Raw genomic sequence first — 115343 nt, 5'->3', positions numbered from 1 at the left:
ACGCAGCAGATAGGTTCGGTCAAACAGATTGGTCACATCCAGACGAAGCTGCGTCCGCTTGAGGAACGGAACCTGAAACAGATCCTTGAAGGACTGAACCAGAGACAGGTTGAATGTGGCGTATTGCGGAACCGAAGCACCGTTGGGTGTCGCACCATCAGCCCGCAGACCGCTGCCATAGACCATCGTAGCCGACAGACGCAGCGGATGACCGGTCCTGTGGAAGAAGGAGTAGCTTCCACCTGCCGAAGCGGTCCAGCGCTGATCATGATCCAGATGGATCCAGCGCTTGCTGGTATAGGCCAGATCGTCCGGATCGAAGTTCCACTGAGCGGTCGTGATGTCCTTGCCGATCGCGCGGGACCAGGAGAAATTGCCGTAAACGCTGAACGCACCACGGGTATAGTCCGTCGCGAATTCATACCCATGAACCTGACCACGACGATAGTTGAACGCCGACAGGATGACGGGAGAACCGAACTGGCCTTCATCGATCATGTTCTTGGCGAGCTTCACATACGCATCAAAAGAGGCGTGCCAGCCCGGCAGAATGGTCTGCGCGAAACCCGCATCGAAATAATGGTCACGCTCAGCCTTGACGTTGCTGTTCAGGAACGTTCCCGGAGCCGCAGACGTATTGGCGAATTTGTTGAGCGACGTACCACCCACCAGTTCGAACGGCGGCGGCGTGAAGTAACGGGAATATCCCGCATGGAACGTGCCGCCATGCCAGGGCTTGTAAACAATGTTCAGACGCGGGCTGACCTGCTTGGCATGCGTGTATTCATCCACGCCATCAAAACGCAGACCGTAATTGACTGTCAGGTTCTTGAGCGGACGCCATTCGTCCTGCGCATAGAGCCCGTACATCCAACCCGTACGGCCCGTGCCGTCATGAATGGTGAGGGGATTGTCGGAATAAATCGCTCCTCCGTCGGCGTCTTCGCCCGTCTGCGGATAGACGGTTGAATCAGATTTAGAAACGTTTCGCTCCACATAAATCTGGTAGCCGAAGCGGACAGTATGATCCTTCGCGGCCTGCCATGTCGCGTCGGACTGCGTTCCCGTCGAGAAGACCGAACGGGCCGCACGCTGTGCAATGCCGTTATAAACCAGATCGCCGAGCGGATCGGGCGAATAGCGCAGGGAACTGTAGCGCATCACGGCGGAGGTCTGGAAGCTCAGCTTACCCATGTCCTTCTGCAGGGACAGGATGCCGAAATCCGTGATTTCCTTCTGATGCTCGTTCAGGCTTGAGCTGTCGCCATTCCCGTAAAGCTGCTGCGACAGGTCACTGTTGGCAAAGGACGGATTGGCGAACTGGCGCTGCTGCCCGGGGTTGTTGGGAAGCTGATATTCGGCATTGGACACACCGGCCGTGAAGCTGATCCGGGTGTTTTCATCAACCGTGTAACGGCCATGCCCGAGGAAATGGTACTGGTTGGTCAGATCGTGCAGAGCATTGAAGCTCGGCGTCGTGTTTTCGATACCAACGCGGTTATGCACGAAATCACCCGTCGCAAACCAGTCCCACTTACCGTGATGACCACCGAACTGCACGGACGGAAAGAAGTAATCGCGCGCGCCACCATAAATCGAAACGTCACCGCCAGCATCCGAATAGCCGTTCTTGGTGGTGATATCGATCACACCAGCCTGAAGAAATCCGTATTCGCTGGGAAGCGCGCCAGTCGTCAGCGACATGGAATGGGCAAAACGCGTCATGAGCGTCTGTCCGAACACGCTCATGCCCTCGGGAAGCGCCACGCCATCCAGACGGAACTGCACTTCATTATGGTCACCGCGAATATGGATCTGCCCGTAACTATCCTGCGCCACGCCCGGAGCCTGAAGCAACAGCGCGTTCAGCGGTGCATTATCACCCCCCGGATTGGTCTCGATCGCCTGACGCGAGAAATTATAGACCGTAGCCCCTGTTGACGGCTGAAGCGCAGCGCGGGCGCGTTCGAGATGGGCGTTGACCGTCACCGCATCCTCACCTGCCCGGCTTGTCTCCGTCGTTGTCGTTCCATGCTGGTCGTCAGCATGGCCGAAGCTGGAACGGGCGGCGGAAGCCTCATCGTCCGTCTGGGCATCGGCGGGAGCCGCAGTTGTCTGGGAAGAGGTTGCGGACGGCGTGACCGACTGGGCAAACGCGGAATCGGCAAGGGCGGTAGTGCAACCCAACAGCAGCAGAAAGGAACGGGCAGACACGAAAGACGGCATGAAACCTCCGGACGGGGATGCAGGCAAAGACGAAGGATTGTCAGAGCGGCCCTCTTATTATGTTATATCATAACGATTCAAGCGAAATCTGCCCCGCCAACCCGCCACAAGGCGTTGCGCGTTGGCGCTGTTGCACAAGTACAATATAAGCACCGTGAATTGCCGGGTTTGCCTGCGCTCTCAGGCAGACTGCCCCCACGACTGACGCCGTCCTTTTCAGGAGCTCCGACCTTTCCATGACGCTTCGCAAGGCCCTTCTCCTGAGCGCCAGCCTCCTCGGCCCGTCCCTCGCTCTCGCCGCCCCGACGGAGAAAGCGAAGCCGCTGCACGGAAAAACCGGAGCCCCCCATCACGCGAATGCCCATCCGTCAGGGGCAAAGCCAGCCCCGCGCAAAACCACTCCACAATCCGTTCAGGCCCGTAATACCGAAACGATCGCCGTCACCGCGCGCCGCACGGATTTCGCCTTCGTTGCAGCACAGCATCTCCCCGATGCCGACACCCGCCTGAGCGCAGAACGCCTGATCCAGCGCGGCGTCGTCACCCTGCGCGGTCTGGAGCGCGTGGCCCCCAACCTGACAATCCAGTCGGTCAACGGCACGGCCTCCAACAATTTCTATCTGCGTGGGGTCGGCTTCAACGACTTCACCCAGAACAATATTCCTACCGTCATGACCTATTTCGATGACGTGCCGTTCGCGTTCTCGACGCTGTCGAGCGGGCTGATGTTCGATCTGGCGGACGTCACGGTTGCTCCGGGCCCGGTCGGGACCACGCATGGCCAGTCCGATACCGGCGGTGAAATCCGCTTCCGTACCGCCGATCCAACCAGCACATGGCACTACGGCGCCAGTCAGGACATCGCGTCTTACGCCCGAAGCCGGAGCGAGGCCTATATTTCAGGCCCGATCGCCAAGGGGCTCGATTTCCGTCTGGCCGGACAGATCCGGCAGGGTGGTGGCTGGCAGACCGATCCGCAGAACGGCGCGCATCTGGGCGACGCAGACTCCTACGCCCTGCGTGGAAAGCTGCGCTGGCATTCAGACGACAACCGCACCACGATCCTGCTATCCGGGCATTTCGTGCAGGACAACAGTCAGGTCGTCACCAGTCAGGCCGTCCATCGCCTGATCGGCTCGGCCGCGCTGCCGCATCTTGGCCAGCAACAGGCCGAATGGTCGATGCGGCCGCAATTCGCAAACCTGATCGGACGCCCGGAAGGTCTCAAACCCAGCGAACACAACCAGTTCTGGGGCTGGGACCTGCATATGGACCATGATTTCGGAGTTGCGAAACTCACATCCGTCACAGCCTTCGAAACCGGACGACAGGGCGAATACACCGATCAGGACGGCACATCACGGGCCGAAGCCGACACCTACCGCACCATCAGTGCCAACGCCTTCACGCAGGAACTGCGTCTGGGCTCCAGCAACCCCGACAGCCGCCTGCAATGGGTCGTGGGCGCGTTCTATCAGCGCAGCCGAATGAAACAGCGCTTTTTCTTCGATTATACCGACTATGCGGCCCGCGGTTACATGATGGCGACGTCCTTTTCCATGAATCAGGAAAGCACGTCCGAATTTGGCCATGTCAGCTATCGCCTGCCTCATAATGTCACGCTGTTTGCGGGCCTGCTGCACGAAATCGACGACCGCAGCCTGCCAGGCCTGACGTCTGAAATTTTCGGCGGAAAGACGACGGCTTTCCATGGCGAGAGCACGGCTGCGGCCCAGTTCGCCGGACAGGTCGGCGTCTCATGGCAGGCGACAAAAACCACGCTCGTCTATTACAAGATGAGCAAGGGCTTCAAACCCGGCGGTTTCAGCGCCAACAACACCCAGATCCAGGCCCAGCTTGATCCGTTCGGCCCCGAGACGGTTCTGACCTACGAATTCGGGTTCAAAAGCGATCCGATCCCCAATGTCCTGCGTCTGAATGGTGCGGCGTTCTATAACGACTTCCACGGCCAGCAGGTTGTCGGCACGGTCCTGATCCCGAATTACGGCCCACTCAGCGAAATCACGAATGTCCCGAAATCCGAAAGCTGGGGTTTCGAAGGCACGGTCGAATTTCACCCCATACGCCATGTCTTCGTGACGCAGAACATTGGCTGGCAGCGTGGCAATTATCAGGACTTCCTGAACGTCAACCGCGCCGCCACGAATGCGGCCTACGCCAAAACGGGCGTTTGGCGGGCCGTGAACAGCAACTTTGCAGGCGTGGATAACGGCCAGCCCAAGCTGACCCTGAACGGTCAGGCGGAATGGCGGCAGCCTCTGACATCGGCGCTCGGGCTCGATGTCGGGCCGGACTGGTCCTATCGCGGCAGTCAGGCCATCGCGGTCGGCGGCACCGGCTTCTATCGCCTGCCACCGTATTTTCTGCTCGGCGCCCATGCGACCCTGCGCCCCTCTTCCGGGAAGTGGGAGGCCACGATTTACGCCTCCAACCTGCTCAACCGCAGCTTTTTCGAAAGCGGCGGCATGGCGACGACGACCTATTTCTACATCCCCGGCCCGCCGCGCTTTATCGGCGGCCGGATCTCATACGGCTTCTGATAAGGCGCCTGCCCTCTCAGCAGGAAATCAGACACCGCGCGAGCGACTGGATTTCCCGCAGATTGCTCTGCGCGTCCATGGGCTCCCGCCCCAGCATGTTCATAGCGCGGAAATGGATCGTGCTGAGGAGCATGTCCAGCACCGTATCGGCATGCTGGCAGAAAACCTTTTCGCCCCGCTTGCTTGCGCGCTCAAGAAACAATGCCATCTGCGCACGCGCCGGCACGACGCTGACTTCCCACAGAACCTGACCGAACTCCGGATCATGCACAGCCTCGCCCAGCAGGGTTCCGTAAGTCCGGCCCAGCGGGGTAGCGAGGAAGCGGATGCGCGCGGCAATCAGCTCGTCCACGTCCCCGGCAAAGCTCCCCGTATCGATCTGCGGCGTCAGATCATCGCGCCACAGACGAATTGCATCGAAGAACATCGCCTGTTTCGTGGGCCAGCGACGATAGACCGTAGCGGTTGAAACCCCGGCGGCCTTGGCCACGCGACTGATGGTGAGGCCCTGATAGCCTTCCTCCGCCAGAACCTGCGCGATCGCCGCGAGGATATTGTCTTTCAGCCCGAGATTGATCGGCCGTCCCGGCGCACGGATCAACGCACGGTCCCGGACGGGAACATGAACAGGCTTTAGCGGTAAAGTATGCGTCACTGCGGTCTGCGACATGAGTATTTCCCTTCCTGACCATCTGATCGGTCGACATCATCTTTTGAGTTAACGCAGCTAGTCAGAGATAGACGCTTCGTTACAACACGCAATTGCGTTTATTTGATATCAAAAGATGTCCATTTTCCATCAGGGAATAACGTGACTCGCCTGAAGCGCCGTTCTTTTGGCCTGAACTGCCGCTGCATCCATCGGGACCGATCGGACGGATGCGACCTCCTGAGCGGAAATCCCGGACGACGATCCGCCTCCCAGCGTCGCTGCATAGCTCAGAACAGCGGCAATATCGTCATCGGAGAGCGCCTTAAACGACGGCATAAATCCCTTGTAGGACTGCCCTTCCACAAGAATCGGCCCATGCAGCCCGTTCACCAGAACCGCCGCAAGATATGCCTTCCCCTCGGGTGAAGAAGCGATGGCACCAACCCGCCCCGCAAGGGCCGGAAAAGTGCCGAGCCGCCCTGCGCCCACAGGGCCGTGACACATCGCGCATTTTCCCGCGTAGAGCGCCGCACCATCCGCCGCCATCGCCGCAGACGCCACCAACGGTCCCATGCCAAGAAGCCCCGCCAGCATGATCCTGAACCCGTGTCTCATCATCATGGCCCGAAGCCCTCCGGCATATGCGTTGTCGTAGCAGTTTGAAACACACTACCCCCCGCTTCGTCTGAAAGCTACCGCTCCCGGCGCGGCAGCGTGTCTTTCTCGAAAGCGCAAATCCGCCTATCCTGCGCGCATCTTTCCTGCCGGAACTCCGGCACAGTCGACAGAGGTTCCGCATGACCCAGAGCGAGACGTCCCCTTCCCCGGGCGGCACGAAACGGCGCGACCTGCTGACGACCGCAACCGTCACACTGGGCTGCGCAGGGGCCTGCGCCCTTGCCGTCCCTTTTCTCAACAGCCTGAAAAACCCCTCCGCCACGACGCTGTCCGACAAGACGCTGGAGGTCGATCTGTCTTCCCTTGCGCCCGGACAGGACATGACCGTGCAATGGCAGGACTGGCCCATTTTCATCCAGCGCCGCACACCACAGATGCTGGCCGCCCTCCAGACCCCCGCACACATCGCCACCCTGCGCGACGCGAACTCGAAAATGCCCCAGCAGCCGAAAGACGCCACGAACTGGCACCGCTCGGTCCGCCCCGATTACGGGGTACTGGTCGGAATCTGCACCCATCTGGGCTGTGTCCCGTCTTTCGAGAAACCCGGCTCTGCGCCAGAGGCAGAAGGCGGGTATTCCTGCCCCTGTCACGGCTCGCATTTCGATGCCGCAGGCCGCGTCGCACAGCGCGCGCCCGCGCCGTACAATCTGCCGGTCCCGCCGGTGACGTTCCTCTCCGACACGAAAATCCGCATCGGCCACAGCGCGGGCGATCCGGGCTTCAGCATGTCCGACATCCAGCAGATCTGAGGACCGGCCCCCATGCCCGCACCCGAGAAAACTTCCGGATGGCTTGAACGCCGCCTGCCCGTCATGAGCGTCCTGCGCCGCGAATACATTGCCTTTCCGATGCCCCGGAACCTCAATGCCCTGTGGAGCTTCGGCGCCTTCCTGATGGTCACGATGGCCATCATGATCGCCAGTGGCCTGTTCCTCGCCATCAACTACACCCCTGACATCACACAGGCTTTTGCCAGCGTCGAAGCCATAGACCGGCAGATCCCCTCAGGCTGGTTTCTGCGCAGCCTGCATATGGGCGGCGTGACGATGCTGTTCGCCTGCCTCTACATCCATATTGCGCGCAGCCTTTGGTACGGCTCCTACAAGGCTCCGCGCGAACTGCTGTGGCTAACAGGGCTGGGCCTGATGCTGATGGTGATGGTCACGGCCTTCGCCGGTTATGTCCTGCCCTGGGGACAGATGTCCTACTGGGGCGCCACGGTGGTCCTGAATGCCGCCCACACCATTCCCCTGATCGGCAAGCCGGTTTCCGAACTGCTTCTGGGTGGCGAAACGCTGGGGAATACGGCCCTGCACCGCCTGTTCGTGCTGCATTTCACAATGGCCTTTGCGATCGTCGCCGTCATTGCCCTGCATGTTACGGCCCTGCATGTGGTCAAGCCGAACAATCCTTCCGGCATCGACCCCGTCAGCCCGAAACAGACCCTCCCGTTCCATCCGTATTACACCAGCCGGGACGGCTTCGCGCTCTGTCTGTTCCTGATGGTCTATGCCGGGCTGGTCTTTTTCCTGCCCGACCTGCTGACGCTCGCGGACAATTATGTTCAGGCCAATCCACTCGTGACGCCGCGTGATATCCGACCGGAATGGTATTTCGCACCATTCTACGCGATTCTCCGCGCCGTGCCGTCCCGCCTTGGCGGACTGCTCCTTGCGGTCGGCAGCCTCGCCGTTCTGTTCGCCCTGCCTGCACTGGACCGTTCCCCCACCCGTTCGGCCACACGCCGCCCACTGGTACGACTGTCCCTGCCACTGGCTTTTCTGTCGTTTATTCTGCTGGGCGTCGCGGGGATGCACCCTCCGACCGAAACATGGCTGATTGTCAGCCGTCTGGCGATGGCATGGTGGTTCATCCATTTTCTGGTGGTCATGCCGCTCGTTTCGGAACGGGAGATCACATCATGAGCCGCCTGATCCGAAATCTCATACTTGTCGCCAGCCTCCCCCCCCTGTTCGCAACCCTTCCCGCCTGCGCCAGCACGCCTGCCCAGCGTGGTCTGATAGTCTTCCAGCAGGTCTGCGCCGCCTGCCACGGCATGGACCATGTCGATTACGGCGATATGGCCGCCTTCGGACTGTCCCCAGACGCCATCCGAAGCTGGGCCGCCGATCAGCAGATTCCGAACGGAACGGACGACAATGGCGATCCGAAAACCCGTTCCGCCACACCCGCTGATCCCATTCTCTCGCCCTATCCCAACGAGGCCGTAGGACGCCTTGCCAATCACGGACTGCTTCCGCCAGATCTCTCCCGTCTGGCCATGACATTACCGGGGGGCGCAGAACAGATCCGGCGCATCCTCCTGTCCTATGCCCCCACACCTGCAGGCGTGAAACTCGATGACGGCCGCTATTACAACACTGCGCTGAAATGGAAGCATATCGGCATGCCGCCGCCCCTTCAGGACGGAATGCTGACCTACCCGGACGGTACAAAAGCCACCACCCAACAGATGGCAACCGACGTTTCGGCCTTTCTCAACGACGTCGCGCATCCGCACGCAGCAGAACGCAGACGGATTGGCCTCTACGCTCTGGCGTACCTCGCCCTGATGGCGCTCCTGACCTTCGTGCTGCAACGCCGGATCTGGAAATCGCGCCCCCAATAACTGGAACAACACTTACAGATGCGAGGCATGATCCCTGCGATGCGCCTCGCGATAGGTCAGCGGCATGACTGCCAGCCCCTGAACCGTCTCGATCACGTCCAGTTCCGCATTACCCAGCAGCCGCACCAGCGCATCCCGCGGTGTATACAGCCCCCGGATGGGCACGCTGCTTTTGTCCTGCAAAAGCGCATCATCCATCAGCACCGGGCATCGCGTCTTGCGCTCCAACTCTGCGACAGCCGCCGCAAGTGCCTTCGTGTCGATCTGCAAAACGCTTTTGCGAACCGGGCAGATGTCAGGTGTCCGCGTGACGGTTTCTCCCCATACCGTCCCCTCCAGAACGCACACGCACATCAACACGCGTAGCCCCGTCCGCACAGATCCGGATATGAAACGCCGCCAGTTGAAACGTTCAGGATACGGACGGTCTCGCATGCCCGTGGCTCTCCCCTGAGCACACCCATCTCACATGTCTGACAGGCCCACCAGACGATAGAACGCAGCAACCGGGAGACGGCCACACCCCTCCCGTTCTTTTGAAGAACAGAGCAAAAAAACTCAGAATGTCGGTGGCGTACAGGCGCTGATGATCTCACAGCCTTCGGAACTCAGACATCGAAACCGGTGTGGCTGGCGACTGTCAAAATGATAAGCATCCCCCGGCCCAAGGATCTCCTGCCGTTCTCCGACCGTAATTTCCACACGCCCGTGAAGGATGAAACCGCCCTCCTCACCCTCATGGGCATAAACCGCAGCCCCCGTATCAGCGCCGGACGAATAGTTTTCCCGCAAAATCTGAAGCGTCCTGCCAAATGAGGACGCACCCACCTGCCGGAACACGACGCCTCCCTGCTCGAAGGTCAGGAGTTCGTCCGCGCGGTAAAAGATCTTGTCTCCCCCTTCCGGGACGATGCTGAAAAATTCACCAAGTGTTACGGGAATCCCGTCCAGCACCCGCTTGAGCGTCCCGACGGAGGGGTTCATATCCCCGGATTCGATCAGGGAAATCGTGGAATTGGTGACTCCGGTCCGCTTGGCCAGTTCACGCTGGGACAGATTTCTGGCTGTCCGGACAAACCGCAGGCGCGCTCCCAGATCCATCCTGTCCCATGCCCCCTCTCCTGTTTCGTTTCATGATTATGTCATATCGAAACAGAAAGGAAACCTTGAAAATCATTATACCTGTAGGTGGTATTTGTTTGTGATATGCCCGCACAGGCAAAGACTTGATCGTCCGGAACATATGGCCCGCAAAACCGTTCTGGAGTAAACAAGCCACCAGAACGGCATGTGCGGACTTCCGACTGCTCCAGTCACGGCTCCGCGATTTTGCGCAGAGACAGGATGGACGACTGATGCTGTATGCTTCGACGGGGTGCTTCACTCTCACGGTGATCATGGGCGTCTGGCTCGCTATTTTCGCGGCCCGCTACAAGCGCCCTTTCAGCTTCCTCACGCCCGTCCATGTCGGATCGGCCATTGTGGGCGCCGTCTTTCTCGTCATTGCGATCAGCAATGGAGACAGCCGCCTTATGCTGAACGTGGCGCTCGCTGTCGCCATCGCGGCCTTCGGTGTTTTGATGGCGTTTTTCCGCAGGCGCGGCGCCATGATCGCACCACTTTATATGTGTCACATCCTGCTGGCGGTCATGTTCTATTTCTCGATGGTGTGCTTCACAATTTTTCCGAATTTCGGCCTCGACTGACACGCCTTACAATGCAGCGAGGCTCTTCCAGATCATGTACGCCGCAACCGTGAAAATGACGCAGGCAAAGAACGTCGTCAGCGCGGGACCGGAGCCTGAAAGGCGCTTCGCCGCACGGGTCCCGAGAAAGCTGCCGATGACGCCCCCCGCCACGAACAGCAGACCCATCACCCAGTCCACATAGCCCGAGAGCATGTAACTCAGCGCCGTACTCGCGCCCAGCGCCGCCACCGCGACCAGCGATGTGCCGACCGCATTGAGAATGGGCATCCGTGTGCAGGCAATCAGCGCCGGGACGATCAAAAACCCGCCGCCAATCCCGAAAAATCCGGACAACACGCCCGTCCCGGCCCCGGCCATCATGACGCGCGGCATGTTCTGACGGTTACACGCCGCCCCGGCCTCACCCTTGTTGCGGCGCCCCCGCAGCATGAGCACACCGACCACGACCATCAGCAGCGCAAAACACAGCAACAGCTTTTCGCCATTCACCGCCTTGCCAAACGCCGCCCCGATCAACGCCCCCGCTACGCCGCAGGGCGCGAAAATGCCCGCGCATTTCCATTTGACCGTCCCCGCGCGGGCATGGCTGACCAACCCGGCCAGAGCGTTGACCGCTACCGCCATGGCGCTCGTTCCGATAGCGACATGGGCGTTTTTCACTCCCACGACATAAACCATCAAGGGAACGGCCAGAATGGACCCGCCGCCCCCGATCAGTCCCAGCGTAAACCCGATCAGAACACCGCAGGCCAGCTCAAGGGCAATATGCACGATCCGCTCAACCGCCCTTTTTCGCATTCAGGGGCTTGGGCGCGACCATCAGCTCACGCCCTTTCAGCATCCCGTCCCAATACATCAGCGGCATGACATATTTCTTAAGCCACCAGGCCAGACGCGTCGGCTTCTGTCCGTTAAGCAGCCATTTCGGCAGCGTCGGAGCCAGTTTGCCACCGTAACTGAACTCGGCCAACACGATCCGTCCGTTTTCCACCGTCAACGGACAGGCTCCATAGCCCTCATATTCCGAAACCGGCCCCTGATGCTTCAGAAACGCCAGCACATTGGTCGCCACCACAGGCGCCTGCACCCGAACCGCCGCTGCGGTCTTGGCGCAAGACGTCCCGATCACGTCTCCGAGGGCGAACACATCCGGAAAACGCACATGCTGCAACGTCGCCGGATTGACTTCAACAAACCCGTCCGATCCCGAAAGCGCACTGTCGCGGATCACCTGCGGCGCGCTCTGCGGCGGCACGACATGCAGCATGTCGAACGTCCGCTCAACCCGCTCCACATTCTCCCCGACCTTGCGTTCGAAAACAGCCTTACGGTTCGGCCCGTCCACTTCCACGAGCTTCGATCCGGTGTGCAATCCGACGTGATAGCGCTTGATATATTCCATCAGCGGCGGCACGAAATCCTTCACACCGAACAGCCCCGGTGTTGCGGTATCGAACTCGACCGAAATGTTGTCCAGAACGCCCCGGCGCTTCCACGCATCGCAGGACAGATACACGGCTTTCTGCGGCGCACCCGCACATTTGATCGGCATGGGCGGCTGGGTAAAGATCGCCGTGCCGCCCTTGAGCTGCTGCACAAGCTGCCATGTGTAAGGGGCCAGATCGAAACGGTAGTTCGACGTCACGCCGTTCTTGCCCAGCGTCTCCGCCAGACCGGGAATAGCGTCCCAGTTCAGCGTAATCCCCGTCGCCACAACCAGCGCGTCATAGGACACGACCGTGCCGTCCGTCAGAACCACTTCGCGCACATCCGGCCGGAACAGTTTTGCCGCCTGCTTCACCCAGACAACGTCTTTCGGCATGACATCCGCTTCCTTGCGGCGCGTTTGTGCGGCCTGAAAAACACCGCCGCCCACAAGCGTCCAGCCCGGCTGGTAGAAATGCTCGTTGGACGGCTCCACCACGCCAATCGACAGATTCCGGTTCCGCTTGAGCAGACTGCCCGCAGTCGACAGACCACCCGCGCCACCACCGATGATCAGAACCTGAAAATGCGCCGCATCCTTGCGCGGAGCCGCCGCCGGCGCGGCCACACGCTCGATCCGTGCCCGCAAACGGCTGATATCCACCCCGGCCCGTTCCGTTGCCGCGAAAATCTCAGCGGCAGGACGCTTGCCCGCCTCGGCCAGAGCCCAGATCTGCCCGGCCCGCGTGCCCGAGCGGCAATAGCCGACAACCGGCGCGGGAAGTGTCGCCAGAACCTGCCGTGTTTCGGCGATCTGCGTTTCGCTCGGCACGGTTCCGGACTTTACCGGAATTGCAGCAAATGCCAGTCCAGCCTCTTTCGCGGCGGCTTCGATCACTTTCATTTCCGGCTGATCCGGCGCCTCCCCGTCAGGGCGGAAACAAAGGATCGTATGAAATCCCTCCGCCTTCAGATCGGCAATATCCTGCACGGCAATCTGGGGGGAAATGGCATAGCTGTCGGTCAGATGACGGGTTGGCATGGGAACTCCAGAAACGCAAAATAAGGCACAACCGTGCCGGACGGATGGATTTCAGACGCGATTGACGGGGATCTTGATGTAGCTCACGCCGTCGGCTTCGGGTTCAGGCAGGTGCCCACCGCGCATGTTGACCTGCACGGACGGCATCAGGAGGCGCGGCATCGCAAGCGTCGCGTCGCGGGCGGTGCGCATCTGCACGAACTCCTCTTCGCTCACGCCGTCATGAACATGAATGTTGTAACCACGCTCGTGCCCGACCGTCGTCAGCCAGACATAGTCGTCCCGTCCCGGCGCCTTGTAGTCATGGCACAGGAACAGCCGCGTCTCGACCGGAAGTGACAGCAGACGGCGGATGGAGCGGAACAGCTGGCGCGGATCACCGCCCGGAAAATCCGCCCGCGCCGTACCAAAATCCGGCATAAAAATCGTATCGCCCACAAATGCCGCATCACCGATCACGAATGCCATATCCGCAGGTGTGTGACCCGGAACATGCAGCACCGTCACGGGAAGTTCCCCAATCTGGAACGTCTCGCCATCACGGAACAGACGGTCAAACTGCGACCCGTCCCGCGCAAACCGCGTTCCCGCGTTGAAGATCTTTCCGAACACAGCCTGAACCAGCGTGATATCCGCGCCGATCCCCAGCTTGCCGCCAATTTTTTCCTGCAACCAGGGCGCGGCGGAGAGATGGTCCGCATGGGCATGCGTCTCAAGCTGCCAGTCCACAGTCAGGCCTTCGCGCCCGACATAATCAACAATTGCCTGCGCCGAACCATGCGACGTGCGTCCGGCCGCAGCGTCATAATCGAGGACACTGTCAATAACGGCAGCGCGCTTCGTGACGGGGCAATGGACCACATGCGTCGCGGTGTTCGTGGCTTCATCGAAAAACGTACAGACGACGGGAACGGGCGTCGCACCTTGCTCGGTTCGCCGGATCTGGCCGGTCGCGGCCTGAATTGCTGCATCGTGCATGGCGTTCACCTTCTGGCTGCGGAATGTCTTTACGACACTTTCATTAACTGTTAAGTTAATATTGTAAGTATTGCATGTCAAGCGCCCTGATGCTTTTGGAACCGGACCATGACCGTACCCCCTCCCGCTGAATCGTCTTTTCCGTCCCTTCGCATCGGCGACCGCGCTCCGGATTTCAGTGCCCGGACCACGCATGGCGAGTTCATCATGAGCGCCCTGCGCGGCCATTGGGTGCTGTTGTTCGCCCATCCGGCCGATTTCACACCCGTCTGCACCAGCGAATTCATCGCCTTGGCCCGCAGCGCGGAAGAGTTCCAGCAGCGGGACTGCGCACTTCTCGGCATCTCGGCCGACAGTCTTCCCGCCCATCTGGCCTGGGTGAATGCCATCCGGACGCAGTTCGACGTTCACGTCCCCTTCCCCATCATCGAAGACCCATCTCTCGCCGTCGCCAAGGCTTACGGTATGCTCGACAGCACGGCACAGGACAGCGCGACGGTCCGCTCCGTTTTCATGATTGACCCCACGGGCACCGTTCGGGCGATCCTCAACTACCCCGCCACGGTCGGGCGCTCCGTTCCCGAACTCCTGCGCCTGCTCTGCGCCCTACAGGAAGTCGACCGCGCAGGAGCCCTCACACCCGAAAGCTGGCAGCCCGGACAGCGCACCATAGCCCCCCCGCTCCAGACGCAGGCCGCCGTGGAAAAAGCCGGGGCCAAATGGTTCTTCCAGCCCATGCCGCGGGAGCGTTCATGACCGTCCTGCTTCCCCTTGAGAAAAGCCGTGAACTGGCGGAATGGCTGCGCATTCTCGCCCAGCCCCAGCGACTCATGATCCTCTCGGCCCTGCTCGACAGCACCCATGCCGTCAGCGAAATCGAAACCATGACCGGCATCGGACAGCCCACATTGAGCCAGCATCTGGGCGCCCTCAGACGCGCGGGGCTGATCGAATCCCAACGTGAATCCCGCGCCATCCATTACTGCTGGGCCGACACTCCAGATGCCAGACGCGCCCGGGTACTCCTGATGAGTCTGCAACCCGGCGCCCTCCCGCCCGAGCTTCCGGCCCCCATCGCCGAAACGGCGCCCGGTCCGGCCGCATCTGCGCGGTTTGCCCGCATTCTTCATTCCTGAAAGTCGTTAATCCGGATTCAGGAAGTCCTTATTGAAGAATATTTCAGGACACAGAGTTGCGATAAAGTTTTTTCGGATTGAAACTGTAAAAAGCGCCACACGCTTACCTGAAGGTAAGGAGAAAACACATGATCCGTTATTGTATTGCCCTGGCCGGCCTGACATTTGCACTGACACAGGGTGCCTCCGCCGCCACCCGTGAAGAACAGACGCAGGCCTGCAAGGGCGATGCGCTTCGCCTGTGCGCGCTGGCCATCCCCAATGAAGCCAAGATCACCGCCTGCATGCAAAAGAAAATCGACAAACTCTCCCCCAAATGCCGCGCGATGTTTACTCCCCTCCCCCAGGCAAAAAAAGCTCCCGCTCCCAAGCCGAAACAAAGCTGATCTCTTGGTCGGAGAAGGGTTTGACAGATCCGTGATTGCGAAATCGTACATTTTCGCAATCCCTCCCGCGTCCGTGACTGGTTTCCGTCCGGCAGACTGGATATGGTGCCATCAGTGATTTTTAAGAGAAAACTGACATCATACCGCAGCCGTCAGGATCGGCCCCGACAGGTCTGGTGTCTTTTGCTGGACAGACCGGAACCATGACCCGACAGTACGATCGCCGCAAAGTAACCCTCAAGGACGTGGCAGCACAGGTCGGGGTTTCCCACACAACGGTCTCCAACGCCTATATCCGCCCCGGCCAACTATCGGCCGCCCTGCGCGAAAAGATCCTCGCCGCCGCGCAGGAGCTTGGATATACCGGCCCGGATCCGGCCGCCAAGCAACTCGCCACCGGCCGCGCGGGCGCTCTGGGCTTCCTGTTCAGCGAAGACCTGCCCTACGCCTTCACCGACCCCGCGATCCTGAGCGTTCTCAACGGTGTCGCCCGGTCCTGTGACGATCTGGAAACCGATCTCGCCCTGATTTCCGCGGGTAGTAATCTGCGCAACCGCACCGCACCCGTCTCGCTCGGCAACGCCGCAGTGGACGGTTATATCCTCTATTCCGTCGCTCCCGACAGCCGCTGTGTCCTCATGGCCCAGCAGCGCAATGTTCCGCTCGTCGTGGTGGACCAGCCCCGCCTCGATGGCGTGCCGTATGTCGGGATCGACGATCGCGGCTCCGCGTATCGCGCCGCCAAAACCCTTCTTGAACTCGGACACCGGCATTTCGGCATTCTGTCGCTCAAAACAGCCCATGACGGCTATTTCGGTCCTCTGACGGCAAAACGACGCGCCAATATCGCTCACAGCACCATCGCCATGCGCCTTGAAGGCTATCTTCTGGCGCTGCAAGAAGCGAAAATCGCTCCCGAAGACGTCCCGGCATGGGAAATCCCCATCAATTCCGAAGATATGGGAGCGGAAGGCGTCCGCCATCTGCTGAACCGCGCCCAGCGCCCGACCGCTATCCTCGCCATGAGCGACCGCGTCGCCATCGGTGCCATGCAGACCATCCGTGCGCTGGGCCTGAACATCCCGCAGGACGTCTCGATCTTCGGCTTCGATGACATCCCGGCCGCCGAAGGCGCCGATCTGAGCACGATCCGCCAGCCTCACGAACGCAAGGGGACGGAAGCCGTACGCCTGCTAAGTGCGGCCAGCGGCAGCGAGAATGTCATCCTCGACACCGAACTGGTCCTGCGCGGCAGCATCGGCCCCGCCGCGCCCTGACCAGACGGCGACGTTTCAGTTCCGAAGTGCGGCGGGCAGGTCGCTGAAAGACCCGATCCGCAGATCCGGGTCCAATGCCGCGCACTGAGTGGCCGATCCGTGGCCGTAACTGGCCCAGCATGAGGCGATCCCGGCATTGCGGGCGAACTGGAGGTCGGCCACGGTATCGCCCACCATCAAAAAGTCCGAGCGCTGCTGCTTCGGAAACAGCGGCACAATGCGCTCATCCATCACGCGCGGGTCAGGCTTGTGCGGAAAATGCGGTTCGGACGCCACAACACCTGAGAAGAACGGCGTCAGGCCAAAGCGCGCGATGCTCGCACAGACAGTCGGCGCGTGTTTGTTGCTAAGAATGGCGAGGATGGTGCCCTGCTCTTTCAGTGCGGCCAACGTGTCCACCACCCCGTCGAACAGGACCGTCTCTTCCTCGTCCGCCGTCGGGTAGAACGCCCGGTAATGACGCACGAATGCCGCCGCATCCTGCTCGTCGCTTTTGGGAACGATCGCCTGAAACAGCGTCTGGAGCGTTCCGCCCCGCGTCAGTTCCTGTTTGAGCGCGTCCGATGTGGGCGCGGAGACGCCCACGGCATCGAATGCCTCTTTCAGGCTGCGAAGAATGGCCGGCTGCGTTTCCGCCAGCGTGCCGTCATAATCGAGGAGGAGGATCGGAAAACGTGTCATGCTCTCCTTTTCCCCCGCCGCGCGCCGGAAATCCACCCCCAGAGGCGCAGATCCGAAACGCTTATCGCCCGCCTGCCGCAAGAAGTGCTTTGATCCCCGGCAGGATCGCAATCAGCAATCCTCCCGGCGGTTGCGGGGCATGGGCGGAGGCCAGCATACTGGCCGAATTCTCAAACGCCGCGTCCTGATCCTGAAGCAGACGGGCCGCATCCATCCGCCATGCCGAGCCACTCCGCCCGTTCAGAACATTCAGCCCGGCGTGGGACAACTGCCCTACAGCGTGCGAGACGGGCACCACGGCTTCAAGCGCCGGAATTCCTTTCGCACTTGTCACGAACGCCGCGTCATTATCGGCCCAGCGCTGAAGCATCTGCCGCAGCGGGCCTGCCAGCGCCGTCTCGCCCTGCGCATAACGCTCCGCCATCGCATTGAACTGGGTCGCCACAAACGAATCAGGCTCCGCGACTGCCACAGGCGCCGACAGCATGGCCTCTCCGGTGGGGGCTGCAAGATGGTTGAGCGCATAATTGCGGACAGGAACCGTCACATCCGTCAGCACTGCCAGAGGCTCTGAACGTCCCGGCACCATGGCTTCACGCATGGCATGACGATGCTGCGTGGCCTGCAGTCCCGTCGCTTCAAGCTCAGTCATCACGACCGGCAAACGGCGCTCCAGATCAGGAACATCCCGCACGTCCTGCGCGGACCAGAACCGCTCGGCCAGTGCCGCCATCCGGGGCCAAAGCCGTGAATCGAGCATCGGTTCGGACACCATTTCCGCCCAGAGCGTCCCTTCCGCTCCCAGCACCAGCTCTTTCTGTGCGTCATCCAGCGGCGGGGCGCTCACGTCCAGTTCAAACGGCACGGAGAACTCGGGGTGCTTCGGCGGGAACTTCGCCAGTTGCTCGGGCGTGATGCCATCCGCCCGCGTATCGAACGGATCGACCGCATAATGCGTGGCGGCAGGACGCAGAAGATCGAGATAATATCCCGCCGACACCACGACCGGATGCCCGGCGCGCGTGGCCGATCCCGTCCATTTCGACGCGCGCCACGGCTCGACAACCACATTTTTCGGGATCGGGGCCTCACTGACCTCGTCCCATCCCATCATCACATGTCCCTGCGAGGCAATCGTCGCCGCGACCTGCCCCGTGAACGCAGCCTGAAGCGCTGCGGCGGTTTCGTAGCCATGCGCCTTCATATAGGCCGCAATCGCCGGATTTTTCGTCCACTGGGAGGACACGACTTCATCGCCACCCGCATGGATATAGCGGTCCGGGAAAAGGCGACCCATCTCGCCATACAGAACCCGCACGAAGCGCAGCGTCTGCGGATTGGTCGGGTCGAGGGCCGCGTTATTGAGGTTCAGCCCCTTGGTGCTCATATCCGGCAAAGGCTGTGCCGCCAGTTCCGGATAAGCGCGCACGATGGCCAGCGCATGCCCCGGAACGTCGAATTCCGGCACAACACGAATACCGCGATCAGCCGCATAGGACACGACCTCCCGGATCTGCGCCTGCGTATAATACTGGTCCGGGGCGGTCATGGCCTGAAGTTGCGGATATGCCCGGCTCTCGACCCGAAAAGCCGTTCCGTCACTCAGATGCCAGTGCAGGACGTTGAGCTTGACCAGTTCCATCGCATCGAGCTGACGCTCCACGGTTTCGACCGTATCGAAATGCCGCGACACGTCCAGCAGCAGACCGCGCCACGCAAACCGGGGCGCATCCTCGATATGGATCCGCTCGACAACCGCATCATCCGGCGTAGTACGGACAAGCTGAAGCAGCGTCGCCAGACCGTGAATCACACCCGCCGGACCATCCGCCTCCAGCCGCGCGCCCTTGGCCGCCGTCGTGAGCGCGTAACGCTCCTTTTCATCCACACTCAGATAAGCCCGGTCGGGCCCGGCGGACACATGCAGCACATACGGCTCACCCTGCCCCGTAGGCCCGGCGATGGCAGCAAGACGCGTCGTAAACCGTGCCGCCGCCCGTTGCAGCAGGGGAGAGGGGCGTGTGTCCCACACGATCTGCACCCCGCCACCGATCGGCGCCACACCATTAGGCACCGAAACGCTCTGCGGAACGGGCAGCAGACTCTCTTCCGCCCGCGCCGCGCCGGCAGAAATCCCCGCCAGAACGCTTCCCGCAAGCAGCAGCCCCACTGCGCCACGAACCCTGCGGCGAACGATCCGGCCGCGTTGTGAAGCTGTCTGCGTCATCTGAAGCTGTCCCTGAGTATGAATTTCAGTGCGTATCGGGCGCGGGAGGACGCGCATCGAGCATCAGCTCCGCATCCCCGGCAGACAGCGCAATACCATAGAACGTGTGATAGAAAGAACGGATAGACCGGATCATCGCAGGCCGGTCCACCTGTCCGGTCTGAACGATCTGCCGCGACCACAGAACCTGAAGCAGAAGCTCCGGCCCATAACGGTCCCACGGAAACAACCCGGTCGGATTGCGATAGACGCGCCCGGACTGTACGGCCTTGATCTTCGACCAGACCGGGTCCTGCGTCAGCGTCGCCGGATCGCCCGCATTCGCGCCAATAATGACGATATCCGGGTTCCAGGACAGGACCTGTTCGATCGAAACAGGCTGTTTGTTCCCATGAATGCCCTGTGCGGCATTCCGTCCGCCCGCACTGCGGATCCACTGATCAATGATGCTGGCGTCACCATCCACCCTGAGCGGCTTGAGGGATTCCACATGCAGCACAAGCGGCCCCTGCGGATTGGTCGGAGCCTGCGAGACGGCCTGAAGAAACGCCAGACGATAGGCCTGCGCCCGCTTTGTCGCCAAAGGCGTCTGAAGCAGGGTCGCGGTTCCGTCCACGCAGTCGAGCATCGAATCAAACCGGTCGAACCCTTCAGGCACCACGCTCAGCCCCGCCCGCCTCAGGGCATCAGCGGAATGGCCCGAAGCCGTCACGAACACCAGATCGGGATGCAGCGCCAGAAGCTCTTCCGCATTCAGATTGCCGGGGTCCAGCGTCTCGGCTCTGGACAGCGACGGCACCAGCTTGAACATCCAGGGCAGCATCGCCGGGCGCGCCACGGTTCCCACGATCTGGTTCTGCGCCCCCAGCATAATGAGCATCGCATTATGCGCGTACCAGCCTTCCACGATCCGGGAGGGAGGTGCCGCGTAGGCGGCCGGCCCCGGCAGCGCAACCGCACCCAACAAAGCCGTCCCCAGAAATGTCAGGGCCGAAAACCGCTTCAGGGTCCGTGACAATGTCAGTCCCAATGTCATTTCTCGTTCCTTTCCTGATGGAAAAAGCGGTTTCCGGCATGATCCATCTGCATCAGAGGCACCCCATAAAGCGCTGACATCCGTTGTGCCGTCACGACATCCTGTGGCGGCCCGTCCGCTTCGATCCGACCATGATCCAGAACCAGAACCCGGCTGGCACGCGCATAAAGCTCTTCCGGTCGGTGCGACGTGAGCATAACAAGCCGCCCCTCCCGCGCAAGTTCCGCCAGCAGCGCCATCAGACGCAGCTGATACCCGTAATCCAGACCCGCCATAGGCTCATCCAGCAACAGGCCCCGTGCATCCTGCGCAATGGCCCGTGCCAGAACGACCCGCTGACGCTCGCCACCGGACAGTTCCGTGACGGGACGATCGGCAAAACGCTCCAGCCCCATCCGTTCCAACGCCGCCGCCACGGCCCTCCCGTCCTGCGAAGACAAACGCCCCATCAGGCCGGAATGCGGCACCCGCCCAAGCTCCACCATCCGCCGCACTGTATAAGGAAACGTCGCCACATGGCTTTGCGGCACATAGGCCAGATGCCGCGCAATGGCAGAGGCAGGCCACGCCCCCAGAGACCGCCCCTGAAGAAAGACTTCTCCCGTCGAAGGTGCGAGAAAGCCCATCAGAAGCCGCAGCAGCGTACTCTTACCCGCACCGTTCAGCCCCAGAAGCCCGACCAGTTCGCCTTCCCGCAACGAAAGATCGATATCCTCCAGCACAAACCCGGCCTGCCGTGGCTGGCGGAAACCAAGATTGCGACACGACAGTAACGTCATGCCATCCCACCCCGCAGGCGCCGCAGAACCAGCACGAAAGCCAGAGCGCCGAACAGTTGCGTGACGATCCCAAGCGGAACCTCGCCCGTTGTGAGGCTACGCGCACAGGTATCGGCCAGCACCAGCCCACCGGCCCCCAGCAGCGCCGTCACCGGCATCATGTTCCGGTGCTCCGCCCCGACGAGCAGGCGCGCCACATGCGGCACCAGAAGTCCAATCCAGCCGATGATCCCGGCCATTGAAATCGTCATGGCGCAGGCCAGTGTTGCCAGAACGATCAGCGCCGGACGCATCACCCGCACGGAAACACCCAGACTGCGCGCCTCGTCATCCCCCAAAGACAGCACGTCCAGAACAGGCGCGCACAGAACAAGCGCCATCGTCAGAACAATAAGCGGGCCAGACACCCACGCCAGTTCGTGCCACCCACTCGGCGCCAGACTGCCCAGAAGCCAGTCCACAATGGCCGGAAGCTGATCCATCGGATCGGCCAGGTATTTTACCAAAGACAGCAAAGCCGTGAAAATCGCATTCCCGATCAGGCCACCCAGAAGCAGGGCCAAAACCCCACCCCCCGGCAAGGTTCTGCTAATCAGCAACCCACACCCAACCGCCAGCAACCCGCCCCCGAACGCGCCCATCTGCACCACAAACGCCGATCCGCCACTGACGATCGCAAGCGCCGCGCCAAACGCCGCACCACTCAGCACACCCAGCAGATCCGGCGAAACCAGCGGGTTCCGGAACACCGCCTGATAGGTCGCGCCGCCACAGGACAATGCGCTTCCGACCAAGAGCGCCGCCAGAATACGCGGCAACCGCGCCTGCATCACCACCACCTGCGCAAGCGGGTCAACTCCGGCAGACAGATGCAGCAAATGCCCGAACACGCCCAACACCCGCAGCGGTGACAGCGGATAACGCCCCAGACAAAGCGCGCACAACACGCTCAGAACCACGCCTGCCAGAGCAAGGGAACGGATCAGGGCAGGACGGACGAAAATGGCAAACCCTCTCGGCAGAACAGCAGACGAGACCTGCCGCAGGAAAACCATAAGCCAAGCCTTCCCGCGCCACCAGAACCCCTTGCGCGACGACGTCAGGCCCTGATCCACGCCCATAACCTGCACTTAAAGTGCATCATAAGCATAGGATTTTTTGGCACTCAGTGCCATAATAATTGTCATAAAATAGACTTGCTTCCAAAGGACATGTAACAGGATTTCAAACACTCTCCCCAGTATCGCCTGTTATCATCAGTGAGATCCCGGACAGGGAATACTGCAATCCGGACTGAAACAGTCCCGCTTTTACGCTGAAATGACCGAAAACCTGTGTTATTTTCATGACTCTGATTGCATTTATTTTAGGAAACGCACGGTTTTGAGATAGCGCAATCTTCCCTTTCATGGTCCGGTGCCTTAGGTTGCACGCAACAGCCGCCTTTTGTGGCAAATGATTTCAATCCTTCCGGGACAGTCCAACCATGCTCAAACGGATAGCTGCCGCTGTCATTGGCCTTGGTGCCGTGGGAGGCATCGGCTTTCTTGCCTATGCCTGGTACCCCGCCATCGCTCCGATCCCCCGGCCCGCCGCATCGTCGTTCTCCGCTGACGCCATCAGCCGTGGCGCCATCGTCGCGAATGGCGGCTATTGTGCGGAATGTCATACCCGCGTGGATGGCACCCCCGGCCCCGAACTGGCCGGCGACTTCAAAATGGCCACGCCGTTCGGCGATATCTTCTCGTCCAACATCACTCCGGACGAGCAGTGGGGAATCGGCAACTGGTCGCTGGCCGCGTTCAAGCGCGCCATGAACAAGGGCATCGCCCGCGACGGCTCCCAGCTCTATCCGGCGTTCCCGTTCGATCACTTTACGAAGGTCAACGATCAGGACGTCTCGGATCTCTACGCCTATCTGATGACGCGCCCGGCCATTCATCTCAAGCCGCGCGACAACACCGTTCCCTTCCCGATCAACATCCGCCTGATCGGTCAGGGCTTCTGGAAACTGCTGTTCTTCACGCCGGGCCGCTACCAGAACGACCCCAAGCATGATGCCCAGTGGAACCGCGGCGCCTATCTCGCCGAAGGTAACGAACACTGTGGTGCCTGCCATACACCGCGTAATCTTCTCGGCGCCGAGAAAATGAGCAAGGTCTATGACGGCGCAGTCATCGACGGCTGGATCGCACCGCCGCTGAACGACCACAACCCGACGCCGGTCGTCTGGACCGAAGACGAATTGTTCCAGTATCTGCGCTTTGGCGTGGCTCCGCTGCACGGTTCGGCCGCAGGCCCGATGTCCCCCGTGCCGCATCGCTTCCTGTCGAAAATCCCCGAGGAAGATGTGCGCGCCATCGCTCATTATTATGCAGATGTGGACAAGGCCGCACAGCGCAGCGGCGGCGATCAGGCCGCGATTGCCCGCGCCATGCACATGTCCGGCATCAACCTGACCGGCCCGCTGACGCAGGATCCCGATGCCCGTCTGTATCAGGCCGCCTGTGGCGCCTGCCATTACAACTCCGGCCCGAACCCCGTGCTCGGCCGCCCGGAACTGGCCCTGAACAACGCACTGTGGCTGGATGAGCCGAACAACCTCTATCAGGTCATGCTGCATGGCATCACCGCAGAGGAAGGTCAGGATCACATCTCGATGCCGAGCTTCTATTCCGGCCTGTCCGATCATGACATGGCCCGCATCGCCGCGTATCTGCGTCGCACACGCACCACGCTTCCCCCCTGGACGGATCTGGAAAAGAAGGCCGCCAGCGCGCGCGCCACGCTTGAAGCTCCGCCCATCACCGCTTCGCACTGATCCGGGCAGGACTGGGAATACAGGACATGACCACGAAATTTGAACTCAACGGACAGCCCGTTACGGTCGACGCCCCGGCAGACACCCCCCTGCTCTGGGTCATCCGTGACGACCTGAACATGACCGGCACCAAGTTCGGCTGCGGTATCGGCGAATGCGGTGCCTGCACCGTCCATGTCGGCGGCCGCGCCACCCGCTCCTGCATCACGCCGCTTTCCGCCGTGGAAGGCGCTTCGATCACCACGATTGAAGGGCTGGACCCGGAAGGCAATCACGTCGTGCAGGTCGCCTGGCGGGATCAGCAGGTGCCGCAGTGCGGCTACTGCCAGTCCGGTCAGATCATGCAGGCCGCAAGCCTCCTGAAGGACTATCCGAACCCGACGGACGATCAGATCGACGGCGTGATGGGCGGCAGCCTCTGTCGCTGCATGACCTATATCCGCATTCGCAAGGCCATCAAGGAAGCTGCTTCCAAGCAGCAGGAAGGCGCCAACAATGGCTAAAATCGAACAGATTGCGAAAAAGAGCGACGCCGCGCGCCTCTCCCGCCGCAACTTCCTGATGACGGCCACTGGTGGCGGGCTGATGTTCGGTTTCGCCCGCAAGGCCGGTGCCGCCGTAACGCTGCCCTCCCCGATGCCGCCGGAAGCTGCGTTCGAGCCGAACATCTGGTGCGCCATCGCCCCTGACGGCGCGATCAACGTCAACATCGTGCGCGCCGAAATGGGCCAGCATGTCGGCACCGCGCTCGCCCGCATCATCGCGGACGAAATGGACGCGAGCTGGGACAAGATCAAGATTACCGAGGTCGACACCGCGCCCAAATGGGCCGGAAAGTATGTCACCGGTGGGTCCTGGTCCGTCTGGGACACATGGGACACCTTCCGTCAGGCCGGTGCCGCAGCCCGCAGTGTAATGCTTGAAGAAGGCGCCAAACTGCTCGGCACGACGCCGGAACGCTGCACCGTCAGCGAAGGCGTTGTTTCTGCTGGTGGCAAGAGCGTGTCCTTCGGCGACATCGTGGCCCGCGCCAAGCCGACCCGGACCTTCACACCCGAAGACATGGCGAAGCTGCCGCTCAAGCCGGTCGCGGACCGCCGCCTCATCAGCAAGCCGGTTCCGGCGCTCGACATCCCGGACAAAACGACCGGCAAGGCCATTTACGGCATCGACGTCAAACTGGACGGCATGGTGTATGGCCGCCCGAAAATGCCGCCGACGCGCTATGCCTCGAAGGTCGTCTCCGTGGACGACAGCGCCGCGAAGAAAATTCCCGGCTATGAGCGCTATGTGGTTCTGGACGACCCGTCCGGAATCGTTCCGGGCTGGGTCGTGGCGCTGGCCAAGACCTATCCCGCTGCGATCCGCGCCGCCGACGCCCTGAAAGTGCAGTGGAATCCCGGCCCGACGATCCATGTCTCCGAAGCGGACATTATCGAACATGGCCGCAAGCTGACGCTCAATCCGAAGAACGGCGCCTGCGTCTTCAACGACAAGGGTGTGGACGAAGCGCTTGCGATCCATCCCAATCAGGTCTTCGAACGCAGCTATACCTGCGCATCCGTCGCACATTACCAGCTTGAGCCGGTCAATGCCGTGGCGCGTCATATCGACGGCATGTGGGAAGTTCATACCGGCAACCAGTGGCAGTCCCTCATTCTGCCGCAGCTCGCCAAGTCGCTTCAGGTTCCCGAAGAGCAGGTCGTCATGCGCACCTATATGCTCGGCGGTGGCTTCGGGCGCCGTCTGAACGGCGATTACTGCATCCCGGCCGCTCTGGCTTCCAAAGCCATCGGAGGCGCGCCGGTCAAGCTGATCCTGACGCGCTCCGACGACATGGAGCTGGACTCCATCCGCTCCCCGTCCTTTCAGAACATCAAGGTCGCGCTCGACAACGATCGCAAAAAGATCACGACCATGGACTATGTCGCGGTCGCGGGCTGGCCAACCCAGGTCATGGCTCCGGCCTTCCTCGCCACGGCTGAAGACGGGAAGAAATACGATCCGTTCGCCATCGCAGGCGCGGATCACTGGTATGACACAGGCCCGACGCGCGTCCGCGCCGTCAGCAACGATCTTGCCAACGCTACATTCCGTCCCGGCTGGCTGCGTTCGGTCAGCGCTGGCTGGACGCCCTGGGCGCTGGAATGCTTCCTCGACGAGGTCGCTCATTCCACGAAGCAGGACCCGCTGGAATTCCGTCTGTCCATGTTCACGGCGCAGGGCCGTAACGCCGGTCAGGCTCCGAACTCCGTAGGCGGCGCCAAGCGTCAGGCCGCCGTGCTCCAGCGTCTGGCTGACAAGATCGGTTACGGCAAGGAACAGCTTCCCGACGATACGGCCATCGGCATCGCCACCAGCTTCGGTCAGGAACGCGGCATGCCGACCTGGACGGCCGGTGCGGCGCAGGTTCATGTCGATCGCAAGACGGGCGTCGTTACCTGCCAGAAACTCTGGCTGGTGCTGGATGCCGGAATTATCGTTGATCCGGGCGGCGCACTCGCCCAGACCGAAGGCGCGGCGCTGTGGGGCCTCAGCATGGCCATGTTCGAGGGCACCGAAATCGTCGATGGCACGATCAAGGATCGCAACCTCAACACCTACACCCCGCTGCGTCTCCCCGACGTACCGGAGATGGACATCGAGTTCGTCCAGAACACCGAAAAGCCCACGGGCCTTGGTGAGCCGGGTGTTACGGTTGTCGCGCCTGCCATTGGCAATGCGATCTTCAACGCCGTCGGCATCCGCCTGCGGCATCTGCCGATGCGCCCAGCCGATGTGCGCCGCGAACTGCAACAGCACCCACGCTAAGCCGTCAGCCAATCAGGAAAAGGCCGTAGCCCCAGCCGGGACTGCGGCCTTTTTCATACAGGACCACAGGCCCGAACCCGTCATCCGGGCAGGAGGGTCTTGCCAAGCCCCCCGAAAGTCGTGACAGACTGCAGTGTTCTGGACCCAATAGGCCCCGAACGATGCGCCGCCGGGAAAAGGACAAACTGTGAGCTGGTTTTACGAAGACCATGGCACCCGGAAGGGACCGGTGTCCGCAGACGGCATGAAAGCCCTCGTGACCGAAGGCATCATCGGGCACTCCACCCTGTGCTGGACCGAGGATTTCGGCGGTGAATGGCACCCGGCCGGAAGCTGCGTCTTCTGGCCTCCGCAACCCGAAGGCGTCCCTCCGGCCCTCCCGGCCAGCCTGATCTCGAACCGCTGGCTCTGGCTCAGTCTGATCGGACCGTTTTTCGGCAGCATGGCGGTCAGTGTCCTTCAGGGTTTCGGACTCGTCCCTGATTTCGCCAGCAATTTTGCATCCATGATCGTGAGCATCGGCATTTTCTACATGGCTCTCGTCATGGACCGTCGCAGCCTGCTCGCTGCCGGTTTTCGCCCCGGCACGATCCTGTGGATTCTGCTACCACCGCTTTATTTCTGGCGCCGCATCCAGAGTGTCGGACACGGCATGCTGCTCTTTTTCCTGTCGGTTCTGGTGTTTCTCTGCGAGTTCGTTCCCGCGCTCACCACGGGGTGGCACATCTTCCCGGATGTCGGCCTGTCGGATTACGTCTCCCGCCGCTACTACGAACTGTAAGGTTCAGCAGTACCGGCGGTAAAAAGCCTCGACACTACTGGCTGCCGTGGCGATCCGGTAACGGGACATATCCCACTGACGCGGCGCCGCAGCTTCAAGACGCCGCAACCCGGCCATCAGCGCCTCCAGACAACCGGACGGCAGCAAACATTCCGGTGCATCTGCCAGAATATCCTTCACCCCACCCGCCGCCGTCGCACAGACCGGCAACCCGGCCTCCATGGCTTCCAGCAGCACCAGCCCGAACGGTTCGTGACGTGAGGGCACGACGAACGCATCGAACGCGGCCAGAAGATCAGGCATGTCCGTGCGATAGCCGGTGAAAAGAATGTCTGCCCGGCCCTGCGCCGCTTTTTGCAGCGCACACCGCTCCGGGCCATCCCCGACCAGAACCAGCCGGGTCTCGGGTCTGAGACCGGCCTGTTTCCACGCCTTTATCAGAAGCTGGAAATTCTTTTCCTCAACCATCCGACCGGCTGCCCCGATCACGACCCCGCCCTCAGGAATCCGCCACTCAAGCCGTATCCGCTCCCGCAATGCCGCCCGACATGCCGCCGTGGAGTGGGGAGGAACCGTCCAGTTGGGGATCAGCGCACAGGCTTCGCGCTGTCGTTCCGGCAGAACATCGCGCTGCCAGGACGCGATACAGACCAGCCCGTCATGCGTGCCATAGCTGCGACCGCGATAGGAGGTATGCAACGTCGCAACGACAGGCACCGAGCCCGCAAGCCCCGCCCGGCGCAGCCAGCTCGCCCGGGCAGAGGCCCGCCCGAGATGGGTATGAACAATATCGTGCCGCCCGCTGCGAAGCTCCGCGGCCAGTGCGGGTAGATAACCTGCACGCCCAGCCCGCACGATTTTTACATCAGGACACAGAAACCCCTGAATGTCCCCGCCCGTGCGCGCATCGGTCGTCCTGCGTTCCAGAAGCAGCGTGACGTCATGGCTCCGCGCCTGAATGGCGGAGAGTTCCGCAAGATGTCGCTCCGTTCCCGCAAATTCCCGGGTCGAGAGACAATGCAGAATTCGCAGTCGGGATGTCACGCGCGTGTTCCTTGATGGGCGTGGCGAAGAAACCGGATGTCAGGAGTTCACCGCCCCCCGGCCGTGCCCCAGACGCCTTCAATGACCGGGCCACTACGGCTGGACATGCGCTGGAACGGCGGACGCGGCTGGCAGGCCACCAGATAAAGACCAATCGTAAAGAGAAGCTGGGAAATCGTCGTCAGCTGCGTCACCAGCCAGATGAAATCGGGCGCGCCCAGCCCCCGGAACAGCTGGTACCCCAGAAAGGCCAGAGACAGCAGCCGCATGGCCCGAAGCAGCGGACGCAGCGGATTGAGCATCCCGGGCCGCACCATCGGCGCGGAACGCCGCATCCCCAAAAAGAACGCCAGACTGACGCACCAGATCAGCGTACTGTCGATCATGTTGCCCAGACTGGCCCCGAACAGCAGCATCGGCAGCAAAAGAGAAAGCCCTTCCAGCATCAACGCCCCGAGCTGACAGCTCAGGCCGAGATGGAGCGGCGTCAGACGCGCTGGAAGACGATCCGCCAGAGGCTGGAACAGCCGGTCGAGCAGCCAGTCATCCACTTGGGCAATGCGTTCAGGTAAAGTCATCACACATACTTTATCCGCCTCTCCGCTCTGCTGCACATAATTTTTTCTTCATCCGGCCGTCAGATACAGCGCTTCAGACACGGGTTACACATGGTGGACAGAAACCGACGCAACAGCTTTACTCTTTTGTGAAGATACGTTTCTCCTCAGGAAAGTTCTGAACCAATGTCCGCACTCTCCCGTCTCTCCCGCCTGTCGCTGCTGGCAGCCACCATGCTTGCCCCTCCGGTTCTGGCGGGCGCGCATGCCGCCCCTGAAGCGGCACCAGTGGCGAGTGCCGCTCCGGCGACGGTCACGAGGGCAACACTGTCCAATGGATTGCGGGTCATCGTGGTGCGCGACACACTCGCGCCGGTCGTGCAGACCATGCTGAATTACGAGACGGGCTCCGTGAATGCGCCAAAAGGCTTTCCCGGTACAGCCCATGCGCTCGAACACATGATGTTCAACGGCTCAAAAACTCTCTCGCGCGACCAGCTTTCCACCATCAGCGCGCAGCTCGGCAACAACGACAACGCCGACACGACCTCTGACGTCACGCAATATTACTTCAAGGCCCCCGCCAGCGATCTGGACGTTCTGCTGAAAATCGAGGCCGGACGGATGCGCGGCCTGAACATTACCGAAGCCGAATGGGCGCATGAGAAAGGCGCGATCGAACAGGAAGTCTCGCGCGATCTCTCCAGCCCGATCTATCGCTATCTCTCGCAGATCCGCGCCGCCCTGTACGCGGGCACACCCTATGAACACGACGCTCTCGGCACGCGCCCGTCCTTTGACGCGACCACTGCTCCGCTGCTGAAAAAATTCTATGACACATGGTACACGCCCAACAACGCCGTTCTGGTCATCACCGGAGACGTGGACCCACAGGAAACGCTGAAAAAGGTCGAGGCCGCTTTCGGCAGCATTCCGGCCAACACCCTTCCCGAACGCGGCACCGTCTCCCCGACCCCGGCCAAGGCCCAGAGCATTTCCCTCGACACCGACCTGCCGATTGGTCTTGTGACGATGGCATGGCGGATGCCGGGACAACGCGACCCCGATTATGCGGCGACAACCCTGCTCGCAGACGCCATCAGCAGCCAGCGCGCCGCCCTGTTCGCCCTCGTGCCTGAAGGCAAGGCGCTGGATACGGGCTTCATGTATGATCCCGACGCACAGGCCGGGCTGGGCGTCGTGTATGCCGGCTTCCCCAAGGGGGCCAATCCCGACGGACTGCGGACGGCCGTTGCGGCCATCATGGAAAATTTCCGCACGCATGGCATCCCGGCCGAACTGATCGAAGCCGCCCGCCGCAAGGAAATCGCAGCGCTTGAGTTCAACGCCAACAGCATTTCCGGCCTCGCCGAAAGCTGGTCTCAGGCCGTTGCCATCCAGCATCTGAACGATCCGCAGGACATGCTCGCCGCTTTCCGCAGCGTCACGAAGGAACAGGTCGACGCGCTGGCGAAAAAACTGCTCGATCCGGCCCATGCCATCAGCGCGACCCTGACGCCAAGCGCTTCGGGCAAACCTGTGGGCCAGAAGGGCTTCGGCGGTGCGGAATCCTTCAATACCCCCCCTGCGGGCAAAGTCACCCTGCCGGACTGGGCGCAGCAGGCTCTTGCCCGTCTGACGATCCCTGCCGCAGCACCTCTGCCCACGACATACACGCTCCCCAACGGACTGCATCTTCTCGTCCAGCCCGAACATGTCAGCCATACGATCGAACTGATCGGCAGCATCCGCCAGAACGCGGACCTCGAACAGCCTGCCGGGCAGGAAGGCGTGGCAGACGTCACGCAGCAGATGTTCCTCTACGGCAGCAAAACGCATGACCGTCTGGCCCTCGCCCGCGCGCTCGATGACCTTTCGGCAGACGAAGAAGCCGGTCCGTCCTTCTCACTGAGCACGCTGACGCCGAACTTCGAAAAGGGCCTCGCCCTGCTGGCCGATCACGAGCTGAACCCGGCTTTCCCGGAAAAGGCCTTCCGCGTCACCCAGATGCAGGCCGCGCAGGCGCAGGCCGGTGAACTTCAGTCGCCCGGCTACCGTTTCGGCCGCGCCGCCCGCAAGGCGCTCGTTCCCCCGCAGGACCCGACCTTGCGTGAAGCCACGCCTGCCACGATCAGCAAGCTCACACTGGCGGACGTTCAGGCCTACTATGCCCACACCTATCGCCCGGACCTGACCACCATCGTCATCGTCGGCGACATCACCCCCGAGGCCGCAAAAGCAGACGTCGAAAAGGCGTTCGGCGGCTGGAAGGCCACAGGGCCCAAGCCTGACGTCGATCTGCCTGCAATCCCCCTCAGCCGCGCCTCTCAGGCCGTGGTCGCGGATCCGGGCCGTTCACAGGACGAAGTCAAACTCGTCGAGACCATCGGCATGAAAGTAACCGACCCGGATCGTCACGCCCTTGCCGTCGGTAACACGATCCTCGGAGACGGGTTCTCCTCGCGCCTGATGCAGGATCTGCGCGTCAAGACGGGCTATGTTTACGGCGCCGGAAGCGGTTTCAATTATTCCCGCACCCGCAGCGGCTTCGGCATTACGTTCGGCGCTGATCCGGACAAGGTCAGCAAGGCCCGCGCACTTGCCGTCAAGGACGTCGAAAACATGCGGACCACCCCCGTCTCGCAGGAAAGCCTCGACCTCGCCAAGGCGACCCTTCTGCGCAGCCAGCCCATGTCCCGCGCCAGCTTCAGCGCCCTGGCCGGAAGCTATCTGTCCCTGATCGCGCTGGACCTGCCGCTCGACAGTCAGGCCAAGGCCGCGCAGGCCATCTATGACATGACCCCACAACAGGTGCAGGCTGCTTTCCGCAAATGGGTCCGCCCGACCGATCTCGCCCAGATCGTCATGGGCCCACAGCCGAACTGAACCGGCTTTCAAACGAAAAAAGGCCGCGGAAGCAGTTCCGCGGCCTTTTTTATGAGGGTCGTCCTGAACGAGCGTCAGTCGATCAGGCCCTCGTCTTTCAGAACACGCAGCGCATACTGAATGCGGTGCCGGTACAGATGCTCGGCCTGCGTCCGCGCCTGCGCCTTGCGCGCCATCTTCACACGCAGTTCGTTGTTGTTGAGATAGGTCGCAACCAGTCGTTCGAAATCAACACGGTTCGAGAAAACCGGGATTTCATCAGCCGAATAATAACGACGGATTTCATGGGTGTCCTCATGGAACACCTGAAACGCCCCGGCCAGCGCAGCCTCGAAGGTCCGCGGCCCCGGCGTGGAAGGCGCAATGATGAAACGCTTGTTCTCGAAGCTCAGCGAGCGCCCCAGATTCAGCACCAGCTTGGACCGGCGATACAGCTCGACAAGCTGGGACTTCTCGATCCGGGCATCGGAGAACCCGATCCCCAGTTCCCCCCAGCCCGGCCCGACGATCTTGATGTTCAGATCCCGCAATGCTGGCAGAAGATTGCGGACGATATCCTTGCGATTGGTGAACGCAACACCACAGAACAGAACGTCGATCGTCTTTTCCGCATGATCTTCGATTTCGCCGTAATGCAGCTTCGGGCTCGCCGCCAGCGGCAGATGAAACACCCTCTCGCGCTGGTAGAAATTATGGCCCCAGCGATCACAGGAGAAAATCACATCGAAATCGTCGGCAATGCGATAGTTCGCATCCTGCTCATAGGGGTCTTCGGTCGCCCAGAAGACCGTGACGGCGCCGATCTTCTTCGCCTCTCGGCAAACCTCCCCGAAATAGGTGCTTTCAGGAAGATAGGAACCGATGGCAAAAACGATCGTCGGCTTGAGGAACCGGATGGAGCTGGCTGCGGCCGAGATATGAACGGCCGTGACATTTTCCTCACCAAAACAGTCCGCCCAGCCATCCATGATGGACTCGCGGATCTGCGTGTTGGCCTGACTTTCATACCGCCCACCGCTACAGACGAGCACCCGGCCGGTCATGCCGGCTGGTGCGCTATCCGTCACGCTGACGTTTTCGACGTCCACGACCGTATCATTCACTGCGTCCATAACCTTCCTGCTCTCCCCAAACTTCTAAAACCGGTCGTATCCGGTCCGTCATGCCATGCAGCTCTGAACAATCTCAGAGAGTGTCTGTCGGAAATCGGCCGGAGAACAGTCCCGCTCGACAGCCGCAAGGGCCCCGCTGCGCAGAGTCTCCCACAGTTCTCCGTCCCGATAAAGCCGTTCCACAGCCGCCGCGAAAGCCTGCGGATCATCCGCCGGAGCTGCCAGAATCTCGGCACCCTCAGCCCAGCCAAGCTGCTGTTGAAGCAACGTCGTCACGACCTGCGGCAGACCATAAGACGCTGCTTCATGGACCTTGAAGGGAATACCCCCCGCAAACCGCGTCGGCGCGACAAAAACCCTGTGCCGATCGAACAGCTCCCGCGGATCCCCGACAGGCCCCACGATCTCGACCCGGCTGTTTGTCGAAAAGACCGTCATATCCACATCCGGCCCGACAAAACCCGCAATCGTAAAATGGACATCCGGCGGCAAAACCCTGTCCAAAAGAGGCAGAACGCTCTCCACGAACCAGACAAGACTGTCATGGTTGGGGGCACCCTCGTCATGAATCGCGCCAAAGAACAGGATGTTGTGACGGTTCTCGAACGGGGCGGGGGTCGGCTGGGGGCTCAGCTCATGTCCAAGTACCGAGACATTCACACAACCCGCGCGGCGCGCCAGTTCGGCATCATGGGCCGTCACCGTCAGGACCTTCTGACAGAAACGGGCACAGTCCAGTTCCTGCTGAAGCATCTCGTCGAAACTGATCTCCGGAGCCGGAAGGCCCAGAATCCGTATCCGCTCCAGCGTCCGCGGCGTGGCAATCACCTCCGTATCCAGAACTGGTCCGGCGACCGGAAGATAGCGGCTTGATTCATTGAGCAGCGGCAGAAGGCGTTCCAGATTATGCGTGCGGCCGATCCAGACCAGATCGTAATATCCCACACGTTCCTGAATAAAATCGGCAAAGCTGGAAAAATTACGGTCGACGATCAGTTCCACCGTTTCGGGAAAATCCCCGAACAGGTCGATAGATGTCTGATCCCGCAGCAGAACGGGAAAAACCGTCACCTGATACCCAAGAGCCGTCATCTCGCGGATGATGTCGTTGGAGCGAACATACCCCGACCCCAGACGACGCAGCGGCAGACGATCCTCGATGAAAAGAATTCTCCTGCGCTGGCTGACGCGATGTTCACGGCCAAGCACGGCATTGCGGATATGGGCGGGCTGCTGATGCCGCAGGAAATCCTGTTGCAGACGCGCAAAGGTTTTCAGGTTACCGCGGATCAGGGCATGAGATCCGGCCGCACCTGAACTTCCGAATTCCAGATGCTCGATGACCACGCTCGGATCATAGACAATCCGCTTCCCAGCCTTGAGAATCCGCACACACAGATCCGCATCCTCAAAATAAGCGGGCATGTAACGCGGATCATATCCGCCAAGACGACGCAGTAGTGCAGTCCGCACCATCAGAAAAGCGGCTGAACAATAATCCACGTCCCGGACAAAATTGGCGCTCGTCAGGTTCGGGTCGTCCTCACGCAGATAGCCGTAGGTCGCTCCGTCCCGCCAGATGATCGATCCGGCTTCCTGAAGACGCATGTTTGTCCGGATCAGTTTGCCGCCGACAGCCCCGATATCAGGTTGCCCATGAAAGCGCTTCAGGGCATGCAGAATGGCATCGGGATAAAGGCGGATATCGTTGTTCAGATACAATGTAAGCGGCGCTTCCGCTTTTTCCAGCGCAAGATTACAGCCCTGAAGATATCCGATGTTATGCCTGAAGCGCAGGACCGTGGCACCACGCACCATCCGGCCGATATGGCGCGTCTGGTCATGAGAACCGGAGTCCACCAGGATGAGTTGAATATTTCCGCCATAGTTGGCACGCAGGGATGCCAGCGCCTGTGCCGTCAGGGCGATCCGGTCATAAACCACCATCAGCACACTGACTTCGGGCACGCCATGAACGGTGAAATCCAGCGGATGACGGACCAGAGACGGGAGGATGGCTTTGGCCTCACGTTCGAACAGCGTCCGGGACTGTTCCTCTGGAATGGCGGAAACAGCCGCAAGAGCCGCCATCCGACCCTCGCCCAGACCCGTGCGCCCCGCCACAAGATGGGCAAACGCGCTGTCATACAGACGATTGCGCACATCGTTGCGGACCTGCGTCTGCGACATATGGGCCGCAAGATCCACGCCTGCCTGCGGAATACGGCCTTCCTGCGCACCGTAACGGACGAAATGATCATAACCGTTACGAAAAAAACCATGCTCCAGCGACGGAAGGATGTCGGGATGGGCCGAAGCGTAGAACTGTTCGGAAAAGAACTCCTGAGGATCAAAAAGCCGGGGCGTTTCATTCGTCAGGTAATGATGAAGCGCGCTTGAATAATGCCCGGCGGCGATCTCCTGACGGACTTCGGGATAACGCGTCAGATACCACACCGGATCGAAATACCAGGACACGCGTCCAGCATCGGCAACATGCGCCGGCAGACCAAGCCAGGAGCCGAACAGGCCAATCCGGCTGTCAAAATGATCCGGAAATGTCAGCGCCAGTTCCCGGCAGAGTTCATCATCGAAGAAATAATGCCCCCGGTAGTAATGACTTTCGCCGATCTCAAGAAAATGATCGTAACCGTTGCGAAACCCGTTTTCGGCCAGAAAACGCTGTGTCAGCTCCGGATAGCGGCGGCGATAACCCGGTTCATCAAACAGCCAGTGTGGCGCGTGGGTTTTGTAACCCGTCGCGATATAGTGCTCAAACCCTGACGCCCACTCTTCACGGATGAGACCCTGACGCACATCCTTGTGGGTCTCGCGATACCACACCTCGTCAAAATACCGATTGGGAGAATGTCCGTAACGCTGGCCCGTCTGCTGATAGAACTCATACGGCCCCTCCTGCCCCTCTTCCCGCATCCAGTCCCGAACCTCGGGATAGCGCAACAGATACCACTGCGCATCAAAGCGGGACCATCTGGGGATACGCTTCTCTGACAGTGGCGCTGCAACACTTTCAGACATCAGGGGCAAGCCTCCCGCTCGCAGGTCAGGAAATGATCTTTGTCGCGAGAAGACGCTCGGCACGCTCGACGTCATGGGGTTGCACGTCCGTCCGTTCGACCGTCAGGACAGCCCCCTCGGCAAATGTCACGACGATATCCGTCATTCTCGATCCGTACACATCTCCCACGACGTTCACGAGAATGAAGCGATAGACACCGTCGAGCGGAAGCGCATAGCCTTCGCGCGGCAGGAACTCCCCTCTGAACCCGACGCAGAGAGGCGCGTCCCGGTGAACCTTGCCGACATCGGTTCGGGCTACCCGGTCCATCGCAAAGAAGATGATTTCCTCCCGACTTTCCGAAACCAGACCGCCATAAACCTGCCCGGCTCGGGACAGATTACGGAAGAATATCCATCCGCAGACCACCAGAGGAGATTCAGGATCGGAGGGAAGAGAGAGATCACCGATCAGCCCACTGAACTCGTCGATGAAATACTCCAGAGCACCCGCCGTGTACGGATGCATCGGGTGTTTGCCGACACCGGACAGTTTGACATTCCGCATCAGACCATCGCTGTGAGAAACACGATGGAAGTCAGACAGGACAAGATCGTTCGACGGAACACTGCGGGCAATGTCCCGGATCTGGCCGCCTTCAACCTCGATCTGAATCGGAGTCAACTGGAACGCACCCTGACCGTTGATCACATTGATCAGACCGACGCGGAAACACCCTTCACACCATTTGCCACGCAACGCGACCTTCCCCGAGAAACCGGCACGCCGGGGTGCATCGACGAAAAGCTCCGCGATATCGCCCCTGATTTCGCGTTGGCATTCCAGAAAAATCATCGGACTATCCGGATCTTCGCCGATCAGAACCGTGAACATCTGTCCGGCAGAACTCACACCGGGAAGGATCATCCAGCCCCGGATATGGAACTCGGACGCCCCCTGGAAAACGTCTTCCTCCAGACCGGAGAAAACATGATGGCAGATATCGTCGATGTAGCACTCCGCACCCTGCACGGAGAACCAGTCCGAAATCGCGACCGGCAGCTCCACAGACAGGTCACGGGCGGTCGGGGGGTCGAAAATATGACGCGGCGGAGCCTGATGACGCCATGATGCATGCGGCAGCAGGTGAACCTGCCCGGCATCCAGACGTAGCTCGGACACGCCCATTTCACGCCGCGGGGCCGTATCGTGATAAAGGGCGAGAAGCTCGTCCGCATAGTCACGCGCATGGGTCCAGAGCGCGGGCGTAATGTTCTGCATGATCTGACGGCGCAGCGGCTCGGAAGAACGCAGAAGCTCCAGACGCTCAAGCACCATGCTGGGACGGCTGATGGGAACCTTGAAACCGTTGACACCGTCTTCGACGCGGTCTCCCAGAGCCCCGACATCCGTAACGATGGGAATAAGCCCGTTCTGCCATGCTTCGGAGAGGGAAATGCAATATGTTTCGGGCCAGATCGACAGGTTCAGTGCGACATCCGCGACTTTCAGCGCATCAATGTCCCCCATGTCGTAACGGCCATAAATCTTGACATTCGCACGCGGGACAGCCGTCAGCACCGCCTCATATTCCGGGCTCAGATATCCGAAAATATGAAAAACGAAATGATCCGGATGCGCAATCTCGATCAGACTGAGGATCGTATCTGCACCCTTGGTCCGCAGGAAATTTCCGACAATCGCGACGCCAAGAGGGCGTTCCCCGAGAGGTTGATACGCTTTTCTCAGAACCGGAACCGTATTGTCCGGGCTCGGAATACCCATCACGAGGCTGCGCTTGCTATCGAGAACCGGATAGATCTCATGCGTCAGATTACGCGAATGAACCGTCCCGAACAGGATGGCATCAACCGAGTGCAGCATCTTCGCCACGAAGGCGCGGCGAGTCTGCTCCCCACCATGTTCCACATTTTCTGACGCCTTGAGGGTAATGTCAGCCGCGAGAACGGAACGAATCTCGTCTTCGACATAACGCAACTCATGGTTGAGCAGGTTATACCGTGCGGAGAGCAGCCAGAAATCATGGGCGGAGAAAATCACGCCCGTGCCATTTGCCTTGGCAATGATCGGCAGCGACAGGGCATGGTGGCCCAGATGCTGGAAATGGACGAGATCAATGTTGTACTGACTGAGAACGCTTGAAAACGCCATTTCTTCGGGCGCATCACACATCGCGTCCTGCCAGCCCACTTCCGGGACGTCAAAACGCTCCAGTTCGTGACCATTGGCTGTTGTCAGGCGGCAGAAGTTTCCGCGACGCAACCAGTAGAAATACTCTACGTCACGCGCCAGCAGCGTGCAAAGACCCTGCTGATAGACCTCCACACCGCCCCATGCTTGCTCATGAATTGTGGAATGTGTGCACATCAGCACCCGCAGCCGCCTGCGCCGGTGCAGCGGCGCAATCGCATGGGTGCGACGGCCAAAATCGGCTCCGGTAATACTGCGGATTTTCTCAAGTCGATGTTCGTAAAGATGCTGCGACAGAACCGACTTCTGCGCGGCCAGCGCAGCATTGCGACGCGCGCCTTTCTGCTTGAGCAGCTTTGCGATGGCAGCCACAACCTGATTGGCATCCCGGGCCAGTTCAATGCCATTCACTGTCTCGAAATGGGCGGCGTCCATACTTTCCGGAGCTTCCACGACCTGCGCCGCGCCCGCCAGAGCGAGTTCGAAGAAACGCGGGCCGGGCGCCGTCGCCTGACTGACCTCGCCATGGCTCGCGTAATCGCGGAACATGGTCAGAGTAACGGCGCTGACATTCGCGAAATCTATGAAAGCCTCATGGCTGATAGGACGCTGAATGGCGAGAGCCGCCAGATCGGCTGGCAGAGGCGGCAGGAACTCGTTGGTCGGACAGACCAGCTTGAGCCGGGCATCGGGGAACGCCGCAATGACCTTGCGCAGGGTATGGACGCGATTGGGCCACATCGTCCCCGCAAAGAAAATATCGTATTCCAGAGCGTCAGCGGGAAGCACGCTCCGTTCATGGATCGACGGGCTGGCAGCCAGGGGAAGGTAATGTCCCTTGCCATGATAGTATTCGGCGCAGGACGGGTCATTCGTGAAGACAAAGTCAAAAAGCTCGGCATTCTCGACATTGAAATCCCGCATGAAAGGATCTTCAAACGTCCAGAGGATCATGGTTTTGAAAGCAGGACGGACCCGACGGATCAGCGGAAGATTGATGCGCTGGGCGTCCAGACAGATCAGGACATCATGTCCACCTGAAGCGGCGATCCCCGCAAGGCTCATGTTGTCTGCAACCGCGACATTGTCTTTGCCGAAAAGCGCCTGAGCCGCCCGCTGTACGGCCAATGTCAGATAGGAATTGGGATTGTGGGTATAGTTCGTGTTGTAAATGACCGCCATCAATCTCCTGGGCGCTGACGCCCACTCCCATATTCAATATTGGCCAGCCGTCCGGATTTCAGCAGAGCATGCCTTCCGTTTACGGTATTTTTTTCTCAACGCATCTTCTTGTGTAGCGGATGACACGTTTAAGAAAAAGCCCACCGCAAAAGAATGAATTTTTAATAAAAAAAGGGCCGCCGAAGCGACCCTTTATTCTCCGACCGAAAGAGGAAAACCTCTTTCGGTGGCCTGTGCAGATGCTCAGGCGTCCGTGTTGCGACGGCGGATGGCGGCACCCAGGATATCACCCAGGGACGCGCCGGAGTCAGAAGACCCGTACTCGTTGATGGCAGCCTTGTCTTCCTCGACCTCACGGCCGCGGATCGTCAGAGCCAGCTTGCGCGACGCGCGGTCAACGGAGACGACCTTGGCGTCAACCTTTTCACCGACTGCGAAACGCTCCGGACGCTGCTCGGCCTTGTCACGGGCCAGTTCAGCGCGACGGATGAAGCCCTGCAGGACGTCATCAACCTTCACTTCGATCCCGTTGCTCTGAACAGCGGTCACGACGCAGGTCACGACAGCACCCTTCTGAACGCGGGACAGGGTGTCAGCTGCCGGATCTTCCTGAAGCTGCTTGATGCCCAAGGAGATACGCTCTTTCTCGGGATCCACATCGAGAACCTTGGCCTTGACGATCTGGCCCTTCTCGTAGTGCGCCATGGCTGCTTCGCCGGCTTCGTCCCAAGAGAGATCGGACATGTGAACCATGCCGTCGATGTCTGCGGAAAGACCAACGAACAGACCGAACTCGGTGATGTTGCGGATCTCGCCTTCGATGATCGAACCGACCTTGTGCTCTTCCTCGAACTGTTCCCAAGGGTTGCGCTGAACCTGCTTGAGACCGAGGGAGATGCGACGCTTGGAGCTGTCCACGTCCAGAACCATGACGTCGACTTCCTGCGAAGTGGCGACGATCTTGCCCGGATGGACGTTCTTCTTCGTCCAGGACATTTCGGAAACGTGCACCAGACCTTCGACGCCCGGCTCCAGCTCCACGAATGCACCGTAATCGGTGATGTTCGTGACGCGGCCCGTGAAGCGTGCTCCAGCCGGATACTTGATGGCGACGTTTTCCCAGGGATCAGCTTCAAGCTGCTTCATGCCTAGGGAGATACGCTGCGTATCGGAGTTGAAGCGGATGACCTGCACGCGAACCGGCTGACCGATCTGCAGCGCTTCGGACGGGTGGTTGATACGCTTCCAGGCGATGTCCGTGACATGCAGGAGGCCGTCAACGCCGCCGAGGTCAACGAACGCACCGTAGTCGGTGATGTTCTTGACGACGCCGTCGAGGATCATGCCTTCCTTCAGGCCCTGGATCAGCTCGGAGCGCTGTTCCGCACGGGTCTCTTCAAGAACGGCACGACGCGAGACAACGATGTTGCCACGAGCGCGGTCCATCTTGAGGATCTGGAACGGCTGCGGATGACCCATCAGGGGCCCGACGTCACGAACCGGACGGATATCGACCTGGCTGCCCGGAAGGAACGCCATGGCGCCACCGAGATCAACCGTGAAGCCACCCTTGACGCGACCGTAGATCGTGCCGTTGACGCGCTGGTTGTTGCCGAATGCACGCTCTAGAGCGGTCCATGCCTCTTCACGACGAGCCTTCTCGCGCGACAGGACGATGGAGCCGTCACGGTCTTCGTAACGCTCGACATAAAGCTCGACAACATCGCCCGGCTTCACGTCCGGAGCAACGCCGGCCGGACCGAATTCCTTAAGGGAAACGCGGCCTTCGCTCTTGAGGCCGACATCGACGATGGCGAATTCATCGGTCAGGCGGACAACACGGCCCGTGACAACCGAGCCTTCAAAGCCGGTATCGCGACCCAGGGTCTCGTCGAGAAGGGCTGCAAAATCCTCGAAACCGCGATCGGTCGAGGTGTTCTGAGTGGCTGAAGCCATGTAGATACGATATTCCCGGACGCCCGTTCCATGACCGGAGCGGATGTCCACGTCTGCGCCAGACCCAGTAATGGACCGGACGTCTCCCCGCCGCCGCTAAACGGTCAGATCGGGTTGTTGGCTGTTAGACCTGCCCGCCAGACGCGGGAACAGACCATCGCCCTCCCCTTCGAGGCGGGCGATACGCTGCACCAACACCCTACGGGGGCGTGGTGTCAATAAAAAAAGCCGTTTTTCTGCTGCTGTCGCGTCGGTTCAGCGCCGCGTGTGACGCAGGGCCACGATTTCGCAGGCTTTATCAAGAACCTCTGCGGCAGAAAGCCCGTCCGTTTCAATCAGAGCGGCATCCGCAGCCTGTATCAGTGGGGCCGTTTCCCGCGAGGAATCACGTGCGTCCCGCGCCACGAGTTCGGACACGGCCGCCTCAAGGGCAGAGCCTTCCAACGGAGTCTCGCCCGCCACCTGACGATGTCGACGTAAGGCACGGGTACGCGGAGAGGCCGTGATGAAGAATTTCACGTCCGCGTCGGGGAAAACAACGGTCCCGATATCGCGCCCGTCCACGACCGCACCGGTTTCGGACGCAAAAACGCGCTGACGGTCCAAGAGGGCAGCGCGAACAGCAGGCTGTGCCGCCACCAGAGACGCCCCACGATCGATCTCGGGAACACGCAGGTCCGTCCGCGCCAGATCGGTCTGTTGCAGAGCCTGCGCCTCAGCGGAAGCATCACCAGCCGGGTCCAGTCCGGCATTCACCATCCGGCGGGCAACGGCACGATACAACAGCCCGGTATCGAGATAGGGCAAGCCCAGTTTCGCGGCCAGAGCTTTGGCGAGCGTCCCCTTACCGGCCGCCGCAGGCCCGTCGACAGCGATGACAAGCGGACGAGCCGTCACGCCGTCAGCCCTGCGCCGAGAGCGTTCATCAACTCCACGAAGCCGGGGAAGCTGGTTTCGATAAAGGCCGTATCGTCCACGTTTACTGGCTTTGCAGACGCAAGACCAAGCACGACGGCACTCATGGCAAGGCGATGATCCATGTGGGTCTGGACTGTGCCGCCACCGAGAGGCGCATCAGCCCCCTTCACGATAAGGTCGTCTCCGATCACTTCTGTCTCGGCGCCGTTCACATTGAGCAGGGCGACAGTAGAGGCCAGACGATCGCTTTCCTTCACGCGCAGCTCTTCCAGCCCACGCAGGCGGGACGGACCCTCTGCAAAGGCGCAGGCCACGGCAAGGACCGGGTATTCATCGATCATGGACGGCGCACGCTCGGGCGGAACGTCCACGCCTTTGAGCTGGCTGTGACGGACATGCAGATCGCCAACCGGCTCCCCACCTTCCACACGCTCGTTTTCGATGGAGAGGGACGCCCCCATTTCGATCAGCGTTGTGAACAGCCCTGTCCGCAGCGGGTTGAGACCCACACCCTCGATCCAGATATCAGACCCCGGCACCAGCAGGGCGGCGACGATCGGGAAAGCCGCCGAAGACGGATCTCCCGGAACCGTCACATCCCGCGCAGTCATGACGACCGGCCCCGTCAGGGCGATTCGGCGTCCACCCGCATCAAGACGCGAAACATCCACCTCAACCCCGAAATGCCGAAGCATGTTTTCCGTATGATCGCGCGTGGCGACGGGCTCTTCCACAACTGTGGTGCCATGCGCGTTCAGACCCGCCAGCAGAATGGCGGACTTGACCTGGGCAGATGCAACCGGAAGGCGGTATTCGATCGGTTTCGCCTCTCCCGTCCCGCGAACGGCCATCGGCAGACGACCGCCTTCACGCGTCAGGAACTCGGCACCATTGGCCGCCAGAGGCGCAGTCACGCGGCGCATGGGCCGAGACCGCAGCGAGGCATCGCCCGTCATGACGCTGTTGAACGCATGGGACGACAAAATCCCCGCCAGCAAGCGGGCCGCAGTGCCGGAATTGCCCATATCCAGAACGTCCGCAGGCTCGGTCAGAGCGCCTACGCCACGGCCTTCAATGGTCCATTCCGTGCCCTCTCGCGTGATGGTCGCGCCAAGTGCGCGCATGGCATCGGCGGTCCGCAGTACGTCCTCACCTTCGAGCAGGCCGGTGACACGGGTGCGACCGGAGGCGAGGGCAGCGAGCATCAGCGAACGGTGGCTGATGGATTTGTCACCCGGAACACGGGTGCGGCCGGAAAGTCCCTTAAGGGACGCGGAGACGGTCAGGGGGCGCGAGACTTGCATAGAAGATGTTTTGCTGGGGTGCCCCATACCTGTCAATCGTATCTTGAAGGTGCAGTCATGCGCCGAAAAACTGGCAGGAATCATGCGATGGGATTTGACAGGACGCGCACAAGCTGGCATGGCCGCGTTCCTTATTCGAGGCATCAGCAGGTTCCCGCACAATGGCAAAACCCGAACTCGGTCTGAAACGGACATGCGTTGAATGCAACGCCCGCTTCTATGACCTGAACCGCGTCCCGGCGGTGTGCCCGAAATGCGGCACGACCCAGCCGGACGATTCCCGTCTCAAGCGCAGCGAAGTTCCGCTGCCGGAAGAAAAAGATCCGAAGCCTCAGGCCAACGAGCATGAGGACGACGTGGATCTGGAAGTCGCCGATGACGAGGACGATGACGATGTGATCGCCCCGGACGACGATCTGGACGATGACGACGATCTCAGCAACGACATCGAAGTTCCGAACGACAAGGACGACCGCGACGACAACTAAAGTTGTTGCAAAGCTCCTCTGTGCTGCTCTTCTGGCGGCACTGATGAACGGCTGCTCTGATCCGGAAGGCATTTTCGCCCCGGACAGCGCACCCGTTCGCGCATTCAGGGCCCGGCTCGACAGCCATCCCAGCGCAACGGCGGTTCTCCAGTCCCGCTGCCCGTCTCCAATCCGTGTCCTGCGCCTGAGCGTGGACCGGCCCGTGACGGAAGACATCCTGACATTGCTACAGGTTACGGAAACCCATCAGGTCAACACGCGGCATGTCCGGCTGCTGTGTGGAGAGACCGTGCTGTCGGATGCCTGGAACTGGTATGTGCCGGAGCGGCTTTCCCCGGCCATGAACACACTGCTTGAACAGACCGACACACCGTTTGGACGCGTCGTGCAGCAGACCGCTTTCAGGCGGGAAAGACTGGAAACACGTTTTCCGGGGGAAGTCTCCGGAATCGTTCTGGAGAACAGGGCGCTTCTGCGCCGGGGCACGGATGGCGCGCCAATTTCCCTCGTAGTGGAAGACTATCTCCCCGCAGCCCTCCGTCCCTGAACGTCAGGAGGCCGGAGACCAGTTCAGATGCTGTCCACCATCCAGCGCCAGCATCTGCCCCGTCACCGAAGGAAGCGCAAACAGCGCCAGTGCGGCCTGAGCGATCTCTTCGGGGGAAGAGCCATGCTGCAGCGGTGTGCGGGCGCACATGCTGTCAAAATGCTCCTGCGTCTGCCGCACCGCAGGAAGGACCGGACCGGGACCGATGGCGTTCACCCGGACCCGGGGGGCAAGTGCCAGCGCCATGGTCTGCGTCAGAGTCCAAAGCCCTGTGCGGGACAGGGTATAGCTGACGAAATGCGGCGTCAGGTTCCACACACGCTGATCCAGCATATTCAGAATCAGGCCCTCGGCCCCATCAGGAAGCGCCTTTGCCATAGCCTGCGAGAGGACAAAGGGCGCGCGAAGATTGGTTTCGAGATGCAGATCCCAGCTTTCGCGGGTAACGCTGCCCATCTCGTCACGAATGAAAGCGGACGCGTTGTTAATGAGGATGCCAACCGGGCCCAGAGCGGCCTGCACACGCGGCAGCAAGGCCTCAACCTCATCTTCGCAGTGCAGATCGGCCTTTAAAACGCAGCCTTTGCCGCCAATCCGCTTCAGAAGCTCTTCAGCTTGATGGGTACTGTCGCGACAATGGATAGCGACCGCAAATCCCTGCCCGGCCAGCATTTCCACCAGTGAAGCCCCGATACGCCGGGCGCCGCCCGTCACAAGAGCCACACGGGGGACACGCGGAGAAATCTGAAACGACGCCATTCTCAGAGAGACCGCCGGGCCGTCAGCGCGGCGGCGAGCGTCCCGTCATCCAGCACGTCCAGCGCGCCCCCCATAGGCACACCATGGCCCACACGCGTGACGCTCACGCCCGTTGGGAGCAGACGCTCCTGAAGCCAGTGCGCGGTGGTCGCCCCCTCAACGGTGGCGCTCAGGGCGAGAATGACTTCCCTCACCCCGCCTTCCTCGATCCGCTCGAACAGCGGGCGAACGTTCAGATCGTCCGGCCCCAGCCCCGCTAGCGCAGACAGGGTTCCGCCCAGAACCTGATAGACCCCGCGATGCACGCCCGCACGTTCCAGCGCCCAGAGATCGCCCACCGTTTCAACCACGCAGATCAGCCCCTGATCCCGCGCCGTGTCCGTGCAGATATGGCACGGGTCGACTGTATCCAGATTACCGCATTGCGTGCAGGTCTTCACGCTCGTGGCCGCGCGCTCCATCAGATGGGCGAGCGGTAGCATCCGGCTTTCCGGCTGGCGCAGAAGCGCCAGCGCGGCCCGACGGGCCGAGCGTGGCCCCAGCCCCGGCAGACGCGCGAGCATCGTAATCAGTTGGTCTATATCGCCGTGGCCCAACATGGGCGTAAAATCCCCGCCAGCCGGATCAGAACGGCAGTTTCAGGCCTGCCGGAAGATCAAGACCACCCGTCACGTCGCGCATGGCTTCGGAGCTTGCAGCCTCGGCCTTGGCTTTCGCGTCCGTATAGGCCGCCACGATCAGGTCCTGAAGCGTTTCAATATCCGTCGGATCGGCCAGTTGCGGATCAATTTTCAGGTCGCGCATTTCGCCCTTCCCTGTCAGCTTGACCGTCACCAGCCCGGCGCCGGCAGACCCATCGACCACGAGAGACGCCAGATTGCTCTGCGCGGCTTCCATCTTGGCCTGCATCTGGCTGGCCTGCTTCATCAGTCCGGCAAGGTTTTTCATGGGTATGTCCTTCAGTTCAGGTTCAGATCGTCTTCATCAAGGAAATCGGCATCCAACGGCGCGAATTCCAGATCGGGTGGAGCATCATCGGTCAGCGGCACCGTGATTTCCGGCGGCAGGCCGTATTCATCAAGGGAGTGGTCTTGAACTTCCCCGATTTTCGCACCGGGAAAAGCTTTCAGGATGGCCTGCACCAGCGGATGTTCCTCCACCGAGGCCTGATTGATGGCCACAACCTCTGCGCCCTGCTCGTCGAGTGTCGGCTCACCCGAAGCGGTCGAGGCACTGACACGCCATTGACCGGGGTAGACACGGTCGAGCAGTTTCTGAAGCTGACGCTCGATACGGGCCTGCGGCTCTTCGGCGCGAATCTGGACGTCGGGGGGCGAGAAACGCACAAGATGGACAGCGTTGCGGAGCAGTCCGTGAAGAACGGGCTCGCGCTCCCGCGCCACCATCGCCACCATCTCGCGCCATGTCCGGGGCGGCGGCGGAAGTTCAGGTTCGGGTTCAGGCTCCGGAGCAGCTTCGGCATAACCAACACCGGGCTCGAGAATCGTTCCACCATTCGCAACCAGCCGCACATGCGCCCGAGGCGCAGGACCGCCTGAGCTTTCGCTAACATTGGTCGAGGCGATACCGCTGACTGCAGCTGACGGCGTGGCTGAAGACGTCCCACCTGTCGGCGTGAGAGGCATAGCTGGCAGAGACAGGTCCTGCCCGCCTTCGGTCAACTGGCGGATCAGCCGGTCCGGCGTGGGCAGCAGACTGGCATAACACAGACGGATCAGGACCATCTCCGCCGCCTGACGGCGATCCGGAGCCGTCTCGACTTCCTGCACGCCTTTCAGCAGGATCTGCCATGCGCGGCCCAGCACGGCATTGGACAGACGGTCAGCCAGCGCCCCGCCGCGTGTGCGCTCGGCTTCCGGCAGATCCCGACCCTCCCGCAGGGACGGAATGGCCTTGAGACGCGAAATCAGATGCAGCAGATCCAGCAGATCCGCCAGCAGCACCCCCAGATCTGCACCGCGGGCATAAGCCTGATCGGTCAGGTCCAGCGCATCGGCAGGCTTGCCCGCCATGAGCGCGTCCAACAGATCGAACACCAGACCACGATCCGCCAAGCCCAGCATGTCGGCCACGGCATCCGCATCACTGGCCCCCTGCGCGATGGCCTGATCGAGCAGCGAGAGCCCGTCACGCACGGAGCCATCCGCCGCACGGGCGATCAGGGCCAGCGCGTCTTCCGAAAGGGTCGCCCCTTCCTTCAGCGCGATATTGTGGAAATGTCCGGCCAGCAGAGATTGCGGAACACGGCGCAGATCGAAACGCTGGCAGCGGGACAGAACGGTGACCGGAACCTTGCGCAGTTCGGTCGTGGCGAAAATGAACGTGACTTGCGGCGGCGGCTCTTCAAGCGTCTTGAGCAACGCATTGAAGGCATTGCGAGACAGCATGTGGACTTCATCGATGATGAAGACCTTCATCCGCGCCTGCATCGGGCGAAACCGCGTTGCTTCAATGATTTCACGCACATCGTCCACGCCCGTGCGGGAGGCGGCATCCATTTCCAGCACGTCGGGGTGACGATCCGCCAGAATGGCGGTGCAGTTGGCACAGACACCGCAGGGATCGGCGGTCGGGCCACCGTTGCCGTCCGGGCCAATGCAGTTCAGAGCGCGGGCAATGATGCGGGCAGTCGTCGTCTTGCCCACACCGCGCACACCCGTCAGCATGAAGGCATGGGCCACACGCTTGAGCTCGAACGCCCGGCGCAGGATGCGGACGAGCGAGTCCTGCCCGATCAGATCATCAAAAGTCTGCGGCCGGTATTTGCGGGCCAGAACGCGATAAGGCGCAGCCTCGGCGACCGGGGGCGCAGGAATGTCCTGTGCTGGTGCGTCTCCGAAAAAACCGCCACCAGTGTCGGGCGGCAGGGGGAGATCGTCGTTTTCGTCAGTCATGGAAATGTCGAACCCTCAGCACGGAGGATGGGACCGTTAGAAAACGGTCGGGACGCTGCATGAAAAAGAGCGTCCGGTAACTGTGTGAGGTAGGAGGCCGGACATTCAACCCGGATAAAACTCACTGCGGCTGCTTCCTTCCGGACCTGACCGGGTTGGCAAGGTATCCGTCCAAAGCCGACCTCCCGGCGCTCTCCTAACACGGAGACGGGGGTGTCTGACAACCCCCAATCATCAGAGTGCGCCCTCATTCCCGTGTCTTATTCGCCGACAGCCGCACCGCCCATGTGCCGCGGGTCGGCCGCACCATAGATCAGACCGGTCTTCGGGGCCTTCAGGCTCGGGCGATCAGCAAGAATGCCTTCAGCCACACCCCACGGACGATGCGGCGACAGGGCATAGCCCTCGGCCTTGAGAGTCTGCATGGCGTCGTCAGACAACGCGCCCTGCTCAAGCTCAACAGCCGAAGGCTCCCACTGTTCATGGATTCGCGGCAGGTCGATGGCCTGACGGATATCCAGCCCGTAATCGATCACCCCGAGAATGGCGGAGAGCGTAATCGTCGGAATGCGCGAACCGCCGGGGCTACCGATCACCATAACGACCTTGCCATCACGCGAGACGATGGACGGCGACATCGAAGACAGCGGCGTCTTGCCCGGCGCAATCGCATTGGCTTCCGAACCGACAATGCCGAACATGTTGGGCGCACCCGGCTTGGACGAGAAATCATCCATCTCGTCGTTCATCCAGATGCCAGTATGACCACCCATCACGCCCGCGCCGAACCAGCCATTGAGCGTATAGGTTGCCGAAACAGCCGTTCCCTCATGATCGAGCACTGAAAACTGTGTCGTCTCGTGCTTCTCCTGGGTGTCGGGAGCCGCCTGCGTCACAGGAGCAGGCAGCGGCTCTCCTGCCCTTAGCGTGCTGGACGACAGCGCGCGATCGGTCGGAATGCCCTGGCGGATCTGATAGGCGTAAGCGGGGTCGATCAGGTGTTCGACAGGATTATGGACGAAATCCGGATCGCCCAGATCGCGCCGGTCGGAATAGGCATGACGCATGGCCTCGACCTCGCGCTGTACGGCTGGCGCCGTATGCAGGCCGAGCGCATGCATGTCATAGCCGGAGAGAATGTTCAGGATTTCGCAGAGCGCAACGCCACCACCGCTCGGCGGGGGAGCCGTGTCGATCGTATAGCCCCGATACGTGCAGCGGATCGGGTCAAGGTGGCGGATATGATAGTTCTGGAAATCGGAAAGCTGAAGAATCCCGCCGCCTTCGGTGCTGGCGCGCACGATCTCTTTCGCGATCGGACCGTCATAGAACGCCTTCGGGCCCTCTTTCGCGATCAATTCCAGCGAGTCCGCCAGATCCTTCTGGACCAGACGGTCGCCCACCTGAAGCGACGTACCATCAGGGCGCAGATAGAACGCGCGGGCATAAGGATCGTGCTGGAAATAGCGCGTCGAGGTGTGCAGAAGGTCCGCATCGCCCTGGTTCAGCACGAAGCCGTCCCGGGCCAATGCAATCGCCGGTGCCATGACCTTGGCGCGCGGCAGATGTCCCCATTTCTGCAGAATAGAATCCAGTCCAGCGACCGTGCCTGGAACCGCAACAGCTTTCCAACCTTCGGTGGACAGACCCGGAATGACCTTGCCCGCAGCGTCCTGATACATCGTGGCCGTCGCAGCGGCGGGAGCATGTTCGCGGAAATCAATAAAGACCGTCTGGCCCGTTTTCAGACGCAGGGTCATGAACCCGCCGCCGCCAATATTGCCGGCTGCGGGATAGACCACAGCCAGAGCATATCCGACGGCCACGGCCGCATCGACCGCATTGCCACCCTGCGCAAGGATTTTCGCACCGGCATCGGAGGCGAGATGCTGCGCCGACACCACCATGCCATGACGACCGGAAGTCAGCACACCGGCACTGACATTGTCCGGACCGAAAGCCAGAGGATCATGCGCTGAACTCAGCGCCGGGGCGGCTGCGGTAGCGAGCGTCGTGCTGCTGATCAGGGCCGTGGCGAGAAGAAGCGAAAACGCTCTCATGCGGTCTCTCCATAAGGAGGCTTGGTGTAGCCTTTGGGGGACAGGGTGAAAATTTCGCAACCATCGGCCGTCACGCCGACCTGATGCTCGAACTGGGCAGACAGGGTGCGGTCACGGGTTACGGCTGTCCAGCCGTCATCAAGAATTTTCACGTCCGGGCGGCCGATATTCAGCATGGGCTCGATCGTGAACACCATGCCCTCCACAAGCCTTACCCCCTCACCCGGACGGCCATAGTGCAAGACATTCGGTTCGGCATGGAAATCCCGGCCAATGCCATGGCCACAGAAATCCCGCACGATGGAGAAACGGTTGGCTTCCGCATATTCCTGAATGGCATGTCCGATATCGCCAAGCGTCTTGCCGGGGCGCACCTGCGCAATCCCGCGCATCAGGGCCTCATACGTCACATCGACCAGTTTTTCGGCCTTCTTCGGCGCCTTGCCCACGACATACATGCGCGAGCTATCACCGTACCAGCCATCCAGAATGGAAGTGACGTCAATATTCACGATGTCACCGTTGGACAACTTCTTCGGGCCGGGAATCCCGTGACACACGACATGGTTGATCGAAATACAGCAGGATTTTGGATAGCCACGATAGTTCAACGGAGCGGGGGTCGCGCCATGGGCAAGCGTAAAATCGTGGATCAGCTGGTTCAGCTCTTCCGTGGTCACGCCGGGCTGCACATGGGGCGTGATCATGTCCAGCGCCTCTGCCGTCAGACGGCCAACACGATGCAGATGTTTGAAATCGTCCTGATCGTAGAGAACGATACCCCGTGCATGATCCATACCTGCTGCCCGATCCTTCAATCTTCAAAAAGTCCGGACAAAATGCGTCTGTCCGGGCTGGATCGCAAGGCGGCAGGTCAGATTTTCAGGATCAGCTGTGCCGGGAACGCTTTTTATGAGCGACGGCATGGCGCACGCTAACCATGCGTACAGCTGCCCCATGGTGCGAAATCCGGCCATAACGACGTGGCGCCGTCGGCGCATCGGCAACTTCCATAGGACGCGAAGACGCCAGCAGGAAACCGTGATGGAAACGACCACGACGACGGGCAGATGCCATCAGGATACCGGATGGTGCAGCCGGATGAAGCAGCGGCTGAGGCGCGACACCTTCATCAGCAAACCCCTTGTCGAGCAGCGCCACCATTTCCATGGAACGACGCGCATTACTGGAAGACCCCATGACCACACCGATCAGGCGAACATTGCCGCGCTGGGCAGAGGTAATGAGATTGTGGCCGGCCAGATCGGTGTAGCCCGTCTTGAGACCGTCAGCGCCCGCATAGATTTTCAGCATCGGATCATGATTCGGAACCATGCGGCGATGGAAATAAAAGGAGGGAACGTTGAAATAGTGATAATATTGCGGGAAATCCGCAATCAGATGCTGCGACAGCAGGGCCAGATCATGTGCTGTCGTCACCTGGTCCGGATCAGGCAGACCGGAAGCATTGCGGAAGGTCGTATTGACCATCCCCAGAGCCCGGGCCTGCTGCGTCATGAGCTGGGCGAAACGCACTTCGTCTCCACCGCCAAGGAACTCACCGAGAGCACAGGCCGCATCATTGGCGGATTTCGTGACCAGCCCCAGAATGCCCTGCTCCACCGTCAGCTTCGTTCCCGGCACAAGACCCAGCTTTGACGGAGCCTGAATGGAGGCGTGGATGGACACCGGAACCTGCTCGTCCAGCGTAATCTGATGCGCCTCAAGAGCGCGGAACGTCAGATAGAGCGTCATGAGCTTCGTCAGAGACGCAGGATAGCGTTGCAGTTCAGCGTCCGTCGCCGAGAGGACAGCGCCTGTCTTGGCATCCATCACATAGCTTGAAACATGTCCGGCATATTGCGCCTTCGCCGATCCCAGCCCCATGGCCGTCATGGCGCACAACAGAAAAGCTTTCTGGAACGGGAAACGCATTTACTGACAGCCTCTGAACGGAACGTCGTCTCGGGAAAGATCTGGGCTTTTGAGCCACCTTCATCACAGGCAGTCTAGGCGCATTGAAAACTTCCCGTCCACCAGCTTTGAAGGACTTTCCTTAATTTTTCGTAAGCAGGCCGGAAAGGAGGCAGCATCGTGGCACCCGACGCATAAAAACCTTATTTCAGGGGCTTGCAGCCCTTCTCAAGACCGAAATTCGCACCATATCATACCCGTCATGTCTTCTTACGATCTTCCCCCCTGTCCAAACGGCCTTTCCGGTGTCGCGTCTTTACGGAGTCCAGCCCGTATGGGGCCGGAGTCTCCCGACTCCATTCCGCCTCATGGGCCGGACAGGAGAGACGAGGATCAGGACCTTGACGTCAGCGTGGTGGTGCGCCCCAGAACCCGGACGCGCAAACCTTCCATGTACAAGGTTCTGATGCTCAACGATGACTACACGCCCATGGAATTCGTGGTGCATGTGCTGGAGCGCTTTTTTGCCAAGACCCGGGACGAGGCAACGTCCGTCATGCTTCAGGTTCACCAGCGCGGCGTCGGAGTCTGCGGGGTGTTCACGTATGAAGTGGCTGAAAGCAAGGTGACACAGGTGATGGATCTGGCACGCCAGAACCAGCATCCCCTTCAGTGCACGATCGAAAAAGACTGATCCGTCTGACAGGCAGAAAAGCTCGGACGCAGGATAATTTCTTGTTTCCATCTGCGTTTCTGACTGGCGTTACACGTTACTCCGCGACAAGATACCTTTCCCACGAGAGGTCGAGAGGAGCGCCATCACATGCTGTCCCGTACGCTCGAACAGACACTCCACCGCGCCCTGACATTCGCAGGTGACCGGCGTCACGAATATGCAACCCTCGAACATCTTCTGCTCGCGCTGACAGAAGACGACGATGCTCTGACGGTCTTCCGGGCCTGCGGCATCGATCTCGACAAGCTGCGCTCCGATCTGACGGATTTCCTGGACAAGGATCTGGCCGGACTAGCGGCGGAACGTCCGACGGAACCCAAACCGACCGCGGCTTTCCAGCGCGTGATCCAGCGCGCGGCCATCCATGTGCAGAGCACGGGGCGCGACGAGGTTACGGGCGCAAACGTGCTTGTGGCTCTGTTTGCCGAACGTGAAAGTCACGCCGTCTATTTCCTGCAGCTGCAGGACATGACACGACTCGATGCAGTCAATTTCATCTCGCACGGTATCGCCAAGGCTCCGGATCGGGGTGCAGGACGGCGCGCGGCTGCGGCCTCCAAGGACACATCCGAGCGCGAGGAGCGCAAGGAAACGCCCAAGGAAGGCGCGCTCGCAACCTATTGCGTCGATCTGAACGAACGTGCGCGTGAAGGGCGGATCGATCCGCTGATCGGTCGCGATCAGGAGATCGAACGCACCATCCAGATCCTGTGCCGCCGCACGAAGAATAACCCGCTTTATGTAGGCGATCCCGGCGTCGGCAAGACGGCGATTGCCGAAGGTCTGGCAAAGCGGATCGTGGAAGGCGAAGTGCCGGACGTTCTGCTGAACAGCACGATCTACTCGCTGGATATGGGCTCGCTTCTGGCTGGCACGCGCTATCGTGGCGATTTCGAAGAGCGGTTGAAGGCCGTCGTGACGGAAATGGACCAGACCCCTGGTGCCATCCTGTTCATCGACGAAATCCACACCGTCATTGGCGCGGGAGCGACCTCGGGCGGTGCAATGGATGCGTCCAACCTGCTCAAACCTGCCCTGGCCGCCGGGACGCTGCGCTGCATCGGGTCCACGACCTACAAGGAGTTCCGCCAGCATTTCGAGAAAGATCGGGCGCTTGTCCGCCGGTTCCAGAAGATCGACGTGCCGGAGCCTTCGATCGAGGACGCGATCAAGATTCTTCGCGGCCTGAAGGGTAGCTACGAGAAGCATCACAAAGTCCGTTACACCGAAGAAGCCTTGCGGGGTGCGGTCGAACTGGCGGCCAAGTATGTCCATGACCGCAAACTGCCGGACAAGGCGATCGATGTGATCGACGAAGTTGGCGCGGCCCGGATGCTTATCCCCGAGAACAAGCGCCGCAAGACCGTGACGCTGAAGGACGTGGAAGAGGCCATCGCCAAGATCGCCCGCATCCCGCCCAAAAGCGTTTCGGCCGATGACCGCGAGACCCTGCGCCATCTGGAACGGGACCTGCGGAACATGGTCTTCGGGCAGGACAAGGCGATCGACGCGCTGGCTGCGGCGATCAAGCTGTCTCGCGCCGGGCTGCGCGATGCGGAAAAGCCGATCGGCAACTATCTGTTCTCCGGCCCCACGGGCGTCGGCAAGACGGAAGTCGCCAAGCAGCTTTCCAACTCGCTCGGGATTGAGCTGATCCGCTTCGACATGTCCGAATACATGGAGCGTCATTCGATCTCGCGTCTGATCGGTGCGCCTCCGGGCTATGTCGGGTTCGATCAGGGAGGCCTGCTGACGGATGCGATCGACCAGCATCCGCATGCGGTCCTGCTGCTGGACGAAATCGAGAAGGCCCATCCGGACCTGTTCAATGTCCTGCTTCAGGTCATGGATCATGGTCGCCTGACGGATCACAACGGCAAGGTCGTTGATTTCCGCAACGTGATCCTGATCATGACCACCAATGCGGGCGCAGCGGACCTGTCCAAGGAAGCGATCGGGTTTGGACGAACGGCGCGGAGTGGCGAGGACGAAGAGGCGGTCAAACGCCTGTTCACACCGGAATTCCGTAACCGTCTGGATGCGATCATTCCCTTCGCCAACCTGACGCCGGAGACCGTGGGCCGCGTGGTCGAGAAGTTCGTGCTTCAGCTCGAAGCCCAGCTTGCCGACCGCCATGTGACGATCGAGATTTCCTCGAGCGCCAAGGAATGGCTCGCCGAACGCGGTTATGACCGCCTGTATGGTGCGCGCCCGCTGGGACGTGTCATTCAGGAATACATCAAGAAGCCTCTGGCCGAAGAACTGCTCTTCGGGCGACTGGCTCAGGGCGGTGCCGTTCGGATTGGTATGAAGAACGGCGCACTCGACTTCGATATTCTCGAAGGCAAGGATGACACCAAGGGCGAGGATGGCGCTTCGAAGAAAGACGAAGCGACAAGCTGAAACCTTGCACTCCAGAAAAGGCCCGTGAGACACTGCCTCACGGGCCTTTTTTGTTACTGGTAGCGGGTACCGTTCACCACGACATAGCCGGGCCAGGGCCATTTGCGACCTGTGCCATGATGGGTCCAGTCCACGCCCTGGCGGCGCAGGCTGTCGTAATAGTAGCGGCCTTGGACCTCAACCTGATCGCCCTTGCTGACCCAGGGCCATTGCGGTGCATTCATCTGGTCCAGATCGGACACGATCCGGATAGAGACCCCCTGCCCGACCGACAGATAGAAATAGCCGTGCCAGCCGCTGCGGGTCCGCTTTGCTCTGGGAGAGACCGCCAGCACCTGCCCGCACAGATGCTCGGGCAGGTCGATGCCAGTCGGGCCGCTCTGTTCCAGTCCCTGCTGATCAGCGAGGAAACGCGCATTGTCACACTGTGCTGGCATGCCATGCGTGCTGTGGGATGCAGTATTCTGACCGAAAAAGCCCTGAGCAGATGCGGCTAATGGCGCGCATAGCAGTGCCACAGCAAACGTGGAGAGCAGGCGGAATGTCATGAAGGGGGTTTTCTCCTGTCGGGGCGGCCCTGTCTGTTGCTCTGCCGCCGGAAGGTCCGGACCGGACACAAAAAAACCCGCCCCAAAAAGGGAACGGGCCTTTCTGCTGGTCCGCGATAACGGATCAGGGAGCTTCGCTGGCGCCCTCACCGGCGGCAGGCTCAGCCTTGGCGGCTTCGCTCACAACCGGACGTGCCGGTGCGCCATCCGTGATCATTTCGAGCTGGCCCGTGATCTGACCACCATCTTCAACCTGAAGGCGGCGGCACTTCACCTTGCCAATAAGGCGACCGGTCGCGCGGATCGTGAGGCTTCCATTAACCGTCAGGGTGCCGTCGATCGTGCCAGCCAGTTCCGCGTCTTCAACCTCAACGCCACCCCGGAATACGCCGCCATGCGTGACCTGAAGCTCGGCAGCATGGATCATGCTGGACTCGACCGTGCCTTCGACAACGAGGCGCTCGGCGTCCTGCACGGAGCCCTGAACGCTGATGCCACGGCCGACAACGAGCGTACGACGCTCCGGACCGGTCTGGCGCGGTGCGCCCGGAACGGCGGCCACACCGGGGCGCGGTGCCCCTGCCGGCGTTACGCCCGTCGGAGAATTGGAAGACGGCGGTGCCGGAAAAGGGGTACGACCCATGGGCGCGGGGTCCTTCTGCTGGTTGGGCTGCTGGGCGAGTTGGGGACTGGAGGGCGATCCGGATCCTGACGCGGGAGCCGTCTGGCTGGGAGCGTCCGGCCGGTTGGGGAAAATGGGCTGACCTGCAAGTTTGCCGTTCTCGACAGGCTTGGAGTCATCTTCCGGTTTGCGTCTTCTGAACAAGGAAACCCCGCTGCGGATCTGGAAAAGAACACTCTAATTCTGTCTCGGACGTCTCCCGGAAAATCCATTGCGAGAACTGGACGCTCGCAGACAGAGCATTCGGGAGCCGGTCTTTCGACAAGGCTACACGCTCACGACCCGGCGGGACAAGACGCGCATTTCCATAAATGTGACGAAATCTCACGGATGAAAACGGCGTCGGGTTAACCGGGAGTTGGCGTGAACCCAGAGGGCACCTATGATCGTGTTGATTTAATGGCGCAGCCTGCCCGTTAAATGTTTTTTTCTGAAGTTTTCAGCGACCTGACCGGAGTTCCAATGTCTGCACCCCAGCATGACCTTCTGTGTATCGGCAATGCCATCGTCGACGTTCTCGCCCCTGTGGGCCAGGACCTGATCGACGGGCTTGGCGCTGCTGCCGGGAGCATGACCCTGATCGACGCTGCCACGGCGCATGCCATCGAAAGCCGCGTGGATATCGAAAACGTGACAGGCGGCGGTTCTGGCGCCAACACGGCCGTCGTGGCGGCCCGTATGGGGGCAAAAGTGGCCTACCTCGGCAAGGTCACGGCTGATGAAGCCGGCGACCATTTCACGCGCGACATCCGCGAACAGGGCATCACCTTCCCGTCCGAGCCGCTTCCGGCTGCCGATGGCACGCCGACCGCACGCTGTATCGTTCTGGTAACGCCCGAAGGCCAGCGTACCATGTTCACCTATCTTGGCGCCTGCACGGAATTCACGCCCGAGGACGTACATGAGTCCGTCGTGGCGGATGCGGCCATCACCTACCTGGAAGGCTATCTGTACGACAAGCCGCAGGCTCAGGAAGCATTCGAACACGCAGCCCGTCTGGCCCGCAAGGCTGGCCGCCAGGTCGCCCTGACGCTATCCGACACGTTCTGTGTGGAACGCCACCGCGCGGCCTTCCACGAGCTTGTGGCGGGCCATGTGGACATCCTGTTCGCCAACGAGGCCGAGCTGCTGGCCCTGTACGAAGTCACGGATTTTGAAGAAGCCGTCACGCAGGTTGCCGCTGAAACCAAGCTGGCCGTCATCACGCGCAGCGAAAAGGGTGCGGTCGTGATTGGCGAAGGCGAGCGCCATGACGTTCCGACAACGGAAGTGAAGGTCGTGGACACCACGGGCGCTGGCGATGCGTTCGCAGCAGGCTTCCTCGCCGGGTTGAGCAAAAAGCACGACCTCATCACCTGCGCGAAGCTGGGCAATCAGGCGGCCGGTGAGATCATCACTCGTTACGGTGCCCGCCCGACCGAAACGTTCACGCTGACGGCCTGAGACGTACCACTGGGCCGGTCTTAAAGATCGGCCCAGCCAATGCGAGCGACCCTATACCGGTCAAAGGACTCCCGCACAGCCGGGTCCAGAAGCGCGGCCAGTTCGCCTTCCTGCTCATAACCCGGCATGAAACGCTGCATCATGGCGTCCTGAGCCGTGGCGGGGTGAAAATAGATTTCGCTTGTGCCCACCGGCAGACGCGGAATGAGTCCGCGAATATGGTCAGGCGTCATATGGCCGGACCAGCGCAGACCGAAGCACCAGTCATTGGTTTTCAGCCCCGCCTTGCGGATCTGGTAACGCAGCACGCCGATCCAGTGCCGCAGGGCGCGGTCTCCCAGCGTATCGTTGGCCTCAACAGACTCCGGCGGCTCAAACGGCGAGCGCACCGCCCGCAATCCATGCTCCAGACCGGACTCGATCAGAAAGCGCCCCACGGTCGGATGCAGATGCATGTGCTTGTGGGCATTCGCATGATCAAGCGTCAGGCCGCTTGCCGCAAAGGCCCGGAACTGAGCTTCGATTTCGCGACGCAGAGCGCTTCGGGCCTGCGGGCTGAAAAAATACTCCACACCCAGACGAAGCTGGTTCCGCCCGAACCATCCCTGTTCGTCCGTAATGGCAGGCAGATCGAGCACGGACCTGCCCTCAATCGCCACGACATGCAGCCCGACTTTCAGATCCGGCATCGTCTTCGCTCGCCGGATGGCATCCTCGGCGGCATCTCCGGCAACCATCAGACTGGCCGTGGACAGGATGCCGTTGCGATGAGCCTGTTCGATAGCCTCGTTGACTTCGAGGCTCATGCCGAAATCATCGGCAGAGACGATGGCGCGGCGCAGGGAACTGGATGTCATGGCGGATCTCACAAAAAAGGGGTCATGACATGCGCCATGACCCCTGAAAAATAATACGTCAGGCGCGCCGCTCAGGCGGCGTGACGGTCCTTGAGGAACTGGAAGAACTCCACACCTTCGCGCAGACGACGCTTCATCATCTGCGGGCTGCGGATCATCTCGTTGACGATGGAGGCGATCTTGGAGCCGCGGAAGTAGAACTTGCGGTAGAACTCCTCGACGCTCTCGAAGATTTCCGTATGCGACAGATGCGGATAATGCAGCGGTGCAATCTGCACGCCACTCTCATCAATCAGTTCGGCTTCCGCCTCGTTCAGCCAGCCATTTTCCGTCGCCTGCTTGTGCAGGAACGTGCCGGGATATGGCGCGGCCAGGGACACCTGCAGCGTATGCGGGTTAATCTCTTTAGCGAACTGGATCGTCTCCTGAATGGTCTCCTTCGTCTCGCCCGGCAGGCCGACGATGAAGGTTCCGTGGATCTTGATGCCCAGCTTGTGGCAGTTGCGCGTGAATTCCTTGGCCGTTTCGACCAGCATGCCCTTCTTGATGTTGTGAAGGATCTGCTGGTTGCCGCTCTCATACCCGACGAGCAGCAGACGCAGGCCGTTTTCCTTGAGAATCTTCAGGGTGTCGTAAGGAACATTCGCCTTGGCGTTGCAGGACCATGTGACACCGAGCTTACCCATTTCGCGGGCAATGGCTTCGGCGCGCGGCAGATCGTCCGTGAAGGTGTCATCATCGAACATGAATTCCTGCACTTCGGGGAAGTACTGCTTGGCCAGCCGCACTTCGGCAGCCACATGCTCGGGGCTGCGGGTCCGGTAACGATGGCCGCCCACCGTCTGCGGCCACAGGCAGAACGTGCAGCGCGACTTGCAGCCACGGCCCGTATAGATCGAGATGTAGGGGTGCTTCAGATAGCCGATGAAGTAGTCGTTGATGTTGAGGTCACGCTTGTAAACCTCGGTCACGAACGGCAGGCTGTCCATGTCTTCGATCATCGCGCGATCCTTGTTCGCGACGATCTCACCCTTCTCGTTGCGCCAGGTGATGCCATCCACTTCCGCAAGTGGCTTGCCTTCGGCGATTTCTTTGATGGTGAAGTCGAATTCGTTGCGCGCCACAAAGTCGATCGGGCTGCCCTTCTCCATGCTCTCGGTCGGCTGGACGGCCACCTTCGCACCGACCATGCCGATCATGATCTTCGGATTGGCATCCTTGATCATCTGCGCCACGCGGACGTCAGAAGCGAAGGACGGCGTGGACGTATGGATGACGACAAGGTCGCGGTTCTTTACGTCTTCGAGGATGGGGTCCATGCCCATCTTGGCGGGCGGCGCGTCAATCAGGCGTGATCCGGGAACGAGAGCGGCCGGCTGGGCCAGCCATGTCGGAAACCAGAAGGACTTGATTTCGCGCTTTGCCTGGTAGCGGGAGCCCGCGCCACCGTCGAAGCCGTCAAAGGAGGGAGGCTGGAGAAAAAGGGTTCTCATCATGATCGGACACTCTTTCGGGTGGCGCCGGCCTGGAGCGAGGGGGCGCAGGACACGGAATTACGTTTTCTTCGGGCGATATGGACCGTTCTGCCCCGCCATGCAACGCGCGATCCGCGCGCACTGCCCACCATAATGGCAGCAGACAGCCAGTCACGGACGACAAGAAGCGGGATGACACTCGGGAGCGGACAGTCCGTGGCACGGTCCATAATGCGGCTTCCAATAGCGCGGAGCAGCCATGTCAGAAGTAGCAGGAGCCATGTCCACCAGGCATTCGGACGGAACAGCACGGCCGTTACCGCCCAGAACAGGGGAAGCTGAATGGATGACAGACCATAGCCAACCGGAGCGACATTCTTGACGGTCCGCCCCCAGCGCAGCTCATGCGCCAGCAGCTCGCCGAGCGAATGTTCGCCCACAGTCGTGTGGGTCAGGGTCGGGGCGATGGCGATATTGTCGCCCCGACCCCGGATGAGTTGACCCAACTCGGCATCATCCGCCACATGATCAACCAGCGCCTCAAGACCCCCGATCTCTTCAAGGGTCTGACGCCGCAGGGCCATGGTCGCGCCCAGACAGTCCTGACGCCCGAGAAAACGGGACATCATGACGCCGGGCAGGAAATTATGATTGATCTGACAGGCACCAAGCTGCTGTACGAGCGTCCCGGCAGCAGGGCGGCCAGAATACAGGGTCGTCACCAGACCGGTCCCCTGCTCTTCCAGACTCGTCACGACATGACGCAGATAATTGGGGCTGGCGTGAATGTCCGAGTCGGAAATCACGATAATGTCATGACGGGACTCCCCGTACATGTTCATCAGATTCCCGACCTTGCGGTTCGGACCATATTCGCGCGGATCAATCACTACACTGACCGGAACCTGCGGATAGCGTAATCGAAGGCGTTCAACAACGGCCAGAGCCGTGTCCTGCGCGTCCTGTACACCAAAGACGATCTGAAAGTCGGAATAGTCCTGTGTGAAGACGCTTTCCAGCGCATCCTCGAGCAGCGGCTCGTTACCGTGCAGAGGCTTCATCACCGTGACGGCGGGCCATGTCCGCTCGAACAGGCGCAGCGCGTCATCCGCGCGGCGCTCCGTGCGGCGGAACCGGGCGAGCAGGAGGGCGCCCGTCAGCGCCTGTAGGTTTCCAGCGGCAGAAACAAGGGCACAGACGCTGGCTGCAATGGTAAGAGGTAAGGGCACGACGGTGTTCTAGCCTTCCCAAACGCTTTTGGGAAAGACTGCCATCGCGGGACCGGGCTCAGTCATGCAGGAAATGGGCTGTCTTGTCGTCCAGATGATCGGCCAGACCATTGGCACCGCCCTGGCTCAGGGCACCCCCGAAATCGGAACGCTGCGCTGCGACCTGACTGATATGCGCGTTCAGAAGAACGTCCGTAATCCGCCAGCCCGACGCTCCATTCGTCATGATGTAGTCGATGGGCACGGCTTCTGCGCCATCTGTCCCGCCGATCGTCGTATCAACAATCACACCTCCGGTCGGATTGGGGCGCGTCTGTGGAGAGACGGTAAATGCGGCCTGCGCCTGAGGCTTAAACGATGCGGCATAGTGCGCGATCGTGAACTGACGGAACGATCCCAGAAGGCGCGTGCGATCCGAAGGGCTCAGACTGTTATAACGTACACCGACTGAGCGACGAAGAATCGCTTCAAGATCAAACGCATGATCCACGGCAGGAGCAATCATCGTTGCGCGCTGCTGGGCGGTTTTTCCGGTTTTCTGGGCAACCTTCAGCGCGTCATAGAGAGCTGTGATAGGCGCCACGGCAGCAGCGGAATCCGCCGGCATAACCACCTCTGCCGCATCGGCCAGCGCTGCCGGAGAGAGCGACGTCAACGCAACAGGCCCTGTCAGAAGGCAGGCAGACAGAAGAGACAGAGTCACTTTCGGGGAAAAACGGCAAATCATGGTCGTACTTTCGTCCTGGTAGACAATTCCGGGCATAGAGATCAGGTTCATGACACAATGTATCAAGTTCCCTGTATCAGGTTCTGGCATCCATAAAGCCATCTGTGCTCGATTAGCCACAGGGGCGGTACGAAATATGCCGTCTGACATTGAGGCGAACACGACAATGGGTCTATAGGCAGTCAATCTAACGCCCGATGGTCCTTCACGTTTTCCGGTTTTCAAAACCGGGGCAGAAAAGGAGGCCACGGGCCATCCACGATGTGCAAGGCCCCGGGCGCCCTGATGGACGCACCTTCCGGAGGCTAGAACCAGAGGATTATAATGGCCGTTCCTTTGATGCAGGCTGTCCGAGTCGGACGGTACGTTGTCAAGCAGCACCTCACGGGCCGCAAGCGATATCCGCTGGTCCTGATGCTCGAACCGCTGTTCCGTTGCAATCTGGCATGCGCCGGTTGCGGCAAGATCGACTATCCGGCGCAGATCCTGAACCAGCGTCTCAGCCTTCAGGAATGTCTGGATGCCGACACGGAAGCCGGTGCTCCTGTCATTGCAATCGCCGGTGGTGAACCCCTCCTGCACAAGGAAATGCCCCAGATCGTCAAAGGTTTGATCGGGCGCAAAAAATACGTCTACCTGTGCACGAACGGGCTGCTGCTTGAAAAGAAGCTCGACGATTACGAGCCCTCCCCGTTCTTCTCCTGGGACGTGCATCTTGACGGCGATCAGGTGATGCATGACGCCTCGGTGTGTCAGGACGGCGTGTATGACCGTGCCGTAGCGGCCATCCGCCTTGCAAAATCCCGTGGCTTCCGCGTCTCGATCAACTGCACCGTCTTCGATGGAGTCGTCCCCGAACGTCTCGCAGCCTTCTTCGATGAAGTCATGGCCCTGGGCGTTGACGGCATCATGACGGCTCCGGGCTATGCCTACGAGCGCGCACCGGATCAGGAGCACTTCCTGAACCGCCAGAAGACAAAGCAGCTTTTCCGCGACGTATTCCGCCTTGGAAAAGGCAAGAAATGGCGCTTCACGCAGTCCCCGCTGTTCCTGAACTTCCTGGCAGGCAATGAAAACTATCACTGCACGCCTTGGGGCAAGCCGCTGCGTACGGTCTTTGGCTGGCAGCGTCCGTGCTATCTGCTCGGCGAAGGTTATGCCAAGACCTTCAAGGAACTGATGGAAGACACAGCCTGGGAGCAGTACGGCACAGGCGCATATGAGAAATGCGCCGACTGCATGGTGCATTCCGGTTACGAATCCACAGCCGTCATGGACGCTGTCGCGCGCCCTTGGCACATCGCGAAGGTCGCCCTTTTCGGCCCCGAGACCGAAAAGCCGATGGTTCCGGAAATCTCGCTCGCCAACCAGCGCCCCGCCGAATACGGCTATGAAGCGCAGGTCCAGCAGCAGATGGAACGCATTTCCACAGGCGCAAAGCCCGCCCGTGGCCCGCGCGTCCGCGTCAACGGTCGCCCGGCGGCCAATACAGTTTCAGAAGCTGCCGACGCAGCAGACTGAAAACGGATCTGCTTAATCCGCACGAAAAAACCGGCTCCCTGTGAGCCGGTTTTTTTTATGGACAAGCCTCGCGTCTACACTCACCAAATGAAGGGCATGGCATCCGTCAGTCGTCCTGTTATGATTGGCTATTCATTATTCTGGCCGGACCATGCTGACCCCTATTCTTGTTATCTGCCTGCTCATTTTCCTCAATGCCGTGTTTGCCATGGGAGAAATGGCTCTCATTTCGGCGAAACGGCCACGGCTTGAGGTTCTGGCCAAGCAAGGAGTCCGGGGAGCAACAACTGCAATCCGTCTGGCGGAAGATCCGCACAGCTTCCTGCCGACCGTTCAGGTCGGCATGACGTTGGTTTCCATTCTTGAAGGTACGTTTGGCGGCAGCCAGATGGAAGGCACCGTCACGCCCTGGATTGCGGACGTTCCCTCACTGCGCCCGATTGCCAGCGAAATCTCGATGGTTCTAGTTGTCGCAATCATCACCTTCGCCATGCTGGTTTTCGGTGAACTGATTCCCAAACAGATTGCCCTGCAACAACCGGAAGCCATTGCTTCACGTCTGGCCTGGCTTCTGGTCGGCGTCGCGCGGATAGCACAGCCGATTGTCTGGCTGCTGAGCGGCACATCCTCGCTGGTTCTCCGGGCACTCCGGATCGGACCTCTGACGCGCGCTGCCGTGACGGAAGAGGAACTGAAGGCCGTTCTGGCCGAAGGTGCACGTGCGGGCGTACTCGAAACCGACGAACAAGCCATGATCGAGCGCCTTCTGCGTCTGGCAGACCGACCGGTGAGAGCCATCATGACGCCGCGCAATGAACTGTTCTGGATCGACAGACATGCGGATCAAGAAACACTGGTCCGCAAACTGCGCCAGACTTCATATGCCCGGATCGTGGTCTGTGAAGGCGATGTCGATCATCCGGTCGGCGTCATTCTTGCCAAGGACATCATGGACCGACTGCTGCTGAAACTTCCGGTTTCCGTTGATGCGGTCCTGCGTGAGCCTCCCGTTATTCCGGATAGCCTTAGCGCCCAGGACATGATCGAACGTATGCGCGGGGTCAATCTCGGAATTACGTTCGTTCTGGACGAATACGGTTCGTTCGAAGGCATCGTGACACCGTCGGACGTTCTGGAGGCAATCGTTGGCGAAGAAAAAACGGAGTCCTCTTCGTCTGAACTGCAGGCCGCCGAAGGCGAAGACGATTATATTTTTGAAGGTTTTATGCCTGCGGATGAACTACGCTCGCGGCTTAACCTGCCGGAACTTCCCGGCGCCGGAGGGTACCATACCCTTGGCGGTGTCATGCTGGCGCTTCTCAGGCGTGTTCCTGCACGTGGAGACAAGGTCGCGTTTGGCGGATGGCTATTCGAGGTTCTGGAAATGGACCGCCGGCGCGTCGGAAAGGTCAAGGTCAGCCGACAGATTCTTGCTGAGGACTGACCAGACGGTTTCAGGCCCTGCTTGTGAAAAAGGCCTGCCTTTCACTGACCGGCGCATAAGCTCCCTGATTGCCGTAGTTCTGGGGCAAAGTTGTCGCCGGAGTTGAGGTCAAAAGTTCAATCACACGCTTCTGTGCCGTAATTGCCCTTTGCAGAAGTTCACCATTGCGATTGCCCAGTTCTGTCATCTGTTCCAGTAAATCTCGATAAGGCAACGCCGACGACTCCAGTCGCTCTTCACTGTCTTCATCATCCGGACAGCAGGGACAAAGATCCTTTTTTCGATCATTGGCTACCGCGACTTCTTGCTCGAGCGTTCTGGCGGCATTCTGCTTGTCGGGCAGGAGCGCCAACGCATCCGGGATGCGCGCTTCTTCCAAGGCAGAATTTTCTGCTTCCAGAATGGCGATCAGCCGCTGCATGGCGGGAATAATGGACGCGCTCATTTCTGCTCCTGCATGGCCAGCATCTGGCGATCAATCGCATCCGTCATGCCGATACCACCATTGTTTTCCATCTGTTTGGCAATCTGCTCTACCAGCATGGGCCGGAACTGCTTTTCTCCGGCTCCGCCGCTGAACATGTTGTCACTGTCGTCTTCCGTAGCAAACATGGGCTGAAGCATCTGGTTGATAGCCATGGATTCGAAATCCTGGGCAGACTTCAGGGTTTTAGCCGGATCTGCCTTCTGCCCGTGTAACGGAAATCCCGATGATATTGTGCTGCTGGTCGAGGATATGGTCATCAACGCATCTCCAGTTCTGCCTGCAGGGCACCATCTGCCTTGATGGCCTGCAATATGCTGATCATGTCTCTTGGTCCCACACCCAGAGCATTCAGGCCCGCCACAAGCTCTCTGAGCGTTGTCCCGCCCGGCACAACCGCCAGATGCTGGTTTTTGCCCGTATCCACCTTGACGTTCGTGCGCGGCACAATGGCTGTCTGGCCATTGGAAAAGGGGCCGGGTTGAGAGACCTGAGGAGTTTCGGTCACTTGTACGGTCAGATTTCCCTGTGCCACGGCAACCGTGCTGATCCGGACATCCGCACCCATGATGATAGTTCCGCTGGCCTCATCGACCACCACCTTGGCAGGCGTATCAGGCGTCACCAGAAGATCGCCGATTCGCGAAAGTGTAGGCACAGGATCATGGCTGCTCAGATCCAGCAGGACCGTCCGCGGATCCTGAACATTCGCAATCGGCCCGAAGGTCCGGTTGATGATCGCCGCGATCCGACTCGCCGTCGTGAAATCAGGATTCCGCAGGCTCAGATGCAGGTTGGCACGATGGCTGAGGTCGAAAGGAACCTCCCGTTCGACAATACCACCATTCGCAATATGTCCACTCGTTGGCACATTACGGGTGATGGATGCAGCCGCACCGCGCGCTGAAAAAGCGTTTGTCGCTAACGATCCCTGAGCCACGGCATAAACTTCACCATCAGCCGCCATCAGGGGCGTAACCAGCAGCGTGCCTCCTGTAAGAGACGATGCATCGCCCGCAGCAGACACCGTTACGTCAATTCGGTTTCCACCATGCGCAAAAGCCGGAAGATCTGCTGTCACCATGACTGCGGCAACGTCATGTGTCTGAAGCTGGGTTTCCTGGTCGCGGATGTTGACGCCCAGACGATTCAGCATGGAAATCAGCGTTTCGCGCGTAAAAATTGTATTGGTGAGTCGGTCGCCGGTACCATTCAGTCCCACGACAAGACCGTAACCGATCAACTGGTTGCTTCGCACACCTTCCATATCCGTGATGTCCTTGATGCGGACACTGGCTGCCAGCGCAAAACCCGGCAGAAGCAGCAGCCCGACGCAGAAGAACGCGGTAAGCCGCTGCCTCAGAATGCGGGAAAATAACGAAGGTCGCAGAATAAAGCGCATGGGTGACAGGGGGTATCCTGATGCCTGCAAGACAGGTCTGGGGGTCTCAGATGGCGAGGATGGCCTTACAGGGTAAAGAAACCCCTAACGGAGACGCAGATTTCCGCGCTTTCCAAGAAACAGGCAAAGCATCTTCGGGGTTGGCGGATGCGCCTTGGGTAGTTATAAGCCGCGCGTTATCGCCTGCGGCTGTTGGAAGCGGACGTCGGCGGATCAGCCAGGGATTGGATGCGCATGATTACGCTGCCACCGGATTATAGGCCTTCCGACAACGAAGAGTTCATGAACCCGCTTCAGGTCGAGTACTTCAGGCAGAAACTTCTGCGCTGGCGTGTCGACCTTCTGAAAGAAGCGGATGGAACACTTGCGAGTCTCTCGGAAGGTGGAATCCATGAATCCGACATTACCGACCGCGCCAGCGTCGAGACGGATCGGGCGTTCGAGCTTCGAACCCGTGATCGTGCGCGCAAACTGATCACCAAGATCAATATGGCGCTCGAGCGGATCGAGGATGGAAGCTACGGCTTTTGCGAAGAGACGGGAGAACCGATCGGCCTGAAACGGCTCGAAGCCCGTCCGATCGCCACAATGTCCATCGACGCACAGGAGCGTCATGAGCGGATGGAAAAAGTCCACCGCGACGATTAAGGCTTGCGCTTGGCGCGCTGACCCGTTACGAAGCGCGCCAAGGCAACGGTATGCTGCTGTAGCTCAGTGGTAGAGCACTCCCTTGGTAAGGGAGAGGTCGACAGTTCAATCCTGTCCAGCAGCACCATTTTTCCTTATTTTCCAAAAAATCCATAATACGACGCAAATCGTATTAAGCGTGATGTAAAATATCGTTTTTTCAGATATTAGAAGTCATGAAGTCTGACCTTGCATGGTCCTGCATTGAACTCTCCTAAAATCAAAAATCAATCCGGCGAAAATCCCCGATATTTTTCGTTGTCCCGATTGACAGAATTTTCTTCTAGGTGCGCGCAATTCTCTCTCCCTATGAACAGACTTCCCCAAGACGGGGACAAGAATGAACACATATTGCAAAGCCGCCTTCCGAGGCGGTTTTTTTATGCCTGGAGATCTTATGCACCAGACTTCCCGCTGGACCATTGCCGATGCCCTGAAGGTTCATGCCGATGATCCTACGACGACCATGCCTGTTATCGCGGCTGACTTTCCCACAATGTCGGAAAGCGTCATGATCTGGGATACGGGTGCACTTCGTGACATCAACATGAATTCTGTCACCGTAAATGGATGGCATGTCATCTGGTCTCTGGCAGCAGACAAAATCGATCTGACCAACGCAAATATTGCAGCCGAATGGGCCAATCGAAACAATACTGCCTATATCGGTTTCTGGTATTCGAAGACCGGAAATGGGTCTGACTGGATCTGGGGCGGCCGACTTCTTCAGAAATCTGCAGATCTTCGCCCTTGGGAGTGGTCCGGCAATCTCGTCATGCGTGAAGGCAGCGAGAACACGGTCGACATGTTCTATACATCATGCGGCCCAGTGAATAACGACTTTGAAAGTGTTATTGCCGTCAGTACCGGCCAGATCCACACTGATGACCAGAAAGTCTGGTTCACCGGTTTTGATACGACGGTCGATATGTTCGATGCAGACGGAGTTCATGAGGCCAACGAAGCGGAAGACCCGTATTTTGATTTCCGCGACCCCTGCCCTTTCCTCAATCCGGACGACGGGCGAATCTATTGCGTTTATGAGACAAATGTTGCCGGCATGCGCGGGCAGTTTGTGATCGGCGCCAATGAAACCGGCCCCATTCCGCCCAACTATACCGTGGATCCGGGCGCAGGTTACGGCGCAGCATCCATTGGGCTGGCCATCCTGGACGACGGCGCCTACGAAGCAGGCGACTTCTCACGCGCCCGCTGGACGCAACTGGGACCAATCGTGTCGGCACTGGGCGTGAATGACCAGACAGAGCGTCCGCATGTCGTGTTTCAGAACGGCAAGCTGTATCTGTTCACGATCAGCCATCACTCCACCTATTCCGGCAATCTTCAGGGGCCGGATGGTGTTTATGGCTTCGTGTCCGATAATGGACTTGCGGGTCCGTTCAGGCCGATGAATGCGTCCGGGCTTGTGCTGGGCAACCCTTCGAGCCAGCCATATTCGACGTATTCACATTTTGTGGATGCTCAGGGGTATGTGCAGTCCTTCATCGACCACGTTCCTACCCCGACGGCTACCGATCCGAACGCCGTCCGGATTGGCGCCACACTGGCCCCGACCGTTAAGCTCGTTCTGGACGACGACCGCTCCTACCTCACCGAAATTCATAATTACGGGGAAATTTTTGCACAACGTGCTTGGCCAGCTACTGCGGCGGGTTGAGCCATTCGAACAGGACGGGGAGCATCGTCGGCGGCTCCCCGCCTTTTTTTATTGGTCGGGAATACGTCGAGTCGCCCTTATGAAAAAAGCCGCCCTCCTGAAGAAGATACGGCTTTTTTTTCACCATTATCGGGACTGTACTCAGTCGCGGCGATCGCGGATTTTAACGTAGGCGATCGCGGCATGCTCGGCGCAATATGGTTTTCCGGGAAGCGGTGTCGCCCCGCAGAAATGAAAGCCCGGTGTACCGGGATCGCCAATCGGCCAGCAGCACGAAGGACCGCGTCGCGTAGGACGGTCGATGCCAGCTGTCGAAAAGCGCGGCGGCACGGCTGGACGGGGCGCGGGAGCGACACGGGGCTCTGGTTTGGGGGGCGTGATGGGAGCCTCCCTGTGAGGCGCAGCAGCAACAGCCTCTTTCTGAACCGGAGAGACGACACGGGCCGCCGCGACAGGCTGGACAGGAGCCTTGGGGACTTCCGGAGCCGAAGGGGCCTTACGGGCAGGCGTTTCGGCAGTTTTTTCCACAACGCCTGAGGCAGCCTTTGCCGGAGCAGCCTCCTTACCATCGGTGAACAGGTCCGATCCGGCAGCCTCTACGACCTTTGCCTTGGAGGGGCTTTTGCGACGAGGTGCGGCTTCGGTCGTTCCTGCTTCACCATCCGCGGCCTTGCGATTACGGATGGGAGACGGGCGGGGAGGCAGGCCCAGACGATGGGCCTTGCCGACAACGGCATTCTTGGTGATGGAGAGCTGGCGGCCGATTTCGGCGGTCGAAAGTCCCTGACTCCACAGATCGCGAAGTCTGGCGATCGTCTCGTCCGTCCACTCCATATGTTCGTTTCCCTGTCCCGCTTCGGTGCCTGACGTGGCCCGATATGCTGTTGATTTACAGTCCCGGCCCACCGGACCCGAAACATCTTCGGGAGGCTTCTTACCAGAAACTCCCCGCCGCGTCGAAGGCGGTTCTTATGCGACCGTTTCCGCCACGCGCTGAAGCTCCACAAGACCGTTCACGACGGCCAGCGCAATCTCGCCGCGCACCAGCGCCTGGGCATCCAGTCCGAAGAGTTCGCGACGCCAGCCGCGCAGTGCTCCAACATCGGTCTCTCCAAGAGCAATCAGATCCAGATCTTCCGAAGAGGCGACCAGACGGGGGGCCACTTTGTGCTCTTCGCATTTGGCAGCCAGCAGGACCCGCAAAAGCGCGACAAGGGCGGCGGAAGGGCGCGCCCGTTCGGATTTCGACGGCGCTTTCGGAAGTTCGGATTCCGGGCATTCCTGAGCGGTGCAGATGGCCTCAAGCAACCCTTTGCCCATCTTGCCCTCGGCAAACCCACGGGTCACGCCACGGATACGGGAAAGCGCCTCAACCGTATCCGGATGGACGGCTGCGATTTCCAGGAGGCTTTCGTCCCGAATGACGCGCTGACGGGGAATATCGGCGTTCTGCGCTTCCTGCTCACGCCAGGCGGCCACTTCGCGCAGAATAGCCAGCATCCGGCGGTTGCTGGTGCGGGCTTTCAGCTTTTCCCACAGGCGGCGGGGATCGGGACGGAACGTCTTTTCTTCGGTCAGGATGGCCTGTTCGGAGTCGGCCCAGTGCAATCGCCCCTGCTCGGCAAGCTGTTTGCGCAGAGCTTCATAGACCGTGCGCAGATGGGTCACGTCGGCGGCGGCGTAGGCGATCTGCGCATTGCTCAGCGGACGGGCCGACCAGTCGCTGAAACGATGCGCCTTGTCGATGCTGCGCCCTGTAATCGCGCCTACCAGACTGTCATACCCGACCTGATCGCCAAAGCCGGCCACCATGGCGGCAACCTGCGTGTCGAAAACCGAAGCTGGAAGACGGTCGAAAATATGAAGGAAAATCTCAAGGTCCTGCCGCGCGGCGTGGAAAACCTTGATGCAGTCCGGCTTGGCCAGAAGATCACCGAGCGGCGCAAGATCAATGCCGGGAGCGAGTGTGTCGATCAGGACGACGTCTTCGGTTCCGGCCAACTGAACGAGGCAGAGCTCCGGCCAGTAGGTCTTTTCCCGGACGAACTCCGTATCGATGGTGACGAAAGGCTCGTGCTGCAATTTTTCGCAGATACGGGCCACCTGCTCGCTGGAGGTCAGGAGAACGGGGGTCGGGAAGGTCGGAGCTTTCGAGCGCATGACACGATCCTACACAAAGCGCAGGATCGTGACCACGCCCCTCACGTCCTTCCCTCACCCGTTTTCCGGGCTTCTCAGGGGAAAACGATCAGAGAGACTGGTCGATCCATGCCTTGAGCTGGCTCTTGGGCAGAGCGCCCATCTGCTGCGCGACCGGCTTGCCATCCTTGAAGACGATCAACGTCGGGATGCTACGGACACCATACTTGGTCGGGGCTTCGGGATTGGAGTCGATGTTGACCTTCGCAACCTTCAGGCGGCCCTGATACTCGGCGCCGATTTCTTCAAGCGCCGGTGCGATCATCTTGCACGGGCCGCACCATTCCGCCCAGAAATCAACCAGAACCGGACCTTCGGATTTCAGAACGTCTGCGTCGAAGCTGCTGTCGCTGACGGCAACGGTGTTTGCGCTCATGGGTATGTTCCTTGTGACGAATGAAGTTTCTGAAAAATGATATCGGCTGCCGTGCCCCTCACCGCAAGGGGGCTTTTGATCTGCATCAAATTCCAGACCGCACCTGATCCAGTAGAGTGACCGGGAGTGTGACAACGGCTGGCCCTTCCGTCCAGACCAGCGAACAGTGAATGTCGTAGCCCGGATGAAGTTGCGCCAGCACGGCACGATAAGCCGCCATCTGACGCAGATAGACGACGGGCGTGCGATCGGCGCGAAGCTGCGGATTACGGTTCGTTTTGTAATCGCAGATCCAGATCTGCTTGTCCCCGATCCGCAGACGATCAACCTGCCCGAGCACGACACGCCCATCACTGACGCCCGAAATCGGCTGCTCGGCACGGCTTCCGGGCGCGAAGAGCGGTGCGAGATCCGGGTGCGAAAGAACGCCCATAACCTGTCCGGCCAGACGATGGATTTCCGGCTCCGTCAGTCCAAGAGCCCGGCGCGACAGCCAGCGCACGGCCACGGCCTCACGCTCTGCCGCCGGGGTTTCGGGCAGAAGCTGGAGCAGACGATGGATCATGGTGCCGCGCCGCATGGCCTGTTCGCGGACCGGCGTAGAGCGACCGGCCAGAAGCTCCAGCGGGGAACGGGCAGCAGGGAGTTCGCCGAACTCGGCCCCATCCGGACGGCTGGGCGCGAGCGGACGCGTCATGGCATCTTCACGCTGGGCAATGAAGGGCTTCCAGTCCGGAGCGCCCCCCATCCAGTCTGGCAGCGTCGCACAGGGCGGTTCGGCATCTTCGGCCCGGAAAGCGACGGGCGCGAGTGTGCGCTCCTCTTCCAGCACAAGCCGTTCGCCGTCCCAACCAAGATCCAGAGATTCGGAACGGGCATTAGCCAGTTGACGGAACCCGGCCTCGCACTGCCGATACCAGCTTGTCTCGACAGGCTCGCGCTTGCCCGCAGCCCCGCAGATCACCAGCCAGTCACTGGCACGGGTGAGAGCGACGTAAAGCAGGCGGTTGCTTTCGGCACGCGCCTTCTCGGCGTCCCGTTCGGACAGGGTCGCCGTGATATCCGTGCCCATGTCTTTTTTCGGAACCCAGAGCGGAAGTTCGAATGTTCCAGCTTCTTCCCACAGAAAATCGCTGCCGGGCGGCGGCTTGGACAGCGTATCTGGCATGACGACCAGACGCGCCTGAAGCCCCTTGGAGCCATGCACGGTCATGACCCGGACGGCTCCCAGATCGCTCTCGGCCTCGCGCTTGCTGGTAATCTCGCTGGCTTCGAGCCAGTGCAGGAAGCCCTGAAGCGACGGCGGATGCAGCCCCTCATAGCGCAGGGCTGCCGTCAGCAGTTCGTCCACCGGTTCAGCCGCTTCCGGCCCGAGACGACGCAGCAGCCGCGTGCGGCCGCCATGCTGGCCCAGTGTTTCCGCCAGCAGACGATAGGGCGAGGCATAATCGACGCGGGCATAAAGCGTGGACAGCATCTCCCACGCCGCCCGCCAGTCCTCGCGTTCCCGATGACGGTCCCGCAGAACGCTCCAGAGCGGCTGGCCTTTCGGACCGAGGGCATGAGCCGTGCCATTGCGGGTGGCGAGCGCCATCAGCGAGTCGTCCGTCAACCCCCCAAGCGGCGATGTGAGGACGGAAGCCAGCGTCAGGTCATCCTGTGGCAGAAGCAGCGCCGCACAGAGCGTCATGAGATCGCGGACCGCGACCTGTTGCGTCAGCCCGACCCGGACCAGCGTTGCGACCGGCACATTGCGCGATTTCAGAGCCCGGATCAGCGAACGCAGGAACGGCGAGCGCCGGGGAACAAGGATCAGCACGTCCCCAGCCTTCAGAGGCGCCTGCCCCGGTTGGGGCGGACGCCCGATCTGCCGGTCAATCCATTCTGCAAGGGCTTCGGCAAGACGCTGCGGCGCGCTTCGCTGTCCGGTATTGGCGGAAGGCGCGCGCCAAGGCGTCAGGCCCTCGTCATCGTCCTCGCCCTGAACGACGGGGACGAGCGGCCACAGTTCCACACGCCCTCCCTGCCCCGGACGGGCCGAGACATGCGGGCGGAGCGTCTTTTCGCCTTCCTGCAACAGGCCATGCGCCGCCAGAGGCTGGGAAAACACCGCATCCACGAACGACAGAACAGGTGGAACGGAACGGAAAGACACGTTCAGTTCCGGATCACGCCACAGCAGCCCGGCATTGCGAACCCGGTCCGCGAACTCGGTCCGCCAGCGATGGAACTCTTCCGGCTGGGCGCCCTGAAACCCGTAAATCGACTGTTTGTAATCGCCGACCGCGAAAATCGTGCGCGGACGCGGCCCCATGTCCCACGCACCTTCCCCCGCAAAGAACTCGGAGGTCAGCGCACCGGCGATTTCCCATTGCAGGCCGGAATTGTCCTGCACCTCGTCCAGCAGCAGATGGTCGATACCGCCATCGAGCTTGTAGAGCACCCACGCCGCACCCGGATCGCGCAGAAGGTTGCGGGTTTCCTGAATGAGATCGTTGTAATCCACCAGACCACGGGCGGATTTGCCATCCTGAAACGCCGACAGCATGGGCGCGGCCAGACCGAGAAGGGCACGGTTCAGCAGCACCAGACGCAGGCTTTTGAGGCGGGTCTGAAGATCGAGGAGACGCTGCGCTTCCTCTTCCAGAAGCGGCGCGATCCACGGAACAGCGGTCTGCGCCGCCTTGCCGACGATGCCGTTCACCTTGCGCGGACCACCATCCTTCGTCAGCAGGCATTGTGCCCACCCTGTCGGCACACGTTCACCCGGTTCCGTCCCGAGCCAGTCCAGCATCTGTTCAACGAAAACACGACCGGACGCCGTTACGCTCCCAAGCGCATCGCGCAGCCCGGCGCGAAGATCCTCCTCTTTCGGCGGACGACAGGCAAGGTTTTCAAGATCCTCAATGCCTTCCTGCCCGGCTTTCAGGGCCTTGCGATAGGCGCTGACCACACTGTCCGGCAGGGTCGCCCAACGCTTCAGCAGCGGCCGGGCGCGACTTTCCTCCATGTTCAGCGTGCGGATGCGCCTGAAGAAATCGTCCAGCCCCACCGTTCCGGCCACATCGGCCGCAAGCTCCGGTGCGCGGGCCAGACCGTCTTCCATCGCCTCGCGCAGGGCCAGCGTCGTGTCGGTCTCTTCCATCAGCGTGAAATGCGGATCGACCGAGGCCTCCAGCGGAAAACGCCGCAAGAGCGACTGGCAGAACGCATGGATCGTCTCGATCCGCAGGCCTCCGGGCAGGTCCAGCACACACAGGAACAGTGACCGCGCCCGCGCCCGGGTCTCGTCCGTGTTGGGGACGTCGAGGCTTTCAAGCTCTGCTCCCAGCGTCGCATCCGGCAGCGAGACCCAGCGTCCCAGCTTCTGTTGAAGGCGATTGGCCATCTCGGCGGCAGCGGCCTTGGTGTAGGTCAGACACAGGATGCGCGAAGGATGCGCACCATCGGCCAGAACGGTACCCCCATCGTCGGTCTGCACATAAAGCGGCAGCATGAGCCGCAGCAGACGGTCGATCAGCAGCTTGGTCTTGCCCGACCCCGCCGAAGCCGAGACGAACACAGAAGCACGCGGATCAGACGCCTGACGCTGCGTGCGGTCGGCAGCGGCGATGACTTCGTCACGGGTGACAGGGCGGGTAATGGGGGACACGTCGTTCATTCGCCCTCTCCTTCCGCATAGGCCGCGCGCCATTCGTCCACGCGGGCAAGCTGCGCGTAGTCGGTATAGCGCGGGACGTGCCCGGCCCAGGGCTGGGAGCGGTAGGGCTGATCGGGATTGTCGTATTCGTCCACGAGGGTCCGGAGCTTTTCCATCGCCCCGGCAATCAGGGTCGGCGCATCCGTATGAGAGCGTGAGCCCGGCACTTCGCTCTCCTTACCTGGTTCGTCGCCGCCGGTCAGATGCCAGTAGAGCAGTTTCTTGGTCTCGACGGCGGGAACGTCCCTGAACGCCCCTTTCGCCAGAAGCGCGCCTTCGAGCACAAGCTGGACAGACCAGCCTTCCGCAACGTTTTTCCCGCTGGGCGGCTGGCCGGTCTTGTAATCGAAGACCGTCGCCAGACCATCAGCCCCGATATCAATCCGGTCCGCACGGCCACGCAGTTCGAATGGCGCGAAAGCGGCTTCAAGACGGAAAGACGCCGTGACTTCCACGAACCGTCCCTGCGCAGGGCCGCTTTCTTCCATGTCCGACCGGTAAGCGGCTTCCTTTTCCGCCACCCAGTCCGCAATCCGCGCCAAACGCGGGCCCCACCAGTTCACCAGGGCCGGACGCATATTGGCCTTCACCAGTTCCTCGGCAAAGACGCGGCGCAGAATAATGCTCGCATTGGCGGGCCAACGCTCGGGGAAGTCGCGCAGAACGCGTTCCATCGCCTCATGCACGATCATGCCGAAATCGGCATGTTCCGCGCCTTCCTCCAGCGGCTTGAGCGCCCGGAGTTTCAGGACGTGCTTGGCATAGATCGCGTACGGATCCTGCATCCACGTCTCGATCTCGGTAATGCTCAGACCGCGCGGACGCAGGGCGACAGGCGGCCGTGGTTCGGGCGGCGCAACGGCTTCGGCACCTGCCAGCGGCTGATCCAGACAGCGCTGCCAGTCCAGCGCGGGATGCACCGGCAGGCTCTGCGACCGGCCGCCGAGAAACGCCTCCATCCGCACCATCCAGCGCGCCGGAACGCCCGGCGCACCCTCCCGCCGGGCCGAACTGGCGAACACAGCCTCCTTCGACGCCAGAATGGTCGAAACGAAATCATGCGCGCTCACGCCCGTCTGCCGCTCCGGCGAGGGCAGCCCGACCCGCACACGCATCGGACGGCTCAGCCAAGGGCCCGGATCGGTCGTAGGCGGCCAGACGCCTTCGTTCAGGCCGCCAAGAACCACGACATCGAACGCCAGAAGCCGCGCTTCCAGCACACCGAGGATCGAAACACGCGGATGCGACAGTTCCACGCCGCCCCGATGCGCGCGCAGACCCGTCAGCATCTGCCCGGCCATGGACGTATTGAGAAACGAATCCAGATGCGTCAGGCGCTGCGGCGGGAGAATACCCGTATTGACGATCAGCGCCGCCAGATGCCGCGACAGCGCCTCCCCATCTTCGCCCAACCACAAACGCGCCCCGGGATGACGCGGCTCCTCTTCCGGCGCATCCAGCTCTTCCGCCGTGGCCGCCAGAGCCTCCGCCGTATGGATCAGGCGTTCGAGCAGTTCCGGCAGGGGAATTGCGCCCTCGATAGAGAGAAGCGGATCAAAGGCCCGCTCGATCCGCGCGATGAAGGCGGCGGGGCCTTCCGGCTCGTCCGGAGCGTCCGCGCTGGCACCATGATCGGGGGCATGTGTCTTCTGCGTATAATCGTGCAGCGCAGTTTTTAGCCCGGCAATCCCCGGCGCAGGGGCAGGCCCGCGCAGCAGAAGCCGCTCCAGACGCCGGGCGGAAGCGTGACAGTCACCCGGCGTGCGGCCCAGAGCGGCGAGCGGATGTTTCAGAACGGACAGCAGCGCAACGGGAGAAAGCTGCGCTTCGGCAGCGGTCGCGATCAGACGCAGAAACACAGCCGCTGGCGTCTGGGACAGGGACTCGCCCGCGCTGTCATCCGCATGGATGCCAAAACGCAGAAGCTCGGTCCCCACACGTTGCGCCAGAGCACGATCCGGCGTGACGAGGGCGCAGGTCTTTCCAGCTTCAGAGACGACATCGCGCAGAATCAGGGCGATGGCCTGCGCCTCCTGCTGCTGGTCCTGAGCGGGCAGAATGGAGAGACCGCCGATATCGCGCGGGCGGCTGTCCTGCCCCCAATGGGCAATGCCCTGCTCTGGCAGCAGCACTTCGCGCAACATCAGCTCACGCCCGCGATCACGTCCGCCATCCCAGTCCGCCAGCTCTTCCCGGGATAGACCCAGATCCGTCAGGATTTCCTTCAGACCGGCCTGCGGATGCGACGGCGGCAGGGCAGCCCAGATCTCGTCCGACATCCCCAGATCCACACCCGGCAGAACCACAAGCCCGGCAGGAAGCCGCGCCACCACGGCCAGAACGTCCGATACCGCCGCCGATCCATCTGCGAATCCCACGCCCCAGACGGGCGTGAGCGGCGGCTTTTCCGCCCACGCACGGGCCTGCGCCTTCAGACGTGCAATCTGCCGCGCCACCGGGTTGCACAGCCCTTCCTCTTCCAGCCATTTCGGCCAGATGGCCGTGACGATCTCCAGAAATTTCAACGTCTGCTGCCAGTGGTCGGAGAAGCGCTCCTCTACCGCGTCCGGCAGGCGCTCCGCCAGATCGACACCGCTGCGCTCGGCCTCGTCCATCAGATCCGCCAACGCCTTGGCAAGCGGCCAGGCCCGGTCGATTCCCTTGGTGCTGTCCACACCGACACTCACAAGCGGCGTCTGAAGGATCAGCATCGACAGCACCGCCAGACGCCGCTGCGGCTCCACGGCCGGAGGCAACAGGACGTCGATCCCGATAGAGGCCAGCGCGTCCTCGTCCACGTCATTGATGGCGACGATGCGTGGCAGAAGTGCGGCCTGTGTGTCCAGAACCCGCAGGAAGGCTTCCATCAGCGCACGACCCGCGCGACGGCTGGGAACGAGAATCAGGCCCGGACCATCCGTTCCAGCTGCCGGGTCCCGTTCCAGCCATTCCTGCGCCACGCGATCCAGAAACGGCTCCGTACCCGCAATGGTGACAACGCCGCTCATGGGATCAGTCCTGTCAGACGGTCAGCAGGCCAGCCCGTCAGTTCAACAAGGCGGGAGTCTTCGGTCTCGCCGGGAGAAAATGTGAGATGCAGCGCGCCTTCTGGCAGAAGGTCTTCGGCCCGCTCCGGCCATTCGACCAGCATGATCCCTTCGCAGGCCTCGTCCCATGCCAGTTCATGCAACGCATCCGGCCCGTCCAGACGCCACAGGTCATAATGATGAACCGTTCCTTTGGGCGTCTCGTAAGGCTGAACGAGCGCGAAGCTGGGGCTCGGCACCTCCATCTGCGGGTCCTGCGCCAGATGGCGCAGGAAAGCGCGGGAGAAGGTACTTTTCCCCGCACCCAGACCACCCGAAAGCGCAAGGCAGTCTCCGGGGCCACAACGGTCGGCAATCAGGGCCGCCAGAGTTTCGGTCGCAAGCTGGTCATCAAGGCGTATCTGCATGCCACCAATGTGGACCCGACTGCCCTGTGCCAGCAAGGGCGTGCGGAGCCCGTTCAGCGACCGACATTCCGCAGAAGATCCATCCAGCGCGCCATGACGGGACCTTCCTGAAACGCAGCGGCCCGCAGCCGGGCAGCGTCAGACATAGCCTGACGCCGTTCGGGCGCGCGCATCAGCTCCAACAGGGCCACGGCTAAGGCCTCCGCCTCTTCCGGCGGCACCAGCAATCCGGTCTCGCCATCGCGCACGATCTCCGCAGGCCCGGTCTCGCAGTCGAACGCCACGACCGGCAGCCCCGCCGACATGGCTTCAAGCAGGACCATCGGAAGCCCTTCATAACGCGAAGAGGCCACGAACATGGCCGCACGGGCATAATCGGCGTCGATCCCTCCGATAGCCGGCGCAATCGTCACACGATGCAATCCTTCCGCCTGTTGCAGCAGAGCGTCCCGGTCCGGCCCATCCCCCCGGATCAAGAGAGTCCAGCCTGCGCTCGCCGGGTCCTGCTCGACGATCCGCCAAGCCCGCAGCAGCAGGTCATAGCCCTTTTGCTCCGTCAGACGCCCCGCCGCCAGAACCAGCCGGGAGTCTGATGGATAGAGGCGGTCCGTCACAGGAGGCGCCATGTTCGGAATGGCCGTCAGCCGGGCACGCACCGTCGCCCCCTCGCGCCACAACGCCATGTCCCGCTGCGTCAGAACAACCACATCATCGGCCCAGCGCGCGGCGATCTGCCGCCCCCAGACCCGTTTGCGACGATCAAGCGTCACGTTGAAATTGAAATGCTCCCACACCACGCAGCGCACACCCGCCAGCTTCGCGGCCGCCACGCCATAGAGCGCATGGGTGGACTCCACGACCACCAGCGTGTCGATCTTCTCCCGTTTCAGGAAACGCGACAAACGCCAGACGATGCGAAACCACGAATTGAAAATCTTTACCGGTCGGTCGAACAGCGCGGTCAGAGGAATCTCAGGCGACAGGGGAAAGGCCGGAGCGCCCGCGCCGACCAGTTCCACCAGCCGCACGTCGCAGCCCTGACGCACCAGTCCGTTCATGACGGCACAGGCCGAACGTTCCGTCCCGCCGAGGCCCTTCAGGTCCTGAATTACAAACGTATATCGTACGTTCAATGCCCTACCCCAAGCCCTTCAAACCGATTATGAAACAGATCATGACGACTGCACCTCACACCCTGACCACCGATGTCGCAATTGTCGGCGCCGGTCCGACCGCCCTCTTCGCCGCGTTCGAATGTGGCATGCTCAAACTGTCCTGCGTCCTGATTGACGCTCTCGACAGTGTCGGCGGACAATGTGCGGCGCTCTATCCGGAAAAACCGATCTACGACATTCCGGCCCATCCCGCCATCGAAGGCGGCGCCCTGATCGAGGCCCTCGAACAGCAGATCGCCCCGTTTGATGTGCCCCGTCTACTGGGCTCGCGGGTCGAGACGCTGGAAGGGCACCGCGGAGACTTCACGCTGAAAACCGCACGCGGCGACGTCATCAATGCCAAGGCCGTCATCATCGCCGCCGGTGCCGGTGCGTTCGGACCGAACCGGCCGCCGCTCGACGGGCTCGAAGCCTATGAGCGCACGGGCGCAGTGCAGTATTACGTCAAGAAACGCACCGATTTCACGGGCAAGCGCATCGTGGTCGCTGGCGGCGGCGATTCCGCGCTGGACTGGGCGCTGTCCCTCTCCGATGTCGCCGAGAAAATCTATCTGCTACATCGCCGGGACCGCTTCCGTGGCGCCCCCGAGACACTGTCTCGTATCGAACAGCAGATTGAGGCCGGGAAGATCGAGAAGGTCGTGCCCTATCAACTCCATGCCCTGCACGGCACGGACGGCGTGCTTTCGAGCGTGGAAGTCACCACCCTTGAAGGTGCATCACGCCATATCGAAGCCGATGCGCTTCTGCCGTTCTATGGCCTGTCCACCGATCTGGGGCCGATTGCGCTTTGGGGGCTGGACACGCATCGCAACACCGTCCCCGTCACCCCGGCCACGCTGGAAAGCAGCACGCCGGGCATTTTCGCGATCGGGGACGTGGCGACCTATCCGGGCAAGCTGAAGCTGATCCTTCAGGGCTTCTCCGAAGGCGCCATGGCAGCTCATGCCATTCATGCCATCGTTCATCCCGACACGGCCCTCCACTTCGAATATTCGACCAGCAAGGGCGTTCCGGGCTAACGCAACGGGGCAGCATTTTTCGTGGCGCTGAGCCGATCACGGTCAGTTCAGGGCGGTTCTACAGACGACAACACAGCAGGACAGATATGAAAGTCATCGTCATGGGCGCCGGAGTGATCGGCGTTACAACGGCCTGGTATCTCGCTCAGGAAGGCCATGAAGTCGAAGTGATCGACCGCCAGCCGGGTGTGGGTCTGGAGACGTCTTTTGCGAACGCAGGACAGGTTTCTCCCGGCTACTCGACCCCCTGGGCCATGCCGGGCCTGCCGCTCAAGGCCGCCAAATGGATGTTCGAAAAGCACAGCCCGCTCGTCGTGCGCCCGCGCCTCGATACGGCCATGTTCCGCTTCATGGGCGAACTGCTCATGAACTGCACGGAAAAGGCCTATGACATCAACAAGGGCCGGATGCTGCGGATTGCGGAATACGCCCGCGACCGCCTCGACGCCCTGCGCGCCGAGACCGGCATCACCTATGACGGTGCCCAGAAAGGCCTGATCCAGCTCTTCCGCACGGACAGCCAAGTCGAATACGCCGCCGAAGACATGCGCCTGCTGGCCGAAAGCGGCGTTGAGCACAAGCTGCTGACCGTGGACGAGATTCTCGCCCGCGAGCCCGGCCTCGCCCATGCCCGACACCTGCTCAAGGCCGGTCTGCTTCTGCCGGGCGACCAGACGGGCGATGCCCATCTCTTCACGCGCCGTCTGGCCAAGATGGCCGAGGAAAAAGGTGTGAAGTTCCATCTCGGCGTCACGATCGAGGCTCTGGAAGCCGCCAGCGACGCCATCGTCAGCATCCGCACCAGCGCAGGCCGCATGACGGCGGACCGCTATGTTCTGGCGCTCGGCAGCTATTCTCCGCGCTTCCTCAAGCCGCTGGAACTGCGTCTGCCGATCTATCCGGTCAAGGGCTACTCCCTGACCATGCCGATCACGGACGAAAGCCGCGCCCCGGTTTCGACCGTCAATGACGAGACCTACAAGGTTGCCATCACACGTCTGGGCGATCGCATCCGCATCGGCGGCACGGCAGAGCTGAACGGCTTCAACCTGCGTCTCAGCCCCGATCGTCGCGAGACGCTGGAACTGTCCTTCAGCGAAATGTATGGCGGTGGGGACCTGTCCTCCGCGAAATACTGGACCGGCCTACGCCCCTGCACGCCGGACGGTACACCGATCGTCGGGCCTTCCCCGCGCTACGGCAATCTGTGGCTCAACACCGGTCACGGCACGCTGGGCTGGACCATGACCGCGGGCTCCGGCCAGATCGTCGCTGACCAGATCTCCGGTCGCCAGACGGCCATTCCGTCACTCGACCTGTCGCTCGACCGCTACTGATACAGTCCGTCCGTAAGCCAGCACGGTTTACGGACGCTCCAGAACACAAAAAAAGGGGGTCTGCCATGAGCAGACCCCCTTTTTGCTTTCCGCAGGTCTTCAGAAGAACCGGCGGAGACGCCTCAGTTGGACGGGGCAGCGTCTTCAGTCGGTGCGGCATCCGTCGCAGCGGACGTCTTCTTGTGATGCTTGTGCTTGTGGTGGTGCTTCTTGCCGTGGTGCTTCTTCGTGGACGTCTCGGCTTCAGCAGCCGGAGCAGCTTCAGCAGGAGCGGCCGGGGCAGCAACTGCGGGAGCCGGGGCAGTCTGAGCTTCAGCGGCAGGTGCAGCAGGTGCTGCCGTCGTAGCAGGATCGGCAAATGCCGGAGCGGCCGTCAGAGCCAGAGCAGAAACGGCGGCGATCAGGGACAGATTGAAAAGGCGCATCTGGAAACGAGGCTCCATAACAGAATAAAGACCGATCACATTCAGACGGTCTGAAGTGGTCTCATCCATAACGTTATCATTCCCGCCTCATACGGTCGCGCATTAACTTTATGAAATTTCAGTCTCTTGCGCGTGTAACGTGCGAATACGCCTCAATTCAGACAAAGTCCCTCATCGCCCATAGAAAAAGGCGTGTCCCGAACAAACGGAACACGCCTTTTTCTTGAAACCCCGTCCTGAAAGAGACGGTTCAGCTTGCGCGGGACTTCGTGGCGCGCTTGCGATCATGCGGGTCCAGATGCAGCTTGCGGATCCGGATGGCAGACGGCGTCACTTCAACCAGCTCATCGTCTTCGATATAGGCGATGGCCTGCTCAAGGCTCATGCGGCGCGGCGGCGTCAGAAGCAGAGCTTCGTCCTTGCCGGAAGCGCGCATGTTGGTCAGCTTCTTTTCACGGACCGCATTGATGTCGAGGTCGTTCTCACGGGAATGCTCGCCAAGGATCATACCCATGTAGATCTTCTCGCCAGCATCGACGAACATCGTGCCGCGATCCTGAAGGGAGAACAGCGCGTACTGCGTCGTCGTACCGTCTTCAGCCGAAATCAGCGAGCCGTTACGGCGGCCTTCAATCGTGCCCACATACGGCAGATAGCCGTGGAACAGACGGTTCATGAGGCCCGTACCGCGCGTGTCGGTCAGGAACTCGCCGTGATAGCCGATCAGGCCGCGCGACGGGATCAGGAACGTCAGACGAACCTTTCCGCCACCGGACGGACGCATGTCCTGCATGACGCCCTTACGGAGCGACATTTTCTCAACGACAACGCCCGAATACGGCTCGTCCACGTCCACCAGAACTTCTTCGAACGGCTCTTCGCGCTCGCCGGTCTCTTCGTTTTCACGGAACAGAACGCGCGGACGGCCGATCGTCAGCTCGAAGCCTTCACGACGCATCGTCTCGATCAGAACGCCAAGCTGAAGTTCGCCACGACCAGCAACTTCGAAAGCTTCGCTTTCCGGGCTTTCCGTCACCTTGATGGCCACGTTGCCTTCGGTTTCCTTGAAGAGACGGTCACGGATCTGGCGCGACGTCACCTTCTTGCCTTCACGACCACCCAGCGGGCCATCGTTGATGCGGAAGGTCATGGACAGGGTCGGCGGATCGACCGGACGCGACGGCAGCGGCTCGTTGATGGACGGGTCGGCAATCGTGTCAGGAATCGTCGCTTCGGACAGACCGGCCACGGCCACGATGTCACCGGCTTCGGCTTCTTCCACAGGCACGCGATCGAGGCCACGGAAGGACAGTAGCTTCGTCAGACGACCGGTTTCAACGATCGTGCCATCCGGACGCAGCACGCGTACCGGCATGTTCACCTTCGCACGGCCCTGATCGATACGACCCGTCAGGATGCGGCCCAGGAAGTTGTCGCTCTCGAGAATGGTGGAGACCATTCCGAACGGCGCGTCCTTGTCCACGTTCGGCTGCGGCACATGGCGCAGCACGAGGTCGAACAGCGGAGCAAGGTCCTTCTTCGGTCCGTCCAGCTCCAGATCGGCCCAGCCCTGACGGCCCGAAGCGTAAAGCATCGGGAAGTCGAGCTGGTGCTCGTCGGCGCCGAGAGAGGCGAACAGATCGAAGATCTCTTCGTGCACTTCGTCCGGACGGGCATCGGAACGGTCGATCTTGTTGACGACGACAATCGGACGGATGCCACGGGCCAGCGCCTTGCCAAGCACGAACTTGGTCTGCGGCAGCGCGCCTTCAGCAGCATCGACGAGGATGATCGCGCCATCCACCATGCTCAGGATACGCTCGACCTCACCGCCGAAATCGGCGTGGCCCGGGGTATCGATGATGTTGATGCGGGTTTCTTTCCACACAACGGACGTGCACTTGGCGAGAATGGTGATGCCACGCTCGCGTTCGAGGTCGTTGCTGTCCATCGCACGATCAGCAACATGCTGATTGTCGCGGAAAGAGCCGGACTGTTTGAGAAGCGCGTCAACCAGCGTGGTCTTGCCATGATCGACGTGCGCGATGATGGCGATATTACGGAGTTCCATGTGGTCTTCCAGACGGGAGGCATCGAAGAGAGGATTTGCGCCGTCTTCTGCACCGAATCCCGCCAATATGCAAACTCTGTCACCGTCTTTTCGTCCTGAAGATGCCTTGAGCCTGCGGGAAAGCTGGGCCACATCTCACAAAACACCGTCCCTTTGAGGAACTCAGACCATGTCCAACCACCAGCCCACTGGTCCCTCCGCCCCCGGAACCGACGCCCTCAGCCAGCTCGGCCGCGCCACCACGACGCCGCAGAGTCCCGAGGAAGCCATTCTCGAGCGCGTCCCCTCCCCGCATCAGGGACGGCAGTATGTGGTGCGCTTCACAGCCCCCGAGTTCACTTCGCTCTGCCCCGTCACGGGACAGCCGGACTTCGCGCATATCGTCATCGACTACATCCCCGGCGAATGGATCGTGGAGAGCAAGTCTCTCAAACTCTTCCTGACCAGCTTCCGCAATCATGGCGCGTTCCATGAAGACTGCTCCATCGCCATTGCCGAGCGTCTGGTGGCGCTGCTCGATCCGCAATGGCTGCGGATCGGGGCGTACTGGTATCCGCGCGGCGGCATCCCCATCGACGTCTTCTGGCAGACGGGCGAGCCGCCGAAGGGCGTGTGGATTCCCGCGCAGGACGTGCCGGGTTATCGCGGTCGCGGCTGAAGCGTGACCGAAGCCGCCGCCATCGCCCGCTCCAACGGCCCTGTGACGCAGGCGCGGCTGGTGGTGGATCTGCAACGCCTCGGCATCCTGCCGGGAATGACGCTGCTGGTTCATAGCTCCCTCAGCCGGATCGGCTGGGTCTGTGGGGGCGCGCGGACGGTTATCGAAAGTCTGCTTCAGGCAGTCGGCGCGGACGGTACGATCGTCATGCCCGCGCAATCCTGCGAACTGAGCGACCCGTCAGGCTGGTGCGACCCTCCTGTGCCGGAAAGCTGGTGGGAGACGATCCGCGCGACCATGCCGCCCTATGATCCGCATCTGACGCCGACGCGGGGCATGGGGCAGATCGCCGAAGTTTTCCGGACATGGCCCGGCGTGCAGCGCAGCGCCCACCCGCAGGTTTCATTCACCGCTCTGGGGCCGCTGGCGGCGGATATTCTGGCGACTCAGCCGATGGACGATCCGTTCGGCATCCGCTCCCCGCTTGCTGCCTTGTCGGGCCATAATGCACAGGTTCTGATGATCGGGACGGGCTGGAACACCTGCACAGCCTTACATCTGGCCGAGCGCCTTGCCGATCCTGACGGACCCAGATTTCAGGACGGGACCTGCATCACGGCAGACGGGGAGCGTCGCTGGATCAGCATCAGCCTCCCCGAGACGCAGACGGAGCGGTTCGAACCTTTTGGCGCAAGGCTCGACGGAAACAGCCTGCTCCGCCACGGGCATATCGGTTCGGCGGCCTCACGCCTGTTCCCGCTGGCCCCGGCCATTCGCATGGCCGCACAGCAGTGGAGCAGACAGGAACCGCCACCGCAAAGTGATCAGTAAGACGCGCTGATCTCGCCAAGGAACATGCGTCCGGCAGACGGCGTGGCGCGGTTGGAGAACAGGCTCTGGTAATTCAGGCGGTTTGCCAGATTATAGCCGTTCATCGACACTTTCCAGTGCTGGTTGAAACGGTGTGAAATCAGGGCGCTGAAATCCAGATTGGCCGGAGCCCGAAGCGTGTTGGCCGCATCCAGCCACACATGCTCACGCCATGTCACGCCGCCGCCAAACGTCACGTTGTAAGGCTTGCCTGCGAAGGCGTTATAGGCCGACCACAGCGTTGCCTGATTATGCGGCACATACTGCACGTTCTTTCCACGATTGACCTTCGTGGCGGAATAAGTGGTGCTGCTATCATACAGCGCATAAGTGGCGGAGACGTTCCAGCCCGGCAGAATAATGCCGCCAACGGACAGTTCGAGCCCCTGATTGCGCTGCTTGTCAGACGAACCCGTGATTTCGCCCGTCACCGGATCGGCATTCAGCGCATTGCCCTTGTCCAGCCGGAACAGCGATGCCGTTACGCCCAGCCGGTCGTGCAGGATGCTGTACTTGGCGCCGAGTTCATAAAGCTGTGCCTTTTCGGGGCTGGCGAACGAGTTGGTGCCGGGACGGATCGGCACGGAACCATTGGTCACATACATGCCCATCGGCGTCGTGGAATTGGCCCATGTGAAATAGTAGGTCTGATGCGAATCCGGCGTCAGGACGAGGCTGGCATTGGGGTTAAACACCCCGCTCACGTCATGGAAATGCTGGTCAGGGTTCTTCGCAACATCCCCGCCCGTCATGTTGTAGCTCGTCTGCCAGCGGTCCCAGCGGAACCCACCCTTGAGGGACAGCCAGTTCGTGAACCATATCTGGTCGAACAGGAACAGCCCGGTATCGAACCCGTATCCGTTACTGTGCGATTTCGCGCCCAGTGACCCCAGCGAGACAAGTCCACCCGGATTCATATCGCCCGGCACCAGATCCAGATTGCCGACATGCGGATTGGGATTGACGAGGTTCGCATAGGGCTTGGGCTTCAGATAGGTTGACTGCGAGCGCACGTCATTGACGCGCTCGATATCAAAACCTGCAACAACCTGATGGCGCAGGAACCCCGTATGGAAATCCGCAACCATCGAGCCAACGTTCTGCACGGACCAACTCGTCTGCTGATACGGCAGTGGTGCCATATATGTCCCGGCACCCGTTCCAGCGCCCGCACCGACCGGCCCCGAACGCGCCACAAGCGCCTTGGACGGATCGCCGTTGAAATAATTGTTCACGCAGGTCGTATCGCAGGTCGCTTTGGAGGCCGCGAACGTCCGGTAATACTCGCCACCGCGCAGATCATCATAGAACGTGATGTGCTTGTTCAGCTTGAAGCTGAAACGGGCCGTTTCCATGTTGGCGTTCGTTGCGTTCTGGTCATTGTCCGTCCCGTACCAGTTGTTGCGGCGGATGCCATATTCCGTGATGGGCTGACCATAAGCCGCGCCCGGCTTCGTCACGACTGGCACGCCGAAATCCGGAATCGAATTTTCCTGCTGGTGCATATATTGCAGAACCAGCGTCGTTCTCTTGCCGATACCGAAAGCCAGCGACGGCGCGATACCCCAGCGATGGGAATAGAGATTGTCGCGCCCGACGATATTGTGTTCGTCGCCCATGCCCGTGATGCGGAAGGCCGTTGAATCGTTGATCTTCTGATTGACGTCCAGCGTGCCGCGATAATAGCTGCCTGACCCGCCGGAAAACTCAGCGTTGTAATGGTTTTTCAGACCGGGCGTTTTGGTGACCATATTGATCGCGCCACCCGTCGTGCCATTCCCGAATACTTCGGAAGACGGCCCCTTGATGACCGAAACGGTTTCGAAATTGAATGCATCGCGCGAATAGACGCCGAAATCCCGCAGTCCGTCTTCATAGATGTCATTCTGCGCCTGAAAACCACGGATCAGGAACTGATCGCCATTCATGCCACCCGCGCCCTCGCCGATGGACGTCGTGACACCCGGAACGTTCCGCAGTGCCTCGTCGAGGGATTTGACGTTCTGCTGCTGCATCAGAGCCTGTGGCACCACGTTGATGTTCTGCGGTGTATGCATCACGTCCTGCGGCATCCGCGACAACCCGGTAGAGTCATGCATGGTGTTGAAACCATGCCCCTGCACCGTCAGATATTCTGCATCCGCACCTTCAAGACTCTGGGTCTTATTCAGGGATTTTGCTGTGGAAGGTGCCTTAGGGTCCGGTTTTTCGTCTTTTTTAACGGGGTCCGCCGCATAGCCCTGTGACGACATCAGCAGCGTTCCCGCAACTGAGAGTGAAGTAATGTGCGTGCGCAGCGAACCGGTCATTGAAGGCCTCTTGGTTACGGACATGTCTCGTTATGTTGCAGAGGCAAATATTAGAAATAAGAATCATTCGCAATAAGTTTTTAAAAAAACATTCTCCCGGATCAAAAACCCCTCCCAAAACACATCAGGCTCTCCACCCCGCATACAGAGGATGGAGAGCCTGTCAGGTCTCTTCAGAATTTTGCAGACGTCAGAGCGTAATGCCGAGCTGACCCTGAAAATACAGCAGGGGCGCGCGGTTTTCGTCGAGCTCAAGCGAAACAGGACGCGCCATGAACAGCGCATGCGTACCGCCCTGGAATGTTTCGACCAGTTCGCAGTGCATCTTCACCAGCGAATCCCGAACAAAGGCCGTGCCATCGGCCGAGCGTTCGATCACGTCGGAGCCGAACTTGTCGCCTGTGCGGCTGGCGAAAAGCATCGCCACGTCCTTGTGGTCGTTGCCCAGAATGCTGAGGCCAAACGTGCCGGCTTCCGCAATCGCGCGATAGGTCGCGCTGGCACGGTTGAGACAGATCAGCAGCAGAAGCGGATCAAGGGACACGGAGGTCAGAGCGCTGATGGTCGCGCCCTGCTCGCCTTCGCTGCCTTTGGCCGTCACCACAGCCACACCCGTGGCGAAATGGGACATAGCCTTGCGGAAATCGGTGTCGTTCGGAGTCGTCATGCAGACTCCTTGCCATAATCCGACGACCAGCGCACCTCCCCTCCAGAAACGAACAGGGTGCAGGGATCAAGATCCCTGCCGGGTCCGGGCAGAGCCCGGATTATCCTTTCAAAACCCCAAAGTCATATCCGCTCCGAACAGAATGCGGCCCATATGGTGCTGGTCATCGAACGGGCGCGTGCCGTTGAGAGAACGGTCAAAACGCAACTCCGGCCGAAACTGGAGCAGCTTGATGTGATGCCCCACATCCGGCCGCCAGACCGTATTGAGCGTCAGCGCGCCATAGGTCGTGGCGGGAGCGGACACAGAGCGTGTCGGATTGCCAAGCAGAGCCTGTGCATAGCCTTCATTCTCGGCAAAACTCGTGACGAAACTGCCGGTATTGTCCCGATATAGCTCGGCCCGCGCATTGATGGTCAGGTTCGGATGAATGTGCCACCCGCCCCACACCACCGCGCTCCATGTATCGGCCCGCAGCCCTTCGTCATGAAGCTGGTTCACTTCCGCCGTGACGCTCCATTTTTTCGAGAACGTCCAGGTCCCGTTCAGATCGTTCCAGTACCGCATGGCCCCGTTGGCCCTCGGCCCCAGAGCACGCACGGCATCTTCCGGCCCGACTCGCAACAGATAGGTGAAGGACAGATGACCATCTGCCAGATCATTGCCCGTCACACCCAGATATCCGGCAGGCCGATCATTGTTATCCCCCCGCCCGAAGGAGGTCTGGTTGCCGGTATCCGCGCCGAACTGAAGATCGAAATGCTTGTCGAGATGAAGCTGGAACATGCCCCCCACATGCTCGAACGGCGTGGAATATTCGGTCGTATAAGCCAGCGTATAGAAAGCGCGCGTAGAAGGATCGAGCGTCTCCACGCCCATGGGCGACGTCAGAATACCGATCTGCCCGTCCAGCCCCCGGCTCGTGAACCACGGCATATGCAGCGCGACATTGGCAAAGGCCGGCATGGCCTGATAACGGCCATTGATCCAGCGATCGGAGACGCCCGCGATCGTGTAACTCCGGGCATCGGAGCCATAGAGCATCCGCAGGTTCATCCCCAGCCCATACCCACCCCCGATCGGATCGACGGGTTTGGTGAACGTGAAAGTCAGCTGGTTCAGCGTGGCCTGATCGGCATAGGGCGAGAGAAGCTGGCCGAAATTGAGATTGCTGGCGGGATGGCTCGAACTGCCCATGACGCCGCCTTCGATCTGCGCGCCAAAGGACACATCGGAGAACCAGTGATCCGTCCACGCCTTGTCCTGCGTCCCCGCAGCACGCGCCTGCGCGCCTGCCAGCAGAACCGCAAAAACCACCCTCAAACCCAGGCCCAAACGCTGCCTCATGCCATCCACCTTCCGGTTGCATGAGGCAGCCCATAGCACAGGCTCGGTTTTTTACTTAATGTTGCTAAAGAGGAATATTTCTCAGAATTTCGCCGTTTTCGGGTCTGCACCCATCCGGCCATCCGCACGATCCATCCCTGCGATGGCCTGCATGTCGCCGCCGTCCAGCACAAAACCGAACACATCCAGATTTTCCGCCAGACGTTTCGGATTGACGGATTTGGGAATCACGATCAGCCCGTTTTGCAAATGCCAGCGGATCACGACCTGAGCCGGAGTCCGACCGTGTTTTTCAGCAATCGCCCCGATCCGCTCATCACTCAGCACACGTCCCTTGCCCAGCGGACGCCAGGCTTCGGTACGGATATTGTGCTTTTCGTGAAATTCCCGCAGGGCGCGCTGCTGAAAATCGGGATGCAGTTCAATCTGGTTGACGACCGGCACCACCCCCGTCGCATCCATGATCCGCTCCAGATGTTCCGGCTCGAAATTGGACACACCAATGGACTTCACACGACCGGATTTTTTCAGCTCGACCAGCGCCTTCCACGTCTCGACATACTGCCCCTGATCCGGCATCGGCCAGTGGATCAGATACAGATCCAGCACCGGGCGACGTAGCAGACGCGCGCTTTCTTCATAGGCCCGCAGCGCATTGTCGTAACCTTGCTCGTCATTCCACACCTTGGTCGTGAGGAAGATTTCGGGATGGTCTTCCAGACCTTCGCCGACCCCGGCTTCATTTTTGTAAAGCCTAGCCGTATCGACGGAACGATACCCGAGTTTCACGGCTTCCCGAACGATCTCAGCCGTCTCGTCCGGAGGCGTCTGCCAGACGCCCAGACCGATCTGCGGCATGGTGTTGCCATCGTGAAAGGAAATCTCTGTCTGGGCATCGGCGGATGGAACCTGTGACGACATGTCTGCCTCCTTGCAGGATTTAAAGAAAAATCATCAGCGCGTAGGGTGCTGACTTTTCAACGCGGACTCCGGACAGGAGGTTCAATCTCCGTTCAGCAGAAGGGCCAGCTTGCTGTTGAATGTCTCGACCGTGAAAGGCTTGACCAGAAGCGCACAGCCGGGCGCAAGCGCCTGATTTCCCAGAATGTTCTGCTCGGCATACCCCGTGATAAACAGCACTTTGAGCGACGGCCATCGCGCCAGCATCTGCTCGCCCAGTTCGCGCCCGTTCATGCCGCCGGGCATCCCGATATCGCTGATGAGAAGCGAAGGCGGCGCGCCCTCCGCCACGAGCGCCTTCGCGGACGGCCCATCGCAGGCGCTCTGCACAATACCGCCCAGATCCGCCACCATATCCGTCACGATCATCCGCACCGCCTCCTCGTCATCCACAACGAGCACGCGCAATCCTTCCAGAAGACGGGGCTGCGGCGCCGAAGGCAGAGGAGGAGGCTCGGGGCGCAGGGTCTCCTGTCCTTCATAGCGCGGCAGCCAGAGCGATACGGCGGTTCCCTGCCCCGGAGCAGAACGGATCTCCACCTTCCCGCCCGACTGCTGGGTAAAACCGTAGATCATGCTCAGTCCCAGCCCGGTGCCCGATCCCTGTGGCTTGGTCGTGAAAAACGGATCGAAAGCACGCTGAACGACCTCGGGCGGCATCCCACAGCCTTCGTCCTGCACCGTCAGAACCACATAGTCGCCCGGCGGAATTGACGCTTCGACAGACCGTGTCCGCCCCAGAATCCAGTTGGCGCTTTTCAGCCGCAGCGTGCTGCCCTGCTCGTGCATGGCATCACGGGCATTGATGCACAGATTAAGGATCGCATTTTCAAGCTGATTGGCGTCCACCCGCGTCCGCCACAGATCCGGTTGAAGATCCAGAACAAGATCTATGCCCGGCCCAACCGTCCCACGGAGCAGGCTTTCCAACCCCTGAACCAGCACATTCATGTCTGTGGGGCTCGGATCAAGGGTCTGCCGCCGCGAAAAGGCCAGCAGACGATGAGTCAGCGATGCCGCCCGACGAACCGCCTCCTGCGAGGCCGTAATGTAACGCCCCAGACCGTCTGTTCGCCCCTGCGCAATCCGCAGCCCCAGAAGTTCCAGTCCCCCGCCGATCCCGGCCAGAAGATTGTTGAAATCATGCGCCAGACCGCCCGTCAGCTGGCCAACCGCCTCCATCTTCTGGGCCTGACGAAGCTGTTCCTCCAGTTCGTTACGGCGGGTCAGATCCCGCCCGACCGCATAGATCGCGTCGCCTTCGTCATTGCAGCTCCAGTTATAGGTCCGCCAGGAGCCGTCATGCCGCCGCATCCGCACATCCAGACCCGCCGCCGGCCAGGGCGTGCCTTCCATAAGACGCGCAAACGTGTCCCGGACGGTCCGCTTGTCATCAGGGTGACACAGCGCATCCAGCCGCAGCCCGGCCAGTTCGTCCATTCTGTAGCCCTGCATCTCTTCCCAGCTTGGGCTGACCGCAACGTAATAGCCGTGACGGTCAATGATGACGAACAGATCTTTTGCGATGTTCCACAGCCGATCGCGCTCGCGGGTCCGTTGCAGGATCCGCTCTTCGAGCATGACGTTGAGGTCCCGGATCTGCTGCTGGGTCCGGGCCTGACGCATGGACGCATGGGTGCGGTCCGCCACAGCACGGGTGAAGACGATTTCCTCATCCGTCCAGACATGCGGCACGTCGTGGCAGACGAACATCAGCCCCACAAAGCGCCCGAACTTGAAAATCGGAATAGCAAGAAACGCGACGATCCCCTCGGCCATATAACGTGCGCCATGCCCCGCCGTCAGAGCATCCGTATGGACATCGATAATAGCGACAGGCTCACCGCGCCCCAGAGCGGACCGGAATTCCCCATAATCGGCAAACATCCGCACGCCCACGAGCGGACGTCCCGCTTCGGCGATACCGCCGACGGTCATGCCGGTGCCGTCGTCATTGACCATGCCGTAACCCGCGCCACTGGCATTCAGTTCCCGGCAGATGATCCGGGCAGCGACCTCTTCCATCATGCTGGTATCGTCGAGCGCGCGAAGCTGGTCTCCAAGCTCGACGAGCGCTGCCTGTCGCAAAGCCTGACGCTTGCTCCGGTCGATATCGAACACAATGCCGGGAAAGCGGGCCACACGCCCCTCGTCTCCCAGATCGCAGCGCCCATTGCCCTCGAACCAGCGCTGTCCTTCGGGCGTTTCCGCCCGGAATTCGAAACGGCATTTTCCGCCCCGCCGCGTTGCCGCCGTGACAGCCTGCACCACCGCGAACCTATCCCGTGGATCAACCGCGTCGTAAATGACATTGGGCATGACGCCCTCACGCAGCCAGGCCGGGTCCAGCCCCAGCGTCAGAGCCAGCCGGGCATCGCCCATCATCCGCGATGTGCTGTCATCCCACATCCACGTCCCGGCGATGGCCCCTGCATCGAGGGCAAGCTGGAGCCGCTCGGCGGATTGGTTGGCATCTGTCAGATCGCGCCCGATCGCCAGCAGACGCTGCACGTCCCCGTCTTCCCCGAGCACAGGGGTAACGACCACATCCCAGAAGCGGCGCGTGCCCTTCATGGTCATGGCATAGCCCTGAAACCGCGCCGTTTCGCCCTCAAGAGCACTCTGTACCGCCAGAGCTGCCCGCCGGCGCGGTTGCCCGCGCCACAGATCCACCCAAGGCAGCCCGTGCATGATGATCGGACTGTCCATCTCCATAGAACGGACGCCCCCTTCGTTGACGAAGCGGATACAGCCGTCGCAGTCGAGAATATGGATGCAGTCCGGCAGGCTCGACAGCAGCAGCCGGGTAAAGGATTCACTGGATCGTAGGGCTTCGGCGGTCAGAGACGCGGAGGAGACGTCCATCGCCAGACCGACGCTGCGCCGTCCATCGGGGCGGCTGTCGTCTTCCCGCCATCCGCGCAGCAGCACATGACGGAGCATGGGCGTATCCTGCGCCGTATGATCCCCCGCGGACGACTGTGCAGGTTGGTAAGAAAAGCGTGATGGCACCAGAATCCGGAAACGCAGTTCGTAGCCGCCTTCGTCCCGGAGTTCGTCCTCAATGCTGTCATCATAAATGAACCGGTCGTCCGGATGCAGGAACTCCAGCAGTTCATCGACTGGGACGCCGACTGCCAGCCGCTCTGGCGGCAATCCCCACAGCCCGGCGAAGCGCGCATCTCCCGTCACCATCCGCATCGCAAAATCGCAGCGATAGAACGCCACATCCGCCGTCTCCGCCACGCGCTGCATCCGTAGCTGCATCCGTTCGACGGTCGCATGTTCGCGGGTGATATGTTCCTCCGGCGTTTGGGGAACAGGCTGTTCGCGCAGCAGATCGTCCACCTGCAACTCACACAAGGCCCGGACATGCTCCAGCGCCGGAGCATTCTGCCGTACACACAACCAGACCTCCACAGCGCCGGACCGCACCGGGAGAAGATATACCGTGCACACGCCAAGAGACTGACCGTCCATGAGACAGGCCGCACCCTCTGCGGCAATCGCGCTCCCGCCGCCGCCCAGAACCCGCACGCCCTGCCTATCCCGCACCAGAAGTGCGGCTTCTCCCCCGCCTTCAGCCGCGGCAAGGGCCAGAAGATGACCGCACAGAATCGAGGCACGGCCGCCAGCAGGAGAAGACTGCAGCACCAACGCTTCCGTTTCCCGGTCCGTCTCCTGCACGCGATCCATCAACCCACTCCCTCAGCCCTGCCCACCCGGGCACGTCTCCTGCGGGAACTGTATCACTCCATGACAGAACAGGCGATCTGATGCCGAACCGCAGGACTTGCCGAAAAATACGGAACGGGAGAAAACTGTGGCGCAACTGCACCGGCAGCAAAAATCCCGATAATTATAACATATAATTTTGAATATTTTCCCAATTACGTGTTATAGTTTAAGGCTCAAGATGGCGAATCATGGTGCCTGTCACAGAATAGCCCTCTCCCTCGTATCCCGGTACAGGCCCCCTGCCCCGGTTTTTTCTGCTTTTCCCTGACAGGCCCGCTTTGCGGGTCGCCGGAGTTCCCCCGTCATGAGCGACACAGTGCTCACTTCCTCCGCCACCGCCACCAGACCACCGATGGTCGGACGCATGATGTTCGCCGTCATTCTGGCCGCGATCGCCGGCCTGATGTTCGGGCTGGACGTGGGCGTCATCTCCGGTGCGCTCGGCTTCATCCGTGACGAATTCCACGCTTCCGATTTCGAACAGTCCTGGATCGTGTCGTCCATGATGTTCGGCGCGGCTCTTGGTGCGCTGGGCGCGGGGCGGATGTCCTACGCCTTTGGACGCCGCCGCGCGCTGATCTTCAGCGCGTTCCTGTTCGTCGCAGGCGGACTGGTCTGTGCGCTGGCCGCCTCCGTCTCCGCACTCATCATTGGACGCGCGATGCTCGGACTGGCGATCGGCATCGGAAGTTTCGTCGCACCGCTCTACATCTCCGAAGTTTCGGACGAAAGCCGCCGCGGCAGCCTCGTTTCGATGTACCAGCTCATGATCACATTCGGCATCCTGCTGGCCTTCGTGTCCAACGCCATCCTGTCCTACAGCGGATCATGGCGCTGGATGCTGGGCATCATGGCCATTCCGGGCGTGTTCTTCCTGATCGGCTCGTTCTTCCTGCCCGACAGCCCGCGCTGGCTGATGCTGCGGGGACGTCATGAGGAAGCCCTGTCCATCATGAAGGAGCTGCGCCACGACCCCGAACACGCCCATCAGGAAATCCGCGACATCCGCGCCCAGATCCATGACCGTCAGCGCGGTCTGGCCATGTTCCTCGAAAATCCGAATTTCCGCCGCGCCGTCATGCTGGGCATCTGCCTCCAGATCGCGCAGCAGCTCACGGGCATCAACGTCGTGATGTACTACGCCCCGCGCATCTTTCAGGAAGTCGGCTTCGGCTCCAGCGGACAGATGTGGGGCACGGCCATCGTCGGTGTGGTCAACTGGCTCGCGACCTTCATCGCCATTGCGTTTGCGGATAGCTGGGGCCGTCGCCAGATGCTGATCACAGGCTTTGCCATCATGGCGACCGGACTGGCCATGCTCGCCGCCATCATGTCGGGAAGCGTCGGAACGTCGGACCTGTCTCATTACCTCGCGATTGCAGTCCTGCTGTGCTTCATCGCCGGTTTCGCGTTCTCGGCTGGTCCGCTGGTCTGGGTGCTGTGCTCGGAAGTGATGCCGCTTCAGGGACGTGACTTCGGCATCACCTGCTCGACGGTCACAAACTGGGTCACGAACATGGTCGTCGGTGCGACATTCCTCGGGCTGCTGAGCACACTGGGATCGGCCAACACCTTCTGGCTCTATGCCGGACTGAATGCGCTGTTCATTTTCCTGGTGCTGTTTTTCGTTCCCGAAACCAAGGGCGTCTCCCTCGAATCCATCGAGACCCGCCTCAATCAGGGCATCAAACTGCGGAATATCGGTCGCTGAGGCCTTTGTTACAGCCACAAAAAAGCCCCCGTTCCAAATGGAACGGGGGCTTTTTTGCATCCGGAGTGTTTCAGCCTCGAGAGGCTGCGATCTTCCGATCGGTCTTATACTGGCTCAGCGCATACACCGACCAGATGGCAGCCGGAATCCAGCCAATGATCGTCACCTGAAGCAACAGACACACCAGACCGGCAAAAGGACGGCCAATGGTGAAGAACTGGAGCCAGGGCAGAAGCAGGGCAAGAATGAGACGCATGGTGCGCTCCTTTCACAAAGAGACTGTATCAGCAGTGATCGGTGAGAAACGCGCCAGATGCAACTCCAGATCCCTCAGACGCTCAGAGTGAGGCCCCTACCGGTTTGGAAGACGCCGTCTTGGTATGCATCCACCCGCCTTCAAACCCAGCGCGCTCCAGACCGGCCCGCAGATACGGATTTTTCTTCATGGTGTTCCAGACCAGCCCGCTGCGCCAGTTTTCCAGCATCAGCAGGATCGGCCCCTGATCGATCCCAAGCTGCTGACCATCCACCCAGTAGGATTTCTGATCGGCAAAAGACGGATTGAACGCATCAAGAAAGCCGTACTTATTATAAATCCGGTCCCCATAGCGCGCGCGCATTTCCTTGAGCGCCGGCAGAGCGATTTCCGGCGCAAACGCGATGGACCCGCCCACAGCCGTCGGCGCGATCGTGCCATCATCCAGAATATAGTCACGCCCGGCGCCACGGGCACTGTAGGCCAGATAATGGCGCTTCTTACCGTCATAAACCTGCTGCGCATCCCCCGGACCGTCACAGGCCGTCAGCCCCCAGATATTGGGACCATAATCCTTCCAGTCGCCCGGATTGGCCTGCGCGTAAGCCCGCTGGGCATAGGCGGCTTCACGGCCGTTCTGGAAATAATCGACGTTATGGGCGCGGTCCCAGGCATCCTGAACGCCCCGGAAGTCGATCCAGGATTCACTGTACTGATGGCCGAACATCGGCGCGAAATTCAGCATTTTGTGCCCCTGAAAATCGCCCCACTGCCCTTCATAGGTCGCCGTCCAGGCCTTCCAGGTCTCGGCCGGAAGCGGATGCGTCGGCGAACCGAGTGCCTGAAGATAGATGATGAGGCCCTCGTTATAGCCTTTCCAGTCGCTCGGCAGGAACGTATGCGGCGGCATCCAGCCCATGCTGAGCCAAGGGCCATGCGCCTTCATCCACGTCCAGTCGATCCGGCGATACAGATGATCCGCAATATCGCGGATTTCCTTTTCCTGCGGCGTATCGCGATCGAAATAGGACTGCGAGAACAGCACGCCCCCCATCAGCAGCGCGGTATCAATGCTGGACAGTTCAGACCAGTCCGCAACACGCAAGCCGGTATTGGGGTCGAGGAAATGATAGAAGAAACCCTTATAGCCCGCAGCGCCCGCAACATGATCGTTCTGCGGCAGGCTGGCTAAAAAGCGCAGCGTCGTCAGCGTCCGATCCACGGCCTGCTGGCGCGTAATGTAGTTGCGCTCCACGCCGATGCCATAAGCCGTCAGCCCGAAACCAACGCTGGCAATGCTGGCCGCGCCATTCGGCAGCGGCGCGCGGTCCGGCACCAGACCGTTCTTCGGATTGGCAGTTTCCCAGAACCAGTTGAACGTGCGCTTTTCCAGATCATCGACAAAAGCAGCATCCGCAGCCGGAAGACTGGTCGGCTGAAGGGCTGTTGAAAGCGCCGTGCTGGCCGTCGGGGCCGCCTGAGCGGTCTGAAGCGTCAGGCTCAATGCACCCAGTGCAAATCCTGCCTGACAGAAACGGGAAATCCGGGATTTCCACCTCTGCCCTGTCGGGGCGGCTGGAGAGAAAAACGGGACTTCAGAAGTCCGCTGCGTCCGGTTCTGCATGCTCATGCGGGGGAGGATAAACAGAAGGACCGCCCGCAACGCACCCACCGTTACATCAACTTTCTGTGATACTCGAAAAGTGTTGAAACTCCGCCCTTGTTCCGCAAAGCCTCGCGACAGGATCACGGGGGGATGTAACATTATTGGTATCTGAAATGGCGCTTTCCGAAACCTGCGGCGAATCTGCCTCGCACAACATGCGGGCGGCAACCTCAGCCGTCACGAACGTGGCGATCACCTCCGGGCGCTTGTCCCGCACCCCGAAATCCCCGATCGGGCAGACCAGACGATCAATCCGCTCCTGCGGAATGTCGATCTGGCGGAACGCACTCTCGAAGCGTTTGCGCTTGGTCCGCGACCCGATCATCCCGACATAGCGCAGATCGCCCCGCTCCAGCGCCGCCCCCGTGATGAGCGCATCCAGCGTATGACTCTGCGTCAGAACCAGAACACCCGATCCGGCAGGAGCCCCCTGCACAAGCGGCTCCCATTGCTCTGTCACCAATGCCTCCACAGCCGGTGGCACGATCCCGAACTCCTCCTCCCGTGCATCGACCCAGACCAGCCGCAACGGCAGAAGCGCCAGAGACCGGGCGAGCGCACGGCCCACATGCCCGGCCCCGAACAGCAGCAGTTGCGGCAGTTTTTCTCGGTCAGCGCGCAGTTCATCCTCAAGAGCCTCAGGATCATCCACCCGCTCCATTCGGATGGTGACAGCCCCACCGCAGCACTGATTGATGGCAGGGCCGAGCGGGATATGGCGCTCAACCGCCTCTCCGCCCGACGCGAGAAGCGCTCGTGCCTCTGCCATGCAGTCCCATTCCAGCCGACCGCCGCCGATCGTACCGCTCTGTTCAGTGCGGGTCAGGAGCATGAACGCGCCCTCCTCGCGAGGTGTCGATCCCTTCGCGTGAATGACGGTCAGGCGCACCATCTCCTGCCCTTCCGCCCGCCAGCGCAGAACATCCGCGAGCATGTCAGCCAGCCTTTTCCCGCAGTGCCATCAGAGTTTTCAGAACCCGCTCCGGCGTGGCGGGCGCATCCAGTTTCGGACAGGTCCGGTAGTCGTCCAGACTGGCGATGGCGTCCGAAATGGCCTGCAAAACCGCAACCCCATGCACGAAAGGCGGCTCTCCGACGGCCTTGGAACGGAAAATCGTCTCCTCCCGGTTTGGCGCATTTTCCAGCAACTCCACATTGAAAATCCGGGGCCGATCCGAACAGGCCGGGATCTTGTAGGTGCTGGGTGCATGCGTCCGCAGACGCCCAGCTCCGTCCCAGACCAGTTCCTCCGTCGTCAGCCAGCCTGCGCCCTGCACGAAGCCGCCTTCAATCTGCCCGATATCGATATCCGGGTTCAGGGACTGCCCGGCATCATGCAGGATATCCACACGGTCAATGTTGTGCTCGCCCGTCAGCAGATCGACCGACACTTCCGCACAGGCTGCGCCATAGGCGAAATAAAAGAACGGTCGCCCACGTCCCGTCTCGGGGTTCCAGGAGATTTTCGGCGTCTTGTAAAACCCATTGGACGACAGCGACACCCGCGCGAAATAAGCCTGCCAAGCAAGCTGCTGGAAGGTCATAACCTCCGCGCCGACATGAACACCATCAGGCCGGAAATGGATATCTTCCGCCGCCACGCCCCATTTTTCAGCGGCGAATGTCATCATCCGGCTCTTGATCTTCCGCACTGCATCCAGCACCGCCATGCCGTTCAGATCCGCCCCCGAAGAGGCCGCCGTAGCGGACGTGTTCGGCACTTTCCCGGTCGTCGTAGCGGTAATGCGGACGCGATCCGCCGTCAGACCGAACTCGCGCAGGACGATCTGCACCATCTTGGTGTGCAGCCCCTGCCCCATTTCCGTCCCGCCGTGGTTCACCTGAACCGAGCCGTCCGTATAGACATGCACCAGCGCGCCGGCCTGATTGTAATGCGTGGCTGTAAAGGAAATGCCGAACTTCACCGGCGTCAGCGCGATCCCGCGACGGATGATGCGGCTGGTGCGGTTGAACGCCCTGATCTCGGCTTTTCGCGCCTGATAATCGCATCGCTCGACCAGCTTCGTCAGGATCTCGGCGGTAATCGAGTCCTCGACCGTCATATGATACGGCGTGAGATTGCGCGTCCCGGTCCCATAAACATTCCGCAGACGGACCGTCACGGGATCAAGCCCGGTCGCAAACGCGACTTCCTCAATCACGCGCTCCGCCGCGACAATGCCCTGCGGCCCGCCAAACCCGCGATAGGCCGTATTGGACTGGGTATTGGTCCGCAACGGCTCGGATTTCAGCCGCACATCGGGATAGAAATAGGCGTTGTCAGCGTGAAACAGCGCCCGGTCCGTCACCGGTCCGGACAGATCCGCCGCCCAGCCGCACCGCGCGGCCAAAACCATATCCACGGCCAGAATATCGCCCTCAGCGGTGAAGCCGACGTCATAGTCGATCAAGAAGTCATGCCGCTTCCCGGTCGCCATCATGTCATCATCGCGGTCCAGACGCGCCTTGACGGCCTGCCCGGTCCGATCGGCGGCAATGGCAGCCAGACAGGCCCAGGCATTGGCCTGAGTCTCCTTGCCGCCGAACGCGCCGCCCATCCGTCGCACTTCCGTTGTGACCAGATGATGCGGCCGCCCGAGCACAGCCGCGACCAGATGCTGCGTCTCGGACGGGTGCTGCGTGGAGGACCAGACGCGCATCTCCCCGGCCTCTCCGGGCTGGGCAAGCGCGGCCTGCCCTTCCAGATAGAAATGTTCCTGCCCGCCAATCTCGATCTGCCCCCACAGGCGACGCGGCGCGGTCTTTAGACCACGCTCCACATCCCCGCGCTGCATGGTCAGGGAGCGCCAGACCATCGCGCTGCCATTTTCCCGCGCTTGCGCGATGTTCAGGATCGCGGGCTTTTCCTCGTATTCGATCTTTGCCAGCCGCACGGCCTGCCGCGCAGCCTGACGCGAGGTCGCCACCACTGCGAACATCGTCTGCCCCCAGAAATGGACATGATCCGTCGCCAGAAGCGGTTCGTCTTCCCGATGCACCGGGCTGATCTGGTTCTCGCCCGGCACATCATCCGCCGTCAGCACACACACGACACCCGGCGCGGCGCGCACGGCATCCAGATCCATCGAGACGATCCGCGCATGAGCCTTCGTGCTCAGTCCCGGAACGAGATGCAGCATGCCGCGCGGTTCAGGCAGATCATCAATATACGCCGCCTGCCCCGTCACATGCAGCAGCGCGCTTTCGTGCTTCATACTGGTGGACGCAGCGCCCGGAACGAGATCAGACATGCGCCAGCCCTCCCGTCCGGGCGAGACGCGCCTGACCGCTCCCCGTCGTTTCTTCGAAAAACCGCGTCAGCAGGTTGGCGGCCACGGTCTGCCGATACCAGGCACTCGCCCGCATATCGGTCAACGGGGCGAAATCTTCCAGAATGGCCGCCCGTGCAGCGTCCAGCGCGTCCTCATCCCAGACCCGCCCCATTAGCGCCGCTTCCGCACCCGATGCCCGCTTCGGCGTGGCCGCCATGCCGCCATAGGCCAGCCGGACCGTGGTTATCCAGCCCTGATCGTCCGTCTCGATCATGAAAGCGCCCAGAACGGCGGAAATATCCTGATCGAAGCGCTTGGAAATCTTGTAGGCGCGAAACTGCGCACCCGGCGCGGGCTCAGGAATGGTCAGAGCCTCCACGAACTCGCCGGGCTGCCGGTCCTGCTTTCCGTAAGCGATGAAATAATCTTCCATCGCGATGGACCGACGCTCCGCCCCGCGCCGCAGATGCAGCGTCGCGTTGGCCGCGATGAACATCGGCGGGCCGTCCCCGATCGGGGAGCCATTGGCAATATTCCCACACACCGTCGCGCTGTTCCGAACCTGCGTGGAGCCCAGACGACGGATCATTTCCCCCGCATCCGGTAGTAGCTCCGCAATGGTCGTACGCGCATCCTGATACGTCACCGCAGCCCCGATCCGCAGTCCTTCAGCCGTTCTGCTCAAAGCCCGCAGTTCCGGAACCCGCCCGATCGGCACGACATGCTTCAGACGACGCATCCCCTTTGTCACCCACAGCCCCACATCCGTGGCACCCGCAACAATCGTCGCCTCCGGATCGGCCAACAAAATCTCCGCCAGATCATCCACGGACGCCGGAATGCTAAGCATACCCTCTGGTCCATCAAGCCGCACGCTCTCGCCGTCCTGCAACGCCGTCAGACGCCCGGCGATCACCTCCACCTGCGCATCGAAACGGTCCGGACCGGCCACCATCGCCTGTTTCATGGCGCGCACGATCGGTGCATAGCCGGTGCAGCGGCATAGATTTCCGGCGAGCGCGTCATCAATGGCCTGATCGTCCACCGTGGCGCCTTCGGTCTTGCGATAGGCCGCCATCGACATAACGAAACCCGGCGTGCAGAACCCGCATTGCGAACCATGCTGCTCGACCATGGCCGTCTGCACAGGATGCGGCTCATCAGCCGTTCCCAAGTCTTCGATTGTAAAGACCTGAGCACCGTCCAGCATACTGACGAACTGGATGCAGGCATTAACCGCCCGCCAGTTCAGCCGCCCCTCTTCAAGCCGGACCACCAGCACCGTACAGGCCCCGCAATCGCCTTCGTTGCAGCCTTCCTTGGTACCGGTCCGGCCACGATCCCGCAGCCAGTCCAGCAGGGTCAGCGTCGGGGACAGATCCCTGAGCGTGCAGAGGTCTTCCCCCAGATAAAAACGGACAGTCTGGCGCATCGGGCTAGATCTCGAGCAAAAATATGAGGGGGCGTTCAGACTTCTGTGCCCCACGGCAGGCGTTGCCGTCTATATCCAAGATCGGAACGAAGCGTTGCCTTTTTTAGAGCAGGGGATAGTGGCAGGCGACCGTCCGGCCTTCCGCGATCCTGTGGAGTTCCGGACGTTCCTGCCCGCATCGCGGTCGGGCGAGCGGGCAGCGCGTATGAAATGCACAGCCCTGCGGCGGACGGATCGGGCTCGGCACGTCGCCTTTGAGCGGTAGAGGCAACGGCCGGTCCGGACGCGGCACCGCGTTCAGCAACGCCCGCGTATAAGGATGGGCAGGGGCTTCCAGAACCGCCAGCACATCCCCTTCCTCCACAATCCGCCCCAGATACATGACGGCAATCCGGTCCGCCATCTGCCGCACGACCGCCAGGTCGTGCGAGATGAACACGCACGCCACACCCAACGAATTGCGCAGATCGCGCAGCAGATTGACGATCTGCGCCTGAACCGACACATCCAGCGCGGATGTCGGCTCATCGGCCACCAGCAGATCCGGCCCCAGCATCAAGGCCCGCGCAATGTTCAGCCTCTGCCGCTGCCCACCCGAAAACTCATGCGGATACCGGGACAGGACGGACGACGACAGACCAACCTGCTCCAGCAGCGTCCCGATCCGCTCGGCGATGCCGGTCCGCCCATGGATCCGCATTGGCTCCGCCAGCGTGTCACCAATGGTCCGGCGTGGATTGAACGTCGAGGACGAGTCCTGAAACACCATCTGCATCCGCGGCCGCCAGCGCCGCAGCGCCCGGTCCGACAGGCCGGAAATCCGCTCGCCTTCAAAGAACACCTCGCCCGAACTCGGCGCTCCAAGCCCGATCAACGTGCGGCCCAGCGTGGACTTGCCACAGCCGGACTCCCCGACCAGCGCCAGCGCCTCCCCCCGATGCACGACAAGCGACACATCGCTCACAGCCCGCAGGGTTTCACCACGCGCGAGGCGATAGTGTTTGCTGAGGTTTTTCGCTTCAAGCAGGACAGTCATGCGTCGTACAGCACGCAGGCCACGCGCCGCCCTTCTTCCGGTTCCCGCAACGCAGGGCGCACGGCACAGTCCGGTCGCACGAAGCGACAACGCGGCGCGAAAACACACCCTTCAGGCCGCGCATCCGGAGCAGGTGGTCGCCCCGGAATGGTGGGCAGGGCATCAGGCCTCGGACCATCCAGCGGCGGGATCGCCTCCAGCAACGCCTGCGTATAAGGATGAAGTGGCCGCGCCATCACCGCCGCGACCGGCCCCTGCTCCACGACAAGCCCCGAATAGACAACCGCCACATGTGTGCAGGTCTGCGCCACGACGCCCATGTCGTGCGTAATCAGCATGACACCCGCTCCGCTATCGCGGATTTCGCACAGCAACGTCAAAATCTGCGCCTGCACCGTGACATCGAGCGCCGTGGTCGGCTCGTCTGCGATCAGAAGCGACGGACCACAGGACAGCGCCATCGCGATCATGGCGCGTTGGCGCAGACCGCCCGAAAGCTGGTGCGGATAGCGCTTTGCCGCGGCTTCCGGATCGGGCACCCCCATCCGCCCCAACAGAGCCACGGTCCGCGCCCGCGCTTCACGACGGCTGAGGCGCTCATGCAGGCGGATCTGTTCATCAATCTGCGCGCCAATGGAGCGGACCGGGAGGAAGGCCGTCATCGGGTCCTGAAAAATCATGGCCATGCCCGCACCGCGCAGACGCCGCCAATCCCGATCCTTCATCCCCAGAAGTTCGCGGCCCTCGAAACGGATGGAGCCCGAAGCCTTCAGACCCGGCAGCAGCCCCATGACGCTCATGGCCGTCAGGCTCTTCCCCGATCCGGATTCCCCCACCACGCCCAGCGCATCCCCGCGGCGCACACTCAAGGACACGTCTTCCAGCAGCGCCGTCCCGTTCGGCAGTTCCAGATGCAGGTGATGCAGCTTCAGAAGCACTTCAGCGCCCATGCCGCCCCTCTCTGATCCGCGGGTCCAGCAGGGCGTACAGCCCGTCCACCAGCGCATTGGCGATAACGACGAAAACGGCGGCATACATGACCGTTGCCATAATAAGTGGCAGATCGAGCGTCGCCAGCGCCTGATAGGTCAGCCGCCCCACGCCCGGCATGGCGAACACGACTTCCGTCAGAAGCGCCCCCCCACCCAGAAGCTGCGCGAAATCCAGCCCGAACAGCGATACGTAACTCAGCCAGGACAGCCTCAGACCATGCCACAGCCACACCCGCACCGGCCCAGCCCCTTTGGCACGCGCCGTACGGATGGAATCCTCGCCCATCGCCGTTAAAAGTTCGGACCGCAGAACCCGCGCATAAAGGCCAATAAAACACACCGCCAGCGTCAGGGATGGCAGAAACAGCGCCTTCGCCCAGCCCCACGGGCTCTGCGAAAACGCCACATATCCGAGCGGCGGCACCCAACGGAACAGAAACGTGTCATGCCAGCGGCTCTGCGTGACGAGATTGACGACCTCGCCCAGCCAGAACACCGGCATGGACAGGCCAATCAGCCCCAGAACCATCAGCAGCCGGTCCACCCAGCTATCGCGCAAGACCGCCGAAGCAATCCCGAACACCAGCGACCCGCTGACCCAGAAAAATGCCGCCCATAGCACGAGCGAAAGCGTCACCGGGGCCGCCTGCAACACTTCAGGCACAACGCGCTGACCGTGATTGACGAAAGACGTCAGGTCCCGGCTCACGAACAGCTTTTGCATCATCGTCACATACTGCACCGGCAGCGGACGATCGAAACCATACTCCGCCCGGATGCGCGCCACGACCTGCGGACTAGCCCCGCGCCCTGCAATTCGCGCCGTCGGATCCGCTCCAGGTGTCGCAAAGAAAATGCAGAACACCAGAACCGAAATCCCGAAAATGACCAGCAGCATCTGCCCGGTCCGTGAGGCAAAACTCCGGATCATCGGGCCGCACCTTTCGGATCAATCTGATCCCGCAGCGCATTGCCCAGAACATTTAGCGCCAGAACTGTCAGGACGATCGCAACGCCCGGAGCAATCGCAACCACAGGCCGCGTATAAAGCAGCCCTTCACCATCCTGAATGATCGTTCCCCACGACGCTGCTGGAGCCTGCACGCCGAGCGACAGGAACGACAAAGCGGATTCCGCAAGCATGCACAACGCCATCACCAGAGGCGCGAGCACGGCCATGGTCGGCATCAGCCCCGGCAGGATCTCCCGCCACAGAATGCGGAAATCCGACGCACCCATCCCGCGCGCCGCCATCACAAACCCCGCCTGAGACAGGCTCAACGCCCGCGCCCGGAAAGGCCGGGCGGCATAGGGCAAATAAACCAGCGCAATAATCCCGATCGGAATCAGCAGATTATCCGCGCCGATGGTGATGAACCCAAGCCGGATGCCATGCCCGACCGTGACGACGGAGAGCGAAATCGCAAACAGATAGACCGGGATCGCCCAGAGCATGTCCAGAATACGCGACAGGATCAGGTCGATCCAACCGCCAAAATATCCAGCGCAAATCCCCAGACACGCCGCCAGACACAGACAGAACAGGGCGGAGGACGAGGCAATCAGAAGCGAATTGCGTCCACCATAAAGCACACGGGCCGCGACATCCCGCCCCTGCGAATCCGCTCCAAGAACATACGGCCCCGGCCGCCAGTCCGGCCCGATCGGGCTGAGACCCAGATGCAGCGGATTATCGTTCGGCTGCATCAGATCGACGCGCTGTCCATTACGGATCGTGGTGCCCGCAATATCGGACGAGAACGGATCAACGCCATTCAGCGTGGCGTAAAGCGGGGCAGACAGGCAGGAGACAATGATTAAAGCCAGAAGCAGAGCCGCAAAAGCACCGTCACGACGCGTCAGAACAGCGCGGACAACCCGCCGGTAACTTCCTTCCACGCCTGCTCCCATTCGTTCCGGTTTGCGTTGTTTCCTGTTCTACAGCACGAAACCACCCGGACAGAAGAGGCTCTTCGCAATCAGGTGAGATCGAGGGCCGGTTTGCGCACATGCAGACGGATGCGCTGCTGGAGCGTCCCCAGATCGGGCAGGAGTTCATTATGAAGCGCGCGCACGCTGTCATGCGCGGCATAAAAGCGCCGTTTCCCGCTGCTGCTGACCAGAATGGCCGCGCCTAGGAACACGCCGTTGATTTCGATAATGGTTGAACCAAGCATGATGCCGGACCCTGAAGAAAGAGCCCGACAATTCTGTGTCGGGCGTTATGACATGCCGGAGGCAAATGCCTCCGGCTCTGAAAAAAGGCAGCGCGATTGCTGCGAGCTACACATTCGACACATCATCGACCGACTGGCCCTGTTGCTGTGGACGTCACTTCAGAATGTCGAATACGACACCCGGACACGCAGCGTCAACATATAACGCATGAACATGATGTGATATCTATAAATACGTTTTAATTAAGTTGTTTATATGTTGTCGCAAGCCCTTCATTTACCGTCTGCCCTTCCCCCCGTTTTCCATGTTAAGTGACAGTCATGAGCAAGAAGGTTCCGTTGTCCCCCGCCCCGTTCGAAGGTTATGCAGCCCCCCGGGGACGCGTTTTCAACTCTTTTCTGGAAACGGTAGGAGGCACCCCGCTGGTCGCGCTGCCTCACCTGACCCAGCGTGAGCATCTCAACGGGCGATTGCTCCTCAAACTGGAATTTTTCAACCCGCTCGGTTCCGTCAAGGACCGCATCGGCGTGGCCATGCTGCGGGATGCCGAAGCGCGCGGCCTGATTACGCCGGGCCGCACGGTGCTGATCGAGCCGACATCGGGCAATACCGGCATTTCGCTGGCTTTTGCCGCCGTGGCGCTTGGCTACAGGCTGATCGTGACCATGCCGGAAAATGCCTCGACCGAACGTCGCAAGATGCTGCGTCTGATGGGGGCGGAAACCGAACTGACCTCTGCCTCCCGCGGCATGGCCGGTGCGATCGAACGCGCTGAACAGCTCAACCGCACTCTCCCCGACGCCTGGATGCCGAGCCAGTTTGAAAACGACGCCAATCCCGCCGTGCATGAAGAAACGACGGCTCAGGAAATCTGGGAAGATACGGCAGGCAAGGTCGATATGGTCGTCGCGGGTCTGGGAACGGGCGGCACGGCCTCCGGCATTGCCCACGGCCTGAAAAAACACCGTAAATCCATCAAGATCTACGGCGTGGAACCGCGTGAAAGCGCGGTCCTGCACGGAGACGAACCCGGCCCCCACGGCATTCAGGGCATCGGACCGGGCTTCGAACCCGATACGCTGGACCTCAAGGCGCTGGACGGCGTGTTCGAAGTCTCCGAACAGGAAGCCGTCGCTACCGCGCGCCTCTGTGCCGCCGTCGAAGGTATTCCCATCGGAATTTCGGCAGGTGCTGCGCTGTTCGCCGGGATGGAACTGGCCCGCAAGCCGTCCAACAGGGGCAAAACGATCGTAGCCATCGTGCCGTCCTTCGCGGAACGCTATCTCTCCACGCAGCTTTTCGACGGCCTGTCCTGAGGATCATAAATAACTTTTATATAAAGTTATTTTATTTAATATCCATATGTGTTCGTTATTAACTCAAATCCTGTTCCGGTCTCTTGCAAAAAGAATCGGGAGGGCTGAGAGGAGATAACGTCATGAACCTGTTTTCCGGCCGTCCCACATCTTTCGATCCCGCCTGGGCCTCACATGGCCTCTCCGGGACGGCGCAGCCCCGCATCGCCAGAGCGTTTCGCGCGCTCGGACAGCAGGTCGATCTGCTTCTGGTGCCGGGCCTGTTCGGCTCAGGCCCGGATCACTGGCAGACGCACTGGGAACAGGCTTACGGCCTCCGTCGGCTCCATCAGAAGGACTGGGAAACACCCGATCCGGCAGACTGGGAGGCCGCTCTGACGACGACTCTCGAAGCCTCGACACGTCCGACTTTTCTGATTGCACACAGTCTCGGCGCAGTACTGACGGCAAAATGGCTGACACGTCATGGCGGACGACGCGTTGCCGGAGCCTTTCTGGTGGCCCCGGCCGATATCGACCAGACGATACATCCGGACGTCGCCCTCATCCGGGCGTTCGGCCCCCTGCCCGGAACACCCCTTCCCGCCGCCACAGCCGTCATGGCCAGCAGCAACGATCCCTGGTTATCCCTGCTCCGCGCCCGAGAACTGGCCGGACACTGGCAGTCGGATTTTCTGGAAGCCGGCGCTGCGGGCCATATCGGTAGCAGCGAGCCGTTGGGCCTGTGGGAGCATGGTGCCACAGCCATGCTCGACTTCGCCAGAAGACGCCTGCCACTCCGGGTCCAGTAACCCGGAGCAGCCGCCCTCAGACCTGACGGCCGGAAGGTTTCCAGCGGTTGAGCAGCAGAGAATTGCTGACCACCGAGACGGAGCTCATGGCCATGGCCGCCCCTGCTACGATCGGGTTTAACATGCCGAACGCCGCCAGCGGCAGACCCAGAATGTTGTAAATGAAGGCGAAAAACAGGTTCTGCCGGATTTTGGACAGCGTGGCGCTGGACAGGGAAATTGCGTCCAGCACCCCGTTCATTTCGCTTTTCATCAACACGACATCCGCCGTATCGAGCGCCACGGCAGATCCGGCCCCAATGGCAAATCCGACATCCGCCGCCGCAAGCGCAGGCGCGTCGTTGATGCCATCGCCGACCATGCCGACCAGATCGCCCTGAGCGCGATATTTCGCCACGCCCTCAGCCTTGTGCTCCGGCAGAACCCCCGCCAGATACTCATCCACACCAACCTGTCGGGCCACCACAGACGCCGCGCGTTCATTATCGCCCGTCAGCATCACAACACGAATGCCGCGCGCTTTCAGAGCCTGCACGGTCGTCACGGCATCGGTCCGCAGTTCATCCGCCAGCGCGATGATCCCAAGAACCTGACCTGCCTGCGCCACGGCGATAACGGTATTGCCTTCGCTTTCCAGCGCCGCGACCGGCAGGGACGACAGATCCAGCCCGCTGTCCTGCATGAACACGGGTGAGCCCAGCCGCGCTTCCTGCCCGTCGATCCGCGCAATAACCCCCTTGCCGGGAAAAGCCTCAAATCCTTCGGCAGCAACAGACGCGCTAACACCATGGCTCTGCGTATAATCCACGATGGCGCGGGCCAGTGGATGTTCCGAATTATGCTCCAGCGCTTGTGCCACCCCCAGAAGCGTATCCACCAGAACCCCGTCCGCGGGATGAACCGCCGCAACAGTCGGGCGTCCCAGAGTCAGGGTGCCGGTCTTGTCGACAATGATGGTTTTCAGCTTCTCGGCCCGCTCCAGCGCATCAGCGTTGCGGAACAGAATGCCGGATTGTGAGCCCCGTCCCGTCCCGACCATGATGGCCGTCGGCGTGGCCAGACCGAGCGAACACGGGCAGGCAATGACCAGAACAGACACGGCAGAAACGAGACTCCAGACCGCAGATCCGGTGACGGCCCAGCCGATCAGGAATGTCAGCACCGCAATCCCGATCACGGCCGGGACGAAAATACCCGAAACCCGATCGGCCAGACGCTGCACATTCGCCTTGGAGCCCTGCGCCTGCTCGACCATTTTCACGATCCGCGCCAGTGCGGTATCCGCGCCAACCCCCGTGGCCCTGACACGCAGCGCTCCATTGGCATTCATCGTCCCGCCAAACACGTCTTGTCCGGCTTCTTTGAGAACCGGCACGCTCTCACCCGTCAGCATGGACTCGTTGACTTCGGACGTCCCTTCAAGGACTTCCCCGTCCACCGGCACACTCTCACCTGGGCGCACAACGAAGATATCGCCGACATGCATGTCCGCCACGGCCCGGTCCACAATCACGCCGTCACGTTCGACATGCGCGATCTGCGGCTGAAGCTGAAGCAGGCTCTCAATCCCGGCGCTGGTGCGGTTCTTGGCCCGCGTTTCCATGAGCTTGCCGAGGGAAATCAGCGTGATGATGGAGGCGCTGGCTTCGAAATAGACATGCTGATGCAGCCCGAACACCACAATAACCGCACTGAACAGCCAGGCGATGAACGTCCCCAGCACGACCAGCACATCCATGTTGGCCGAGCCGCCACGCACGGCGTTCCACGCTCTGCGATACAGATGCGCGCCACAGACGAACTGAACAATCGTGGCGAACACGAACTGCACCGGAACCGGTACGATCATGCGCCCAAAGAACATGCCGATCATCTCGGCAAAGAGCGGCAGCGAGAGAACAAGCGTCAGGATGAACCGGTTGCGCTCCCGCTTCCAGATGGCCGCACGTTTGGCCTTCGGATCTTCGCGGTCGCCCTCGTCCAACCGCGTTGCGCCAAATCCGGCCTTCTCGATCTTCCCGATCAGATCCGCCGGTTCGACCACGCCAGGAATATAATTGATATGCGCCCGCTCGGCCGCGAAATTCACACTCGCCTGCACGGAAGGCTGCCGGTTCAGGATCTTTTCGATCCGTGCCGCACAGGCCGCACAGGTCATGCCGGACAACGACAGATCAAGGCTCTGTTCATCCACGGAAAAGCCCGCGCGGCGCACGGCAGCCACAACAGTTTCAATGGAAGACGCCGTATTTTCAAAAGCAACCTGTGCGCGTTCGGAAGCGAAATTAACGGTCGCGCTGACGCCCTCCTGACGGTTGAGGACTTTTTCAATCCGCGCGGCACAGGCGGCGCAGGTCATACCGCCGACGGGGAAACTGATCGTTTCTGACATCTGCAAAAGGTCCTGTCGGCTAGGGAAGCGGAAGGGAAACTCCGCAAGAAATATACCCCATACCCCTATTTTTCAAGAGTGGAAAAAGCAGCTTTTCCACTTCCAAGAACAATCTCGCGATCATGAAAAACACGCAGCGCATCATGATGCGCCACGCTGATGCATGTGGTGTAGGGCAGAAAGAAAAGAAGGGCCTCGTAAAGACGGCGCTCATTGGTGTCATCCAGAGCGGACGTTGCCTCGTCCAGAAACAGGATCGCAGGCCGGAACAGCAACGCCCGCGCCACCGCCAGACGCTGCTGCTCGCCCGGAGACAGCACAGCGCCCCAGTCTGCAATATCGTCCAGCCGCTGGCCGTATTCCGCCAGATTGACGGCTTCCAGAGCCTGCTGGCAGGAGGCGGTGTCGTAGTGGTCGGATGTTGCGGGATAGCTCAGCGCCTCACGCAGTGTCCCGGACGGAACATAGCTGCGCTGGGGCAAAAACATGGCCTGCCTGATGTTGAAAGAGACATCCCCCCGCCCGTAACGCCACAGCCCGGCCAGCGCCCGCAGGAACGTGCTTTTCCCCGAACCGGACGGCCCGCGAACCAGCCAGCGTTCGCCGCCCTGCATCGTCAGATCGCCAACCTGCACAATCGGCTTTCCATCCGGCAGGTTCAGGACCAGATCCCGGATCTGCACCGAAGGCGTTTCGGTAGCGAAACGGACAATTCCGCTTTTAGAAGGCTGGCTGACAACCCGCTCGAACTCGCCCAGACGCTGAAGCACTGAGCGCAGTGTGGCCAGATCGGCATAGTTGAAAATGAACCATTCCAGACTGATCCGGACCTGCGTATAGGCCGAATTGATCTGTGAATAGAGCCCGAAACTCAAGGCATGGGCCATCGCTTTGGGGGCCAGCATCAGCCAGAGTGGTATCGTTGCGACTCCGGTATAGAACTCGCTGATGAAATTGACCCGCCACGTATACCGCACAACACTGCGCCAGTTCGTGGCGATATGCGTCAGATAACCAGACAGCCGTAACTGCTCGGCATTTTCGCCCCCATAAAAGGCGATTTGCTCCGAGTTACGCCGAACATCCATCAGCCCCGCACGCAGATCGGCATCGAAATGCTGCTGCCGGTAATTCGCGCCGATCAACGGCGTGCCAAACCGCTCCAGTATCCCGGAAGCCAACAGCGACGTAAGGACCGCGCCCAGAAAAAGATAGCCGGGGATCTGGAAATGACGGCCATGCCAGTCAAAAGACAATACCCCCCCGATGTTCCACAGAACAACCGCGAAAGACAGCAGCGTGGTCACCGCATCAATGGCGTCCAGACCCAACTTGAGCGTCTGGACCGTCATCTGGGACAGGTCGTCCGCAATACGCTGGTCGGGGTTGTCGGCCCGGTTGGGGCCATGTTCGAGCCGGTAATACACCTCTTCCGACAGATACTGCCGCAGATAGACTTTCGTGTTCCACAGACGCCAGCGCATCGAGAGAACCTGCGTCAGATAGGTCTGCGTCGCATGCACCACGACAGAACCGAGTGTCACCAGAAGATAGAACGGCAACATCCCCAGACAGCGCCCAACCTCTCCTGCAAAAAACGCATCGAAAAACCGGTGATACCACGCCCCGAACCAGACGGCGGACTGAACGTAGAGCACGGACAGCCCGATGGTCCCACCCAGAAGGGACCAGGCCCACCACTTCTCTTCGGACTTCCAGTAAGGGAAGAGAACTTTCCAGTCCGCAAGGGAATGCGGCGGGGTGGTGTCGTCAGTAGTTTGCACGAAGTGTGGCCATGAAACTGCGCGGAGCGGCGGGGAAATTGAACTGCCACTGACCGCTGGCCCGCTCGTAGTAGTAGCGGTTGGTCAGATTTGTCGCGTTGAGCTGAAGTCGCAGATGGCGGTTGAAGCGATACCCCGCCATGGCATCCAGAGTCATGTAACCGCCCTGAATGGTCGTGGCGT

At 60.9% G+C, this 115343-nt stretch carries 95 protein-coding genes, 1 tRNA gene and 1 other RNA gene (2 of these 97 running past the window's edge); 32 read left to right on the top strand and 65 right to left on the bottom strand.

Annotated features, from left to right (window positions below):
• On the bottom strand, positions 1–2226 hold the 5' portion of the coding sequence (locus HKD28_RS06620; RefSeq protein WP_194261728.1) for a TonB-dependent receptor. 81 nt of this gene lie to the left of the window's left edge; 2226 of the gene's 2307 nt are visible here — the first part of the coding sequence; the start codon lies at positions 2224–2226; its stop codon lies beyond the left edge, outside the window.
• Positions 2227–2462: 236 nt separating this feature from the next.
• Between HKD28_RS06620 and HKD28_RS06615 the strand changes: the two genes are divergently transcribed.
• The gene (locus tag HKD28_RS06615; RefSeq protein WP_194267631.1) at positions 2463–4787 is read left to right on the top strand and encodes a TonB-dependent receptor; all 2325 of its coding nucleotides are present in this window, start codon (positions 2463–2465) and stop codon (positions 4785–4787) included.
• A 16-nt stretch (positions 4788–4803) separates the two neighbouring features.
• On the opposite strand, the gene HKD28_RS06610 is transcribed toward HKD28_RS06615, so the two are convergent.
• Positions 4804–5457 carry a TetR/AcrR family transcriptional regulator gene (locus tag HKD28_RS06610; protein WP_194267630.1) on the bottom strand — a complete coding sequence of 218 codons (654 nt, stop codon included), beginning with the start codon at positions 5455–5457 and terminating at the stop codon, positions 4804–4806.
• Between the two features lie 129 nt (positions 5458–5586).
• Positions 5587–6060, bottom strand: coding sequence for a c-type cytochrome (locus tag HKD28_RS06605; RefSeq protein ID WP_235993345.1), 474 nt, complete (start codon positions 6058–6060; stop codon positions 5587–5589).
• Between the two features lie 176 nt (positions 6061–6236).
• On the opposite strand from HKD28_RS06605, the gene petA reads away from it, so the two are divergent.
• Genes petA through HKD28_RS06590 form a run of 3 tightly spaced genes read left to right on the top strand, consistent with a single transcriptional unit; the run spans position 6237 to position 8749 of the window.
• Positions 6237–6869: a ubiquinol-cytochrome c reductase iron-sulfur subunit gene (gene petA / locus HKD28_RS06600; RefSeq protein ID WP_194267629.1), complete on the top strand. Its 633-nt coding sequence runs from the start codon at positions 6237–6239 to the stop codon at positions 6867–6869.
• 12 nt (positions 6870–6881) lie between these two features.
• Positions 6882–8045, top strand: coding sequence for a cytochrome b (locus HKD28_RS06595; protein ID WP_194267628.1), 1164 nt, complete (start codon positions 6882–6884; stop codon positions 8043–8045).
• Positions 8042–8749 carry a cytochrome c1 gene (locus HKD28_RS06590; RefSeq protein WP_194267627.1) on the top strand — a complete coding sequence of 236 codons (708 nt, stop codon included), beginning with the start codon at positions 8042–8044 and terminating at the stop codon, positions 8747–8749. The genes HKD28_RS06595 and HKD28_RS06590 overlap by 4 nt, the downstream gene beginning before the upstream one ends.
• A 12-nt stretch (positions 8750–8761) precedes the next feature.
• On the opposite strand, the gene HKD28_RS06585 is transcribed toward HKD28_RS06590, so the two are convergent.
• Positions 8762–9184 carry an STN domain-containing protein gene (locus HKD28_RS06585; RefSeq protein ID WP_194267626.1) on the bottom strand — a complete coding sequence of 141 codons (423 nt, stop codon included), beginning with the start codon at positions 9182–9184 and terminating at the stop codon, positions 8762–8764.
• 123 nt (positions 9185–9307) lie between these two features.
• Positions 9308–9850 carry a cupin domain-containing protein gene (locus tag HKD28_RS06580; RefSeq protein WP_194267625.1) on the bottom strand — a complete coding sequence of 181 codons (543 nt, stop codon included), beginning with the start codon at positions 9848–9850 and terminating at the stop codon, positions 9308–9310.
• 254 nt (positions 9851–10104) lie between these two features.
• Here HKD28_RS06580 and HKD28_RS06575 point away from each other — a divergent pair, with 254 nt between their 5' ends.
• A complete protein-coding gene (locus HKD28_RS06575) occupies positions 10105–10455 on the top strand; it encodes a hypothetical protein (protein ID WP_194267624.1) in 351 nt (116 codons plus the stop codon).
• Between the two features lie 6 nt (positions 10456–10461).
• On the opposite strand, the gene HKD28_RS06570 is transcribed toward HKD28_RS06575, so the two are convergent.
• The 3 genes from HKD28_RS06570 to HKD28_RS06560 are packed head-to-tail and all read right to left on the bottom strand — an operon-like array spanning position 10462 to position 13903.
• A complete protein-coding gene (locus tag HKD28_RS06570; RefSeq protein WP_194267623.1) occupies positions 10462–11256 on the bottom strand; it encodes a sulfite exporter TauE/SafE family protein in 795 nt (264 codons plus the stop codon).
• A complete protein-coding gene (locus tag HKD28_RS06565; protein ID WP_194261718.1) occupies positions 11237–12925 on the bottom strand; it encodes a bifunctional protein tyrosine phosphatase family protein/NAD(P)/FAD-dependent oxidoreductase in 1689 nt (562 codons plus the stop codon). Before HKD28_RS06565 ends, HKD28_RS06570 begins: the two co-directional genes overlap by 20 nt.
• Before the next feature lie 51 nt (positions 12926–12976).
• On the bottom strand, positions 12977–13903 hold the full coding sequence (locus HKD28_RS06560) for an MBL fold metallo-hydrolase (protein WP_194267622.1): 927 nt from the start codon (positions 13901–13903) through the stop codon (positions 12977–12979).
• A 108-nt stretch (positions 13904–14011) separates the two neighbouring features.
• On the opposite strand from HKD28_RS06560, the gene HKD28_RS06555 reads away from it, so the two are divergent.
• The 4 genes from HKD28_RS06555 (at position 14012) to HKD28_RS06540 (ending at position 16702) form a co-directional block, all read left to right on the top strand.
• Positions 14012–14659, top strand: a complete 648-nt coding sequence (locus HKD28_RS06555; protein ID WP_194267621.1) for a peroxiredoxin — start codon at positions 14012–14014, stop codon at positions 14657–14659.
• Complete coding sequence (locus HKD28_RS06550; protein WP_194267620.1) at positions 14656–15039, top strand: ArsR/SmtB family transcription factor; 384 nt, start codon at positions 14656–14658, stop codon at positions 15037–15039. Before HKD28_RS06555 ends, HKD28_RS06550 begins: the two co-directional genes overlap by 4 nt.
• A 128-nt stretch (positions 15040–15167) precedes the next feature.
• Positions 15168–15425 carry a hypothetical protein gene (locus HKD28_RS06545; protein ID WP_194267619.1) on the top strand — a complete coding sequence of 86 codons (258 nt, stop codon included), beginning with the start codon at positions 15168–15170 and terminating at the stop codon, positions 15423–15425.
• 203 nt (positions 15426–15628) lie between these two features.
• Positions 15629–16702, top strand: a complete 1074-nt coding sequence (locus HKD28_RS06540) for a LacI family DNA-binding transcriptional regulator (RefSeq protein WP_099286334.1) — start codon at positions 15629–15631, stop codon at positions 16700–16702.
• A gap of 15 nt (positions 16703–16717) precedes the next feature.
• Here the strand turns inward: HKD28_RS06540 and HKD28_RS06535 are convergent, their stop codons facing one another.
• The 5 genes from HKD28_RS06535 to HKD28_RS06515 form a co-directional block, all read right to left on the bottom strand.
• Entirely contained in the window at positions 16718–17383 is a 666-nt protein-coding gene (locus HKD28_RS06535; protein WP_194267618.1) for an HAD family hydrolase, read from the bottom strand.
• Between the two features lie 61 nt (positions 17384–17444).
• On the bottom strand, positions 17445–19610 hold the full coding sequence (locus HKD28_RS06530; RefSeq protein WP_194267617.1) for a family 20 glycosylhydrolase: 2166 nt from the start codon (positions 19608–19610) through the stop codon (positions 17445–17447).
• A gap of 25 nt (positions 19611–19635) precedes the next feature.
• On the bottom strand, positions 19636–20646 hold the full coding sequence (locus HKD28_RS06525; RefSeq protein WP_194267616.1) for an ABC transporter substrate-binding protein: 1011 nt from the start codon (positions 20644–20646) through the stop codon (positions 19636–19638).
• A complete protein-coding gene (locus tag HKD28_RS06520) occupies positions 20643–21425 on the bottom strand; it encodes an ABC transporter ATP-binding protein (RefSeq protein WP_194267615.1) in 783 nt (260 codons plus the stop codon). The genes HKD28_RS06525 and HKD28_RS06520 overlap by 4 nt, the downstream gene beginning before the upstream one ends.
• A complete protein-coding gene (locus HKD28_RS06515) occupies positions 21422–22480 on the bottom strand; it encodes a FecCD family ABC transporter permease (protein ID WP_194267691.1) in 1059 nt (352 codons plus the stop codon). Before HKD28_RS06515 ends, HKD28_RS06520 begins: the two co-directional genes overlap by 4 nt.
• A gap of 431 nt (positions 22481–22911) precedes the next feature.
• Here HKD28_RS06515 and HKD28_RS06510 point away from each other — a divergent pair, with 431 nt between their 5' ends.
• From HKD28_RS06510 to HKD28_RS06495, 4 genes are all read left to right on the top strand, one after another.
• Positions 22912–24246: a cytochrome c gene (locus tag HKD28_RS06510; protein WP_194261710.1), complete on the top strand. Its 1335-nt coding sequence runs from the start codon at positions 22912–22914 to the stop codon at positions 24244–24246.
• 26 nt (positions 24247–24272) lie between these two features.
• The gene (locus HKD28_RS06505) at positions 24273–24749 is read left to right on the top strand and encodes a (2Fe-2S)-binding protein (protein ID WP_062031771.1); all 477 of its coding nucleotides are present in this window, start codon (positions 24273–24275) and stop codon (positions 24747–24749) included.
• A complete protein-coding gene (locus tag HKD28_RS06500; protein ID WP_194267614.1) occupies positions 24742–27057 on the top strand; it encodes a xanthine dehydrogenase family protein molybdopterin-binding subunit in 2316 nt (771 codons plus the stop codon). Before HKD28_RS06505 ends, HKD28_RS06500 begins: the two co-directional genes overlap by 8 nt.
• A 187-nt stretch (positions 27058–27244) precedes the next feature.
• Positions 27245–27838, top strand: coding sequence for a DUF4339 domain-containing protein (locus HKD28_RS06495; RefSeq protein WP_194267613.1), 594 nt, complete (start codon positions 27245–27247; stop codon positions 27836–27838).
• Between the two features lie 3 nt (positions 27839–27841).
• Here the strand turns inward: HKD28_RS06495 and HKD28_RS06490 are convergent, their stop codons facing one another.
• Together HKD28_RS06490 and HKD28_RS06485 are read right to left on the bottom strand one after the other, a co-directional pair.
• Positions 27842–28882, bottom strand: coding sequence for a glycosyltransferase (locus HKD28_RS06490; protein ID WP_194267612.1), 1041 nt, complete (start codon positions 28880–28882; stop codon positions 27842–27844).
• Positions 28883–28929: 47 nt separating this feature from the next.
• Complete coding sequence (locus tag HKD28_RS06485; protein WP_194267611.1) at positions 28930–29460, bottom strand: hypothetical protein; 531 nt, start codon at positions 29458–29460, stop codon at positions 28930–28932.
• 165 nt (positions 29461–29625) lie between these two features.
• Between HKD28_RS06485 and HKD28_RS06480 the strand changes: the two genes are divergently transcribed.
• Positions 29626–32325, top strand: coding sequence for a M16 family metallopeptidase (locus tag HKD28_RS06480; RefSeq protein WP_194267610.1), 2700 nt, complete (start codon positions 29626–29628; stop codon positions 32323–32325).
• A gap of 74 nt (positions 32326–32399) precedes the next feature.
• Here the strand turns inward: HKD28_RS06480 and HKD28_RS06475 are convergent, their stop codons facing one another.
• The 4 genes from HKD28_RS06475 to rpsA form a co-directional block, all read right to left on the bottom strand.
• On the bottom strand, positions 32400–33368 hold the full coding sequence (locus HKD28_RS06475; RefSeq protein WP_194267690.1) for a CgeB family protein: 969 nt from the start codon (positions 33366–33368) through the stop codon (positions 32400–32402).
• Positions 33369–33485: 117 nt separating this feature from the next.
• Complete coding sequence (locus HKD28_RS06470) at positions 33486–36476, bottom strand: glycosyltransferase (protein ID WP_194267609.1); 2991 nt, start codon at positions 36474–36476, stop codon at positions 33486–33488.
• A gap of 25 nt (positions 36477–36501) precedes the next feature.
• On the bottom strand, positions 36502–39849 hold the full coding sequence (locus HKD28_RS06465; protein WP_194267608.1) for a glycosyltransferase family protein: 3348 nt from the start codon (positions 39847–39849) through the stop codon (positions 36502–36504).
• Between the two features lie 243 nt (positions 39850–40092).
• Positions 40093–41805: a 30S ribosomal protein S1 gene (rpsA, locus tag HKD28_RS06460; protein WP_099286339.1), complete on the bottom strand. Its 1713-nt coding sequence runs from the start codon at positions 41803–41805 to the stop codon at positions 40093–40095.
• 30 nt (positions 41806–41835) lie between these two features.
• On the opposite strand from rpsA, the gene HKD28_RS06455 reads away from it, so the two are divergent.
• Complete coding sequence (locus tag HKD28_RS06455) at positions 41836–42027, top strand: hypothetical protein (RefSeq protein WP_194267607.1); 192 nt, start codon at positions 41836–41838, stop codon at positions 42025–42027.
• Positions 42028–42060: 33 nt separating this feature from the next.
• Here the strand turns inward: HKD28_RS06455 and cmk are convergent, their stop codons facing one another.
• Together cmk and aroA are read right to left on the bottom strand one after the other, a co-directional pair.
• Positions 42061–42702 carry a (d)CMP kinase gene (gene cmk, locus HKD28_RS06450; protein ID WP_194261703.1) on the bottom strand — a complete coding sequence of 214 codons (642 nt, stop codon included), beginning with the start codon at positions 42700–42702 and terminating at the stop codon, positions 42061–42063.
• Positions 42699–44027 (bottom strand): 3-phosphoshikimate 1-carboxyvinyltransferase, encoded by a 1329-nt coding sequence (gene aroA / locus HKD28_RS06445; RefSeq protein ID WP_194267606.1) that lies wholly within the window; start codon positions 44025–44027, stop codon positions 42699–42701. Before aroA ends, cmk begins: the two co-directional genes overlap by 4 nt.
• A gap of 161 nt (positions 44028–44188) precedes the next feature.
• Here aroA and HKD28_RS06440 point away from each other — a divergent pair, with 161 nt between their 5' ends.
• Together HKD28_RS06440 and HKD28_RS06435 are read left to right on the top strand one after the other, a co-directional pair.
• Positions 44189–44515: a TIGR02300 family protein gene (locus HKD28_RS06440; RefSeq protein ID WP_062031788.1), complete on the top strand. Its 327-nt coding sequence runs from the start codon at positions 44189–44191 to the stop codon at positions 44513–44515.
• Positions 44451–45062, top strand: a complete 612-nt coding sequence (locus tag HKD28_RS06435; RefSeq protein WP_235993344.1) for a chorismate--pyruvate lyase family protein — start codon at positions 44451–44453, stop codon at positions 45060–45062. The genes HKD28_RS06440 and HKD28_RS06435 overlap by 65 nt, the downstream gene beginning before the upstream one ends.
• Before the next feature lie 3 nt (positions 45063–45065).
• Here the strand turns inward: HKD28_RS06435 and HKD28_RS06430 are convergent, their stop codons facing one another.
• The 8 genes from HKD28_RS06430 to HKD28_RS06395 all read right to left on the bottom strand — a co-directional run bounded on the left by HKD28_RS06430 (position 45066) and on the right by HKD28_RS06395 (position 52731).
• Positions 45066–45821: an SDR family oxidoreductase gene (locus HKD28_RS06430; RefSeq protein WP_194267605.1), complete on the bottom strand. Its 756-nt coding sequence runs from the start codon at positions 45819–45821 to the stop codon at positions 45066–45068.
• Between the two features lie 2 nt (positions 45822–45823).
• On the bottom strand, positions 45824–46420 hold the full coding sequence (recR, locus tag HKD28_RS06425; protein ID WP_194267604.1) for a recombination mediator RecR: 597 nt from the start codon (positions 46418–46420) through the stop codon (positions 45824–45826).
• A 25-nt stretch (positions 46421–46445) separates the two neighbouring features.
• Positions 46446–46769, bottom strand: a complete 324-nt coding sequence (locus tag HKD28_RS06420; protein ID WP_062031793.1) for a YbaB/EbfC family nucleoid-associated protein — start codon at positions 46767–46769, stop codon at positions 46446–46448.
• Between the two features lie 11 nt (positions 46770–46780).
• The gene (locus tag HKD28_RS06415; protein WP_194267603.1) at positions 46781–48736 is read right to left on the bottom strand and encodes a DNA polymerase III subunit gamma/tau; all 1956 of its coding nucleotides are present in this window, start codon (positions 48734–48736) and stop codon (positions 46781–46783) included.
• 89 nt (positions 48737–48825) lie between these two features.
• Positions 48826–48922: signal recognition particle sRNA small type (ffs, locus tag HKD28_RS06410), an RNA gene on the bottom strand.
• 74 nt (positions 48923–48996) lie between these two features.
• Entirely contained in the window at positions 48997–50796 is a 1800-nt protein-coding gene (gene ggt, locus HKD28_RS06405) for a gamma-glutamyltransferase (protein WP_194267602.1), read from the bottom strand.
• Entirely contained in the window at positions 50793–51593 is an 801-nt protein-coding gene (map, locus tag HKD28_RS06400; protein ID WP_194267601.1) for a type I methionyl aminopeptidase, read from the bottom strand. Before map ends, ggt begins: the two co-directional genes overlap by 4 nt.
• 91 nt (positions 51594–51684) lie before the next feature.
• Positions 51685–52731, bottom strand: coding sequence for a D-alanyl-D-alanine carboxypeptidase family protein (locus HKD28_RS06395; RefSeq protein ID WP_194267600.1), 1047 nt, complete (start codon positions 52729–52731; stop codon positions 51685–51687).
• 313 nt (positions 52732–53044) lie between these two features.
• Between HKD28_RS06395 and clpS the strand changes: the two genes are divergently transcribed.
• Both clpS and clpA read left to right on the top strand, forming a co-directional pair.
• Positions 53045–53404 carry an ATP-dependent Clp protease adapter ClpS gene (gene clpS / locus HKD28_RS06390; RefSeq protein ID WP_194267599.1) on the top strand — a complete coding sequence of 120 codons (360 nt, stop codon included), beginning with the start codon at positions 53045–53047 and terminating at the stop codon, positions 53402–53404.
• A 129-nt stretch (positions 53405–53533) separates the two neighbouring features.
• The gene (clpA, locus tag HKD28_RS06385) at positions 53534–55849 is read left to right on the top strand and encodes an ATP-dependent Clp protease ATP-binding subunit ClpA (protein WP_194267598.1); all 2316 of its coding nucleotides are present in this window, start codon (positions 53534–53536) and stop codon (positions 55847–55849) included.
• A 53-nt stretch (positions 55850–55902) separates the two neighbouring features.
• Here clpA and HKD28_RS06380 read toward each other — a convergent pair whose 3' ends face one another.
• Both HKD28_RS06380 and HKD28_RS06375 read right to left on the bottom strand, forming a co-directional pair.
• Positions 55903–56397, bottom strand: coding sequence for a DUF3465 domain-containing protein (locus tag HKD28_RS06380; protein ID WP_194267597.1), 495 nt, complete (start codon positions 56395–56397; stop codon positions 55903–55905).
• Between the two features lie 124 nt (positions 56398–56521).
• Entirely contained in the window at positions 56522–57223 is a 702-nt protein-coding gene (locus tag HKD28_RS06375) for a bactofilin family protein (protein ID WP_235993343.1), read from the bottom strand.
• Between the two features lie 318 nt (positions 57224–57541).
• Between HKD28_RS06375 and HKD28_RS06370 the strand changes: the two genes are divergently transcribed.
• Positions 57542–58522, top strand: a complete 981-nt coding sequence (locus HKD28_RS06370) for an adenosine kinase (protein ID WP_194267596.1) — start codon at positions 57542–57544, stop codon at positions 58520–58522.
• A 20-nt stretch (positions 58523–58542) separates the two neighbouring features.
• Here the strand turns inward: HKD28_RS06370 and hpnK are convergent, their stop codons facing one another.
• The 4 genes from hpnK to HKD28_RS06350 all read right to left on the bottom strand — a co-directional run bounded on the left by hpnK (position 58543) and on the right by HKD28_RS06350 (position 62861).
• A complete protein-coding gene (gene hpnK, locus HKD28_RS06365; RefSeq protein ID WP_194267595.1) occupies positions 58543–59379 on the bottom strand; it encodes a hopanoid biosynthesis-associated protein HpnK in 837 nt (278 codons plus the stop codon).
• Positions 59380–59450: 71 nt separating this feature from the next.
• Positions 59451–60875: a hopanoid biosynthesis associated radical SAM protein HpnJ gene (gene hpnJ / locus HKD28_RS06360; RefSeq protein ID WP_194267594.1), complete on the bottom strand. Its 1425-nt coding sequence runs from the start codon at positions 60873–60875 to the stop codon at positions 59451–59453.
• The gene (gene hpnI / locus HKD28_RS06355) at positions 60872–62083 is read right to left on the bottom strand and encodes a bacteriohopanetetrol glucosamine biosynthesis glycosyltransferase HpnI (protein ID WP_194267593.1); all 1212 of its coding nucleotides are present in this window, start codon (positions 62081–62083) and stop codon (positions 60872–60874) included. Before hpnI ends, hpnJ begins: the two co-directional genes overlap by 4 nt.
• 58 nt (positions 62084–62141) lie before the next feature.
• Positions 62142–62861, bottom strand: coding sequence for an ABC transporter substrate-binding protein (locus HKD28_RS06350; RefSeq protein ID WP_235993342.1), 720 nt, complete (start codon positions 62859–62861; stop codon positions 62142–62144).
• A gap of 273 nt (positions 62862–63134) precedes the next feature.
• Here HKD28_RS06350 and hpnH point away from each other — a divergent pair, with 273 nt between their 5' ends.
• Both hpnH and HKD28_RS06340 read left to right on the top strand, forming a co-directional pair.
• Positions 63135–64331: an adenosyl-hopene transferase HpnH gene (gene hpnH, locus HKD28_RS06345; protein WP_099286250.1), complete on the top strand. Its 1197-nt coding sequence runs from the start codon at positions 63135–63137 to the stop codon at positions 64329–64331.
• A 151-nt stretch (positions 64332–64482) separates the two neighbouring features.
• Positions 64483–65775, top strand: coding sequence for a hemolysin family protein (locus HKD28_RS06340; RefSeq protein ID WP_194267592.1), 1293 nt, complete (start codon positions 64483–64485; stop codon positions 65773–65775).
• Between the two features lie 10 nt (positions 65776–65785).
• On the opposite strand, the gene HKD28_RS06335 is transcribed toward HKD28_RS06340, so the two are convergent.
• The 3 genes from HKD28_RS06335 to HKD28_RS06325 form a co-directional block, all read right to left on the bottom strand.
• Positions 65786–66220 carry a flagellar protein FlgN gene (locus HKD28_RS06335; RefSeq protein ID WP_194261686.1) on the bottom strand — a complete coding sequence of 145 codons (435 nt, stop codon included), beginning with the start codon at positions 66218–66220 and terminating at the stop codon, positions 65786–65788.
• Complete coding sequence (locus HKD28_RS06330) at positions 66217–66414, bottom strand: rod-binding protein (RefSeq protein ID WP_228125379.1); 198 nt, start codon at positions 66412–66414, stop codon at positions 66217–66219. Before HKD28_RS06330 ends, HKD28_RS06335 begins: the two co-directional genes overlap by 4 nt.
• A 104-nt stretch (positions 66415–66518) precedes the next feature.
• A complete protein-coding gene (locus HKD28_RS06325) occupies positions 66519–67661 on the bottom strand; it encodes a flagellar basal body P-ring protein FlgI (protein WP_194267591.1) in 1143 nt (380 codons plus the stop codon).
• Positions 67662–67895: 234 nt separating this feature from the next.
• On the opposite strand from HKD28_RS06325, the gene dksA reads away from it, so the two are divergent.
• From dksA to HKD28_RS06310, 3 genes are all read left to right on the top strand, one after another.
• On the top strand, positions 67896–68309 hold the full coding sequence (gene dksA, locus HKD28_RS06320) for an RNA polymerase-binding protein DksA (RefSeq protein ID WP_099286346.1): 414 nt from the start codon (positions 67896–67898) through the stop codon (positions 68307–68309).
• 52 nt (positions 68310–68361) lie between these two features.
• Positions 68362–68436 (top strand) — tRNA-Thr (locus tag HKD28_RS06315).
• 309 nt (positions 68437–68745) lie between these two features.
• Positions 68746–70026, top strand: a complete 1281-nt coding sequence (locus HKD28_RS06310; protein WP_235993341.1) for a glycoside hydrolase family 68 protein — start codon at positions 68746–68748, stop codon at positions 70024–70026.
• 141 nt (positions 70027–70167) lie between these two features.
• On the opposite strand, the gene HKD28_RS06305 is transcribed toward HKD28_RS06310, so the two are convergent.
• The 7 genes from HKD28_RS06305 to HKD28_RS06275 all read right to left on the bottom strand — a co-directional run bounded on the left by HKD28_RS06305 (position 70168) and on the right by HKD28_RS06275 (position 80888).
• Entirely contained in the window at positions 70168–70860 is a 693-nt protein-coding gene (locus tag HKD28_RS06305; protein WP_194267589.1) for a GcrA family cell cycle regulator, read from the bottom strand.
• 135 nt (positions 70861–70995) lie between these two features.
• Complete coding sequence (gene rnd, locus HKD28_RS06300) at positions 70996–72186, bottom strand: ribonuclease D (protein WP_194267588.1); 1191 nt, start codon at positions 72184–72186, stop codon at positions 70996–70998.
• Positions 72187–72274: 88 nt separating this feature from the next.
• Positions 72275–72601, bottom strand: coding sequence for a thioredoxin TrxA (trxA, locus tag HKD28_RS06295; RefSeq protein ID WP_062029874.1), 327 nt, complete (start codon positions 72599–72601; stop codon positions 72275–72277).
• 85 nt (positions 72602–72686) lie between these two features.
• The gene (gene addA / locus HKD28_RS06290) at positions 72687–76262 is read right to left on the bottom strand and encodes a double-strand break repair helicase AddA (protein WP_194267587.1); all 3576 of its coding nucleotides are present in this window, start codon (positions 76260–76262) and stop codon (positions 72687–72689) included.
• On the bottom strand, positions 76259–79309 hold the full coding sequence (gene addB / locus HKD28_RS06285; RefSeq protein ID WP_194267586.1) for a double-strand break repair protein AddB: 3051 nt from the start codon (positions 79307–79309) through the stop codon (positions 76259–76261). Before addB ends, addA begins: the two co-directional genes overlap by 4 nt.
• Positions 79306–79755, bottom strand: coding sequence for a tRNA (adenosine(37)-N6)-threonylcarbamoyltransferase complex ATPase subunit type 1 TsaE (gene tsaE, locus HKD28_RS06280; RefSeq protein ID WP_194267585.1), 450 nt, complete (start codon positions 79753–79755; stop codon positions 79306–79308). The genes addB and tsaE overlap by 4 nt, the downstream gene beginning before the upstream one ends.
• 53 nt (positions 79756–79808) lie before the next feature.
• Positions 79809–80888: a glycosyltransferase family 4 protein gene (locus HKD28_RS06275; RefSeq protein ID WP_194267584.1), complete on the bottom strand. Its 1080-nt coding sequence runs from the start codon at positions 80886–80888 to the stop codon at positions 79809–79811.
• A 41-nt stretch (positions 80889–80929) separates the two neighbouring features.
• Between HKD28_RS06275 and HKD28_RS06270 the strand changes: the two genes are divergently transcribed.
• Entirely contained in the window at positions 80930–81952 is a 1023-nt protein-coding gene (locus HKD28_RS06270; protein WP_194267583.1) for an NAD(P)/FAD-dependent oxidoreductase, read from the top strand.
• A gap of 86 nt (positions 81953–82038) precedes the next feature.
• Positions 82039–83289 carry a D-amino acid dehydrogenase gene (locus tag HKD28_RS06265; protein ID WP_194267582.1) on the top strand — a complete coding sequence of 417 codons (1251 nt, stop codon included), beginning with the start codon at positions 82039–82041 and terminating at the stop codon, positions 83287–83289.
• A gap of 122 nt (positions 83290–83411) precedes the next feature.
• Here the strand turns inward: HKD28_RS06265 and HKD28_RS06260 are convergent, their stop codons facing one another.
• Both HKD28_RS06260 and typA read right to left on the bottom strand, forming a co-directional pair.
• Positions 83412–83783 carry a hypothetical protein gene (locus tag HKD28_RS06260; RefSeq protein WP_235993340.1) on the bottom strand — a complete coding sequence of 124 codons (372 nt, stop codon included), beginning with the start codon at positions 83781–83783 and terminating at the stop codon, positions 83412–83414.
• Positions 83784–83964: 181 nt separating this feature from the next.
• Positions 83965–85785: a translational GTPase TypA gene (gene typA, locus HKD28_RS06255; protein ID WP_099286351.1), complete on the bottom strand. Its 1821-nt coding sequence runs from the start codon at positions 85783–85785 to the stop codon at positions 83965–83967.
• A gap of 169 nt (positions 85786–85954) precedes the next feature.
• On the opposite strand from typA, the gene queF reads away from it, so the two are divergent.
• Both queF and HKD28_RS06245 read left to right on the top strand, forming a co-directional pair.
• Positions 85955–86443 (top strand): preQ(1) synthase, encoded by a 489-nt coding sequence (gene queF, locus HKD28_RS06250; RefSeq protein ID WP_194262691.1) that lies wholly within the window; start codon positions 85955–85957, stop codon positions 86441–86443.
• Positions 86444–86446: 3 nt separating this feature from the next.
• On the top strand, positions 86447–87274 hold the full coding sequence (locus HKD28_RS06245) for an aminoglycoside N(3)-acetyltransferase (protein ID WP_194267581.1): 828 nt from the start codon (positions 86447–86449) through the stop codon (positions 87272–87274).
• On the opposite strand, the gene HKD28_RS06240 is transcribed toward HKD28_RS06245, so the two are convergent.
• From HKD28_RS06240 to HKD28_RS06220, 5 genes are all read right to left on the bottom strand, one after another.
• Entirely contained in the window at positions 87268–89622 is a 2355-nt protein-coding gene (locus tag HKD28_RS06240) for a TonB-dependent receptor (protein ID WP_194267580.1), read from the bottom strand. The two genes, HKD28_RS06245 and HKD28_RS06240, sit on opposite strands and share 7 nt — an antisense overlap.
• A gap of 190 nt (positions 89623–89812) precedes the next feature.
• A complete protein-coding gene (locus HKD28_RS06235) occupies positions 89813–90289 on the bottom strand; it encodes a flavin reductase family protein (protein ID WP_099286261.1) in 477 nt (158 codons plus the stop codon).
• 108 nt (positions 90290–90397) lie between these two features.
• A complete protein-coding gene (locus tag HKD28_RS06230) occupies positions 90398–91636 on the bottom strand; it encodes an outer membrane beta-barrel protein (RefSeq protein WP_194267579.1) in 1239 nt (412 codons plus the stop codon).
• An 81-nt stretch (positions 91637–91717) separates the two neighbouring features.
• Positions 91718–92557, bottom strand: coding sequence for an aldo/keto reductase (locus tag HKD28_RS06225; RefSeq protein WP_194267578.1), 840 nt, complete (start codon positions 92555–92557; stop codon positions 91718–91720).
• An 81-nt stretch (positions 92558–92638) separates the two neighbouring features.
• Positions 92639–96292, bottom strand: a complete 3654-nt coding sequence (locus HKD28_RS06220) for a PAS domain-containing protein (RefSeq protein WP_194267577.1) — start codon at positions 96290–96292, stop codon at positions 92639–92641.
• A 346-nt stretch (positions 96293–96638) separates the two neighbouring features.
• Here HKD28_RS06220 and HKD28_RS06215 point away from each other — a divergent pair, with 346 nt between their 5' ends.
• Positions 96639–98045 (top strand): sugar porter family MFS transporter, encoded by a 1407-nt coding sequence (locus HKD28_RS06215; RefSeq protein ID WP_328749387.1) that lies wholly within the window; start codon positions 96639–96641, stop codon positions 98043–98045.
• 70 nt (positions 98046–98115) lie between these two features.
• Here HKD28_RS06215 and HKD28_RS06210 read toward each other — a convergent pair whose 3' ends face one another.
• The 10 genes from HKD28_RS06210 to HKD28_RS06165 form a co-directional block, all read right to left on the bottom strand.
• Positions 98116–98301 (bottom strand): YqaE/Pmp3 family membrane protein, encoded by a 186-nt coding sequence (locus HKD28_RS06210; protein ID WP_099286269.1) that lies wholly within the window; start codon positions 98299–98301, stop codon positions 98116–98118.
• 82 nt (positions 98302–98383) lie between these two features.
• Positions 98384–99931: a glucoamylase family protein gene (locus tag HKD28_RS06205; protein ID WP_194267576.1), complete on the bottom strand. Its 1548-nt coding sequence runs from the start codon at positions 99929–99931 to the stop codon at positions 98384–98386.
• A 49-nt stretch (positions 99932–99980) separates the two neighbouring features.
• On the bottom strand, positions 99981–100901 hold the full coding sequence (xdhC, locus tag HKD28_RS06200; RefSeq protein WP_194267575.1) for a xanthine dehydrogenase accessory protein XdhC: 921 nt from the start codon (positions 100899–100901) through the stop codon (positions 99981–99983).
• A 1-nt stretch (position 100902) separates the two neighbouring features.
• The gene (xdhB, locus tag HKD28_RS06195) at positions 100903–103218 is read right to left on the bottom strand and encodes a xanthine dehydrogenase molybdopterin binding subunit (RefSeq protein ID WP_194267574.1); all 2316 of its coding nucleotides are present in this window, start codon (positions 103216–103218) and stop codon (positions 100903–100905) included.
• The gene (gene xdhA, locus HKD28_RS06190) at positions 103211–104671 is read right to left on the bottom strand and encodes a xanthine dehydrogenase small subunit (protein WP_194267573.1); all 1461 of its coding nucleotides are present in this window, start codon (positions 104669–104671) and stop codon (positions 103211–103213) included. Before xdhA ends, xdhB begins: the two co-directional genes overlap by 8 nt.
• A gap of 103 nt (positions 104672–104774) precedes the next feature.
• Positions 104775–105707 (bottom strand): ABC transporter ATP-binding protein, encoded by a 933-nt coding sequence (locus HKD28_RS06185; protein WP_194267572.1) that lies wholly within the window; start codon positions 105705–105707, stop codon positions 104775–104777.
• Entirely contained in the window at positions 105704–106657 is a 954-nt protein-coding gene (locus HKD28_RS06180; protein ID WP_194267571.1) for an ABC transporter ATP-binding protein, read from the bottom strand. The genes HKD28_RS06185 and HKD28_RS06180 overlap by 4 nt, the downstream gene beginning before the upstream one ends.
• Positions 106647–107630 (bottom strand): ABC transporter permease, encoded by a 984-nt coding sequence (locus HKD28_RS06175; RefSeq protein ID WP_194267570.1) that lies wholly within the window; start codon positions 107628–107630, stop codon positions 106647–106649. The genes HKD28_RS06180 and HKD28_RS06175 overlap by 11 nt, the downstream gene beginning before the upstream one ends.
• Entirely contained in the window at positions 107627–108610 is a 984-nt protein-coding gene (locus tag HKD28_RS06170) for an ABC transporter permease (RefSeq protein ID WP_194267569.1), read from the bottom strand. Before HKD28_RS06170 ends, HKD28_RS06175 begins: the two co-directional genes overlap by 4 nt.
• Positions 108611–108678: 68 nt before the next feature.
• Entirely contained in the window at positions 108679–108876 is a 198-nt protein-coding gene (locus HKD28_RS06165; protein WP_194267568.1) for a hypothetical protein, read from the bottom strand.
• A gap of 321 nt (positions 108877–109197) precedes the next feature.
• Between HKD28_RS06165 and cysK the strand changes: the two genes are divergently transcribed.
• On the top strand, positions 109198–110193 hold the full coding sequence (cysK, locus tag HKD28_RS06160) for a cysteine synthase A (RefSeq protein WP_194262678.1): 996 nt from the start codon (positions 109198–109200) through the stop codon (positions 110191–110193).
• A 122-nt stretch (positions 110194–110315) separates the two neighbouring features.
• Entirely contained in the window at positions 110316–110984 is a 669-nt protein-coding gene (locus tag HKD28_RS06155) for an RBBP9/YdeN family alpha/beta hydrolase (RefSeq protein ID WP_194267567.1), read from the top strand.
• Positions 110985–111000: 16 nt separating this feature from the next.
• On the opposite strand, the gene HKD28_RS06150 is transcribed toward HKD28_RS06155, so the two are convergent.
• The 3 genes from HKD28_RS06150 to HKD28_RS06140 form a co-directional block, all read right to left on the bottom strand.
• Positions 111001–113376 carry a heavy metal translocating P-type ATPase gene (locus tag HKD28_RS06150; RefSeq protein ID WP_194267566.1) on the bottom strand — a complete coding sequence of 792 codons (2376 nt, stop codon included), beginning with the start codon at positions 113374–113376 and terminating at the stop codon, positions 111001–111003.
• Between the two features lie 65 nt (positions 113377–113441).
• Positions 113442–115160, bottom strand: a complete 1719-nt coding sequence (locus HKD28_RS06145; RefSeq protein WP_194267565.1) for an ABC transporter ATP-binding protein/permease — start codon at positions 115158–115160, stop codon at positions 113442–113444.
• Positions 115147–115343: the final stretch of a TonB-dependent siderophore receptor gene (locus HKD28_RS06140; protein ID WP_235993339.1), read on the bottom strand. Its footprint extends 2155 nt past the window's final position; only the last 197 of its 2352 coding nucleotides appear in the window; its start codon lies beyond the right edge, outside the window; the stop codon is at positions 115147–115149. The genes HKD28_RS06145 and HKD28_RS06140 overlap by 14 nt, the downstream gene beginning before the upstream one ends.

It is taken from the genome of Gluconobacter cadivus, assembly GCF_015244745.1.
GTDB classification, from domain to species: domain Bacteria; phylum Pseudomonadota; class Alphaproteobacteria; order Acetobacterales; family Acetobacteraceae; genus Gluconobacter; species Gluconobacter cadivus.
This window is presented reverse-complemented; position numbering and strand designations above follow the sequence as displayed.

Bases quoted from the DNA above. Each gene is read 5' to 3' on its own strand.
- HKD28_RS06615 (WP_194267631.1), top strand. From the start codon at position 2,463: ATGACGCTTCGCAAGGCCCTTCTCCTGAGCGCCAGCCTCCTCGGCCCG.
- HKD28_RS06610 (WP_194267630.1), bottom strand. From the start codon at position 5,457: ATGTCGCAGACCGCAGTGACGCATACTTTACCGCTAAAGCCTGTTCAT.
- HKD28_RS06605 (WP_235993345.1), bottom strand. From the start codon at position 6,060: ATGATGATGAGACACGGGTTCAGGATCATGCTGGCGGGGCTTCTTGGC.
- petA (WP_194267629.1), top strand. From the start codon at position 6,237: ATGACCCAGAGCGAGACGTCCCCTTCCCCGGGCGGCACGAAACGGCGC.
- HKD28_RS06595 (WP_194267628.1), top strand. From the start codon at position 6,882: ATGCCCGCACCCGAGAAAACTTCCGGATGGCTTGAACGCCGCCTGCCC.
- HKD28_RS06590 (WP_194267627.1), top strand. From the start codon at position 8,042: ATGAGCCGCCTGATCCGAAATCTCATACTTGTCGCCAGCCTCCCCCCC.
- HKD28_RS06585 (WP_194267626.1), bottom strand. From the start codon at position 9,184: ATGCGAGACCGTCCGTATCCTGAACGTTTCAACTGGCGGCGTTTCATA.
- HKD28_RS06580 (WP_194267625.1), bottom strand. From the start codon at position 9,850: ATGGATCTGGGAGCGCGCCTGCGGTTTGTCCGGACAGCCAGAAATCTG.
- HKD28_RS06575 (WP_194267624.1), top strand. From the start codon at position 10,105: ATGCTGTATGCTTCGACGGGGTGCTTCACTCTCACGGTGATCATGGGC.
- HKD28_RS06570 (WP_194267623.1), bottom strand. From the start codon at position 11,256: ATGCGAAAAAGGGCGGTTGAGCGGATCGTGCATATTGCCCTTGAGCTG.
- HKD28_RS06565 (WP_194261718.1), bottom strand. From the start codon at position 12,925: ATGCCAACCCGTCATCTGACCGACAGCTATGCCATTTCCCCCCAGATT.
- HKD28_RS06560 (WP_194267622.1), bottom strand. From the start codon at position 13,903: ATGCACGATGCAGCAATTCAGGCCGCGACCGGCCAGATCCGGCGAACC.
- HKD28_RS06555 (WP_194267621.1), top strand. From the start codon at position 14,012: ATGACCGTACCCCCTCCCGCTGAATCGTCTTTTCCGTCCCTTCGCATC.
- HKD28_RS06550 (WP_194267620.1), top strand. From the start codon at position 14,656: ATGACCGTCCTGCTTCCCCTTGAGAAAAGCCGTGAACTGGCGGAATGG.
- HKD28_RS06545 (WP_194267619.1), top strand. From the start codon at position 15,168: ATGATCCGTTATTGTATTGCCCTGGCCGGCCTGACATTTGCACTGACA.
- HKD28_RS06540 (WP_099286334.1), top strand. From the start codon at position 15,629: ATGACCCGACAGTACGATCGCCGCAAAGTAACCCTCAAGGACGTGGCA.
- HKD28_RS06535 (WP_194267618.1), bottom strand. From the start codon at position 17,383: ATGACACGTTTTCCGATCCTCCTCCTCGATTATGACGGCACGCTGGCG.
- HKD28_RS06530 (WP_194267617.1), bottom strand. From the start codon at position 19,610: ATGACGCAGACAGCTTCACAACGCGGCCGGATCGTTCGCCGCAGGGTT.
- HKD28_RS06525 (WP_194267616.1), bottom strand. From the start codon at position 20,646: ATGACATTGGGACTGACATTGTCACGGACCCTGAAGCGGTTTTCGGCC.
- HKD28_RS06520 (WP_194267615.1), bottom strand. From the start codon at position 21,425: ATGACGTTACTGTCGTGTCGCAATCTTGGTTTCCGCCAGCCACGGCAG.
- HKD28_RS06515 (WP_194267691.1), bottom strand. From the start codon at position 22,480: ATGGTTTTCCTGCGGCAGGTCTCGTCTGCTGTTCTGCCGAGAGGGTTT.
- HKD28_RS06510 (WP_194261710.1), top strand. From the start codon at position 22,912: ATGCTCAAACGGATAGCTGCCGCTGTCATTGGCCTTGGTGCCGTGGGA.
- HKD28_RS06505 (WP_062031771.1), top strand. From the start codon at position 24,273: ATGACCACGAAATTTGAACTCAACGGACAGCCCGTTACGGTCGACGCC.
- HKD28_RS06500 (WP_194267614.1), top strand. From the start codon at position 24,742: ATGGCTAAAATCGAACAGATTGCGAAAAAGAGCGACGCCGCGCGCCTC.
- HKD28_RS06485 (WP_194267611.1), bottom strand. From the start codon at position 29,460: ATGACTTTACCTGAACGCATTGCCCAAGTGGATGACTGGCTGCTCGAC.
- HKD28_RS06480 (WP_194267610.1), top strand. From the start codon at position 29,626: ATGTCCGCACTCTCCCGTCTCTCCCGCCTGTCGCTGCTGGCAGCCACC.
- HKD28_RS06475 (WP_194267690.1), bottom strand. From the start codon at position 33,368: ATGACCGGCCGGGTGCTCGTCTGTAGCGGTGGGCGGTATGAAAGTCAG.
- HKD28_RS06470 (WP_194267609.1), bottom strand. From the start codon at position 36,476: ATGTCTGAAAGTGTTGCAGCGCCACTGTCAGAGAAGCGTATCCCCAGA.
- HKD28_RS06465 (WP_194267608.1), bottom strand. From the start codon at position 39,849: ATGGCGGTCATTTACAACACGAACTATACCCACAATCCCAATTCCTAT.
- rpsA (WP_099286339.1), bottom strand. From the start codon at position 41,805: ATGGCTTCAGCCACTCAGAACACCTCGACCGATCGCGGTTTCGAGGAT.
- HKD28_RS06455 (WP_194267607.1), top strand. From the start codon at position 41,836: ATGACCGGAGCGGATGTCCACGTCTGCGCCAGACCCAGTAATGGACCG.
- aroA (WP_194267606.1), bottom strand. From the start codon at position 44,027: ATGCAAGTCTCGCGCCCCCTGACCGTCTCCGCGTCCCTTAAGGGACTT.
- HKD28_RS06440 (WP_062031788.1), top strand. From the start codon at position 44,189: ATGGCAAAACCCGAACTCGGTCTGAAACGGACATGCGTTGAATGCAAC.
- HKD28_RS06435 (WP_235993344.1), top strand. From the start codon at position 44,451: ATGACGACGATCTCAGCAACGACATCGAAGTTCCGAACGACAAGGACG.
- HKD28_RS06430 (WP_194267605.1), bottom strand. From the start codon at position 45,821: ATGGCGTCGTTTCAGATTTCTCCGCGTGTCCCCCGTGTGGCTCTTGTG.
- recR (WP_194267604.1), bottom strand. From the start codon at position 46,420: ATGTTGGGCCACGGCGATATAGACCAACTGATTACGATGCTCGCGCGT.
- HKD28_RS06420 (WP_062031793.1), bottom strand. From the start codon at position 46,769: ATGAAAAACCTTGCCGGACTGATGAAGCAGGCCAGCCAGATGCAGGCC.
- HKD28_RS06415 (WP_194267603.1), bottom strand. From the start codon at position 48,736: ATGACTGACGAAAACGACGATCTCCCCCTGCCGCCCGACACTGGTGGC.
- ggt (WP_194267602.1), bottom strand. From the start codon at position 50,796: ATGAGAGCGTTTTCGCTTCTTCTCGCCACGGCCCTGATCAGCAGCACG.
- map (WP_194267601.1), bottom strand. From the start codon at position 51,593: ATGGATCATGCACGGGGTATCGTTCTCTACGATCAGGACGATTTCAAA.
- HKD28_RS06395 (WP_194267600.1), bottom strand. From the start codon at position 52,731: ATGCGTTTCCCGTTCCAGAAAGCTTTTCTGTTGTGCGCCATGACGGCC.
- clpS (WP_194267599.1), top strand. From the start codon at position 53,045: ATGGGGCCGGAGTCTCCCGACTCCATTCCGCCTCATGGGCCGGACAGG.
- clpA (WP_194267598.1), top strand. From the start codon at position 53,534: ATGCTGTCCCGTACGCTCGAACAGACACTCCACCGCGCCCTGACATTC.
- HKD28_RS06380 (WP_194267597.1), bottom strand. From the start codon at position 56,397: ATGACATTCCGCCTGCTCTCCACGTTTGCTGTGGCACTGCTATGCGCG.
- HKD28_RS06370 (WP_194267596.1), top strand. From the start codon at position 57,542: ATGTCTGCACCCCAGCATGACCTTCTGTGTATCGGCAATGCCATCGTC.
- hpnK (WP_194267595.1), bottom strand. From the start codon at position 59,379: ATGACATCCAGTTCCCTGCGCCGCGCCATCGTCTCTGCCGATGATTTC.
- hpnJ (WP_194267594.1), bottom strand. From the start codon at position 60,875: ATGATGAGAACCCTTTTTCTCCAGCCTCCCTCCTTTGACGGCTTCGAC.
- HKD28_RS06350 (WP_235993342.1), bottom strand. From the start codon at position 62,861: ATGAACCTGATCTCTATGCCCGGAATTGTCTACCAGGACGAAAGTACG.
- hpnH (WP_099286250.1), top strand. From the start codon at position 63,135: ATGGCCGTTCCTTTGATGCAGGCTGTCCGAGTCGGACGGTACGTTGTC.
- HKD28_RS06340 (WP_194267592.1), top strand. From the start codon at position 64,483: ATGCTGACCCCTATTCTTGTTATCTGCCTGCTCATTTTCCTCAATGCC.
- HKD28_RS06335 (WP_194261686.1), bottom strand. From the start codon at position 66,220: ATGAGCGCGTCCATTATTCCCGCCATGCAGCGGCTGATCGCCATTCTG.
- HKD28_RS06330 (WP_228125379.1), bottom strand. From the start codon at position 66,414: ATGGCTATCAACCAGATGCTTCAGCCCATGTTTGCTACGGAAGACGAC.
- HKD28_RS06325 (WP_194267591.1), bottom strand. From the start codon at position 67,661: ATGCGCTTTATTCTGCGACCTTCGTTATTTTCCCGCATTCTGAGGCAG.
- dksA (WP_099286346.1), top strand. From the start codon at position 67,896: ATGATTACGCTGCCACCGGATTATAGGCCTTCCGACAACGAAGAGTTC.
- HKD28_RS06310 (WP_235993341.1), top strand. From the start codon at position 68,746: ATGCACCAGACTTCCCGCTGGACCATTGCCGATGCCCTGAAGGTTCAT.
- HKD28_RS06305 (WP_194267589.1), bottom strand. From the start codon at position 70,860: ATGGAGTGGACGGACGAGACGATCGCCAGACTTCGCGATCTGTGGAGT.
- rnd (WP_194267588.1), bottom strand. From the start codon at position 72,186: ATGCGCTCGAAAGCTCCGACCTTCCCGACCCCCGTTCTCCTGACCTCC.
- trxA (WP_062029874.1), bottom strand. From the start codon at position 72,601: ATGAGCGCAAACACCGTTGCCGTCAGCGACAGCAGCTTCGACGCAGAC.
- addA (WP_194267587.1), bottom strand. From the start codon at position 76,262: ATGAACGACGTGTCCCCCATTACCCGCCCTGTCACCCGTGACGAAGTC.
- addB (WP_194267586.1), bottom strand. From the start codon at position 79,309: ATGAGCGGCGTTGTCACCATTGCGGGTACGGAGCCGTTTCTGGATCGC.
- tsaE (WP_194267585.1), bottom strand. From the start codon at position 79,755: ATGCAGATACGCCTTGATGACCAGCTTGCGACCGAAACTCTGGCGGCC.
- HKD28_RS06270 (WP_194267583.1), top strand. From the start codon at position 80,930: ATGACGACTGCACCTCACACCCTGACCACCGATGTCGCAATTGTCGGC.
- HKD28_RS06265 (WP_194267582.1), top strand. From the start codon at position 82,039: ATGAAAGTCATCGTCATGGGCGCCGGAGTGATCGGCGTTACAACGGCC.
- HKD28_RS06260 (WP_235993340.1), bottom strand. From the start codon at position 83,783: ATGGATGAGACCACTTCAGACCGTCTGAATGTGATCGGTCTTTATTCT.
- typA (WP_099286351.1), bottom strand. From the start codon at position 85,785: ATGGAACTCCGTAATATCGCCATCATCGCGCACGTCGATCATGGCAAG.
- queF (WP_194262691.1), top strand. From the start codon at position 85,955: ATGTCCAACCACCAGCCCACTGGTCCCTCCGCCCCCGGAACCGACGCC.
- HKD28_RS06240 (WP_194267580.1), bottom strand. From the start codon at position 89,622: ATGACCGGTTCGCTGCGCACGCACATTACTTCACTCTCAGTTGCGGGA.
- HKD28_RS06235 (WP_099286261.1), bottom strand. From the start codon at position 90,289: ATGACGACTCCGAACGACACCGATTTCCGCAAGGCTATGTCCCATTTC.
- HKD28_RS06230 (WP_194267579.1), bottom strand. From the start codon at position 91,636: ATGAGGCAGCGTTTGGGCCTGGGTTTGAGGGTGGTTTTTGCGGTTCTG.
- HKD28_RS06225 (WP_194267578.1), bottom strand. From the start codon at position 92,557: ATGTCGTCACAGGTTCCATCCGCCGATGCCCAGACAGAGATTTCCTTT.
- HKD28_RS06220 (WP_194267577.1), bottom strand. From the start codon at position 96,292: ATGGATCGCGTGCAGGAGACGGACCGGGAAACGGAAGCGTTGGTGCTG.
- HKD28_RS06215 (WP_328749387.1), top strand. From the start codon at position 96,639: ATGAGCGACACAGTGCTCACTTCCTCCGCCACCGCCACCAGACCACCG.
- HKD28_RS06210 (WP_099286269.1), bottom strand. From the start codon at position 98,301: ATGCGTCTCATTCTTGCCCTGCTTCTGCCCTGGCTCCAGTTCTTCACC.
- HKD28_RS06205 (WP_194267576.1), bottom strand. From the start codon at position 99,931: ATGAGCATGCAGAACCGGACGCAGCGGACTTCTGAAGTCCCGTTTTTC.
- xdhC (WP_194267575.1), bottom strand. From the start codon at position 100,901: ATGCTCGCGGATGTTCTGCGCTGGCGGGCGGAAGGGCAGGAGATGGTG.
- xdhB (WP_194267574.1), bottom strand. From the start codon at position 103,218: ATGTCTGATCTCGTTCCGGGCGCTGCGTCCACCAGTATGAAGCACGAA.
- xdhA (WP_194267573.1), bottom strand. From the start codon at position 104,671: ATGCGCCAGACTGTCCGTTTTTATCTGGGGGAAGACCTCTGCACGCTC.
- HKD28_RS06185 (WP_194267572.1), bottom strand. From the start codon at position 105,707: ATGACTGTCCTGCTTGAAGCGAAAAACCTCAGCAAACACTATCGCCTC.
- HKD28_RS06180 (WP_194267571.1), bottom strand. From the start codon at position 106,657: ATGGGCGCTGAAGTGCTTCTGAAGCTGCATCACCTGCATCTGGAACTG.
- HKD28_RS06175 (WP_194267570.1), bottom strand. From the start codon at position 107,630: ATGATCCGGAGTTTTGCCTCACGGACCGGGCAGATGCTGCTGGTCATT.
- HKD28_RS06170 (WP_194267569.1), bottom strand. From the start codon at position 108,610: ATGGGAGCAGGCGTGGAAGGAAGTTACCGGCGGGTTGTCCGCGCTGTT.
- HKD28_RS06165 (WP_194267568.1), bottom strand. From the start codon at position 108,876: ATGCTTGGTTCAACCATTATCGAAATCAACGGCGTGTTCCTAGGCGCG.
- cysK (WP_194262678.1), top strand. From the start codon at position 109,198: ATGAGCAAGAAGGTTCCGTTGTCCCCCGCCCCGTTCGAAGGTTATGCA.
- HKD28_RS06155 (WP_194267567.1), top strand. From the start codon at position 110,316: ATGAACCTGTTTTCCGGCCGTCCCACATCTTTCGATCCCGCCTGGGCC.
- HKD28_RS06150 (WP_194267566.1), bottom strand. From the start codon at position 113,376: ATGTCAGAAACGATCAGTTTCCCCGTCGGCGGTATGACCTGCGCCGCC.